The following is a 115343-nucleotide window of genomic DNA, read 5'->3' on the forward strand; positions in this document are numbered from 1 at the left end:
CTGACTTTTCCATAAATCCCCCTATGAAACAATTATTCTTTCATTATAGTTTAAAAATTCCGAAATTAAAAATAAATATTTCTTATTTCTGGCAATCGGTAGTAAGATATGGATAGAAAACTATTTGCATTTTTTACAAAGAAGGGATGTCAATGAGTCAGCAAGCTGCTTTACCTGTTAAAACCCCAAAAACCTCAGAGTCTACCATATTTAAAATTCTCTTTATCATCGGGCTATGTCATTTATTAAATGATGCGATTCAAGCTGTTGTACCCGCTATGTTCCCAATATTAGAGAAGTCGATGGGGTTAAGCTTTACCCAACTAGGGATCATTGCTTTTTCATTAAATATGGTCTCCTCTGTTATGCAGCCACTAGTTGGGTTCTTTACTGACAAAAAGCCTATGCCATATGCCTTGCCAATAGGACTTACTTTTACTCTAGTTGGAATACTTGGATTAGGATTTGCTTCCGATTTTGCATGGATTGTCTTAGCCGTTGTCTTGATTGGCCTCGGTTCAGCCGTGTTTCACCCTGAAGGCTCTAGGGTTGCCTATATGGCTGCAGGGAATCGCAGAGGTCTTGCACAATCCATTTACCAAGTCGGTGGAAATACTGGTCAGGCATTGGCCCCACTTATTACAGCACTTATCCTAGTTCCACTGGGACAGAGGGGTGCATCTTGGTTTACCTTTGTTGCTGCTCTTGCTGTAATTTTATTAATTTATATTGCAGGTTGGTATAATCAGAGATTAAATCATTCGCCTAGAACTGCAAAAGCAAAAAGAACAGGTATGAACCAAAAAGTGGGATTATCTAAAGAAGTCAAAAATACAATCGTCTTTATCTTATTACTAATATTTGCCAGGACTTGGTACACATCCGGAATGACCAATTTCTATACATTTTATGCAATAAAGGAGTATGGACTTACCATTAAACAGTCTCAGCTTTTCTTATTTGCCTTTCTTGTATCGGGAGCAATCGGTACATTCTTTGGTGGTCCGCTTTCTGACCGTTTTGGCAAAAAACAGATTATTTCCTTTTCGATGCTAGCAACTGTTCCTTTTTCGTTCCTCATACCTTATGTACCACCAACGATTGCCTTTATCTTTTTGATCTTTACCGGATTTATTTTGATGACTAGTTTTTCTGTAACGGTTGTCTATGCACAAGAATTAGTTCCTGGAAAGATTGGGACAATGTCTGGATTAACTGTAGGACTTGCATTTGGCATGGGGGCAATTGGTTCTGTGGGGTTAGGATCCATTGCTGACTGGATTGGTTTACACTCAATGATTACATGGCTAGGGGTACTCCCCTTACTCGGTTTAATCGCCTTTTTGCTTCCATCTGATCAGAAAGTGTGGGAATGGAATCAAATAAAGTAAGGATAGGCTAATGCCTATCCTTACTTTATTTCTTGTATTCTTTTATATAATTCAGCTTTTTCTTCATCTGTAAGCATTCTTTCTGCCATAGGGAATAGTACATTTTCTTCTTTAGAGAAATGCTCGGTTAAGATAAAATAGGCATTTTGGATTAATTCAGCTAACCTTTTCTTTTCTTCAGTTGATGCTTCAGTAACTTCTGCATTTGACAGGAATGAACCAATATTGGCCTTCGCTTGATCATGTTCATACTCCATTACCGCTATAGGTCCTGAGGTTGTTCCAATATAGGTTCCCATCATTGGGAAAAGAACGCCTTCTTCTCTTTCTGAATGTGGGTCTAAAGCGGCCTTAAAGGCTTTGACTTGCTCAATTAATTCAATAAAATCTTCTTCAACATTCAATTCTTGGTCAATATTTTGTGTTAAAGTATATAGCTTCTCTAATTGTTCTAATAATGGAGGATGTTCACTTTTAAGTTGTTTTAATCCTTCACTTAATTCAGCATGGGGCATACCGCCAAACCCACTCATGCAACCACTCATGATCATTCACCTCTAATATAATTTGTGTCCTAAGTATAAAACTTACTATGAAATAATGTAGTGATAGAGGTCACTTTTCTTTAAAAGACGAAAGGATGCCGTATTTTTGTCATTTTTATGAAACCGCTTTAATTTTTTTGAAAATTTAACATTTATTACACAAAAATTGTTTGAAAGTTTCATATAATGAAGATAGAACATGAAAGGGAGGTCAAAAACACATGAAAACCCCAAATTACCATGACTTTTACCAAAAGGCTTTAATCCCAATAGGTTTTAACGATTTAATGACTCTAAAGGAATCCGATGCTTCTATCCCTAATTCTCCTTATACACATTGGCTTATTGCTGTTGAAGGGGTACAACTCCCACAGCCTACCATTTACTATAACTGGAAAGTTAGCATATATCCGGCTGATAGTGACGGTGATTTCAATTGGAGAAAGCCATATTATTGTTCAGCGAATATGGAGTTAATGGATCATGCAAACAAACTAGCTGCTTCATTCGTTGCTTCAGGAAAAAAAGATGAGCTATCCTCCTCAACCCTACTAGAGAAAATTAGCTAAGCCTCTAACATACCAACCTTCTGCTTTACCTCTTTTTTATCCTCACTTGTGAAAAAACCTACATATAGTGATATTTAATATTTTTTTATATTAGTCTGTGTTAAACATGAATGTTGATTTCCGCTCCAGGCGCGAGCGGTTCGCGGGCGTGCCGGGGAGCCTCCTCGTCGCTTGCGCTCCTGCGTGGTCTCCCCTGCCCCGTACTCCCGCAGGAGTCTTCGCGCCCTCCACTCCAATCAACATTGACTATGAAAACAACATTAACCTTTAACACAGCCTTATATCAAAAAAAGTGTTGTTCACGGCAGAGCGCGAACAACACTTTTTCTATTATTCTATGCAAGTCTAAACACTATTCCATGTCCACCCTTTGGATACTCCCATTTGATGTTCTGGTACGGACAGCCAATCCGGCAGCTTCCGCATTCATGGCAGCCTTCGTAGCCAACCTGCATTCTTGTTCCTTCCCACTTATACACCTCAGCTGGGCAAAATACTGTACAAAGTTTATCGGGACATTGGGTCATACATACATCATGATCAAGCACAGTCAAATGAGACTTCGTGTCACACTTAAAACGGAGAAGATACTGTTTTTCTTCAATATTCTTCGTTGACATTATTTCACCGCCTTCCAAGCACGATAAATATCTTGCAACACTCGAAATGTTCCTTTTTCAGCTGTAACACTCTTCATAATTTGCTTTTGCTTTTCTCGTTTTGGTGTTCCATCTACTGTAAAGAATTTGCTCATAGCCTTATTCATCATTGGAACATACTCATTGAAGTATTGTGGATACTTTTCAAATGTATGTGCAGCATCTTTATATTTCTCTAAGTCTTTTATAATAAAGCTATCATATAACTTCTCACGGTAGAGATTTAAGCTGGACTCCGAATAATCGCCCCGATGTTTCGCCTCAATTACCGTTTCAGCTGCTAGTAAACCAGAATGCATGGCCATATTCGAACCTTCACGGTGGATAGCATTAACAAGCTGAGCAGCATCACCGATCACAACTACTCCATTTCCAGCAACCTTAGGAACCGAACGATAACCGCCTTCTGGAATGAGATGGGCAAGATACTCTGCAGATTCTCCACCCGCAATTAATGGTTTTACCATTGGGTGAGTTTTCAAGTAATCAAGCAGCTCATACGGCTTTAATTTTGCTTTAATCATACTGGAAAGAGTAGTACCTACCCCAATATTAATACTTTCTTTATTTGTGTAAATAAAAGCTGTTCCGAGGTTACCTTTTGTTGAATCCCCAAAGATCTCTATGGTACAGCCTTGGTTATCTTCCAGATTAAACCTATCATTAATCTTTTCTTTAGATAAATTCACCACTTCCATTACAGTCAAAGCCACTTCATCTGGTCGAAATTCTTTATGGAAGCCTAACTGTTTAGATAAGAGTGAGTTTACTCCGTCCGCAAGTACTACGACATCGGCGTATACTTCTCCATCTGGCCGGTCCGTTCGCACACCTACTACCTTGCCATTTTCAACAATACATTCTGTAACAACAGTTTCGTTGATTAGAAGCGCTCCAGCCTCGACTGCTTTTTGCGCAAACCACTGGTCAAACTGTGCTCTCAAAACAGTGAAGTTATTATAAGGTTCCACGGCCCACTCAAGACCTTTATAGCCGAAGGAAACAACTGATTCTTTATCCATCATCCAAAAACGCTGTTCAATCACTGGTCTCTCAAGAGGTGCTTCCTTCCAAAACTCAGGAATTAACTCTTCCATTTGCTTTCGATATAACACTCCACCCATTACGTTTTTGGCACCTGGGTATTCTCCTCTTTCGATAAGCAAAACGTTTAATCCATTTCTCGCACAAGTCAGAGCACAGGAGGTACCTGCAGGACCCGCACCAACGACAATCACATCAAATTTCTCAGGCATAGCTTACAACACCGCCTTTTTCTGATCTGAGCTGCTTAAATTGCTCGATTAGTTTAGGTAGAACTTCCAATGCATCTCCTACAATTCCATATGTTGCAACATCAAAAATTGGTGCATTTGGATCTTTGTTGATAGCGACGATGAACTCGGAGTTCTTCATACCAACTACATGTTGAATCGCTCCTGAAATACCAATAGCAAAATAAATCTTTGGGGTCACAGTTTCTCCCGTTTGACCGACTTGCTGTTCGTGCGGTAGCCATCCAGCTTCTACAACATCACGTGTACCGCCCACACTTGCCCCAATAGTTTCTGCCAACTCATGGATCAGCTGGAAGTTTTGAAAATCTCCCATACCTTTTCCACCACATACAATGACATGTGCCTCTGCTAAATTAGCTTTTTTTGTTACGTCATTCACAATTTGGAGTACTTTTGTCCGCATATCTTCTTCTTGCAGTGAAATTTTTTCTTCAATGACTTTACCAAGACGGCCTGCATCTGGGTCTAATGCCTTCATTACTTTTGGTCTAACAGTGGCCATTTGCGGTTGATGTTTTTTACATAGGATGGTAGCCATAATATTTCCACCAAATGCTGGTCTGCTTGCTTCTAGCAATCTATTATCAGTATCCACATCCAACATCGTTGTGTCCGCCGTTAAGCCTGTAGATAAATCGGTTGCGACCGCACTTGCTAAATCCTTTCCATTTGGTGTTGCTCCGTAAAGGATAATCTCTGGCATATATTTTTGAGCCAGCAGCATTACACCCTTCATATAAGATTCAGTCCGATAATCTTTCAATACCGGATGATCAATGACATACACCTCATCAGCACCATAGGCTATTACCTGATTGGCTAATGGATTAATTTCACTACCTAATAAGAATCCTGCTAAGGGGACTTGCAGTTTATCTGCCAGCTTTCTACCGGCACCAAGCAATTCGAGTGAAACGCCTTCTATTTTACCTTCGTTTTGTTCAATAAAGACCCAGACCCCACGATAATCGTCTAGATTCATGTAAACCCCTCCCTGCGGCAACTGATTAATCTTTGTTATTTAGATGACTGGATTGTTAACAGATCTTTTTTCTCTATTAACAATTCCATGAGCTGCTTCACTTGCTCATCAGCAGTACCCTCAAGTCTTTTACCACCCTCTGGTCGTGGAGGTGTAAACATTTTTCCTACAATGGTCGGTGAACCCTTAAGTCCTAATTGAGAACGTTCAACATTCTCAAGATCACTTACTGCCCAGATAACAGGTTCATATCTTGCTGCACTAATCATGTTCGTCATTGGCGAGTAGTCGATTTCATTTATTTCTTTTTCAACTGTTAATAAGCAAGGTAGCTCAGACTGAATGAGTTCATATCCGCTGGTTAATTTTCTTTTGATTAAAATGGTCTTCTCCACTTGATTAACTTCTGTAACTTCAATTACATTTGTAACTGGTGGAATATCCATCCTTCTTGCGATTCCTGGTCCAACCTGTCCTGTATCTCCGTCAATCGCATGTTTCCCACAAATCACTAAATCTACTGGTAGATCCTTCCCGATTCTTTCCAATGCTTTAGATAAGGCATAACTTGTTGCAAGTGTATCTGCACCCGCAAAGGCACGATCAGAAATCAAATAACCTCTATCTGCACCTATTTCAATACTTTTTTTAATTACAGCCGTTGCCTGCGGTGGTCCCATTGACAAAACCGATATGGTACCTCCCGTTTTTTCCTTAATTTTCACAGCCTCTTGAACAGCATGTGCATCATAAGGATTTAAAATAGCCGGAGCACTTCGGCGGTCGAGTGTGTTTGTTTTAGGATTAATTTTAATGATTTTTGTATCAGGTACTTGTTTGACACATACGACAATGTGCATGTAGGACTTTCCCTCCTCCATATAGTCTAAGATTGGTGAAAGCGTTTGCTTCCTTTGGTTATAAAAAATGCTTTTATTAACGATAATATGAACCGTAACACAAGCATAGTACCAAACAATGATGGTTTTCTTTTTTTTCTTCCAAAAATCAATGAAACTTCGGATAAACTAAATAAGCATGACAAACTTGGGTAGATTCTAGGGAGTAGGATTAAAATAATGATAAAAGTTGAAGTAACGACAAATTGTGGTAAGATATGTAGTTAATCATGATGTGAGATTGTATAAATATAGCACTAATATAACTATATGAAATATTGGGATATAAACAATGATAAAAATCACAGTACTGTCTAAAATTGTAGATTTTATGATTATAAGGAAGGAGGAAAGAAATGAAGGGGTTATTTTTGGGAGTGTACTCTCTGCTTTATCTACTGGAGCTGGAGCGTTACTGATCTTATTTATTCATCATTCTATTACGCATCGATGGAAGGACGTATTGTTAGCCTTTAGTGCAGGTATTATGATGGCAGCATCTACTATTGGGTTGATTCCGGAGGCCCTCAAATATGGAGGATATCTATCCCTTTTTGTCGGTGTTTGGTTAGGGGTAGGGGTACTAACTCTCTTGGAGAAAAATATTCCCCACATGGACTTACAACATAATAAAAAGGGAATTCATTTCGATGAAAAAGCTTTGTTAATTATCGCTGCTATTACTTTACATAATATCCCTGAAGGTCTATCTGTTGGTGTAAGCTATGCATCTGTAGAAGGAGATACTGGAAATTTGATCGCATTAGCAATCGGTTTTCAAAATGCTCCAGAAGGCCTTCTTGTCGCTCTCTTTTTAATAAACCAGCAAATTAGTAAATGGAAGGCCTTCATCATAGCGACCTTAACAGGTGCTATTGAAATTGTTACTTCATTATTAGGGTATTTTTTAACTTCATTTGTTCAAGGCCTTGTTCCATATGGCCTATCTTTTGCGGCAGGTGCGATGTTATTTATCATTTATAAAGAATTAATTCCCGAAAGTCACGGAGACGGAAATGAGCGGGTATCAACCTATGCGTTTATCGTGGGGCTGTTAATTATGGTGTTAATAATTGATATTTTTTAATAGGACAAGTATCTTCTCAATGTATTTTAGCTGCTTTGTACCTCTCCAAATTCCATTTAGACTAATACTTTTGGCCAAATCATAATCATTTGTTTAAAAGCAATTATAACTTCTTCATTTGGTCTGGAAGCTTGTCCCATTACCCTATGGTAATCATTAATTAATTCATCAAGCTCTTGGCTATATTTAATTGTTTCCTCACTTGTATAGCCCAACGTGTTTGCACAATTTATCATTAATTCCCTTTTGACCCTTATCTGTTCTATCATTTCATTTTGATTAATACTATCCTTGTACAATGTTATCCTCCTACTCATTACCCTGTTACTGTAATTCACTAAAAAAGTTGACTACTTGAAGAATTATGACAAGAATTTCTTTAAAAGTAAATACATTCGCAAAAGTAGACAAAACATTCTATTTCTTTCGTTTTTCGACAAATTTCTTCGATTTTTTCAAGCTTTTACGACAATTGTCTCCGACCCCCGTCGATTGCATAATGACAAAATTTACCACGGAAAATTAGTAAGGAAAATGATTGAACAAGTATCTTTTTTATGAATGGATTATTAAGCTAATGATAAAAATTTTTCCAAAATACTTCCAACTCCGAAAAATGAATTCAAAATAGATAAAAAAACTGACTACATCTGTTGCAGTCAGTTTTCCTTTTTTAAAGTTCTACTTCTTCTTTTTCGTAAATGGGAACCCAGCCTTCGGTTGTAACAAAAATTCTTACTGCAACAACCTTTCTGTCTTCTTCAAGTGTAAAATAATGTCTTGTATTTTCTGGTACAGAGATCAAATCACCAGGATTTAAATGAACTTCAAAAAACTCTCCATCTTTACCTTGAATAACAAATACCCCGTGACCACTTACAATAAAACGAACTTCATCATCTGTGTGATGGTGCTCGTTTTTAAAATTAGTAAGTAATACGTCAAGATTTGGTGTGTTTTCAGATAATGAGATTACATCCTGTGCTTTATAACCACGTCTGGCAGAAATATCTGCGATTTCGGTTTCGAAAGTGTTTAAGATTTCTTCTTTTTCTTCATCGCTTAAAAGATATTTTTCTACTAACGTTGCTGGAAGCTTGCTAATATCCCAGTTTTCATAAATAACTTCCTGACTTTCTAGGAAGCTTGCAACTGCCTCCGGCTCGTGAATTTGATCTTCTTTCTTTTGAAATGTAATATATGCCATTATAAATCAGCCTCTCCTGTATAAGTATTTTAAATGTAATCTTCATTTTGATTTCCGCTCCAGGTGCTTCAATTCAACTTACAGCTTTAACATATTTTTCTCTTTTAAACTACCTTAAATAATTGGTATGGTTTATGTTCGAGTAACCGCAGTTGGTAACGGAATAAAAATTCAGATGCCTCTAGGATTTTTTTTGCTTCAAATGCATTCCGTCCCCACACTGTAATTCCATGGTTTCGGATTAGTACAGCACCGCTGTCTTCGGAAACATGTTCTGAAAATTTATTTGCAAGTGTAGGAATGTGTGCATAATTTCTTATAATAGGTATCTTTAAAATGGCATCCTCTTCCCATTTATCAAAAGCCTTAATTAACTCTTGACCCTTGAAGGTAACCTCTCCATGATCACCATAGACCTCTGAAATCACATTATTATCAATGGTATGAACATGAAGACTACAACCTGCTTGTGTCTTGCGATAAATCTCCACATGAAGAAGTGTCTCTGCTGACGGTTTTAAATGTGTCTCTTCTACCGGTCTGCCAAATTCATCCACTAGTAAAAAATCCTCTGCAGTCCGCTTACGTTTATCCTTCCCGCTAGCAGTCACTAAAAATTGAAGCGGATGATCACTCACTTTAATGGCAAGGTTTCCACTTGTCCCCATAAACCAATCTCTCTCTGCCAATTCATCCTTAATATCGGCTAATTCTGCCCATCTTTCCTTTAACATGTTAGCTCACCCACCTCAATTCTTTTATTTATTTCCTCGATACAATCGAAGAAAGTATGAAACCCTTGATGGTTAATACCCCATTCCATACATTTTTCCAGAAGTAAATCCCTCGCTAACACAAAGTCAGCATGTTTAGCAGCCTCTAGGTCGGTTACAGAGTCGCCTATTACGATTTTAAAACTCCCCTTTGGATTGTTCAGTTTACGCATAATACTTGGCTTACAGCAACCACAATCATTGTTACAAGAGGAATCACATTCATGTGGCCAAAGTATATTAATTGTTTCTCCAGAAAAATCAGAATGATTACAATACACTCCATCAAAAGGAGCGTATTCTGCTAGGATCGGATGGACAAAAAAGTCTATACCGCCACTTACAATATAGAGGGGAATACCCTTTTCCCGAACATACCCTACAAACTCCTTAAAGCCAGGTCGGATTTTTGCATTTTCAATTGCAAATTCCGTTATTTCTTTCTTCTTATTACTAGGCAATAAGGAAAATAATTTCCCCACACCCTCATTCACTGAAATCTGACGAGAAAGAATTGAATCCTTTATTCCCACCCATTCAGGAGGAGCAAATTGTTTCATTATAGCAATGATGTTATCACTTTCTGTAATCGTTCCATCAAAGTCACAATAAATAACCGGCTTTGTCATTTAGACCGTCACCTCGGCATTTCCCCAAAGCTGAAGTGCCTTTTTAAGTTCAGGATACTGCTCCGCTCCTACTGAGAGTGTGTTTCCCTGAAGAATAGCATCCACTGCTTGTCGGAAGGCAAGGCCACCTCCCCGAGCACCGTCTGGATGCCCATGAACGCCACCACCTGCATTTATGACTGAGTCGATTCCAAAGTCACGAATTAACAAGGATACCAACCCTGGATGTATTCCTGCTGATGGCACTGGAAAGGCCTTTTTATAAACATCCTCTTTCGTGAGTTCAGCTGCAATCGAAAGTGCAGATGTTTTTTCTAATGCCACTGTTCCATATGGTGATGGGAACAGCGATAAATCGGCACCTGCATAACGTAAAAGCTTCCCAAGAAGCAAGGAATGGGAAAAGCCATATTGGGATGAAGAAGTTAACGCGCCGCTTACTGCTGGGTGTGCCATTAAAGGCAACCCAATCTCATAATCCTCTCTTAATTCTTGGAGGACATCTAATCCATAGGAGAAGACATTAAATAATAGTAAGTCTGCTCCCAGCTCAGCCGCTTTTTTTGCCTTGTCCTTAAGTTGTGAGGTTCTCCCAGTCAGGTTTACTGCGTACAGCGTTCTATGACCAGTCTCTTCCAGAACTTCATTTAACACTTGTTTTCCTTTTGTAATTCTTTTTTCAAAAGGTGTTAATTCATTTTCAAAGAGAATCTCATCATCTTTGACTAAATCAACACCACCAAGAGCTTGCTGCTTTAACTGTTCTACCAAAAAGTGTATGTCCTTACCAAGTACGCCTTTAAAGATGCTCATCACTAATGGTCTTTCATATACGTTTATTTTCTCTCGAATTCCATCAATACCGAATCTAGGACCAGGAAAATGACTCTTCAAACGATCATCAAACTGCAAATCTAGTAATTTTATTTTTCCATCTAAGGACAGTTTTCCGAAAACAGTGGTTAAGATCGCTGGCAAGTCGGAAGAGAAGTTAATGATTGGATAGGCAATTCGAATGATGGCTAGACCTTCTCTTTCAGAGTCTTTCCCTTCAATTGAAACGACTCGGCCTTTATGCTTGCGTAATTGGTTCTGCTCGAGCTCAGGAAGATTCGTCCAAGAACCTACCGTTAATCCAAGTGCAATTTCCTCTGCTTTTTTCTCCGGATATTTTTCATCATGTACAAGATATGTGGCAATTATTTCAGACATTTTTTCAACTTCCCTTCAGAAAACATAAAAAACCTCTTCGAAAAGAAGAGGTTAGCATCACAAACTAACATCTTCTCATCTTTCAGCCAGATTGCTGCAAGATTTAGCACCGTGCTTAACATTTGTTAAGTCGGTTGCCGGGCTTCATAGGGCTTTTCCCTCCACCTGCTCTTGATAAGAAAACGATTCGTATTTATTCACTTTTATAAGTTGTTAAACTTTATTTTGGATTATCGCAAGAAAAAAAACATTTGTCAACTTATTTTTTGAACATTTCTAAACAACTAATTCTTCTGACAGCTTCAGCTAACCGTTCTTCGGATGATAATAAGCCCACACGTACAAAGCCTTCACCATATTCACCAAAACCAATACCTGGTGCGACCATAATATGTGCTTGCTCAAGTAGAATTTCAGCAAACTGTCCAGATGTGTACCCAGAAGGTACCTTAAGCCATGCAAAAAAAGAACCCTTTGGTGCGGTTACATCCCATCCTATCGATCGAAGTCCTTTAATTAATACATTTCTTCTTCGCTCATATAGTTCATTCAATTCTCTAACACATTCTTGTGACGCAATTAAGGCTGTAGCAGCCGCTTCTTGAACCGCTCCGAACAAACTTACATACAGATGATCCTGTAGGAGTTCAATCGCAGAAATCACACTTTCATTACCTACTGCAAATCCTACACGCCAGCCAGCCATATTGTAGGTTTTAGATAAAGTATAAATTTCGATTCCTACTTCTTTAGCCCCTTCGGTTTCTAGGAAGCTTATCGGTCTCTGACCGTCGAAACCAATGGCACCGTAAGCAAAATCGTGAACAACGCAAATATTTTGATCGTTTGCCAGTTTCACAGTTTCTTTGAAAAATTCTTCAGTGGCCACAGCACCGGTAGGATTATTGGGGTAATTCAAAAACATTACCTTTGCTTTTAATAACGATTCGGAAGAAAGTTCGGTGTAGTCAGGTAAAAATGCATTTTCCTCCCTCAATGGCATGGTAACCATTTCCGCTTTTGCCAGAGCCACACCTGACCAATAATCTGGATAACCGGGATCTGGTACAAGAATGGTATCCCCTGGATTCAACAAGCACTGTGGAATTTCTACAAGCCCTGCTTTTCCTCCAAAAAGGATAGCCACTTCCTTATCAGGATTGATCGTTACTCCATACTCTCTCAAGTAAAAATCAGCTGCTGCCTGTTTTAAATATCTATGCCCCTGAAACGGAGAATATTTGTGATTGATGGGATTAGCTGCCGCCTCCTGTAATTTTGACACGATATGCTCTGGTGTCGGCTGATCTGGATTTCCTTGTCCTAAATTTATCACGTCATGCCCTTCGGCAATATACTCTCCAACCTTCTTTACAAGGCCTGCAAAAAATTGTTTTGGCAGACTATTTAATAGCTCTGATGGTGGAAATTGTTTCATCACTCTCTCACCTGCTTATTCATTACAAATTTTTGTTGAAATTCTAGTCACAAATGATATAACTTTTATAACAGCTTGTAAAGAAAAAATTCTGATATTTCGAACCGGAGGGAAAATTCTTTGAAATTAAACATATCTTGTATACAAATGGATATCGCCTTTGGTAATCCATATGAAAACTATCATTCTGCTGAAAGACTGATTGAAAAAGCAATGGAAACGAAGCCTGACATTCTCGTCTTACCTGAACTCTGGACTACCGGATATGACTTAACACGGCTTGATGAAATTGCAGATGACCAAGCGATACAAACGATTCAGTTTCTACAGGAGGCAGCAAAAAAATACCAAGTTCATTTCGTTGGAGGATCCGTTGCAGCCCGCAATGATAGCGGAGTAAAAAATACTTTGATTATCATTAACAACGAAGGCCAGTTGGTTCATCAATATAGTAAATTGCATTTATTCAAGCTTATGGATGAGCACCTTTATTTAGAGGCAGGTACAGAAAAAGGCCTATTCCAATTAGAAAATCGTCAGTTTGCGGGAGTCATTTGTTATGATATCCGTTTTCCTGAATGGATACGTACCCATACTTCACTTGGTGCTGAAGCACTATTTGTGGTCGCAGAATGGCCTGAACCACGTTTAGCACATTGGCGGGCCTTGTTAATATCTCGAGCAATTGAAAATCAATGTTATGTTGTTGCCTGCAACCGGTCTGGAAGTGATCCAAATAATAAATTTGCTGGTCACAGTATGATTATTGACCCTTGGGGAGAAGTGATTGCTGAAGCTGAGGATGAAGAGGAAATCCTATCTGCAGAATTAAACATGGACCTAGTTAAAGGTATACGCAAACAAATCCCTATTTTCGCAGATAGAAAGCCAGAATACTATCGTTAGAAGTTTCAAATTTAAAAATTAATAATATTTTCAAAATTTTATTGACACCTATCTTTTTATCCTGTTATAGTTTTTATCATACTGAAAAAATAGAATATTAGATTTACTCTTATCATGAGCTGGCTGAGGGATTTGGCCCTTTGAAGCCCAGCAACCGACCTTAACCCATCAAACGGGCGCTTTAATTATATTTCCTCAGGGGAATTCCCTACAAGGCACGGTGCTAATTCCAACAGAAGGATGTCCTTTCTGAGAGATAAGAGGTGCGAAGAAACATACATCTTCTAGCCTCTTTCAGACAAGAAAGAGGCTTTTTTGTGCGAAAAGTACAACAGAGCCTCCAAATTAAGGAGGTATTTATTATGAGTCTACTAAAACAGACAACGTACAAACCATTAACTGAAGCAACTGCAATCGAATTAGCAATTAATTTAAATATTTTCTCTGAAAAAGCAAACCTATCTTGTAAGGAAATTGGTGATGGCAATCTTAACCTTGTATTCCACTTGGTTGATCAAGAATCAGGAAAAAGTATCATTATCAAACAAGCTCTACCTTATGCAAAGGTCGTGGGTGAAAGCTGGCCACTAACACTTAAACGGGCGAAAATTGAAGCTGAAGCCTTAAAAAATTTTGGTCAAATTGCTCCAAATTTCGTACCAAAGGTATATTACACAGATGATGTTTTAGCTGTAACTGTAATGGAGGACTTATCCCATCTCTTAATTGCTAGAACAGGTTTTATTAAAGGTGCGACCTATCCTCTCATTTCTAAGCATTTAGGTGAGTATCTGGCTAGAACTTTATTTTTCACCTCAGATTATGCGCTAACTCCAGCGGAGAAAAAGGCAAAAGTTCAGCAATTTATTAACCCAGAGCTATGCAAGATTACTGAGGATTTAATTTTTACAGATCCATTTTTTGACGCAGAAACAAATGAATTTGAATCTGGGTTGCGTCCAGTAGTGGAAGATCTTTGGCAGGATGATGAGCTAAAGTTTCATGTTAATGTTTTGAAAAGAAGCTTCCTAAACGAGGCTGAATCACTTCTTCATGGCGACTTGCATACAGGAAGTGTCTTTGCTGACGATTCCGAAACAAAAGTAATTGACCCTGAATTTGCTTTTTACGGACCTGCTGGATTTGACATTGGTCAAGTTTTTGCTAATTTACTCTTCCAAGTCATTGTGAACGTGCCAAAACGTGAACTGTTTTTAACTCATATTGAAACTGTTTGGAATGTCTTTGAAGAGCACTATTCACAATTATGGAATACAGAAAACAAAGAACCATTAGCTAAGACCCCTTCATTCCTACGCTTTCAGCTGGCTAAATTCTTTGAGGATACAATCGGATTTGCTGGATGCGAGTTGATCAGAAGAACCATCGGCCTCGCCCATGTATCAGATTTGGATGGAATTGAGGATGAGCAGACAAGATTGGCAGCTAAGCGCCATTCTTTAGAACTTGGAAAAATCCTTGTAAAACAGAGAAAAGAAATAAAAGACCTCACTGCGTTCATTCGTACAGTTAGAGAAGGACTCTAGGAAACGGAATCCGATATGGGTTCAAAAAGGTCAGTCACATATGTTTCAGGCGTGAATTCACATAAGAATTCACGCTTTGATTCTTTTTATACATCAACTAGAATTCTACTATTAATGAAGGACAAAACTCTTAAGATTGCTTATGATCTGTCCTTCATAACTCTGATGAAGGACAAAACTTCATTAAATTACATAAAAAATGTCCTTCATAACACCTATGAAAGACAAAACTTCATTTAATTACATAAAAAATGTCCTTCATAACACCTATGAAAGACATAACTTCATTAAATTACATAAAAAATGGCCTTCATAACACCTATGAAAGACAAAACTTCATTTAATTACATAAAAAATGTCCTTCATAACACCTATGAAAGACATAACTTCATTAAATTACATAAAAAATGGCCTTCATAACACCTATGAGGGACAAACTCATTCACCCTCCTTTTTATTGTGGTTTTGCCCACATTTCTTCTGGGTTTAGTTCGTATATACTGTTTTCCCGATACATGTAATGATTTACTATGAATTCCCGACGTATGGTAGCATAATCATCATGGAATTGTTTGATATACTCGTTTAGTTCTTTTTCTTCATATTTTTTGCCTGCTTTTAGTCCCTTAACGATATGTTCAAAAACGATTAATTTCTTCTTCCTTTGAGCAGGAATGCTTTTTAATTTCCCATCTTTAGTAAAGAAATTCTCCAATACTTTTTGTCTCTCTAAACTAGATTCCACCATGTTCCCCAGCTCCTCTCCTCTTTTTTCAAGTAATTCCGTTAATACCTGTGCTTGTTGTTTAATCATGGATTCATTTAAATAGAAGTAAATCGTATTTTTATCTCTTCTTTCATATACCACATGAATTTCTCTCAGTTTTTTCAAATGATGTGTGATGGTTGGTGCTGTTAGACCTAGTTTACCTGCGATCGCCTGACCATGAAGAGGACCCTTAGCTAAAAGAGCAACGATCCTCACTCTCGTTGGATCACCCATTGTTTTATAAAACGCGACTAAACGGTTTAGCTGCATCATCGTATACACCTCTAATTTTGATATTCATCTAATTAGATATATATCAAACTTTAATTTTTCTGTCAATAAGAATATCAAAAGAAAAAGCAAAGTGCACAGAAAGCACTTTGCTTTTTCTATAAAACTTATAACATTGGACTTTCGTGTTTAGCTTTTAAACGCTGCCATCTTTTTTCTACTTCTGCTTCAAAATCTTCTAATATTGGCTTGTTTTCATCTTTTAGCAAATGTTTGGTTTTACCCATATATTTTAACCAATCAGCTAGTGGAATTCGTTTGTTCTTTTCTTCTGGGTTATACGTAATGTTTGTAACCCCTTGCTCTACTTCATAAAGTGGGAAGAAGCAGGAATTTACTGCCGTTTCAACGATTGTTGTACCGTAACGGTCATCAGATTTCCAGTTAAGCGGACAAGTGATTAGAAGCTTTCCATACACAGTTCCTACATTTTGCGCATACCACTGTGCTTTTGCTCCCTTCTTGATAAGGTCTTGTGGAAACGCCTCTGAACCTGTGAATACGTAAGGAATATTTGTTGAAGCCATAATTTGTGCTGTGTCCTTATGATGGAAGGCTTTTCCTCTCTGTGTCTTACCAACTCCAGAAGTACTTGTCATATGGCCAATTGGTGTAGAATAGGACATTTGAGAGCCTGTATTCATGTAACCTTCATTATCATATTCGAGCATAATCAATTTATGTTCACGAAGAGCAGTACCGATTGCAGATCCCATTCCGATGTCCATACCGCCATCTCCTGTAATCATAACAAACGTAGCATCATCTGATACTTGAATCTCCCCACGGCGTTTTAATTCCATGAAAGCCTCCACGGTACCTGATAAGGTTGCAGCACCATTTTGGAACAAGTTGTGCATCATCGTTTGCTTATGAGATGTATGCGGATAAGCTGTTGTTGTAACATAAGCACAACCTGTTTGGAATAGAGTAACAATATCTCCTTCAATCCCTTTGAAGAATAGCTCAAGTCCGGCAAAAATTCCACATCCAGGACAAGCTCCATGACCAGAAGCGATTCTCTTTGGTTTACCAGTAAGAGCTCGAAGCGGTGGGATTTTCACTTTTAACTTATTGGTTTCCTCATCCATTTTCACATCGATTAAACCTGATTTATACACATCTCCATGTTGCGGTAAAATAACCGGCTTAAGAATCTTTTCAGTGTTACCTGGAATATGGCCATAGTAATCAAATGGTTTTTCGGCGTAGCCTTTCTCCATCGTATCGATAGCCATTTCAAAGAACTTCTCAGCATCACTAGCATAGAAGTCTTTTCCTCCAAGACCGAAAACACGACTTAAAACAATCGTTTGGTTATTACGGTCATCTTGAAGAGCTGATTTCACTTCATGTGTTAAATTCGGACCATTAGCTCCATATGAATCGGCACGTTCCCCAATTAATAAGGATTTCACGTTTTTAAGAGCTTCACGAATTTCCTTCGCAGGGAATGGGCGGATAATATTCGGACTAATGACTCCTGCCTTAATTCCCTTTGCACGAAGCTGATCAACGACATCCTTAGCTGATTCAGCAGCGGAATTTAATAAGAATAACGCCACTTCTGCATCTTCCATATTATATAGGTCAAGGACTGGATATTCTCTACCAGATAGTTTCGAATATTCAGCAGCTACTTCTTTAAATACCTCACCAGCATTATACATGGCTTCGGATTGTTGGAAGTGATTATTAATAAAATCATCACCACTCATATGCGCACCAATGGTAACTGGTTTTTTAGGGTCTCTAGCAAAATTGTAATCCGTTGGGCACTCTCCAACAAATTGTTGAACAACACGGCGGTCCTTGAAGAATTCTACCCTCCGCTTTTGATGTGAAGTGAAGAATCCATCATACGCTACAATAACTGGTAAGCGTACCTTCGAATGCTCGGCAATTTTCAGTGCCATAATATTCATATCATAGACAGCTTGCGGTGTTTTGGCTGTTAAAATAACCCAGCCAGTGTTTAATGCATAATAAAGGTCAGAGTGGTCACCTCTAATATCTAGTGGACCGCTGACAGAACGTGTAACTAAATTCATTACCATTGGGAAACGTGTTCCTGATTGTACAGGAAGCTGTTCAATCATATATAGTAATCCATTTGCACTCGTTGCATTAAAAACACGGGCGCCTGTAGCAGCAGCGCCGTAGCAAATACCAGCTGAACCATGCTCACCATCTGCAGGGATTAATTTGATATCATGCTCGCCACGAGTCTTCATTTGGTCTAGGAATTGCGCTACCTCCGTAGAAGGTGTAATTGGGAAATACCCCATGATATGATAGTTGATTTGAGCAGCAGCCATGGCAGCCATTTCATTACCTGATTCAAAAGTTGAAATTTGTTCTGCCATCGCTTGAGTTGTTAATTTATCTTCTAAAGTTGCCATTAGAAACTACCTCCTGTAACATAAGGAAAGTTTTGCTTCACGCGGTTAGCGTCTGCATACCCAATCATTTCACGAAGATCACCAAGCGCATCTGTTGGACAAGCCTCCACGCATTTTAAACAGCCTTTGCAATATTGATAATCAATTCCCTTAAGGAACATTTGCTTTCGGCCACGCTTATCTTCTCCCTCTTCCCAAACGAAACAGAAATCTGGACATACGTTATCGCAGGCAGCACAATGTATGCATTTTTCTTGCTGGAATTCTGGAAGGAAACCTTGACGGGAACCACTTAAATCTTTAAAAATACTATTTGCCTGTGAAACTAGAACTCCTCCGATTTCCTGAGTTGTATACCCTAGCATCGGAAGTGGACGAGTGAAGGCTTTACCTTCCGCCCCTTCTGGAACTTCGTAGGTTTTAAATTTCACTTCATTATATCCACGATCAAACGTACGAATATTTGGTTCAACAAGATGCGGATATTTCTTTGTAAATGTTTTACGTATAACATCTCTCATTGATTCAGGATCTAAGAAATCTAGAATTCGGTATAAAGCACCGAGCATCGCTGTATTTACTTTAGTTTTTTCTTCAACCGCAATACTTAAGGCATCAATAATGGCTAAAGTTCCATTTTCTAGCTGTAAATCCCTTTTAACTTCATCAAAATCTCTTTCTGTATTGACTAAAACGATTCCCTCTGCATCTAAGCCACTGACAACATTAACTGTCTTATATAAGGCTTCGTGGAAAACACCAACGATATGTGGCTGTTCAATTGGACTATGGTCTCTAATTTCTACATCTGGTTCACAAAAACGGATAAAGCTCTTTACAGGAGAGCCCTTTTTTTCTGAGCCATAGGATGAAAAGTTGGAACCCTTCAACCCAAGACTAAGAACACCAGCTTCCGCCAACATTTTTCCAGCTAGGTTTGCACCTAAACCTCCGATTGATTCAAGTCGAATTTCAAAAAAACCAAGTTCATTTTTTTTCGGTAAAATAGACATAATGTCCCTCCCCATTGTTAAAAAGTGTACCCTTGGCTTTTTGGGCCTTATGGCTACTCTTATTCGTTCATAAAAATACCTTGAAAATGTCATAAAAAATTAACTTCCCCATGAACATTGTAAGACATTCAAAAATATTAAGCTGTGACAAAAGTCAAACAATGGAATAAATTTTTGAAACACATTTAAATTTTTCTGAAGAAACATTACTATAACTGGATTAATTCGTAACCTTCAATTATATAACAGATGACCATTTGTAATATAACAGTTCAAATCTATTGGACACAAAGACGATAATATGAATCCATAACCTTACAGCCTGTTTGTCTGCTATCTTTTTGGTAGAAAATAAGATATAATTATTTTTTGTTTTATCATTGAAAAGGAGCCAGTTTATGAATGTAATTTGTTCTACGTTGAATGCAAAGTTCATCCATACAAACCTTGCAATTCGCTATTTAAAGGCTTATGCCGCTCCCGAATTTACTATACAGCTCAAAGAATATACGATTAAAGACCCGGTTATGAACATTGTGTCAGACCTTTATCAATCCAAACCGGCCGTTATTGGATTTAGTTGTTATATTTGGAACATTGAAGAGACACTCAAAGTGGTCAATATGCTAAAAAAAATTGACCCTTCTATTTTGATTGTCTTAGGGGGACCTGAAGTTACCTACGATACGATGGAATGGATGGAAAAACATTCTGAGGTAGATTTTATTGTAATGGGTGAAGGTGAACTTACCTTTAAGCAGTTACTTACAGAAATTGAAACGAATAACAATTATCGCAACGTACATGGTATTGCTTATCGTTCTGAAGATAGGGTGATCATAACCCCTCAAATGAATAAGCTAGATCTTAAAGAGCTTCCATCACCCTACCGACTTCCTGAAGATATCCCTCACTTAGGTAAGCGGGTAACTTATATAGAAACTAGTAGAGGTTGTCCATTTAGCTGCCAGTTTTGCCTCTCATCCATTGAGGTAGGGGTAAGGTATTTTGATAGAGAAAAAATTAAATCTGATATTAGATATCTAATGGAAAACGGAGCAAAGACGATTAAATTTGTTGACCGTACCTTTAATATAAGCCGTAGTTATGCCATGGAAATGTTTCGTTTCTTAATTGACGAGCATCTACCTGGAACAGTTTTCCAATTCGAAATAACAGCTGATATTATGAGACCTGAAGTAATTGAATTCCTTAATCAAGAGGCGCCAAAAGGGCTTTTCCGATTTGAAATCGGGGTTCAGTCTACAAATGATTATACAAATGAATTAGTCATGCGGAAACAAAACTTTGCCAAGCTTACAAGAACAGTGACATTGGTAAAGGAAGGTAACAAGATCGATCAGCATTTAGATTTAATCGCAGGATTGCCTGAAGAGGACTATGCGTCTTTCCGAAAAACCTTTAACGATGTTTTTGAGATGAGGCCCGAGGAATTACAATTAGGATTCTTAAAAATGCTTCGCGGCACAGGAGTTCGATTGCGTGCTGAGCAACATCAATATGTATATATGGACCATTCTCCATATGAAATTCTAAGCAACAATGTCCTTTCCTTTGACGATATTGTAAGGATTAAACAAGTTGAAGATGTGCTAGAAAAATATTGGAATGACCATAGGATGGATCATACAGTTGAATACTTGGTCAAACATGTTTTTTCTTCTCCATTTGATTTCTTTCAAGAGTTTGGCAGCTACTGGGATGAGCGCGGCTGGTCAAGAATTGGTCATCAGCTAGAGGATTTATTCCGTAGGTTATATTCTTTCCTTGAACAGAAAGAAGTGAATAATCTTGACGTAGTTGCAGATTTAATGAAATATGATTATTTAATCAATCATAAATACAAACCAAGAAAACCTTGGTGGGAAGCAAGCTATGATAAGAATAAACGAACAGAATTATATAAAAAGTTTATTGAGAACCCTAACCTCTTAGGAGAAGATTTTATTGACTTACACCTTGAGGAAAAGGAATTATTTAAACACACGATGCTAGAAGAAATTTCATTTAATTTAACAAAGTATCTAGCAACGGGCGAAATTAAAAAGAAACCTGCCTGTTTATTAGCTTATTTCGATCCTACAAACAATCGAACGCTTATATTTACAACCTAACGATAAGCCGGGAGTACCCGGCTTATTTATTTTTTTTATTGGACTTTTTAGTTTCGTAAAGCGACTTCCCATTTACGTCTCCATATTCAACACTAAATTCCTCAACTGGGATACGCGGAGGAGTTTTTCTACGACTTTTCATTAACCTCTACCCTTCTTGCCTTGTTTAGAATTGCGATTCGCTCCTCTAATTGCGTTGTTATTGTCGGCAAATTCCGCTGAGAATTCACTTTCCTGAACATTTTTATGAGGTGTTTTAGAATATTTGGTTACAGCATCAAATTCTGCTTTTCGCTTTGCCATACAGAAACCCTCCTAAAGTTAATTAGTACAGCTATAGTTTTAACAAAATACGTTCATTCCTTTCCTTCCTTATTTTTCATAAATAAAAAAAAACTACAGGCAGAAAATAATATAAAAAGGAGTGATGAGTAATGAAACATTCAAAAGACACTAAATCGTCAATTGAAGACGTTTCAATTAACGAAACCATGCCACATCAAATAAATGCTCCAAGCTTTGAAGGAACTGGAATAAAGATGGAAGACCCCTTTGTCAACAAACATGGCGTAACAATCGGAGACAGTTTATACGCTTCTAAAAACTCACCATTAGAAAATTGGTCCAAAGATACAGACCCATCGGTAATGGCTGGAGATGAATGGGTTCATCCAACGAATGATATCGGGTGGAATACAACCGAAAACCGGGAACTACTGGAAAGCAAACGAAAACCACAAGGTGTTCCATTTATGCACCCTACAAAGGATGTTAGTAAAGGGACGGACTAAAATTTATTATCCAATTACGAAAAACATTTCCACTCATGAAACCAATAAAAAAATAAAATAATACTTTTACAGAGGAAAGAATCCTCTGGAGAAAAGAAGGAGTTGAATTGAAATGGCTAACAGCAGTAATAAACTATTAGTGCCTGGAATTGAACAGTACCTAGATCAGGTTAAATATGAAATAGCACAAGAATTTGGAGTTCAATTGGGTTCAGATACAGTATCAAGAGCAAATGGATCGGTGGGCGGAGAAATCACTAAAAGGCTGGTACAACAAGCTCAAGCTCAACTTTCTGGACAATTTACGAAAGAATAACTTCATACAAATGGAAAAAAGTCCGGTCTTAAGCACCGGACTTTACCTATCTTTTCGATTATTATTCCCCTTATCCTCATGCTGATTATTGCTTTCGTTACGGTCACTGTTTCGTTCATTGCTATGAGCATTATTGTTATTATTCTGTCTATAATTGTTATTATTCTGTCTATAATTGTTATTATTCTGTCTATAATTGTTATTATTATCTGAGCCGTTATCCTCATTATTCTTCCACTGTGAATCGTTGTGTTTCCTGTATTGCCCTTGGTTTTGCTTCAAATTTCCCTCTTCCATCTTTTTCAAGTATCCTGGAGAATTCGTATTCCTACCCATATTCCCCTTTTCTTCACCGTTATCCCAATTAGACTGTTTACCATTATTATCAAATTGTTTCTTTGATTGTCCCGGTGGGGTTGAAATATCAGATGGTGATTGTGCTGGAACAGAAGTTTTTTCATCCTTTTTCTCAATGATATTCCCGTTCTCTTGTTTGGATTCCCCTTGAGAATACTGGTATTTCCCAGTAGTAAGGCCTTGCTTATGAGCTTTTTTATATTCCTTTTCAGTACCAGTAAAAACAATTAGTTCTAATTTTTCCTTATTTACCGTTGCTTCAATCGTATCTATTTTCTTCTGTAATTGATCTTCAACATTTTCTACAGGCTGCTCGATACGCACCGTAGAAATAAGGACTTGGGTGTTCTCTTTTAAGTAACCACCCTTTTTCATCTCAGCAAGGATAACTTTGGTTAATTCCGAAACGTCTTCCTTCTTCCAATTCTTCAAGTGTGAAATAATCTCTTTTCCTTCTTTATTAAATCCGGTTAATTTCACAACTTGCATCTTTTTATTCACACCCAGTTCAATACTTGGGTTAGCATCAATAGACATATAGGCATAGGCCTTACTATCTTGATACATAGGAATAAAAGTTCCCATAAAAATCATAAGTGCCGCCATCACGATCCAGACGGCTTTAAGCCTAATTTTGTTTCTTATTGAATGTTTTGGTTTAACTCCATTCACGCTTTCAATCGGAAAAAAATATATTTCTTCTCCTATTGAATAGGGCTGATTTTGTTTCCTTGATTGTAAAAACTCTCCGTCGGGGGTTAAAAGCGTTAAAAACCCTTCATGTATTTCCATTATAATTCCCTTTTTCATGTGTCTAACACCCCCTTAATATAATCCTTCATGTAAACATAATCACTCGATAAGATAAGAGCAATAGCTATAATATATTTCCTATTCCGCTCGATAGTCTTTCTACTGACTTTTACCATTGTTTCAAGCTGCTTAATAGGAAGACGTTTCTTTTCAAGTAAAAAATCCTTTAATTCCTGGTCAGCTACTAACATTTTCGCTGCGAGGATGGCATTTTTCCGTGCATCCACATGCTTCGGAGAATTTTCAACTAGATCACTAAAACTTAAATCAAAAGTAGTTAATAGGGTTTGAAAATGGATTATCTCATCTTTTCTTAATTGCTCATCATTCTTTTTATGATAATCATCAAGAGAAAGTTCATTAACAATAATGGTCCCAGCTGTTTCTTCATCTTGGGCTGAATTAGTTAAATCAATACTAATATGTTGATTTTTTGTTTGTTTACGTATATAGTCGATAACTCTTCTTTTAATGATTACTTCTGAGAAACTCAGTAATGAGCTTCCACGTTCTGGGGAATATTTTTCAATGGCTTCATTGAATGCAATTAGCCCTATGCTAAATTCATCATCAGTTTCATAGATATACCGTCTACATACGGAAGAAACAGTCTTTGCAATAAAAGGTTTGTAGGCGTCAATAATTTCGTCAAGGAGATCCTTGTCACCCTGTTGAATTTGAAGGACGGTTTCCTCCAAGGTTCTTTTTTTCTTTTTAGCCATAAACAATAAACTTAGCATTTGCTCACCTCTATTCGACCAATTATAACATACGAACGTTACCTTGGACTTTATGGGGGTAAAGCAATTTCAAAAAGATAACTCCAACAATGGCTATCTTTTCCTAAATATTGTTTAGGCTCGATAAATATTTATTAATTAAATCCGATACGATCTTGGACATCCCTCATTCTTATGTGATCGTTTATTCACTACATAATTACGAGACAGCTTAGACAGTTTTGGGGGTTTATTAAAAAATTTTCCCAAATAAAAAGCTTTAAACCAGATTATACTGATCTAAAGCGCGTCCATTAAACCATTTGTTTTTTGTTGAAAAAGGCCAATAAGTATTTAAAAAGGAATCCAACTAGTAACCCAGGAATTAAAAACAGCATTGGTAAAAAAACTGGGCCGGGATGAATTTGAAAAATTGATACCTTAGGTGACACCATTAATCCAACAGTGACAAAATAAGCACAAGATACAAATGGCAAAAAAGAATATTTTTCATTATCAGGCATTGCAGAACGGTAGCCATCCCACATAGAAAACATATAAAGACATGGATAGAACATAAGCCATTGATAGTCTATAACCGCTTCAGCCTTCTTTATTTCACCTAGGAAGCTGTACATAATCGCTCGGTTAAATCTGCTCATAACATTCACAACTATTTCTAATATGACAAACAACACGCCTTTAAAATACTGACCAATAATCAATTGGCTGAAACCCGGAAACGCTATATTCCATAAAACGGCCTCTAATCTGCTCATCTTTTTCATAGTTATATCCCGCTTCTTTAGGCTTTTTTTTAAGTAAATAACTGTTCAATATAGCTTATCCAGTCTGATGCCAAATTAACAGGGGCGAATATAATTTTTCCCAACTTTATGGAAAAAACAGCAAGAATTATTTTCCCGCTGTTTTTTAAGTTTATTCTATTCGTGTTGATCCATAGGATTATATAATTTAACCGTAGGATTTTTCTCTTGGAACCATCTAAGGGCAAAGTCATTTTCAAATAAGAATACATAATGATCATAGCGATCTTTTACCAGCATACTACGTGAGCTTGATAAATTTTCATCCACTACATCACCCTCTACCCAACGGGCAATCTTTGAACCCACTCGTTCCATCAATACCTCGGCATTATATTCATTTCTCATCCGATGTTCAAAAACCTCAAATTGCAACTGTCCAACTGCACCTAGGAGGTACTCTTCCATCCTAACCGTTTTAAAGAGCTGTATCGCACCTTCTTGAACAAGCTGCTGAATACCTTTATAAAAGGATTTTTGTTTCATTACGTTTTTGGCTGAGACCCTGACATACAATTCCGGTGTAAATTGTGGCAACCTTTCATATTGGAAATTGTCCTTACCTGTTGTAAGGGTGTCACCAATCTGGTAGGTCCCTGTATCATACAGCCCAATAATATCTCCACTTACTGCCTCATCCACTGTATTTCTTTCTTCAGCCATAAATGAGGTAGATTGAGAAAGCTTGATTTGTTTTCCTAAGCGCGGTATATTAACGGTCATTCCCCGCTCAAATTTACCAGAACAAACGCGGATAAAGGCAATCCTATCCCTATGTGCTGGATTCATATTTGCTTGAATTTTGAACACAAATCCTGAAAATTGTTCTCCTAGTGGATCAATTTCCCCTACTGAAGAATTACGTGCTTTTGGTGGTGGGGCAAATTGCAAATAAGACTCAAGAAATGTCTGTACCCCAAAGTTTGTTAAGGCACTTCCAAAGAACACAGGCGTCAAGGTTCCAGCTGCAATTTTCTCTGCTGAAAATTCATTACCAGCTTCATTAAGAAGCATAATTTCATCTAATGTCTGATCATAAAGCCCTGATGATTTTAACGGATGATCGCCCGCTATTTCACCCTCGTTAGTTAATGAAATAAATCGCTCATCATCAGTAACTCGGAATTGTTCTACACGATTATTAAATCGATCATAAATCCCAAGGAATTCTTTTCCCATTCCAATTGGCCAATTCATTGGATACGATTCGATACCCAAGACCTCTTCTAACTCTGCAAGCAGCTCAAGTGGTGATTTCCCTTGACGATCAAGCTTATTCATAAACGTAAAAATGGGAATACCACGCATACGGCATACCTTAAATAGCTTAAGTGTTTGTTCCTCAATACCCTTTGCAGAGTCAACAATCATCACTGCACTATCAACTGCCATCAACGTTCTATACGTATCTTCACTGAAATCCTGGTGACCAGGTGTATCCAGAATATTGACTCGGAATCCATCATAATCAAATTGCATCACACTGGAGGTTACGGAAATTCCCCGTTGTTTTTCAATCTCCATCCAGTCACTTGTTGCAAACTTACCTGTTTTTTTCGCTTTTACAGTACCTGCATCACGAATAGCTCCACCAAATAATAATAATTTCTCCGTTAGTGTCGTTTTTCCGGCATCCGGGTGGGAAATAATCGCAAATGTCCGGCGCGACAATACTTCTTCTTTAAAATTGTTACCCATCTTGTCTTCCTCTCTTTTGACAATAAATAAATTTTTTGTCCATAAGTTCAATCTTATCTCTCAAGCGAGAACTTTGCAATATTTCAATACAGCTTCCCTCATTATTTCTTTTATCCAGTTAAGGAAAAGAATATAATGTAAGTAAGCGGTTTTTAATTCCGTTAATGTTCGTATTTGGGAGGAACTATGGATACCACAACAATCGACTTAGACTTATTACGTAAAGCATTTGAAGCTGTCCTAGTGCAGAATAACGTGTCCTTCAAAAAAATTGGCATCGCAGAAGAAGGAGAGCAACTATTATTTTTGTATGAAGGAAAAGACGAAAAAGTTCATGTTTTTAAATGGAGTAAAGCATCTAGTGCAGGTGTAAGTATCGGTGTACTTGCTCAAAGTGTATTAATGCCAATCATTCCTCATCTTCGCTTACTATCCTAATTCAATTGGAGGCTGACTACAATGTTAGTCTCTTTTTTTATAGCGTTGTGTTAGCTCTTCCACTGATTCCCACATCCATTTTATTGGAAAACATTCTATAATAGGGTATGACTCTGGTATAGGAGATGATATGCAAATGAATAAAAGTAAAAAAATAGTTTCCAAGTTTTTTCCGCTGATTGCAGCGTTACTAATAATTATTGCCGGTGTCGTTTGGCTTGTTCAATCGACTAATAATGAGATTGCTATCCCTTTCTCTTCTTTAGAAGAAACAATTCAAGCACAAAAGGGGAAGGCTGTTACCCTCATAGAACAACCAGATGGTAGTCTTTATTTAAAAGCTGGTAAAGAGGAATACACTTCACATATTCCACCTAACAGTCACATGGTAGAGAAACTAGTTGAAAAATATAATATTGATTACTCTTATACTACAAGTAGCCCGTACGGAAAATGGGTAATGCTCGGTGCGATTTTGTTACTAACTGGTGCTGCTATTACCCTTCAAAAAACAAAAGGCGGCTTCGGCCTACCTAACTCAATGAAAAACAGTGTGGCTAAATCCCGCCCTCTGCCAGCCATTAGTCTAAAAGACGTTGGTGGACTTGGCGAAGAAATGAAAGAAGAAATACTACAAACTCTTTCTACATTGAAAGAGCCGGATCGTGCACTAAAATTAGGTATTAAACCACCGAAAGGAATTTTGTTGTATGGTCCTCCTGGGACTGGAAAAACCTTGTTAGCACAGGCAATTGCTCGTGAACTAAATGCTTCTTTCTTCTCATCGAGTGGGTCAGCTTTTAATGAACTATTTGTAGGTGTAGGTGCAAGTCGTGTCCGTTCATTATTTCAAACAGCACGAAAACATGCGCCTGCAGTTATTTTCATTGATGAAGTAGATGCGCTAGCAGGTAGACGAAAAGCACATGGCGGCGAAGAAGCCGAAAAAACCTTAACTGAACTCCTTGTTCAGCTTGACGGTGGTCATGTAAATGATGGTATTTTGTTTATCGCTGCTACTAACAGAAAAGACATGCTGGATGAAGCCTTTCTTCGCCCTGGCAGAATTGATTTTTCTTTCCATGTACCACTGCCAGACACAAAAGGTAGAAGAGAAATCATTAATATCCATACTCGTGGAAAAGCTCTAGGAGAAGATGTCTATTCTTCTTTAGATGATTTAGCAGAGAGTACATCTGGTTTTTCTGGCGCAGAGTTACAGTCCCTATTTGAAACAGCAAGTAGAAGAGCTGTTCGAAACGGTCAGGATAGAATTAAAAAACATGATCTTGACTACGCCTTAGACCGAACCATCCTTGGAAGTACCTCACGTTCATTGAAGGACCATGAAACAAAACGGAGGGTTGCCATCCACGAAGCCGGTCATGCAATTGTTGCTTCATTAACAAAGCCAGGTTCTGTCAGGAAAGCCACGATTATTCCACGTGGGGAAGCACTTGGTTATGTGGCACCCATTCCACAAGAGCTTCACTTATCAACACACACTGATTTGCTTGACCGTGTTGCGATGGTGTTAGCCGGTGGTGTGGCTGAACGATTGATCCTAGGTGAACATAGTATTGGTGTGAGCGGAGACGTACAGCAGGCAAAACAACTCATTGAACAAATGGTTGATACAGGCTTGCTTGAAGATGGTTTCACTTTGACATTTAATAAATCAGATAGAGAAGCTAAAATGCAGGACCTTTTTGCAAAAGGCTTAGAAAAAGCAGAAAGCCTTATTAAAGGTCATCACTATCAGTATCAGCAATTAGTTGATGCATTATTAAAGAACGAAACACTAGAAGGTTCCGAAGTGGAAGCCATCGTATGGAATTCCACAAAATCAAATACTGATAACCTTGTATTAGCTTAAAAGAGACTGACTATATAATCAGTCTCTTTTCTTTTTATAAAGTTTTGATTTATGATTTCCGTGGTAAACTATAGTGAAAATCCGAGATAAGGGAAGTGAAGGACTTGTTCGGTAAAAATTTCATTTTTGAAAAAGAACAACAAGTGTACAACAAGGAAGCAAGAAACTACATTGACAACCCGAAAAAAACACTTGGATTGCTTAATAAAGCAATGAGGATGGCAAATGAGAGGAAAGAAAGTTTAGGGGAAGCACGAGATAAGCTTCAATTATTTTTTGATTTGATCAAAGCCTATTCTAAAGGTGAATATAAAGATGTATCAAAAGGTACCATTGTTACAGTTATCGGGGCCATCCTGTATTTTGTATCTCCACTTGATTTTGTTCCTGATTTTATCATTGGTTTAGGAATTATAGACGATGCAGCCGTAATTGGCTATACATTAAAAAAGATTAGCCAAGAATTAGAAGGGTTCAAAAAATGGAAAAATCCCTCAGTAACAGACAAAAACCCGCTAGATTTTTAGCGGGTTATTCTTAACTTGCAAAGCGATGGTTCCCTATTTCTTCTGTAACAGGTCTTGTACGCAGCCATTTACTGTCAGTCTCATCAGGATTGAAAAAGTAAAGTGCATCGGTTACTTGTCCATCTTTATTAATAGCTTCATTTACTGCTTTTTTTGCTTCTTCGCCTGCTGGTTTATTAATCATCCCATTATCTACGGGTTGAAACTGTTTATCTTGGTAAATAACCTGCTGAATTGAATCTGGAAATTGCTCACTTTCTAGTCGGTTAAGTACAACTGCTGCGACAGCAACCTTACCCTGATATGGTTCTCCCTTTGCCTCAGCTGTCACCAACCTTGCTAACAAGTCCATTTCTTTCTCAGTAATTTTCATTTTTATTAATTCATCTTTTGAATTACCGTATTGATGAGATATTTCCCTTAAAGTTTCACGTTTGGTTACTTTATGAGCTTTCGTTTGATCGAGATTTTTAGCTTTAACATTCAATGGTAAATTAAGATCATTCAGCAGGATGAAGAAGATCATGACAGGTAATAAAAAAGAAACAATTCGCTTCATCATTATTATGTCCCCCTTTATCCTTTAATTTTTCAACTCATTAACCGTAACATGAATCAACAACTTGTCCAACCTAAAAAACTTTCCATGGAAAAAAAGGAAAAGCAAGGAAATATCCTTGCTTTTCGATGAGGCTTTGATTAAATGCCTCTATTCTTTTCTCCTACCATCTAAAGCAAGCTGCACCTACGATGATTAAAAGGATGAATAATACGACGATTAAAGCAAATCCGCCGCCAAAACCACAACCTCCATATCCGTAACCACCGTAGCCACAGCAACCTCCACCATAACCATATCCACCAAACATTTAAATTCCTCCTTTTATATTATCAATAGAATGGGGTACACCAAGAAGCACCAATAATGATTAACAAAATAAACAAAACGACTAGTAGGGCAAATCCGCCGCCATAGCCACCTACTGCACCAGACATTTACATTACCTCCTTTTCTTAATTCCATATATCTATATTCACCTAGATAAAAATGTGCGATAGACATATATCCCTATTAGTACATTTTGAATAAAAAGAATTAGCCCATTATTTATGTACAAGGCAAACATCACAGTTGTATGTCTGTCCATATTTCTTTTCTATAAAAGAAGCCCTCTGGAAGTTGACATTTAATTTCATTTTTCTTACCATGTTCACAAATCATAAAATAGTTAGGAGCCAATCGTTTGAGGGCATTTGCTACAATTATTCTCTTCATATTTATGGTGGCTTATCGTATGGTAAGCGGGTTAACTAAAGAACGGAGAGGTCATTCATTTATTAAAATAGGTCATCGAGGCGCAGCTGGATATTGTCCGGAGAATACTTTTGCATCCTTTAACAAAGCATTAGAACTGGGAGCAAATTACCTAGAAATCGATATTCAGATGACACGGGATGGTGAATTAGTTATTATCCATGATCCAACAGTTAACCGTACAACCAATGGAAAGGGAAGAGTAAGGGATTTTACCTTAAAAGAAATTCAGTCACTCGATGCAGGAAGCTGGTATCATTCCAAATTCTCTAAAGAACGGATTCCTTCATTTAGCGAATTCCTAAATACCTATGCTGGAAAGGTTGGATTATTGATCGAGTTAAAAAAGCCTCACTTATATCCAGGGATAGAAGAGAAAGTAGCTAATGAATTATTGATAAGAGGCCTAGTTTCTGGGGAAAATAATCAAGTTATTATTCAATCCTTTGATCAAATCTCAATGAAACGAATCCATCACCTACTTCCTAATATTCCAATTGGAATATTAATCAAGAAAACAAAGATTAATGGACTGTCAAATAAAGAATTAGAATCCTATGTAAACTTTGCTACCTATGTAAATCCTAAGGTTACTATGGTTAACAAGAGACTCATTAGGCGAATTCATCAACATGGGTTTAAAACCATGGTTTGGACAGTGAATAAAAGAAGTGAGAAGAATTTGTTAAAGAATTATTCTGTAGATGGCATGATAAGTGACTATCCAGATTTACTCAAATAAAAAAGACAGCCTCCCCAAATGGGTATTGGCTGTCTTTTTTCACTAAAAGAAAATTAGATAAATAACTATAGCTAGTACAATTCGATATATAGCAAATGGTAAGAGCTTAATTTTATTAATCAGCTTTAAGAAAAAGCGAATAGATAATAAAGCAAATATAAATGCACTAACAAATCCAGCAATAAAAAACGGAAGAGAATCCATTGTCATGTACTGCCAGTTTTTCAACAATGAAAGAAAACTTGCTCCAGCCATAATCGGTACAGCCATTATAAAAGTAAAGTCAGCTGCAGCACGATGACTCATCCCCATTAAAACACCACCGGATATCGTGGAACCTGAACGGGAGAATCCTGGCCATAGTGAGAAACATTGAAATAGCCCAATTGCTAACGCTTGTCCATATGAAATTTCGTCAACGGTTTGTGCTTTTGGATTTTTTGGACCAATTAAATCAGCAAGAATCATAAACACAGCCCCAATAACTAACCCGATCAAAACGGTCGCTGTGGAAAATAAATGATCGTCAATATAATCATTAAAAAGGACACCTAATACACCTGCTGGAATTAAGCCGACAATCACTTGGGTTAATTTAAGACGGCTTTGTTTCTGCACGTGCCCCTTTCTGAATCGTCCTAATCCTAACAAATCAAAAAATCGTTCCCAAAAAGTGACAACAACGGCCAGAATTGAACCAAGCTGGATTACCACTTTAAAGGTATTAGCCCCATGCTGTGTTAAGAACTTTTCAGATTGAAGCCACAAATCATCAACAATAATCATGTGCCCCGTTGAAGAAACTGGTGCAAATTCAGTTGCACCCTCTACAAGTCCCAGGATAATTGCCTTAATAAACAAAAGTAATTCCATGTTGTTAACTTCTCCTAACTTTTATTGCTATAGAATGTTTAGTTATGACAAATAACTCCCCCATTTTACTCACTTATTAAGTGAATAGCAATAATTTTTTCGTATATTGTTAAATTGCTCACTTTAGTATAACGTGGTTTGTTCCATAATAGTTTCAGGTATTTTCCCCAAATTAAATGCGGCTTTTATAAAACCGCATTAAATAACAGGTTGTTTTCTTTCTTATTGTATAATACCCATTCTTATAGCCTTTACTGCAACTTCTGTCCGGTTTTGCGCATTCAGCCTTTTCATGATATTGGAAATATAATCTCTCACGGTAAATTCACTTAAATAAAGCTTTAATGCTGCCTCATTAGTAGATGCTCCGTCTGCAAGAAGCTTGATAATTTCAATTTCTCTTGGAGATAATAATATTTGATCACCTTTTGGTAATTCTGGATTTTCTATATCCGCTTCAATAAATTTTGATAATAGTTCTCCAGAGCTTTGGCCGAATTTCATTAATGCTGGGAATAGACTTGTATCCACTGTGAATTGCTCTTCAGGCCCTTTATCTAATACAACTCCACCAATAATTTTTCCCTCTTCGGGAACATAAATAGGGACAATGATTAAAGAAGTAAGTTGAAATTTCTTTACATATTTCTCAGGCAGTGCTTCTTCAGCCAATGGAATATAAATAGGCTGAAAGTTTTTCATTTCATGGCCCTGGGACTTTAATTTTACCAAACTCTCATTAAGCACTGGGATATTACTTATTTTTTCTGCAATAGCTTTAATTTCTTCTGTATTTAGATGGTGTCCAAATAAACCAACACCTACACTTTCTTTATTGGTAAATTTAAAAAGTGCACATCGTTCAAAAGGAAGAAAATAGCCAAATCCAAAAGAGATATTTTCAACGGACTCTTGGAAGTTTTGAGAGCGGATAATCCATTCATTAAATAAAATAACAGCATCCTTCCATATACTGCAGTTCTCTTTTTCTGATTGGAATAGCATCACTTCACCAATCTTGGAGAATAAATAATGAACAGATGGATGTAGCTTGGAGGAGGATGCAATCCTTGATTTTAATACCTTATGAGCTGCATTCTCTAATAGGTTCAAATGAAAGATTAACGCCTCTGGTTCAGGACGCCTGCCAAAATGGGCATACCAGTCATCTTGCAGTTTGTTTAACATCTGGTAGATATCAACTGTCTCATCGTTAATAACCTGGAACGACTTCACTAAGAAACCACTGATAAATTCAAAAACTGCAGCTGATTTTTTCTTTGTATTTTTTAGGGATTGAAGCATTAAACTCCATTCCTCAATCAGATCTATTTGATAATGGTTTAACATTTTAACAGCATCATTTAAAAGATTATCCAAATGGCAATTTAATGACTTGGACATTCCTAACACATCCCATTCAATGAACATCTACGCTGTTATTTTTTAGCAATAATATCATAGATTGTATCTATATATAATTCATCGAATCACGCCAAAATTCCTGCTCTTATTCTATGAATTTCTCTTTTTTACAGGATAATATTCTTATTTTTTTATAATACAGTAGGATAAACTTCCTACAAATGTAGGGATTTCTTAATTTACTAACTTATCTTAAAATTGTGACGAGTAGTGTAAGCATTTACATTTTTAAATACTTACCTTTCAAAACAATTATAAAGGAGGAAAGAGAATGAATTTAGGAGCAGAAGCAGTCATTATTGGAGGGCAAACGGTCAAGAAGAAATTAGTTCTAGCACTTTTGGGTGGATTTTTATTTTTAGGTTCTCTGTTGGCAATTTTCGGAATTACCGGCGTGGCTGTAGCAGCACCATTGAGCGGATTTGGTGAATTTACTGTCAAGTTTGACAAAATGGTTGGGGAAAACTTCCAACTTTATGGTGGGGTTGCTGATGGTGCGACAACAAAAAATAATCCTGTTGCAGTCAACGCAATTGACAAGGCAACCATAAATGGATTAGAGATTTCCAAAGCAATCCCAGCACTTGGGATCCGAGTTGTTATTACTTCTGATAAACCAGTTGTCATTAATGGACTCCTTCAAAAAGCTACCATGGTAAATGGTGATGCAAAATTTGAAAACCTCACAATGTCAGAAAATTATATCGGAAATTATGATTTAACTGATCCAAAACAAAGAATGGAAGCACTCGCTAAAGAATTCACACAAAGTGCTAATACCATTACAATCGAGAACGGTAATTTACAAACATTATACCTTTTCCAAAAAACTGTAAGTCTCCCTGGAATGAAGGTTTACTTCGAAAAACTAAACTAACTTCATCATAGAAAATTGAGTAAGGATGATAAAAATGAACTCTACTTATTCAAAACGTGAGAGGTTTAAGAATTGGAGAGCAAGGCGTCCCTTTTGGGGGGCGACCTTGTCTATTCTTTCTGGACTAATCATTTTATGGGTACCTGCTAAGCTATATGAAGTAGCTGCAGCCCCTGGAAGTATTTTATTTGTTGGCTTCTTTTTAGGTGGCCTTACACTGTTAATGGGGATTCTATCCTATATCATGCCAAGACTCTCCACTCTTCTTGGTGTTTTAGCTATTTTTGCTTCTGTCTTGTCGATCATGGGAGCATTAGGTGGCTTTCTTATTGGAACCATTCTTGGTATCATTGGTGGAGCTATGTTAATTGCATGGAAACCTGAAATGGAAGATCGTGATTCAAAAACACAATCACACTTAGACCCTATTACTGAAAAAGAAGTGGCATCAGGAAAAGACATTTTACCAGATTAAAATTTATAGCATTCGCAGAAATGGTGATGGCTTTGAAACATAGAAACAGTACTTATAAGATAATAATTATTTTGATTACTACATTAAGCGCACTTCTCTTTGTAACAAAAGATAGTTATGCAAGTAATCCATCAGTGGTTGGTTTTATTATTGAATCCAGTCAAATGGAAGGAACCCTACAAACTCCTGATATGACTGTTGGAAATACCACGATAGAAAAGAATAGGTCCATGCTTAATTTAACTTTTGATAACCTAACATGTAAGGATTTAGTCATTAAAAAAATGGTTAAAACTTCAAAGGGAATAATCACAACTAGGATGACATCTAACGATAAGATTCAATTCGAGCGTTTAAGTTTATCTATTACCAACGCAGAATATAGCGAAGCTTATGTTCCTGAAAACGGAAATATAGGTCTAAAAAATGTAAAGTTATTGGCACATAATATAAAAACTGACAGCTCTACTCTCCCCCAATTTCAATTAAGTTTTAATGAGGGTGGCGAGGTGGAGTTAGTACCGAAAAGTGAGGCGGAACTACTTCAAATGAAAGCAGGTTTAGAGTATTTATTATCAAATCATCAACAATAAAAGGAAGCGATGCTATAGAAAGCATCGCTTCTTTTTATTATTTAGCTCTGTTGTCATTCATTGTTGTTTTCCGTGTAGGTAGGAGAATTCATAAGCGGAGAAATTCCCGATATTGTGATATAGATGCAGCTTAATATGCAAATATAAGTGGAGAAATTCCCACTATTGTATAAAAAGTAAGCTTAAGAAGCAGAAATAAAGGGAGAAATTCCCGTTAACTGCTCTAAAATAAGACAAAATCCATCGATTTGGATCATATAAGCGGAAAAACTCACCTTATTTTTAAGGAAATAAGGTGAGTTCCCAATTTAAGCGGAATTCTTCCGCTTATTTTTCGAACGCTTTGAAATCAACACTCAGTTATAACAGAGCCTATTATTTAAATATAAAGCTGAGCTGAACTTGTATGTTGATTTCCGCTCCAATCAACATTGTACCAAAACCATCATTAGCCTTTACAAGCCAAATATAAAAAAACCACAATCTCTTCACTATTAAATAGGGATTGTGGTCCTAGCTTTTATGATGGATATTTATGATATTCAATGTTGTATATGCTCCTTACTTATCTATAATGGTTAAGGTGTTTTAACCAGTTCCTTTATACTGTTTTTACCCCGTTCAACAAGGTTTAAATGTGTATTTCGTGCAAGTTTAATATATTCTTTTCTTACTTCAAGCCATGCATTTCTGCGTTCGCGCGCATAAGTGATACTAGATTCAACATTTCTTTCAAAGTTATCCTCCAAGCGATCAACCATATGGAAGACAGATTTTATTGGAGTCAGAGCCAATTTTTCTAATTGCCCAGATACTTCTTTCAATTGATTTTTAAGCTCATCCCGTTCGTTTGAGAGAATCACTTCTTCTTTCGGTTCCTCTTTACCTGCATTAAATTGATGCATTAATTCTGAAACCAATTCTTTATTGGTTTTTTTAGTTTGATTATACAGTTTTGCAATTGTATTTCTGTACTGCTTATTGAACTTGTTAACCTCTTTTAGTGCATTAATATATGCATCCTCACGATTTTCCCTAAGTTGCAGCGCACGCTCACGCGACTGTTCAAACTGATCCCAAAATGTGTTTACAAATGAACCTACATGCATCGCTTCCTCTGCAATCAGCATCACTTTTTCATCCACAGATGGAACTGCTTCATTCTTCTTCTGTGCCATCGTCCTTCCTCCTCCTTTTTCTATTATTTACTTTCTCTATGGGATCCTTCTTTTGAAATGAAGGAATATAGAGCTCAAGGAAACTGGTGTACATCTTAAAAAATTGATCTAATAGGGATTGGTATGTTTCTAGTTGATTGGCATAGCCTTTTAAATATGTAACCCCAGCTTTTGTAATTGAATATCTTCTTTTTGCCGGACCACTCCCAGTAGTATCCCATACAGAGGATACAAGCTCATCTTTTTCCAGTTGTCTTAATAGTCTGTAGAGATTTCCCTGGTCAAGCGATTTGAAACCGAATGCTTCCAACCTTTGGCTAAGTTCATACCCGTGTAGAGAAACTTTACTAAGAAGTAATAAAATAAATGGCAACACAAAATTTTTGGATGGATTAACTGTTGGATTGTCTTGATTTACCATATCTTTATCACCTCACCTATATGTATTTTACACCTATAAGTAATATTTTGTCAACGCTGTAAATAAATATGATTAAAAGCAAATTTTATTGGTTTACAATATACTAAAATTGGTTATAAACTTAATAAAAATGAAAAGGTGGTGTAAAATGGAAAAAACCAAATGGAGTAAATCGGGTGTACCATACTTGCATTTTGGTAGGGGGGAACCCTTGATCCTTATTCATGGTTTAGGTGAAGTGAAAGAAGGTTGGCAAAATCAGTTTGAGTTAGCCAATCAGTTCGAGCTTATTATTCCAGATCTAAGAGGTCATGGAGAGTGTACAAAAACGGATGGTATTTCTATACAGAATTTTGCAATGGATATCATTTGTTTATTAAAGGAGCTAGGAATTGAAAACGCTCACATCCTTGGTTTATCAATGGGTGGAGCTGTTGCACAAGAAATTTACCGCCAGGCACCCAACCTCTGCCGTTCTCTCTTGTTGATTAGCACCTTTCACTTTTTCCCTAAAAAATTAAAGAAGTTTTTATTTAATAATCGAAAAGCTAAATTTGAATCCGTTACTGCTGCAGGTAAACAAACAGAGTTTATTTCCAAAATGGCACTTTATTCATGGAATAAGGAAATGAAAGAAATATTTGGGCACTCTTTTCACCCAAAACACCAAATTTTTCTACAATCCTTAAACACCTGTCTAGATGTGAATAACTTATCTTTACTACCAACAATCAGCGTTCCAACACTAATTGTTGGCGGTCAGTATGACTCTGTTCTTCCCGTATGGATTCAAGCATGCATGCACAAATTAATTCCACATTCTGAGTTTATCATCATGAGAAATACTGGACACATTTCTAAGCTTGAAGCTAAAGACCGTTTTAATACCCTACTCCGTAAGTTCCTCAATCAACAAAAACTAATTGCATAAGAATAAAACGGGAAGGGTATTGTCCTTCCCGTTACTAATTTATTTCATTACTCTTATATTATACAACTACTTCTTGAATTTTTTGTGAATGAGTAGAAAGCCACTGATCAGCAAATCTGGCAAACATACCAGTTAAGGCAAGTGCAACGTGCCCTCCCTCGAACACTTGATATGTTTTATCCTCGCTTGAAATCATATCCATAATAGGTAGACTTTGCTCTTCTAATATAAGTGTATCTCTAGAGGTCGAGAATACAAAAGTTGGACAATTAATATTCTTTAAATCTACCTTTCTACCGCCAATTTCCAACTCACCCTTTAAGAGCTTGTTTTCTTTATAAAAATCATTAAATAACTGCTTAAACGCTGCACCTGCAAAAGAGGCGGTATCTTTTGTCCATTTATCCATCCTTCGCCATTTTTCCACATAGTGTGGATCATGTGCGCGGGTGATTAGGTTAATCCATGGACTGATATAGACTGGTGAGAGCCCCCTAAACATGAGATACATATATTCTGATGGAATAACCCCATATACATCTGAAAAGCGGTTAAAATCGATGGTTCCCTTTTGTAGTCCTTTTAACCATTTATCTGGCACAATCCCCACACTAAAATCAATGGGAACTGTCGCAAGAACCAAGTTCACTATTGGTAGTTTTGTGATAGAGGTAAAGATGGCTGAAATGGTTCCACCCAAGCAATATCCTACCATTGAAATACCCTTTGCACCAGAATGCCTAAGTGCTCGTTTTACGCCATTCTCAAGAAAATTTAAGATGTAATCATCCAGGGTAATATCTCTATCTTCATACTTCGGTGAGCCCCAGTCTAAGAAGTATACATCATATCCGCGCTCTGTAAGCCCCCCCACTACACTGCTTCCTTCACCCACGTCTAAAATATATGATTTATTTATTAGAGAATAAACTAGGAATATAGGAATTTGGTATTTTTTTTCTTTTGCCGGGTGAAAATATAAGGTTGATTTATTCTTTTTCCAAACAATTTCTCTTTGTGTCGCTTTAATTTCTGGTTTCGGTTCTGTGAGGACCTTATAAACTTGATTCCACCTTGATGTCTCTTTTTCAAGATCAAGCTGAGGTATAAAATTGAAACTCGCTAAATTTCCACTCATCATTTTCTCTCCTTTCACTATGATTTTGGTGCTCCTGAACCTGTAAGCACTAACTCTTTATCTTTCCCCTTACCTTTTTGCATTAGATTCTTTATGGATGCTAATTCCGCTTTAATATCTGTTAACTGTGACATCTCCTGTTTTAAACTCTGGATCTCTGCTTTTAACGTTCTAGTATCTTCTATATCCTGAGCGATTTGATGATATTCAACTTTCATTTGTTTAACTATACTGACCAGTTCCTGAAACATCTCAACATGGTCTTTATTTAATGCGCTTAAGCTATCCTGTACATTCCAAATGTGTTCTTCTAAAATATCAATTTTCTCCTCAGCTTGGACAGAAAGTTTTGCTACATTTGCTATATCTTTTTTAGTCGGTATATTCATTAATCCAGCCATTAATTCTTGGTTTTTTCTTAGTAGCTCCATGTATCTCGCATGACTCTCAGTACCAACCTTCATTAACCGCACGAATTCATTGTTGTCAGTCATCATATACAATAGACCATTTAATTGTTTTTCCCACATTCCACTTATTCGCTTGAATCCTTCAAAAGGATCATATGTTTTCTCTTTAGACATCCTGCATCTCCCCTTTGAATCTATGATTTTGACAGTTCTTCTGTTTTTTCCAAATATTTATTGAGTGGAAACATAACCGATTTAATCTGTCTGGCAAAAAGATTAACAAATCCCCTCTGACTCTCATAAATTAAGTTCCCAGCTTGTTTAACCGTTTTAATATATTGCATTCTCCCTTTTTTCCGGAGTGCGATATATTGGTCTATCATTTCGAGATATTTTTCCATGGATAGGTAATTATTTAATGTTTGACATGGTGCAGAAAGAATAGACATTGTTTTTTTCTGAATTTGATCAATTTGAGCATTAATATCCTCATAAGACCGAATGGGGAAAAAATGCTGCAGACTAGTCGTTGACATTAAAAATTCCTCTCTAGCGGTTCTTTCCCATTCTGCAAATTCCTTATTAAATCTCTCAGCAATGTCTTTTACGTTTCCTTGATTCCTTTTAATACTCTCAGCGAAATGCTTTGCTTCTTTTAAAAAGATCTCATCGCGAAATTCAGCATGTTTAGCCCATTCATCTAGTTCTCCGAAGGCATGCTGCCACAGAACGTCTAAACTAGAAAGCTGTTCCATATCCTCATTCTCAACTGGTTGCTCTTGTTCAACCAGGTTTGTCTGTATAGCCTTAATTGCTTTTTTTTCTTCCTTTGCTTCATTTTCTACTTCCTTTTTTTCAGGCATTTTTATTTCATCCCTTCTTTAATTTTTATTATCAACTTACTATTTTAGCCTGGTTCATGAGTTTGAATTTTTCTTGGGTGGTTTATTAAAGATGATCTTTGAAGTAGTTCGTGTGGAAGTTAGATTATAGTGGTTAGACATGAAGTTTTTCTTCCTCTTTACGTAACATTCGTCTTAACAGCTTTCCGACAGATGATATAGGAAGTTCATTCAGAATTTCAATCTCTTTTGGAACTTTATAAGGTGCCAGGTTAATCTTGGCAAATTCAATCAGGTTCTCCGGCGTTTCAACAGCACCTGTTTTTAACTTAACAAATGCCTTAACCGTTTCCCCTCTATAGCTGTCCGGAACACCGATGACAATGGCTTGCTCAACTGCCTCGTGCTTGTATAGTACTTCCTCAATTTCTCGGGGATACACATTATACCCGCTTGCAATAATAATATCTTTTTTCCGATCCAAAATATAAAAATAGCCATCTTCATCCATTTTGGCGATATCCCCAGTAAAGAGCCACCCGTCCTTCAATACCATTTCCGTATCCCCAGGACGTTTCCAATAACCCTTCATAACCTGTGGACCGCGGAGTATGAGTTCACCTGCCTCCCCAATTGGGACGTCTTCAATTCCTTTTGGTGTTTGTGTAATAATTCTCGCTTCGGTGCCTGGTAAAGGAATACCAACACTTCCTAATTTTCTTGGTAGGAATGGAGGGGTAGAGATTGCAGATGGTGCCGTTTCTGATAAACCATATCCGTCTGCTAATCTTACACCCACTCTTTTCTCAAAAGACCTCACCTGTTCGACAGGTAGTGGCGCACCCCCACTGCTTAAATAATATATATCTCCAAGATTACTTGCCTCTAAGTCTGGGTGACTATTGAAAGCAAAGATCATTGTTGGGACCGCGGTCATTTGAAATGGCTTTTCCCTTTTTACAAGATCTAATACCTCATTGACATCGAACCTTGGTAATATTAACTGATTACAACCAATTCGGATTGCCGAAAGTGCATTACATGATAAGCCATAAACATGGAACATAGGAAGGACACTGACAATCTTGAAGTTCTCTGGTTTCTCATCTACTGCATTATAAGTGAAATCACATACCTGAATAATATTTGCCAAAAGATTATGGTGGGTAAGCATAACCCCTTTTGATACGCCAGTGGTGCCGCCAGTGTATTGTAAGATGGCAACATCTTCCTGTATGTCAATTGGAATATCCGGAATGACATTGTCATGTGTAAGAAAATCCTCAAAGTATATATCACCGGCAGAAAGCTGAATTCGGTTTCCGCCGAAGCCCACGACAATAATCCTCTTTAATGATGTTTTTGGCTGAACATGCTTGACTCTTGAATAAAAGTCTTCAAATACAACCATATATTCCGCCTCAGAGTCATTTAACACATATTCAATCTCTCGTTCGACATACATAGGGTTCACTTGAACGGCAATTCCACCTAGTCTAAACCCAGCAAAAAGACTAAAAATATAGTGAGGACAATTAGGCAGCATAATCGCTAACCGATCTCCCTTTTTGAGGCCAATTCGATACAATGAGGCCGCAAACCATTCAGATATCATTTTCGTATCTTTATAGCTCCAAGACCGGCCATAAAAGGTAAGGGCCGGTCTTTCATCATGAATATTGGCTGCCTGCTTCAAAAGGTCAAATAATGAATCGTACTCAATGGATACATTTTCACTTACCCTTGGATCGTAGAATTTTAACCATGGCTTTTTTTGATATACCACATTTTTCCCCTCCTTATAATCCTTCTTCTTTATTCACAAGGCCTATACACCTATATAAGCTTTTCGGTAAATTTCAGCAAGTTCACTTACAAATGGCTGTTTTGGATTGGCAATGGTGTCTTGATCATCAAAAGCAAGTTCCGCAAGTCCAGCAACCTTACTTTCAAATTCTGAATTTGAAACCCCGTTAGCCTCAATACTCATGGAAATATCTAGTTCCTCAGCAAGCTTAATAATGGCCGATATCAAGCTCTCAATTCCTTCTTCTGTCGTACTAGCAGGCAGTCCAAGCATTTTGGCAATTTCACAATATCGCTTATCCGCAATAAAGGATTCATATTTCGGATAGGTCATAAACTTGTTTGGTTTGGCTGAATTGTAACGAATCACATGTGGTAAAAGTAATGCATTCGCACGTCCATGTGGAATGTGGAACTCGGCACCCAGTACATGGGCTAAGCTATGGTTGACTCCTAAAAAAGAATTAGCAAAGGCCATCCCTGCTATAGTTGATGCATTGTGCATTTTTTCACGTGCTAATTCATCACTGCCATCCCGATAAGCTCTTGGTAAATACTCAAAAACCAACTGAATAGCTTTTAGTGCCAGCCCGTCCGTGTAATCATTTGCCAATACCGATACATAGGCTTCAATCGCATGAGTTAATACATCCATTCCTGTATCAGCCGTAACATGCTTTGGAACAGTCATTACAAACTGCGGATCAATAATTGCCACATCAGGTGTTAGTTGAAAATCTGCAAGCGGGTATTTAATGTTAGCTTTTTTATCAGTAATGACTGAGAAGGCTGTTACTTCTGAACCTGTACCTGATGTCGTAGGAATCGCGATAAACTTAGCCTTTTGGCGAAGAATAGGGAATTTAACAACTCGCTTATTCGGATCAAAGAATTTTTGCGTTAAACTATGGAAATCTGTTTCTGGATGCTCGTAAAATAACCACATTGCTTTAGCCGCATCCATCACCGAACCGCCACCTAGTGCAATAATGACATCTGGCTGAAATCTTCTCATTCTCTCTGCACCATTCATGACTGTTTCAATACTAGGATCTGGCTCAATTTCAGAAAATGTCTCCCAATGAACCTTATTTTGATGTTTTTCAAGATAATACAAAACCTTGTCGACAAAGCCATTTTTCATAGGACTACCGCTTGTGACAATAAATGCTTTCGAGATATTTGGGACCTGAGCAAGCATTTGGATTGAATTTTTCTCAAAGAAAATCTGTGATGGAACTTTAAACCATTGTGTAAACGTTCTTCTTTTGGCAACTTTTTTAATGTTGATGAGATTAGCGGCTCCAACATTCTGTGACACTGAATTCCCCCCATAAGTTCCACAACCAATTGTTAAAGACGGAAGAGAAGTATTATATATATCCCCAATTGCACCATGTGTGGAAGGAGTATTAACGATGATTCGACCAGCCTTCATGCGTGCTGCGAACATATCAATAATGCTTTGATCTGATGTATGAATAGCTGCCGAATGTCCTAGTCCCCCATATTCCAGTGTTTCTTCCGCAATTTTTAAACCTTCAATAAAATTAGTAACCTTATAGCATGCTAAGATTGGACTTAGCTTTTCACAGGAAAGCGGGTAGTTATGTCCTACTCCCTCTAACTCAGCAATAAGAATCTTCGTATTTACAGGGACGTTTATTCCAGCCATTTTCGCAATCACATACGCTGGTAATCCAACAATTAACTGATTAATAGAGTTTGTTTTTTCAAATATAGCCACTTTTTCTAGCATCTTACGTTCTTCTTCATTAAGAAAATAGCAATGGTTTTCTATCATTTCCTGTTTCACTTCATCGTAAATTTCTTGATCAATAATCACAGCTTGTTCGGAAGCGCAAATCATACCGTTGTCAAAGGTTTTGGATAAGATTACATCATTGACAGCACGTTTGATATGAGCTGTTTTCTCGATATAACAAGGTACATTCCCTGCTCCCACTCCAAGTGCCGGTTTACCTGAGCTATAAGCCGCTTTTACCAAATTAGGTCCACCTGTTGCTAAAATGAGTGAAATCTTTGGATGCATCATAAGAGCCTGGAAAGCTTCATGGGAAGGCTCTTCAATCCATTGGATGCAGTTCTCAGGAGCACCCGCGCTCATGGCGGCTTTCTTTAACAATTCTGCTGTCTCTTTGCAGCATTGTTGTGCATATTTTGGAAAGGCAAATATAATAGGATTTCGTGTTTTAAGAGAAATTAATGATTTAAAAATCACAGTTGAGGTAGGATTAGTAATTGGAATGACTCCTGCGATGACGCCTACTGGCTCTGCCAGCTCTACCATTCCTTCATTTTCGTTTTCACTGATAACACCCACGGTTTTCATGTTCCGTATATTGTTATAAATAAATTCTGTTGCAAACATATTTTTAAAAACTTTATCCTCATAAACTCCGCGGCGTGTTTCATTTACAGCAAGCTTTGCCAATTCCCTATGGTTTTCTAGCGCGGTCAGTGCCATTTGCTTTACAATTTCATCAACCATTTCCTGGTTGTAACAACGAAAAGCACCAAGTGCCTTCACGGCATTGTTTGCCAACGAGTCAATCATTGCAGCAACCGTTTGAGTTTCAAGTACCACTCTTTCTTTTACAGACATTTTTGTCCCCTCCGAATCATCATCGAATACAAGATTTTAGAAATTAGGTATGTTTGGTTCCTCAAAATATAGTCTTATTCACTCCCTTACTCCCGCTGGCTAAAATATATCATTTAAAAATTTCGAAAATTGTCGAATCATGTTAACAAACGAATGAGTACTCATTCATTTCATAGAATGTTCAAAATTTTGACTCACACAATACTAAAAAGAGGCTGACTCTGCAGGCTGTAGAAAAACTTTCGATAGCTTTTTATTTCATATGAATCCTTTAATGATCCACCAGGTTAATTTCCTATGATGCTATTAATATATAGCGCTTCCAATAAGTATGTTGATTTCCGCTCTAGGCGGCTTCGCTTTCCTCGGGCGTGCCGGGGAGCCTCCTCGTCGCTTCGCTCCTGCGGAGTCTCCCCTGCCCCGTACTCCCGCAGGAGTCTTCGCCGCCTTCCACTCCAATCAACATTGTGTATTGAATAAAAACCTTCCATTCAACTAATAAATAATAATAAAATCTTTCTCGACAATCTTAAGAGGCTGACTCTATGAGTCAGCCTCTGGATTTAGTTGGATATCAACCTGTATTCCTTAAACCAGCAGAAATTCCGCTTATTGTAAGAAGAACTTGCGTTATTAATTCATCATTCGGCTCTTCTTGTTCCCTTAGTTCTTTTATTAGTTCAACCTGAAGGAAGTTTAACGGATCAACATACGGATTACGTCTGTATACGGACTCTTGAATATTTGGAGTATTATCCAGCAATTCCTTATCCCCAGTAATTTTCAGCAAAATAGCTTTTGTTTTTTCATATTCCTCTAAAATATTATTAAAAATTCTATCTGCAATTGCCTTATCTTCAACAAGTGTTAAATATTCCTTCGCTGTTGTAATATCAGCTTTCATCAATGCCATGTGTAAATTATCAATCGTTGATCGGAAAAATGGCCACTTCTCATACATTTGTTGTAAGAGCTTAAGGTTTTCTGCACTTTTAGAAGCGAAAGAATCTAATCCAGTTCCAGCTGCATACCATGCAGGGAGTAACTGCCTGCTTTGAGTCCAAGCAAACACCCATGGGATAGCCCTTAAATCCTCAAATCGCCCTCGATTTTTTCTACTCATCGGTCTTGACCCAATATTTAAGTCCCCAAGTTCCCTTAGAGGGGTAGCTTCATTAAAGTAAGTTAAAAAGTCTGGATCACCAAATACAAGTGATTGATATTTCCCCAAAGATACACCTGCGATTTCCTCAATGGTTACTTCCCAAATTGGATCTCGGTGATATCCTGACTCTTTTGATACATTTGTTGCCGCTAGCAGCAATGTAGACGTCGCCTGCTCCAAACTTCGGTAAGCAATATCCTCAAGTAAATACCTTGATGATAATACCTCTCCCTGTTCGGTAATTTTGACACCATCTCCAATTGTTTCTGCTGGTTGAGATAAGATACTCTTATTTAATGGGCCACCGCCACGGCCTAACGAACCACCACGTCCGTGGAAGAACTTAAGTCCAATTTCATAATTTTTAGCCATTTTATGAATTTCAATCTGAGCTCTGTATAGCTTCCAGTTTGCTGTTAATGTCCCGCCGTCCTTGCTACCGTCAGAATAGCCCAGCATAATTTCTTGTTGATCCCCTAAAATTTGCAAATGATTTCGATAGACCGGCATTTCAAAAAGGGTTTGCATAATTTTAGGACCAGCTACAAGATCATCAATCGTTTCTAGGAGTGGGGCTACATTTAAATTACTTTCTAACGTACCGTCTGCATGGAGTCTATAAATTCCCGCCTCTTTTGCTAAAACAAGGACTTCAAGCAAATCACTTGGTGATTTAGTCATACTTACAAGATAGACAGATATAGATCTTTTCCCAAACTCTTCATGTGCCTCTTTGATCATTTGGAACACTTTGATCATCTCCTGCGTTTCCGCAGAATAATCTTCATTTAATAATAAGAGTGGGCGTGGATCCATAAGGATGTTCTGTAAAATTTTTAGTTTTTCTTCTTCAGGAAGTACAGCATAATTCTCAGAAATACGAACCTTACGTAAAATTTCTGAAATGGCTGCTTCATGTTCACCACTATGGTTACGAATATCAAGAGTAGCTAAATGGAAACCAAACAATTGCACTTGACGGATCAGCTTTTGAATAATTTTTAATTCGTTCGCTGCAGGATGATGCTTTTTTAAACTTCTTTTAATAATGAATAGGTCTTCTAATAATTCATCTGCAGAACGATAGCCTAACTCTGAGTTCCCCACTTGCTTAACCCGTTCAATAATAAGGGCAAAGGCACGGCGGTACACTTCAGATTTGATTGGCCATTTTTTGTCTTCCCTTAAGTAAGTATCTTCCTTCTCATTAATAAATGTTAGAAGCTCCTCACTTACATCTACACGTGTAGTAGAGTGGCTGTACCTCTTCATTAGGTCAATTAAGACATTTTTATACTTCTTTAACACCAATCTTCTTTGCCTGTTCAATGTTTCCCATGTGACATCATGAGTAACATTTGGATTTCCATCTCGATCTCCACCAATCCAGGAACCGAAACGGAGAAAATTAGGAACTTCCCACGTTGCAGTAGAATAGTACTTCCCTAAGCAATTAGCGACTTCCTGGTGTATTTCCGGTAGGACTTCAAATAGTGTTTGATCAAAATAATAAAGTCCATTCCTTACTTCATCCAAAACAGTCGGCTTATGCTCACGTAATTCATCAGTTTGCCAAAGGATGGTCACTTCATTAAACAAGCTCTCTTCAAGCTGCTTTCTTTCTCTACTTGTTAATAATGGATGGTCTAAACTTTTTAAGATATCAGCAATTCGCTGTTGAATTTCAAGAATCGAGCGTTTCGTCGCCTCTGTTGGATGGGCAGTTATCACCAATTCCAACGAGAGTGTATGTAATACATTTCGAATTACATCCTCATTAATATTGTTTTCTTTTAGAGAAAGAACCGCACTCTCTATCGAAGCAGGTTGTACAATATTATCATCTTGAAGCTGATACTCTCTTCTTCTTCGAATACGGTGATTTTGTTCTGCAGCATTTATTAAATGAAAATACATGGAAAAGGCACGGATGATTTGCCTCCTCATCGGAGAGCTTAAATTTGTAATTTCACTTTTTAAGTCAGCATAAATTTCCTGATCAAAGTGTGTTCTTAGTGTTTTAGTCATATGTCTAATCTTTTCCACTTTTTCGAACAGTTCGGAACCACCATGATTGACAAGAATTTCCCCAAGCATTTTTCCAAGTAATTTCACATCGCGTCGCAACGGAAGACTGCTGTCATTTACCTTTAATTCTGTCGCCATACCATTCACCTTCCTATAATCAAAAAATTCGCTAAATTTTTATATATAAATATATCATAACTTTACCCATCATGTGAAAGAAATAACTTACTTTTTTAAAAAATAGAAAAAAACCTGCACATTACAGGTTCTGATCATATAAGATTTATTCATTTCTATCAATGACGAGGACATAAGTTTTTCGATCATCATCACTATATGTTACAACAATTGAAATGATGGTTTTGTTATCATCGTCTAACTTTACCGTTTTGCTTGTACCACCCTCAATTGAGATGGTTGAACTGCTGTAACGAGCTGTTGGGCTTAATGTAATGGAATCTACATCACTATCAACAGCCACATGGTAAGTAAATTCATCAGAAGTAAACGCACTGTCCCATGTTCCATTGTTAACTGTTAGTGAAGAAAGGGTAGCTTTACTGACTTTTTGTACTGTGGTTGTGGTATTACCTTGTTGGTTCATAGTTGGTTGAAATGTATTCGTTCGATTGTTTTGCGTAGGGATGGTAATTTGTGAATTTGCCGAATTACCCCTAGTCACATTAATAGTATAGGTCTTTTTTTCTCCATTCTCTGACGTAACAACAATAGTGATGACTGATTCCCCAATAGGAAGGTCCACTGAAATACTTCCTTCTTTAAGGTTAGTCCCATTTACCTGAATAGTTGATGTGGGCTCAACTGAAGTCGGTGTAACCGTAAGAGAAGCTATGTTATTTGCTACTTCGATACTATAATTGTTAATTTCAGATGAAAAGTTCGGTGACAGTTTTCCAGTAGACAATTCCAGATTTTGCAAAAGGTTATTCCCATTTTGTTTCCTAGTAACGGTAAGCGTATAGGTATTCAGTTGGTGTGTACTTTCAGAAACAGTAATGAGGAATTTGTTTTCTCCTGTTTGAAGAGAAAATGTGCTTGCTACACCACTTTTGATTGACTTGTCATTAATTGTAATACGAGCATCTGGATTATTACTTTCTACAAGTAAATTAATTTCCTTTGTTTCATTTTCTACAGTGGTAGAATATTCTTTCACATCTGCCGTAAAATCATAATCGAGCTTAATCCCTTCAATTTCCAATAATGAAAGTGTGTTTTCAGACTGATTTGCCTGTTCAGGAACTGTACTTTCAGCATAAGCAATAGGTATGTAAGAATAGTTCCCCATCCCGACCATGGAAGCAGCAAGTATAATATTTATTCCTCTTTTTGGCACCTTCGCAAACATGTCTTTTCCTCCCGCATCAATAATGTAGACTAAAGGTACCACTGGATGCTTAAGAAAACCTTAACTTTTTTTAGAATATTATTAAAATAAAAAAACCGTAAATCCTGTTGCTTTTACAAGATTTACGGCTTTTTTCTATCTCCTATTGAATTCTTCCAGTTTAGAAGAGATGGCTACAGCCACTTCTTCATCAGACTTTTGAATGGCTTTTTTAAAAAGTGTATTAGCTAAAGAGCCCATTGGACCGGTTGCATTAATTTCAAGAAAACCTGTTACTTTTGTTTTGTTTCTATTCATTGCTTTAGCTTCGAAATATCCTTCACCTAGGTATTTTTCATTAGAGCGCTTTAATTCGAAACTTACCTTCAAGGGTTCATTCCATATAATATTATCAATGATTAAACTGACCTTTTTCTTCATAATGCCTAAGAGGTCACTTTTAAATTCCCATGTAATTTGGTTTTCATTTACTATTTCATGTTGAATATAACCCGGGACTAAGGGTGCCCAGTTATCCGGATCGCGTATAAATCTCCAAATCACTTCAATTGGGATATCTAATTCTACATGTTGAATTTCACTTGGCATTTATATCCCTCTTTCATAATCATTGTAAAAAGCCTTCAAGTATCTGAAGGCCTTTTTAAATATATATGTTTATAAACCAGTTTATAGAAGAAATTTCCCAAACTAACGAATTGCTTCAAGAAAAAAGCTTAAATGATTCTCCATTTTCATTTCTACTTCTGCTGTATCTATACCGTCATACTTCAGGAGCAAGTATTCCGTCATCATCGTAAACAATGGATACTGATACTCGGTTGCTAAAATCTTAGCATTTTGTTGTTTAAGTTCCCCTTTATCAATAAAAATCTGAAATGCAACCTCCAAGAAATCAACAGTCCCCTTATATACATCATTAATAATGATACCTCTAGCCCTTTGGTCACGGAATTGCTCGATATTTAGTATTCTCCACATTTTTTCGTGCAACGGTTCTTCTACTGCCTGTTTAAAATTGATAATCCCTTGAGTTAAAAATGGCTTGATTGTTATCCTGTTACAAATGGCATTTAACGTATCCTGATTCGGTCTTGTTTTAGAATGACTTTCACGAAATAATGCATACACCCATTCTAAGATTTCATCTTTAGATTTGAAGTGATTATAAAGTGCACTTTCTTTTATTCCAACCACTTTTGTTAGCTCACGAACGGATACGGCAGAAAAGCCTTTATGAGAAAATAAGTCTATAGAAGCTTCAAGGATTCTATATTTTGTGCTGTTTACATCAAGATCTGTTACTGGATGATTCATCCGAAGAACTCCTTCTTATTTCATTGTCATTAACATAAGCTGTACCACCAGTTGAAGGTCCATTAGAAAGTGGGCGATCGCAATCGGCAATAAGCGATTGGTTTTGTTGAAAATAATCCCTAGAATGATTGCTAATGGCACGAATGACAAGAAACGCCACATCATGTATGGTCCATCAAAAACTAATGGCAGTGCCACATGTTGAAATGCAAGGAATAATCCCGATAGGGTAATGGCTAACCAGAGTTTACCTGTTCTTGCCTTAATTCTTGGAAGTGCGTACCCGATGTATGTTGGAGTTTCCACAAGACCATTGGAGATGGGAAACAAAATGAGAGCGGTGGCCGCAGCCCAAATTGGAAGCTTCTGAAACATCACCTCAGGTGGTGTAAATGTTCCTAATAATAGATATGAAAATAGAAACAACGGAATGGCTCCTGCAACTATCCCCACAATCACCAGCCATAACGTTTCAAGTGTATCTTTTTTTGCTCGGCCTTTTTTAAAGTTAAAAATGGAAAAATACGAGTGGCCTTCCTTTTTCAATAAACTCCTTAAGATGAGAAAAGTGACGATATTGGCAAATATGGCTTGAAATGGCCACCATTTTTCCGCTGCATGTAGGGGAGAACTTTCGCCAGCTAGGGCAAAAAAGCCAACTAATAAGGCCCCAAATAATATGAATAATATTGTTCTCATTACTAATGAGAAGACAATTCTCCTGCCAATTTTGTTCTCATTATTTACTATCCTCACCTGTACGCTATTCGAATTCAATAATTCCTTTTTCATATTACACCTCATGGGATAATTTTAAAACCTCCAATGAATTAACGTTCGTTCACGAGTTTCGTAAAAAAATTAGGTTTGGAACAATTCTCCTTGAACGGCTCTAATATATCGATTAGCTGATAATTGAACGGATTGGTTGGCATCTTCCTTCACGATCTTATGAAAGGCATTATAAATCCGATTAAATGATAAGGGCTTAACCCTCTCTGCCATCTCTCTAACTGTTTTAGCAGGTAATGGAATCAAGTTAGGATAACTATACATAAAGCTTACCCACTTTCTATCGGCCACTACTTGGATGATATCTCCTGTTAAAAGGACGCCGTTCCCTTCGTTTCCATCCTCCCAGTGTAAAACTGCCCCACCTTTAAAATGTCCCCCTAATCTGTGAATAGTCATTCCCTCATGTAAGACTAGCTTTTCTCCAGACCATAGAATAATATGATCACTTGGATTCACAATCCATTCCTTGTCATCCTCATGGATGTATATAGGGACATCAAATGCTTTTGCCCACTCAATCTGTGCTGAATAATAATGAGGGTGGGAAAGAGCAATCGCGTTAATTCCTCCCATTTGATGAATCTCCTCAATCGTCTTTTCATCAAGATAGGTTATACAATCCCATAATACATTAAAGTCATTTCCTTTAATAAAGTAAGCTGTTTGACCGATTCCAAAAGAAGGAGACGTGGTGATACTATACAAATTTTCCTCTTCTAATAGAATTTTATTTTTATATTTTTGTGACTCAATTAACTTCTCAAGTGTTGTCCAGGCTTGCCCATTTGGGTTTACATACTGTCTTTCTTCCTCACAAATCATGCACGAGCTTGGAGGACGAGCGGAGTCTGGATATTGTGTTCCACACGTTGTACAAACAAATTTATTCACATGGATCATCCTTTCATTAATATATTTTGGATTTTTTTACCACTAACAATATATTAATTAACGTTCGTTCATATGTCAACAAATTGTATTATTATGGATAAAAATAGAGCAAGTGCCTAGGAATTATTTCAGATTAAGCTGGTCTATCGGCTAGAGGAGCGCAGACAGAGGTATATTCTTAATTAAGCGAACAAAAGTCATTTACCTTTAGTAGCAGGCAACCTTGCCACTTGCAATAAAAACTTCCCCTATTTACCGGTCGCGCTCTTTTTCTCTTGCCACGGGCTTTAGAAACTTCTCCTATTTATCGGGCTGCTTCCTTCCATTGGATCGGGTCATCGGGACATAAATTACCACAGTATCAAGGAGTGTTGCTGTGACAAATTTTATACATTATCTTTTTAAAAAAAGAGACTGGCCCTTTTTAATAAAGATCCAGTCTCTCCTATGCTTAATTTGTTATTGCCTGTTTTAAAAGGAATTGGTGGATTCTTTCTGCAGCGGTCGATAACCGTTCTTCCGGCTGTACCATAGCAATACGAACATACCCTTCCCCTAATTTTCCAAATGCGTCACCAGGAATAACTGCCACACCTGCTTGATTAATCAATTCAAAGGCAAATTCTCTTGAGGTCCATCCAGCGGGGATTTTTGCCCACACAAACATTGTTGCAGGAGACTTTTCCACTTGCCATCCACTTTTCCTTAGACCTGTAATTAATGCATCCCGACGAAGCTCATATTCTTTTGCCTGTTGTCGAAGGAAATGGAAATCGGAGGTCAATGCCATTACTGCTGCTTTTTGAATCGGATAAAAAATTCCATAATCAATATGAGACTTAAACGAAGCTAAAATCTCAATAGCTTGTCTATTGCCGACAACGTATCCGATTCGACAACCAGCCATATTAAAAGTTTTGGAAAGTGAATTGAACTCAATTCCGATCTCTTTTGCTCCTGGTATTGACATGAAACTAAGCTGCGGATGATCATCAAAAATTAATTCAGAATAAGCAAAGTCATGAACAATCAAGATTTCATGCTTTTTAGCAAAAGCCACTACCTCTTCATAAAAACTAAAATCTGCTAATGCAGTAACAGGATTTCCAGGATAACTGATAATCATCATTTTTGTTTTCTGAAGAACCTCTAATGGAATTTCATTCAGCTTTGGTTGAAACTTATTTTCGGCTAACAAAGGGAATGGATAAATTACTCCACCCGCAATATTTACACTTGCTTCATAAATGGGATAACCAGGGTCGGGAACCAAAACATATTCACCTGGATTAATCAGTGCTGTAGCCAAGTGTGCCAATCCATCCTGTGACCCCATTAACTGCAATACTTCATTTTCTGGGTTTAGGTCAACCGCATACCTTTGTTTATAAAAATAACTGACCGCTTCATGAAATTCAGGTATCCCTGTCAGTGTATATCCATACCGGCTTGTGTCCTTTGCCGCTTCTACTAAGGTATCCACCACAAACGACGGCGGTGGAAAATCTGGGGATCCCACACTTAAATCAATGACATCTTTTCCTCTTTTTATAGCTTCCTTTTTACGATTCGCTACTTCTTGAAAAATACTTGCTGACATTTTTTGCAGTTTTTCCGATGCAATGAGATTCATAGACCTTCCCCCACAATCTTATTTTTTCACAGAATCTTTCCTAGTATAATAATTTTATTTGTTTTAACATAATTCAGATTATATCAGTCTAACGATTTGTATACTATATTTCTAAATAACCATTGATTATTATCTCTTCATAAATTAAGATTTGTAGATAGGTAAAAAGTTCAGAATAGTCAATGTACTTAGTGGGGGTAACTGAATTGAAATTCTTTCAGTATTGTTTATTCTTTTTAGGGTTAACCTTTTTTGGCTTAGGCAACGCTATTGCGGTTAAAGTTAAATATGTTGGCCTTCATCCATGGGAAGTACTGAATGTGGCACTCTATGAGCATTTTGGTTTTACCATTGGTACATGGGGCGTGGTGTGTGGTTTGATTCTTATCCTCATCTCATTCTTTGTCGCCAGAAGCTATATCAATATTGGCACCATTTTAAATGCTTTGTGCATTGGGCCCATTATGGATTTTTTTCTTTGGTTAGATATTCTTCCGAAGGCAACCCATACCTGGGTAGATTATATTATTTTATTAGTTGCTATTGTTATTTCTGGAATCGGTGGCGGCATGTATGTGGCAGCAGGGATAGGGGCAGGTCCTCGCGACGGCTTTATGCTTTCAATTTCCGATAAAACAAGACTATCAGTTAGCCAAGCAAGAATCGTGGTTGAAAGCTTCGTCTTAATTATTGGATTCCTTTTAGGTGGTCCGGTATTTATCGCCACTTTTGTCTATACATTTATTCAGAGTCCTGTTTTTCAACGTTCCTTGAAGGTGTTTAAGTCATTGGTGGAATCCCTTAAAAAAAGAAAAGAACAAAGCCAGGAAAGCGTTGTTTTGTAACTTATGAAAGCCCCACTTTAATTTGTGGGGCTATTTCTATAAAATTTTATTAATGCCTGGGATCTTACATACCCAGGCTGATAAAACAAATCCAAAAACGGGTCCGGTTACTGCAACGATTAAAAACTTCAATAGGGCCGGTAAATCAAATTGGTGTAAATATAAACTTATACTGACAAGAACAAGTGGATGGATGATATACAGGGTATAAGCTGATTCAGATATCGTTCTCCACATCTTCTTTGTTACATTATGCCTTGTTTTAAACATTGAAAGCAGCCATAAGCAAATACCTATGCAAACAAATGGCTCCCACATCGCATAAACAAAAGCCTGAGCTCCCCATCCTCCTGAAACATGCATATTTCCCTCTAATGCACCTGTCGCTATAAGTGCAATCGGTAAAATAGGGATGGTAATGACAGAGATCAATGCCCAAAGTTTTACTGTTTTCACACGTATCTGATCTAACCAATTATGTTCATATGCTGTTGTACCAGCAATAAACAGTAAGATATATGAAGGAAAATAACCAAACTGTAAACCTAGAATTCCCTCTCCTGTTGGCCAACTTAAGCGAATTAAAAATGCTGCTATACCTAAGCTAATTGCCGTAAAGAACAATTTTCTATTTGAAGGAAAAACCTTTGAAGCTTGTGAGAGTCCAATAAAGAACTTACGATAAGCCACATAGAGGATAGAAAAAATTAATAAAGCTTCTACAAACCAAAGTGGGCCGATATTAATGCTATTCAAAGTAAGGATCTCATTTTGATAGAATTCACTAAAGGAATATTCAATCTTAAATCCTACTATATATCGGATAAATGATCCTATTAGAAAAGTATAAAAAATTAATGGAATACCTAAGCGAATTAAACGGTCTTTTAAGAATACTCTCGTGCCCTTCCGTTTTAGAGATGCCGGAGTAAAGTAACCAGATAGGAAAAAAAATAACCCCATAAAAAATGATTGATTAATAGCAGTAAAAAGCGTCAAAATAATTGCCGTCACACTTAAACCATTAGTAGGAACAACATCTTTATAAACCCATGACCCATCTGCCCCATATGTTATTGCTGTGTGATGAACTAAGACCAAGACGGTTAGTACGACACGTAAATGGTCTAAATAGAATAACCTCTTTTTTTCCATTTATTTCCCCTCCTAGAGGTATACACCTTCTTCATTATCTGACTGAAAACCCAGGAAAAAAGTTACAAAAAATCCATCCAAAGGATGGACCTATTTATACCATATATGGCACATTCACTTTCTTTAATCCTTTTAAGGTGAAACAACTGGCAAAGATGATGAGCGAAAATAGGAGAAATATATGGCTTACCCCAATGTTAGAAATTAAAATACCAGTTGTTAGGGCAGATGTAATTTTTACAATAGAAGCTAGGATAGTTCTTAAACCAACCACTCTCCCAATGTACTCTTTTGTTGAGTTCAGTTGGATAAGTGTTTGAGTAATAATTAAGTGGGCCATCGTAAATAATCCAAGAACAAAGATTAAAATAGCGGCTGACATTTTATCACTATTCAAATGTAATAAAACAGCTGTTATTGCCATTCCCACCATGGTGAAAACAATAGACCATTGTTTAAATCTTTTTAAAAAATAAGTAACCACAATTCCTGCGAGTATTCCCCCTACTGCAAAAGAAATATCAAATACCGAATATAATCCGCTGCCTCCTTTAAATACCTTTGCTAAGGGTAAAAGGATAGTTGTGGTCATTTGGATACTAATGCTATTTAAAATAGATAAAAATAGAAGGTATCTCATTCCCTCCCGATTCTTGATAAAATCCCATCCGGAAATCAGCTTTGAGTAATATTGAATTTTACTCGGATTCTTTTGTTTGGTATTGGTTTGCTTCACCATATAATAGAGAACTGCAGCTACTAGAAATGTCAGTGAGTTAATAAAGAAACTAAGGGCTAATGACAATTTTATCAGCAACACACCAGAAACAGCGGATCCTGCAATTAATGCACCTTCATTGAGTGATGAAGATTTTGAGATTACAAAGGGAATATCTCTATCTATAAATGATTCTTTTATGAAAGATTGCTCGGCAGGTTTGTAAATGGTGTAGCAGACAGCTAATAGAAACTGTAAAAAATATATGAATAGCGTTGATTCAAAATGTAAAAGAATCAAAATAGACATGGTTAGTACAATAATGAATCGAAAGATGTCTGTCATGACGACAATCAATTTTGATTGATGATGATCAACATATACAGAAACAATTGGTGTTAATAGTATGCTTGGCAAATAATATATAGCAATCATCATACCTATAGATAGTGCTTCACCCGTTAAATGATAAATGTACCACATAATCGCAATTTGCTGGATACCGTCTCCAAAATTACTAATCATCGAACCTAGTAAATACGGTAATTTATTGTTCTTCATTTGTAATCCCCCTTTTTCTACCTCCCTTATTGTAAATTCATTTCTTAATAAGTAAAATTAAACTTTTTTTATTATTTAACATAACGAAAACTTATTATATTAATTTTATTGCTGTAAAAAAGCCAAGCACAAAAAAACGCTTGGTCCTCCAAGCGTTTAATTTTTTTCGATTATGCCCACACTTCATCTAATACGTTTCTGAATAATTCATCAAGCAATTGTGTGATGTCTTCCTTTTTCACCTTTATAGATTTAGTAAATTCCTCTAGTCTTGTGATTTCTTGATCTAAGAATTCATTAATGGCTGTCACTTTGGGTTCCAGATTCATCTCATCCCCTCGCAATTTTCTATCCAGCAAGGTTTGAATTTCTTGCTTAAGCTGTCCATCTTCAAGTAAATCCGCCACCAAATTTTGAAACAGGATCGGAGGAACAGTATTATATTTTTCAATCCACATGCAGGCTAAAATCGGCCTAAGGACATAAAAATATTTCTTTATTTTCACCTGTTCTCCTTGAAGATAGTCACGATAATTGCCCTTCGCCATGTTTAAATAATGATATAGTGCAGACTGCGGCAGGAATACCTTCTCTTGAATCTCCTTCATTTTATCGACGAGGGAAAACGCTTGATAATAGACAATCCCTGAATGTAGCCACTCCATTAAAGGGGGATTGGATTTTCTAAAAAGCTTGAGGGCTTTTCGAAGTTCCCAGCCGTTCATATCAAGCAAGTCATTGATTGGAAGTTCAATCACATCTCGCTTTTCATCAATGCTTAAATACCACTCTTTTCGGTGAACATAGATAAAACGGACATCATAATCACTATCCTTGGATGGAAATCCCCATGCCCTGCTGCCTGATTCTACGACATAGCAGATTTTTATATCATGCTGCTCTTCCAGTCTTTTAATTTCTTCAAGTATTCGTTCTTTCAAACTACTCCCTCCCTACAGAGTGTCTGGACCAAAGATTCTTACAATATTGGCGATAATCCTGATGGAATTGCTGAACCCACTGACCCTCTTTACCAGGAAAGTTGCGTCCTTCAAAAGATGTGATAGGCACGATTTCTTGAATGGAATTAGTGACAAACATTTCATCAGCTTCTAGTACTTCCTTAATTGAGTAAAGTCCCTCTTGAATTTGCAAATTATTTTTCCAGCCTAATTGAATGACAAACTGGCGGGTAATCCCATTTAAGATGCCGGTATGTAAAGAAGGTGTATATAAGACATTTCCTTTAATCCAAAAAAGATTAGAAACAATGCCCTCCGCTAAGTATCCATGCTCATCTAGAAAAATTCCTTCTACATCTGGAAAATCGCCAATTTCTCTTTTTGCCAATACATTATTTAAATAATGATGGGACTTTAAACGTTGATTCCCTTCAGGGCTGTTCCGTTTTAACTTCAGCAGTACTGCCTTTTTTTCAATTAATTCCCCTCCAGGTGATAATCGCTTAGGAAAAATAATCAAATTCGGCTGGAGGTAAGGTTCTACCTGTAATCCCACTTCGCCTAATCCGGCAGAAACATTTAACCGGATGTAAGCATTTGTCAGCCGATTTCTTTCTAATAGTTCCTGCAGAATTTTGTTGATTTGTTCACGTGTATATTTCTGCTCGATTGATAGTTCTGCTAACCCCTTATTTAGTCGCTCGACATGGTCATCTAATAAAAATGGATGGCCGTCATACACTCGAAACGTTTCAAATAAACCTAAGCCATATAAAAATCCATGATCAAACGGAGAAATTTTTGCTTCTTCTTTACTTATAAATTGACCATTTAGGTAAAGTAACATGTTAATTTCCTTGTACGATTGCAGTGTTCTTGTAGTGATTAACGAAGTTTTGCAGTAGCTCTTTCCCAAAGGTCGTCATGATGGATTCTGGATGGAACTGTACTCCCTCTATCGGCAGGTCCTTATGGCGAATTGCCATGATTTCCCCCTCTTTCGTCCAAGCGGAGATCTCAAAGCAATCAGGCAACGTTTCTCTTTTTACAATTAACGAATGGTAGCGTGTGGCTAGAAAAGGGTTCGGAAGCCCTTGAAAAATTGTTTTTCCATCATGATACATCTCTGAGGTTTTTCCATGCATAAGTCTCTCTGCCTGAACTACTTGTCCATCAAAAGCTTGAGCAATAGCTTGTTGACCTAGACAAACACCAAAAATCGGAACTTTACCAGCGAAAAATCTGATTGCATCTAGACTAATTCCCGCTTCATTAGGGCTGCATGGACCAGGTGAGACCATTAAGAATTCAGGTCCTAGCTTTTCGATTTCCTCGATTGTCGTCTGATTGTTCCTTTTCACAACTAATTCTTCTCCTAGTTCACCTAGGTACTGTACTAAGTTAAAGGTAAAGGAATCATAATTATCAATCATAAAAATCATTTAGCATACTCCTCTGCCATTTCTTTTGCTTTCCATAAAGCCGCTGCTTTTTTCATAGATTCTTTATATTCATGCTTAGGGTTCGAATCGATGACAATGCCTGCACCTGCTTGAACATGTGCCATCCCATCCTTCACATGCATGGTTCGGATAATAATATTTAATTCTATGTCGCCACTAAAATCAATCCAGCCAAGTGATCCAGTATATACACCTCTTTGAACGGGCTCCAACTCTTCGATGATTTCCATCGTTCGAACTTTCGGAGCACCTGTTATCGTTCCACCTGGGAAGACAGAATTAATAATGTCAGAGCATGATTTATCTTCTGCTAATTCCCCTCTCACATTGGAAACGATGTGCATGACATGAGAGTATTTTTCAATGGTCATAAATTCATTAACCTCAACCGTTCCGTACTTACACACTCTACCAAGATCATTTCGTTCTAAATCCACAAGCATGACATGCTCCGCTCGTTCCTTTTCGTTTTCAATTAATTCGTTAGCGAGTGCGAGATCTTCTTCATGATCCTTCCCTCTTGAACGAGTCCCTGCAATCGGCCTTGTGCTTACTTCTGTTCCATCCTTTTTCACAAGTAACTCGGGTGATCCACTGACAAGCTGAAATTCTGGTGTGTGCATATACCCCATATATGGAGATGGATTCAAGACCCTTAATTGTTCATACACCTCAATCGCCTGAACCCCGATCGGTTTAGACTGGCGCACCGCTAAATTTACCTGGAACACATCCCCCTGTGATATATATTGCTGAACTTTTCTAACAGCCTTCTGGAACTCTTCCTCTGTCATCGAAACCTGCAACTGATTTGGATCGTTTAGCATTGTTCGTGCAGTTGGTACGGAATTCATTTCCTCAAGCCAGCGTTTTTCCCAATATCCTAATCGCTGATCTATTCCATCATCACTTTCCGCCAAAATGAAGATCCAAAGTAGGTCCTCTTCATGATCAAACACAAACCATTCCTTTACTATAAAAAAGTAGATTTCCGGAATACCGGTGTCGTCTTTTGCTAGGTTAGGAAGTTCTTCTATGTAACGAGCATAATCATAGCTTATGTACCCAATCGCTCCACCAAGGAAGCTTGGAAGTCCTTCCATTTTATCAACTTGATAACGACTCATCCATTTCTCAAGTATGTGTAGTGGGTTCCCTTCCAACTTTTGGGTACCGCTTTCATTTTGGATTTCCAATTCATGATTTTTTCCTTTCATAATTGTCTCAGGTTGAAATGCAGCGATGCTGTATCTCCCACCTCGCCCACTTTCTAATAGCACATGATGGGTCTGATTTGTCGCTAGTAAACGATATTGTCTAAAAAAATTAGAATAGGTATAAGGAATTTTTTTACTATATAAATGAAGTTTCTTCAATCAATTCACTCCTAATCATTACTCTTTTTTCATCATACTTGAAAAGGGTGTCAGGCACCACAAAAAGTGTGGTGATGAATCCAAGGTTTTATTATTTCTAAAAGCTACACATATTGAAGGACGTTATTAAACGGACAAGAAGCCCTATCCATTCCGGATAGGGCTTCCTTTAAGTTAGTACGTTCATTAGTAAATGTCCTAAGAAATTTTCTTTAATTCTTCAGTTAATTTCAAGAATAGGCCCTTGTTTCCGTCCTGTAATGTTTGGTCGATTTCCTTGCGGATTTTCTCCTTCTTGAATTCAAGCAGGGCATTGTTTAGAAACATCTCAGCAACTACAGCATCTGCGTTCTCATCCGAATGTTGTGGTGAATTAAGTAATTTCTTTTCCATGGAAATCAACTCCTTGAGCTTTTTTTCATTATACATGGAGTTTTCTAAAAATTCAAACACTTTATTTTGGAAATTTCAAAAAAATTTAATGGTATGGCTTTCAAGTTTCATTTTGATTTTATCTCAATTTTTTGGTGTGAAGGGCAAATATTTAGGGAACATTAACTTCAACTATCTTTTTGAGGGAACAGGAGGAAAATATGTATGGAACAAGCTGCATTAACTGGCTATCACCCCGTAAATAACATTGATGTTTATTATGAATTTTATCCGAATCCAAAATCAGATAAGACATTTGTTTTATTGCATGGTTTTCTTTCTTCCACCTTTACATTTCGCCATCTCATATCACTATTGAAAAAGGAATATCAAGTGTTATCGATCGATTTGCCCCCTTTCGGAAAGAGTGCAAAATGCAATCGTTATGAATATTCTTATAAAAACCTTGCCCAAACCGTTATTAACCTAACTGAGTCATTAGGTTTAAAGAAAATGACTTTTATCGGCCATTCCATGGGTGGTCAAATTGTGTTGAATATTCTTCATATGATGCCTGAACTTGCCGATAAAGCGATTCTTCTTTGCAGTTCAGCTTATCTCAAACGCTCTAAATTGCCGTTAATCTTGACAAGCTACATTCCCTATTTCCACCTTTTTGTGAAGTACTGGTTTGCAAGAACTGGTGTGAGGAAAAACCTACAAGATGCTCTCTATAATCACTCCATCATAAATGACGAAATGATTAATGGCTACCTTCAGCCCTTTTTACAAGATGAAATCTTCATAGCACTTACAAGGATGATTCGGGATCGTGAAGGAGATCTTCCACCTGAGGCTCTTAAACAAATAAAAACCCCCTGCTTATTACTTTGGGGAGATCATGACAATTCCATGCCACTTAAAGTAGGGGAAAAGCTTAACAAGGATTTAGAGAACTCTGAGCTAGTTGTATTAAAAGAAACAGGCCATGCCCTTCCAGAGGAACGCCCTTTTGAAGTATTTGAATATATCAAAGGCTTTTTAGAAAAATTTCAACCAGCAGCCGATCATTGATAAAGTAAGAAAAGCGGAAGCGCCTCGTTCAGCCCCGACAGGCAAATGTTCTTCGGCAAGAAAAGTTGCTCTTTGACTTTTATTGCCGAAGGTTATTTGACCCGAGGAGCTAGGCGCTGGAGCTGGACAATTCTCGAAGTCAAATTTGTCGGTGGCTGTACCGGTCATCACACCTTATTTAAACCAACCCTTTTCTTTTGATTGAGTAATCGCTTCAATACGATTTTTCACTTCCAACTTATCTAAGATAATTGAAATGTAGTTGCGAACCGTTCCCGTTTTAATACTGAGCTCTTCTGCAATCTCTTTTGTATTCTTACCATCAGCAACTAGCTCTAGCACTTCTCTTTCTCGGTCCGTTAAGGGATTTTCCTCTCCATATACATCATCCATTAATTCTGGCGCATAAATTCGTCTTCCTGCCATCACACTGCGGATGGAGCTTGCCAGTTCCTCACTCGGACTATCCTTCAATAAATAACCGCTTACCCCTGCCTTCAATGCACGTTGGAAATACCCGGTTCGGGCAAAAGTGGTTAAAATGATTACTTTGCAGCCAGATCCTTTTAATTCTTCTGCTGCTTCAAGCCCGGTCTTCCCTGGCATTTCAATGTCCATAATACAAACGTCAGGCTTTAATTTTTTTACCAGCGTAACAGCTTCTTCCCCATTTGACGCCTTCCCGACTACTTCCATATCATCCTCTAAATTAAGCAGTGAACCAAATGCTCCTAATAACATTTGCTGATCTTCAGCGATAACAATATTAATCATTTCCGGTCCTCCTTCTCTACAGCTTGCTTCACATCATTCGGTACCTTGACAATTAATGTTGTACCTTCCTTTGTAACAAGCTCCAGGCTGCCATTAATAAATTCCAATCGTTCTTTCATGCCAATTAGACCATGTCCTTCAGCCAATTTTTCAGTGTTTCCTTTAAATCTACCGTCATCGCGAATCGTTAGAACTGTTTCTTTCCACGATTGTTCGATGGAAATAATGCAGTTCTTAGCTTCGCTGTGTTTCACCACATTGTTCACGGCCTCTTTCAAACACATACTTAATATATTTTCAGTTAATAGGGAAACATTCGATAATGTAAATTCCCCTTCGCTGATAAAATGGATTTGTGCAGCCTTTATGATTTGTTTCACTCGTTGAATCTCATCCTTTAGACGAATCCCCCGCATGGAAGAAACCATCTTCCTTACCTCGCTTAATGCTGTTCTAGCGGTTTGCTGAACATCCTTTAATTCAGATTTAGCCTGTTCCGGATCTTTTGAAATTAGTTTCCTTGCCAAGTCCGTCTTCAAACCAATTAGTGACAGCTTTTGTCCAAGTGTGTCATGAAGGTCCCGGGCAATTCGCTGGCGCTCCTCCAGCTTAACCAGCTCAGATATCCTTTTGTTCGCATCTTCTAGTTTTTCCTCAAGCTGCCCCCTCTCCTTCCGATTGTAAATGCTAAAAGGGAGAAGAATGACACTGATCCAAATGATGATAACGAAGGGAAGCTGCTGTAGAAATAGCTTCTCTTGCATGACAATGCTATAGTTGATCGATGCCGAAGTACTGATTAAATGAATAAAGTATAACGTGAGAAAGGCAACTCTGTCCTTAATATTGCCAATAAAATAGGCTAGAAAAAAGGCAAAGTAAACGTAGCTGAACAGGTTAGTCGCAGTTATGGAAATGCCAATTAGAATAAGTGTCCAGAGATATACGGGCCACCCTTTTGAAATAAAGGCAATTCGGTAAAGGATAAAAAATATCAGAGTTAGTAAAATTCCTACAACGATTTCAATAGTTGATGGTGCTTGAAAGATAAAATAAAAAGGTAATATGCAAAGAACCGTCCATATATACGGAGCAATCCCATTATTTTTTTGAAATGTCATATACCTTTTAATCATACATAAGACCTCATTTTCACTAGTACTTTCCATTTATTATAACTCAAAAGTATACAACCTCAACAGTTCGTTTAATATATGTATTTTACATATATATGTAATAATATAACCACTACTACTATATATTTAATTAGTCAGAATTTTGTAAATGTTTACACCTAGCAAATCTTGGCAACATATGTTTATAAAAACATTAGGAGGAATCAAAATTGGGAGAAGTATATAACCATTGTTCCAAAATTCCTTATTTGCGATTTGGTATGGGTGAGCCTTTAGTATTTATTCATGGACTAGGAGAGGTAAAGGAGGGATGGTCTAACCAATTTGAATTCGCCGATCAGTATGAGTTAATTATTCCAGATTTACGGGGACACGGTGAATATCAATCACCAGGCGAGATAAGTATTCCAAACTTTGCTCAAGATATTATTTCTTTGTTAAAAGAGCTCGGATTTGAAAGCGCACACATATGTGGGTTATCAATGGGTGGGATGGTAGCTCAGGAAATGTATCGTCAGGCCCCTGAGATGTGTCGCTCCTTAATGCTTGTAAGTACTTTTCATTATGCTCCTAAGCGCTTGGGAAAGTTATTTTTAAAGTTTCGCCAGGCTCGAGTTGAAAATAAATCTCCCGATGTCCTTAGAGAAACAGCAGCAAAGGTCTGCCTCTATTCATGGACAAAAGAAAACTTTGATACATTTTATCAATTTTATCAGCCGAACAAAGAATTCTACTTCAAATCGATGGAAGCATGCCTTCATGTGAACAATTTAAGCCTACTGCCCACTATCAAGGTTCCAACCTTAATTATTGGCGGACAGTATGACTCAGTCATCCCCGTGTGGGTTCAATTACTCATGCATAAACAAATTCCTCATTCAGAGTTTGTCATTTTCAGAAATACGGGTCATATCGCCAAACTTGAGGCGAAGGATGAATTTAATCAAGTGTTACGCAACTTTTTAATTAAACATAAAAAGGCAAGTTAGTGGGAAGGAGAATTCCTTTCCCACTCCCGTTGCACATACATAGTTTATATGTTCTTGTACCTAATTTTATGACTAACTCTTTTTACAAGGCATTTGACCTCTTTGAAGCCCATTGATCCACAATCCCAGCAAACAAACCAGAAAGTGCAAGGCTAACATGTCCGGCCTCCACACTAATATAAGTCTTGTCTTCACTGGATACTAAATCCATAATTGGTTTACTTTGCTCTTCTAAAATCAAATTGTCTCTAGAACCTGAAACCACGTATAAATTTGCCTTAATATTTTTTAGGTCAACCTTTTTATTTCCTAGTACCAATTCACCTTTAACCAGCTTGTTCTCCTTAAAGAGGTCATTGGCTAATTGTCTGTATGCTTCACCGGCAAATGGAACTTGGTCCAGTGTCCATTTATTCATCCGACGCCATTTTTCAACATAACGGCTGTCGTATGCTCGACTTAAAAGCATCGTATAGTTAGTAAAATAAACAGGTGCCCCTATCGCTCGGAACATACCTGTTACTAAATTAGGGGATACAAGCCCGTACACTTCGATAAAGCGGTCGATATTGATATCACCGTTTCTCATTCCTTCAGCCCATTTTTCAGGACCAATAAATGGCTTGAAGTCAATTGGAACAGTAGCAACAATTAAATTTTTAATAGGTTCTTCTGCGACTGCTGCATAAATGGAGGCAATTGTTCCACCTAAGCAGTATCCAATAAGAGTGATTTCTTCTGCTTCGGAATGTCGAATAGCCCGCTTAACTGCTGTTCTTAAGTATTTATCAATATAAGTATCGAGCCCCAATTTCTTATCTTCATATCCAGGTGTGCCCCAGTCTAAAAGATACACATCATACCCCTTATTCGTTAAACCTTCTATCACACTTGCTTTTGGAGCAATATCTAAAATATATGGTTTGTTAAAAAGAGAATACACAAAAAACAAGGGTATTTCATATTTTCTCTGTTTGGCAGGGTAATGCCATAATACGGATTTATTTTTCCTCCATACTTCATTTCTTGAAGTATGGCCTACTTTCGGTTCAGGTTGACTAAATACCTTGAACAGATGCTCCCAGCGCTTCATTTCTTTTTCAAAGTCAAAAGTTGGGAGTACTTCTTTGAATGGTGCCTCAGTCCCCATTGTACTTCACCCCCTCCTATTAAATTGTCGTACCTGCTCCTGTTAACACAGGCTCAGCTTGTTTGTCTTTTTCAAGAAGGTTTTTAATCGTTTCAAACTCTTCCTTAACTTGATTTAATTTCATCAACTCAAATTTCATTTCTTGAATTTCTTCATGTAAATCCTTTGTATCTGCCAGTTCTTTTTTCGTTTTTACAAGTTCTGTTTTTAGTTGTTTTGTAAGTTTAATTATCTCCTTGGAGACCTCAACGACACTTCCAATTTCCTTGCTTTGAGATTTCATACTATCTTGTAAATCCCATATTTGCTCTTCTAGTGCTTCTATTTTTTCTTCCGTTTGTATCGTTAATGTAGCTACATTGGACACATCGTTTTTTGTTGGTAAATTTAATGCACCTGCCAACGCCTCTTGATTCTTTTTAAACGCTTCTAGGTACCGGGAATGAATTTCAGTGCCTAAATGCGACATTTTCACAAATTCCTTGTTATCTGTCCAAAGGTAGATAAAATCATTCATTTGCTTTTCCCAAAGTTGGCTGAACTTGTGTAGATATTCATATGGATCGTAAGGTTTTTGGCCTGTCATGTTTATTCACCTCATTATGATTTGCTATATTCTGTCATATTTTTCATATACTTTTGAAAGGGTAACATCGTGTTTTTAACTTGCTTAGCGAATAGATTCACAAACATCTTTTGATTTTCATATAACACATTTGTTGTTTTCTTTACGCTATCAATATATTTTTCTCGCGCACTTTTTCTAAAAGCAACGTATTGTTCGACTGTTTCCACATATTTGTCAATCGCTTGCAATTGACCTGTGGTTATCGCTTGTGCAGGGGTTAATAAAAGATGAGCAGTTTTATTTTGAATATCATCTACTACCCTATTAATTTCTTCATATGACTTCACTGGGAAAAAATACTGTAAAGTCGTGGTGGTCGCTAGTAGCTCTTCACGTGCAGCCTTTTCCCAATCCTTCAGTTCCATACTAAATTGAGCAGCAATCGTAACAAAATTCTCCTGATCTTTTTTCACCTTCTCCACATAGCTTCTTACTGACTCAAGGAACCGCTCATCCCGTTTGTTAAAGCGCTCTTTCCAAGCATCCAATTCATCAAAACCAAGCTTCCAAATCATATCTAAACTAGTTAAGTCCTTTTCCACTGCACCTTCAGAATTTCCATTCAATACTTGGTCATTTTTTTCTGTCATTGTCGCTCTCCTCCAAATCAGATTCTTCCTTAAATAATTCCTTTAAATCTAGTAATTCTTTTTCTAAGTTGATTATTTTACTGTTATGTAGTTCCTTCATTTCAATTCTTAAAAAGGCCACCCACTCTTCCAACGAATGATGAATGGAGTTTAGCAGAAGTTGATTTTTATGCTGGCTTTTCTTAAGGGTATATATTTGGTCATCAAGACCATCTAATTTTTCCTCATTTTCAATGATTCTGACAGATAGTGCCGCTAATTCATCCTTATTCACCAAGCCTAAATGATTTAGCCATCTAGTTGTTAACCTTCTGTGAATCTTTACCCTTTTCAGATGGGCGGCGAGCGCTCTGCCCGCCGTCATTGTAAAAGCACGGTTATTGGTACTGGCATGGATTCTTTTATTCATTTGTGCTTCTAGTTTTTTATAATAAGCTTCCATATCACGTTGCATAGAATCCATATCAATCCCTCTAACTAACCGGTTGGTATGTTAAATAAAACATATAATTTACAAGTCTTCAAGGTGTTTTATACTAAATTCACAAAATTTTAAAATAATCCTAGAGTAACGCTTATTGAACTCCTGCAGTTGTTCCTCCATCCACCACCAGCACATGTCCAAATACATAGTCAGACGCCTCGGAAGCTAAAAATAGTGCAGGTCCCTTCATATCGTCGTCTGAACCAAATCTTCCTGCCGGTGTTCGCTCAAGAATCTTTTCACCTGAATAGTCCAAAATCGTCTTAGCCATTTTTGTTGGGAAGAAACCTGGTGCAATAGCGTTAACATGAACATTGTATGGAGCTAATTTTACTGCAAGGTCCTTGGTAAAGGTAATAACAGCACCCTTACTTGCTGAATAACCTATCGCATCCATCACCAATGGATCCTGTCCACCCATTCCAGCAATAGAAGCTATATTAATAATTTTTCCTGAACGTTGTTCAACCATAATTTTTCCAACAGCCTGCGAAAATAAGAATACAGCTTTTAAGTTAATATCCATGACTTTATCCCATTTATCGGCAGGCATTTCTAATGCAGGTGCTCCCCAGCTTGTTCCGCTGTTATTCACTAGGATATCAATTCGACCAAATTCCTTTACCGTTTCATCGACCACGTACTGAATATCATCAGGATTGGACACATCACATTTAAATGCTAGGGTACGAACGCCCTTTTCTCTTAAAGCTTCCGTAAACTGCTGACAGGCGTCAAGATTTCTTGAACAAACCACCACATTAGCACCAGCTTCTGCGTACGCTACGGCAATTTGCTGACCTAAGCCTCTTCCTCCACCTGTTACAATGGCTGTTTTTCCTTTTAAACTAAACAATTCTTGAATATTCATCTTCTCCACCTCATTTATTAAGCTTTTATTTTTGCTTTCTCTTGATCTCTTAAAACTCTTCTTAGTAATTTACCAACAGTTGATTTTGGTAGTTCCGAAAGAATTTCTACTTCTTTTGGCGCCTTATATGGAGCAAGGTTTTCTCTGCCAAACTGTTTAATTTCTTCCTCTGAAATGATTGCACCCGCTTTCAATTTGACATATGCTTTTACGGTCTCCCCACGGTACGGATCAGGCACACCCACTACCAGTGCTTCTTCAATCTCATCAAGCTGATAAAGCACTTCCTCAATTTCTCGTGGATATACATTGTACCCGCTAGCAATAATCATATCCTTTTTACGGTCAAGGATATAAAAATACCCGTCCTCATCCATTTTGGCAACATCACCTGTGAATAACCATCCATCCTTGATTACTGCAGAAGTTTCCTCAGGAAGATTCCAATACCCTTTCATTACCTGTGGTCCCTGAATGATTAACTCCCCAGCTTCTCCAACAGGCGCATCGAAAAATCCCTCATCCGTTTCCTGAACGATTCTGGCAATGGTACTTTGAACTGGAATACCAATACTTCCATACTTCCTTGGCACAAATGGTGGGCTAAAAATAACGGTTGGTGCTGCTTCAGAAAGCCCATAACCATCTAAGAGCTTGGCACCTGTTCTGACTTCAAAGGTTTTTGCAGTCTCTACTGGGAGTGGTGCTCCGCCACAACTAATATAATAAAGTTTATTAAACCCATAATCCTCCAGGTCCGGTTGACTGTTCAGTGCTATGAACATCGTTGGGACACCAGACATTTGGAACGGTTTTTCTCGTTTTACTGTTTCCATTACTTCTCTCGGATCAAAGCGAGGCAGCAGGATTTGATTCGCGCCCTCTCTGATTCCACAAAGTGCAACACTGGAAAGCCCGTAAACATGGAACATTGGTAAAACCGTAATCATTTTAAAATTCTCAGGCCTGTTAATACATGCCTTATAGGAGAAATCGCAAACTTGATTGAAATTTGCTAGTAGGTTCGTATGAGTAAGCATGACTCCTTTGGAGAAGCCTGTTGTTCCACCTGTATATTGCAAAAGGGCAACATCTTCGTCCCGATTAATTTCAATTTGCGGTATGGTCCCCTCCCGATTTAGGAAATCATCAAAATAGAAATCACCGTCAGCAAGTTCCATTTTAGTGCCGCCAAAACTAACGACAAGAATTTTTTTAATAGATGTTTGTGGTTGAGCTTTTTTTACTTTTGGATAAAGTGTATCGAGTACAACTATGTATTCTGAGCCGGAATCATGTAAAACATGTTCTATTTCTCTCTCTACATACATTGGATTCACTTGAACAGCCATTCCACCTAGGCGAAAAGTACCGAATAAGGTGAATATGTAATGCGGGGAATTAGGAAGCATAATAGCTAAACGGTCGCCTTTTTGAAAACCATCCATATGCAGGGCTGCCGCTAACTGATCGGTTAGTATTTTTGTTTCATGGTAACTCCACACTCTTCCTAAAAAGGTGAATGCAGGCTTGGTACTATAACGGTTTACTGCGTCTTGTAAAAAATCGTAAAGTGATTGGTGGTTAATACTAACATGTTCATCAATTCTTGTGTCATAAATGTTCAGCCATGGCTTTTGCTGGTAAACCATAAAATCAGATGCCTCCTCAGGAATTTTCTTATCAATATCCCTACTAAATCTGGTGTGCATATCTTCGAACATAGTTGACTAATCTATTAATTAGAATATTAATATAATTATGATTATTGTAGTAAAATTTGATTTTGTAAACCCTTCCTTCTCGACATTTTTCCTCAATCATCTAGTAACTCGGATGAATCATTAACGCCCCAGTGGAATTTCTCTTGATATTTATCCCTTTTGCTAAACCTGATTTCAATCGGAATGTAGAAAATATGACGAAATATGTCGTAATATTTCTCGATTTATGCCAAATCACAGCAGTATCCATCTTTTATTTATCTTACAATTTATACCAACATTCCAATCCTCGTAACCACCTTTTAAGTAAAAATGATATTTCCATATAAGACTATCCACGGTGTCAGGCACTAAAATGGCCTTAAGTCTTCAAAGGGAGTACTTTATTCAAAATTTTATGAATTTTCACACTTTACAAATGATGGGAAAGGGATTTATTATAATAGCAATAGGAGGGATAAAAATTTGGGACACGTATTTACTAGTTTCGCTGGTATTCCTTACTTGCGCTTAGGTGTTGGTGAACCATTAGTCTTGATTCATGGGCTTGGTGAAGTAAAAGAAGGCTGGAACAATCAGTTTGAGTTTGCAGATCAGTACGAATTGATTATTCCTGACTTAAGAGGTCACGGTGAGCATTCTACTAATAAAGAAATTTCTATTCCACACTTTGCCCGTGATATTATTTCCTTACTGAAAGAGCTTAGAATTGAAAACGCTCACATCTGTGGTTTATCTATGGGTGGAATGGTTGCTCAAGAAATCTATCGTCAGGCCCCTCAAATGTGCCGTTCCTTATTGCTTGTCAGCACGTATCATTATATGCCAAAACGTCTCGCGAAACTATTAATCACTTACCGTAAGGCTCGATCAGTCTCTACTCGCCCCAGAATGTCAAAAGATACCGCCGCTCGCATTTCTTTTAGCTCTTGGAACAACAAGACCTTCGCAGAATTTTATCAATTCTATAAACCCAACCATGATGTCTTTCTAAAATCCGTTCAAGCCTGTCTTAGAGTGAACAATCAGAAACTACTTCCGAAAATTAACATTCCGACACTAATCATTGGAGGACAGTACGATTCAGTAATCCCTGTTTGGATGCAGTTATTCATGCATAAAAAAATTCGCCACTCGGAGTTTGTCATTTTTAAAAACACGGGACATATTTCCAAGTTAGAGTCAAAAGAGGCATTTAACAGAATCGTTCGTAACTTTTTGAAAAAACATAGAATAGTAAGTTAAGTGGGAGGAATTTTTTCCTCCTTTACTCTTGTTCTTTGCTGGCATAATCTCTCATATAATTTACCATTATCTAACAAGGAGGAGTAGTAAACTATGCCTACTACAAAAGCAAATGGAATCAATCTTTACTACGAGGTTCATGGTCAAGGTGAACCTTTATTATTAATTATGGGGTTATCACTCAATTCCAAGTCCTGGTTTAGGACACTGCCTGCTCTAAGTGAGCACTACCAAGTGATTATTTTTGATAATCGCGGGGTAGGATTAAGTGATAAACCAAATACTCCTTATTCAATTGAGCTTATGGCAGAGGATGCTAGAGCCGTCTTAGATGCTGTTGGTGTAGAATCAGCCCATGTATATGGCATTTCCATGGGTGGCATGATTGCCCAAAAATTGGCTATTAAATACCCTGAACGGATTCGGTCGCTTATTCTTGGCTGTACTACATCGGGTGGTGCTAATCATGTACAACCTGGTGCGGATGTCAGCATGCTCATGCTTTCAAGAGGGTCTTCCATAGCAACACCAGAAGAAATGGCTTGGGCTACCGCTCCGATTCTCTATAGCCAGTCCTTCTTGGAAAACCACCGTGAGTTGGTTGCTGAAGATATCCAAAAACGCATTGAGATTCCTATCCTGCCATATGCTTACATGTTACAGCTCCAGGCTTGTCTCACCCATGATACCTACAATGAAATAGACCAGATACAAGTTCCGACCCTAGTTATCCATGGCGATGCAGATAAGCTGGTGCCATATGAAAATGGTGTCACATTAGCAGAAAAAATCCCAAATGCAGAATTCCTAACGATCCAAGGCGCAGGTCACATCTATGTTACCGAAGAGAATGATTTTGTTAATAATAGAGTGCTAGAATTTTTAAAAAGTAAATTATGATGAAAAAATGCCCGAACTCGCAAAGTGATCGGGCATTTCTGTGAACATTCCTTCTATTAAGCTTTCACTTTCGCAAGCTCTTGGTCTCGAAGGACTCGTCTGAGTAATTTACCAACAGATGATTTTGGCAGCTCTGAAAGGATTTCCACTTCTTTTGGTGCCTTATATGGAGCAAGGTTATCCTTAGCATACTGGAGAATTTCCTCTATAGATAAAGTATATCCTTCAATCGGCTTAATGAACGCCTTAACCGTTTCTCCACGATAGTCATCAAGGACACCGATTACAATTGCTTCCTCTACGCCCTCCATTTGGTAAAGAACTTCTTCAATTTCTCGTGGATAGACATTGTAACCGCTCGCAATTATCATATCCTTCATTCGATCAAGGATATAAAGATACCCTTCTTCATCCATTTTCGCAAAATCTCCAGTAAACAGCCAGCCATCCTTCAACACATCTTCTGTATCTTTTGGACGGTTCCAAAACCCCTTCATTACCTGCGGACCCTTGACGATTAATTCTCCCGCTTCACCGACAGGAACATCTACAAATGCCCCGTCTTCCGTCTCCCGAACAATTCTCACTACTGTACTTTGAACGGGAATACCAATACTGCCATATTTTCTAGGTACAAATGGCGGATTAAACGCGATGGTTGGAGCCGCTTCAGAGAGACCATATCCATCCCTTAAAGTAGCTCCCGTTATTTTTTCAAAGGTCTTTGCTTGTTCAACTGGTAGTGGCGCACCACCGCTGCCTACATACCACAATTCCTTTAAATCACAGTCTTTTAATAATTCAGGCTGACTGTTTAATGCAAAATACATGGTCGGAACTCCTGCAAAGATAAACGGCTTTTCACGCTTAATGGTTTCAATAATCTCCTTCACCTCAAAACGAGGAAGGATAATTTGATTGGCCCCCTCTCTAATGCCACATAGCGCCACACTAGAAAGGCCGTAGACATGCAACATCGGAAGAACCGTAATCATCTTAAACGAATCAGGAATCTGTTCACATGTGTTATATGTAAAATCACAGACCTGATTAAAGTTTGCTAACAAGTTATAGTGTGTAAGCATGACACCTTTAGGCACACCTGTTGTTCCACCGGTGTATTGTAAAACGGCAACATCTTCATGTGGTTCAATCTCAATTAATGGAATCTCTCTTTCACCTTGAATGATTTCATCAAAATAATGATCTCCTTCAGCTAGTTCTTTCCGTTCTGCACCAAAGCAGACCACTATCACCTTTTTCAAGACGGTATCGGATTGAACCTTCTTCACCTTTGGATAAAAGGCATCCAGTGCAACCATGAACTTGGCTCCAGAGTCATCCAATACGTAGGCGATTTCTCTTTCTACATACATTGGATTGACCTGGACAGCAATCCCGCCTAAGCGGAAAATAGCAAATAATGTGAAAACGTACTGTGGACAGTTCGGCAGCATAATAGCTACTCTGTCACCTTTCTTTAAACCTTCATTATGTAATGCACCTGCTAGCCGATCGACCATCAATTTTGTTTCATTGAAACTGAATACCTTTCCATAAAAGGTGAAAGCAGGTTTGTCCCCAAAACGATTGACAGCACTTTCTAAGAAATCGTAGAGTGATTCGTACTTTACACTAACATGTTCATCCACTCTAGGGTCATAAAGCTTCAACCAAGGTTTTTCCTGATAGATCATACACACATGCCTCCTTATGCATCCTATTATTTTTTATTACACCTAAATTATTGTGAGGAATGAAAAATTTGTAAACACACGAAACTCGACACCTTTCCTCATTTGCAGTTGTTTATATTTCATAAAAAATAGGTAAACATTTCATTTCCACACGAGATTCAGGAGAATCAAACTTGAAATCAGTCGAATGTTGTCGGAAATCAAACTGTTGTTCACAAAACCTTAACAAGAAATTATGAAATTTTTTTGCCGAACTTATTCCGCTACCATCTAAATAAAAGGCTGTGTTAGAGAACATTGTTGATTTTTATACCCTGTTGATTGGAGCGGAAGGCGCGAAGACTCCTGTGGGAGTACGGTTCAGGGGAGACCCCGCAGGCGCAAGGGCCGAGGAGGCTCGCCGAAACGCCCACGGAAAGCGAAGCGACTGGAGCGGAAATCAACAGACAATTAACAGAGCTAAATAAAAAAGAACTTTGGCTTTAAGCTTTACCAAAGTCCTAGAATGTCTACTTATGCATGATGAATCGAAAAATCAATCGTTTTATAGGCGACAAAAAAAGTTGCCAATGAGTAAATAGCCTCCTTTAGACCAAAAATAAAAATAGAACTAGTGAATATAAAAAAATTTAGAAATAGAATATATTGTCCAATTGAAAACCGGGAACGTTTGCTGAATAGAATGGCAAGTACCTCAGTCCCATCTAAACATCCACCAAATCGTATAGTAATCCCCACTCCTAAACCTAAGATCATTCCACCTAGAATGATCACCAATAAAGGATGATGTGTTAGCGCCGGATAAGGCTCTAGCACATAGGTTCCTAGTGATAACACGAGGATAGCGAATAGGCTTAAAGCCAGAAACCTTTTACCCAGGTAAGAATAGCCAATTATGAAAAAAGGAGTATTCAATACTAGTAGAAACAATCCTACCTCCTGACGGGTAATATGAGAAAGGATGATGCTGATTCCAATTACGCCCCCATCAATTACATAATTTTTCACCAAAAATAACTGCAAGGATATGGCAACTAACGATGCACCGCAAAAAATAGAACAGCCCCGTTTATAAAAGGAAATGCTACTCGATCGATTATTATCTATGTAATAGTTCACTCTTTTTCTGAACATAGTGCTCCCCTTTTATAAAAAATAGTGTACATGCTTGGTTAAATATATTCTTTTCATTGTGAATCAATTCTTTGTTGAATGAAAAAAGTCCCCCATTTAGCAGTCATAGGGGACCTCGTTTTAATTTATTGTTCTTATTTACTGATTTACGCCTGAGATGTAATCGGATGCTTGAATTTTTCAGGCAATGTAACGTTTGTAAGATTCTTTACAAAAAGAACATTACTAGATTGGTATATCTCATTCGTAAGAAGGAACGCTTGATTGTCTAGATGAAAATGAAAAACAATTTTTCTAATCTCTGGTGAGGTAATCTTGTTTAGGATTAATTGAATATCGACTTCCTCAGTAGAAACTATATCATAAAGATGGATCGTATCATCTTCTTTCTGAAAAATAACCAATACCTTTTCATCCTCTAGATAATAGAGGTCATGACTAAATACCATTATGCTGTAAAACATTAAAAGTTCCTCACTGCTTGCTGTTCCAAAAATCTTTGAAACTGATTTTCTATTTGCAGCCAAGGTATAGATAAATGATAAGTCTTCTGGTTTTGTCCCATCTAATTTTCTTATTCTCGATTGGTTTGTTGGCTTATACTCGTAGTTCATTGAAAATTGAACTTCCTCCACAGCTTTGAATCCGAATTTGGGATAGAAATCCAACACCGTTTGATTGGCAAACAAATAGATTAGGTCCACATGTCTAAAATCCTCTAAAACAATCTCCATAAGTTTTCTCGATAACCCTTGATTACGATAATCCGGATGTGTCATAACCGTTCCGATTTGAATAGCTCTCCTGCTCTCGCCTTCAATCACCAAGTTTAGGAGATTAACCGAGACATTCGCAACCACTCTCCCTTGGTCAATGAAAGAGTATGGCTGATACTTATCTGTCCAATATCCATGTTGATACCATGTTTCAAATTCAATTCCAAATGTATTCAAGGCCAGCTCATTAAAACTTTCCCTTAACGTTTCATTCTCTTTATATCCCTTTTCAAATTTTAAGCCTTCCATATGATACCCCCATAAGAAAAGGACGAGGCATTTTCCCCCCCGCCCTTTCCAGTTTATTTATCTTTTAACATCTTAAATACCTGCTCCACATCTTTATCTCCGCGGCCAGATAAGTTTACAATCAACACATCTTCAGGAGATAAATTCTTTGCCAGTTTGATGGCATAGGCCACTGCATGGGAGCTTTCTAATGCCGGTATAATCCCTTCCGTTTTACTAAGCAGTTGAAACGCTTCTAACGCCTCTTGCCCAGTAACCGTCACATATTCTGCTCTACCGCTAGTTTTTAAATGGCTATGTTCAGGACCGACTCCAGGATAGTCCAAACCAGCAGCGATCGAATACGTTGGTTTCGGGTCTCCCTTTTCATCCAATAGTGTTAAACATTTAAATCCATGAATGATAGCTGGAACTCCTTCTGTTAAGGTTGGTGCTTCCGCTGGTTCCACTCCAATTAATCGAACAGATGGTTCCTCAATATAATGAGCAAATGCACCAATCGCATTACTGCCTCCACCTGCACAGGCAACAACGGCTGTTGGCAGTTTTCCTTCTTTTTCAAGTATCTGACGTTTGGATTCTTCGCTAATAATAGATTGGAAGTGTTTCACCATTGATGGATAAGGGTGAGGTCCAACTGCCGAACCTAGTAAATAAAAAGTATGTTTATAATTTTGCACTAAGTCACCTAATGCTTCATCGACAGCATCCTTCAGACGGCCCTGTCCTTTTTCAACTGCAACCACTTTTGCACCTAGTAATTCCATGCGGAACACGTTAAGTGCCTGCCGCTCTGTGTCCAGTTTTCCCATATATATGATACATTCCATCCCAAACATCGCACAGGCAGTAGCAGTTGCGACGCCGTGCTGTCCAGCACCTGTCTCCGCAATAATCCGCTTGGCACCCATCCGTTTGGCTAATAGGATTTGCCCGATGGCATTATTAATTTTGTGAGCACCTGTGTGGTTTAAATCCTCCCTTTTGAGATAGATTTTCGCTCCACCGATTTGTTTCGCTAAATTTTCAGCATAGGTTAACGGGTTTTCTCTACCAATATACTCTTTTAGGTAATAGTTGAACTCCTCGATGAATTCAGGATCATCCTTATACCGTAAAAATTGCTCCTCTAATTCGTTCATTACCTGCTGCAGATCCTCAGGTACAAAACTTCCACCAAATTCTCCAAAGTATCCTTTATTTTCTACGCTCGTACTCTTCATTCTCAACTCGACTCCTTCTAAACTATTAATTTGGGAGAGAATAATGAAATATTTACTGAATATTCCATAAAATAATTTTAACACATTGCTATAAATCCGCAAATCTATAGCTTTTAAAAAAAGGCTCTGTTATATGTGTCTGTTGTTCTCCACTCCAGGCGCTTCGCTTTCCGTGGGCGTTTCGGCGAGCCTCCTCGGCGCTTGCGCCTGCAGGGTCTCCCCTGAACCCTACTCCCACAGGAGTCTTCGCGCCTTCCGCTCCAATCAATAGGGTATAATAAATTAACATTGTTCTTTAATTCATCCTAAAAAAAGCCTGCACACTAATGTGCAGACTTTCTTTGATGATGATGCCATTATTCATATCTTAATGATTCAATTGGATCAAGTTTGGAGGCTTTGTTTGCTGGGAGCAGTCCAAAAATGATACCTATTACCATCGAAAACAGCACTCCACCTAATACCACCTCCCATGAAACTAAGGATGGCCAGCCTGCAAAGAAGCTTACGATTGTGGCTGTTCCCCAACCAAGAAAGATTCCAAGAATCCCCCCAATAAAGGTTAGTGTCATGGATTCAATTAAAAACTGTGTTAATACCTGACCTCGAGTCGCCCCTAGTGCCATTCGAATACCAATCTCTCTTGTTCTTTCCGTTACGGATACGAGCATGATATTCATAACTCCTATCCCACCGACAAATAGTGAAATCCCGGCAATACTTCCGATAATTAAGGTCATAATTTTCGTCACTTGCCCAATTCCTTGAGCAATTTCCTCCATATTAATGACCTGATATGATTTTTCGGTATTATGCATCTTATTTAACAGTCGTGCAGCCTTTTTACCAGCAACCTGCAACTGTTCAGCAGACGCCGCTTGGAGTGTAACTTGAGTATAATCACTGCTTCCATACATATTTCTCCACGTTTGGAAGGGAAGGTAAACCTCCATTGACCCAAAAGAAAGAAGTCCAGTCGGCTTTTCTAATACACCGATGATTTCAATAGGCTGATTGGCAACCATAATGATTTTGCCAACTGGATTGTCCCCTTTAAAGAGTTCATCCTGCATTTTGTTACTGATAATCCCCGCTCTCCTTCCACCTAGAAAATCAGAAGCAGAGAAGTTTCTCCCTTTTGTTACTTTCAATTTGTTTAATTTTAAAAAGGATTGATTGATCCCCGTGGTGGAAACATCGGACGTTTCCTTTTGAAATCTTGCTTGCGACAATTTTGTACTTGATGCTACCACTCTCTTAATCTCTGGGATTTGTTCCAGCGCACGAATATCTTCTTGTTTAAATGGAGCTTGGAGGAACACATTAGGGTTTGCCTTCATTTCCTCATCCGAAGGTTGATAGAACATTTCGATTGTATTCCCTGAGCCAGTAATCTGTGTTTTCAGCATGGCTTCCCCACCCTGCCCAATTGCTACAACAATGATGACAGCTGCTACACCAATAATAATTCCTAGCATAGTAAGAATACTACGCATCTTATGGGCCTTAAGAGAGCTCAATGCCATGATTAAATTTTCCATAAAACTCATTGCAACATCCCCCTATCAATAAGTGAAGGGGATTGGATTAGTCCATCCCTTACCATGATGGTCCTGTTTGCATATTGAGCAACCTCAGATTCATGGGTGACAACAACTACCGTTACGCCTTCTTCGTTTAGCTTACTGAACTGATCCATGATGTCTAGGCTTGTTTTTGAATCAAGTGCCCCTGTTGGTTCATCTGCTAAAATTAGCTTCGGCTGGTTAACTATCGCTCTCGCAATGGCCACACGTTGCTTTTGTCCACCAGATAACGCGTTGGGAAGGTGGTTCATTCGGTCTGACAAACCTACTTTAATCAACGCTTCTTCCGCACGAGCTTGCCGTTCTTTTTTTGAAATACCGGCATAGATCATTGGGAGTTCAACATTTTTTAAAGCGGACAATCGAGGCAGGAGATGGAACTGTTGAAAGACAAAGCCGATGGACTGATTTCTTACTCTTGCCAATTCCTTATCGTTATAGTGGGATACATTTTCCCCAGCTAGATAGTACTCGCCCTCTGTTGGCTTATCCAAACAGCCAATAATATTCATTAATGTGGATTTCCCTGAACCAGATGGACCCATAATCGCAACAAATTCCCCTGGCTCAATGGTCAGGCTAATTCCGTTTAATACATGTACATTCTCTTTTCCTAACATAAACGATCGTGTGATGTTTTCTAAGCGGATCATTTGACCTTCACTTCCAGCCCATCCTTAAGTTGTTCAGGTCCATTAATGATGACTTTGTCACCCTTCGAAACACCTTCAAGGATTTCAATCTTATCTCCAGACGTGATACCTGTTTTCACCTTTTGTTTTCGTGCCTTTCCTTCCTTTACTAGATACACATATGGTTGATCTCCATCATCATGCAAGGCTGCTACTGGAAGAACCATTGCCATCTTTTTGTCTGTTTCAATTTCCATAATGACCTGGAACCCTGGCTTCAAAGCTTTTGTATCACCGGAGATGTTTACCGTTACAGGATATTGCACTGCCTGACTGCCGTTTTGAAGACCGGCTTGATTTTGCTGTGGGAGGATGCTAATGGTGGTGACTTCTCCCTGCCATTCTTGTTCTGGTACTGCGTCCGAACGCAAAGTAACTTTTTGTCCACTGCTAACTTTTATAGAATCGTATTCCGATAAGAGTCCTGCAGCAGTTAATCCTTCAAGCTTTCCAATATGTATAAGGGGCTCAAGATTCGATGCTTCCGCAGTGGATGCACCTTGTTTTTTCACTGATAAAACAACGCCATCAATTGTACTCTTTATCTCTAATTCGCCTTGACGCTTATTAAGCAAATCTTTTTGAAGAGAGGCTTGCTTAAGATCAATATTGGCTAACTTTTTTTCCATGTCAAGTTGCTCAAGTTCAGGGGCAAGCTGTTTTTTAGCTTCCTCTTTTCCAACCTGTTCAGCTAGTTTTGTTTCTTTTTCCTTAAGTTGCTTTATTTTTTTATCTAGTTGGGAAATTTTTAAATTAGCTGATTCGATAGCTAATTTATTCTGTTCCCTTTCCAGATCTAATTGAGGATTTTGAAGTTTGGCCAACACTGTACCTTTTTTAACTGTCTGCCCTTCTTTAACAAGCAGATCCTTCAATTCGCCTTTTTCAGGTGAAGTATAAACCACTTGTTCCTCTTGCAATTTAACTGTGCCGGGAATCATTAATAAAGAGGAAATTTCCTCCTGTGTTATTTGTGCGATTTTTACAGAAGGTCCTTTTGCAAAAACCTGACGGTAAACACTGACTGCAATCATAAGAACGATCAAACTGACAACACCTATAGTAATCCAAATTTTCTTTTTCATTTTATGCGGACAAAAGGAGAGCCCCCATCACCAGAGGGGGACTTCTCCCTTATCCTTATCTCCCTTCAATCAACAGGTATATTTCTTAGATTAATTATAGTTTCGGTGCCCCTTGTAACAAGGTTCCAATTAAGCCAAAGCCAATTCCAATTAAGAAGAAAATAACAGCAATAGTCCAAGCAAGCCCTTTTGAAAATTTCCCTGTTTTGTGAAGTCCCAAGGCCGTTAAAATTAATGTCCAAATACCGAATACTTCAATTGAGCCTAGGAATCCGGCCTTATCTTGATTTAACAATCCGGCTAAACTAGTAACATATATTTCAACGTCCCCACCTATCGCATACCTAATTGCCATATTTAAGATTAGACCAACAGCTCCGATGACCATAATAAAAGTATTCATGGAAAATAACTGTTTAAAGGTTACTGATGAACTCGCAATCTTAGCTATAGCCAATTGGATGGCACTGCTAATCAACACACCCAAAATAGGCGAAATGATACCTGTTATGGCTACTGTAATTTTAGTAATGGTTAATACTATTTCTACCTGATCTTCTGGGAGCCCCTGATCAATTAACGTTGAAGCATCAATGCTAAAAGCCATAAACACAGTTCCAATTGCGTATAGAATACTAACAATCACTAATGGTACCCATATTTTTGGATTTTCTCTTATTCTCTCAAACTGTTGCACCGGATTCGTAAACATTCCAAATAAACTAGGTTTCTCTTTCTGTACATTAACCTCATTTTGTAATTCCATTTTCCAACCCCCTATTTCCACTTATGTAAAATATTCCTAATAAGTATACGGCAATCTAGTTAAAAAGTTTCACTTTTTTTCAAACAAAATGAGAGCACAAAAAATAGGACGAAGATTTCTTCGCCCTACGTTTTATTTTTATATTAAGGCACGATATTCCCTGCTGCCTTGTAGATAGAATACCATTCTTCTCTTGTTAATCTGATATCGGAGCCTTTACATGCGTCCTGCAAACGTCTTACTTTGGTTGTTCCAAGTACTACCTGGATATTTGCAGGGTGACGAGTAATCCACGCAGTAGCGATGGCAGTATTGGTCACGCCATATTTTTCAGCAATCGTATCAATCACCTGGTTAAGCTCTGGATATTTTTCAACATCACCTAAAAATGATCCTTCGAAGAAGCCATGTTGGTACGGTGACCATGCTTGCATCGTAATGTCATGTAGGCGGCAATACTCTAAAACACTGCTATCGCGATTGATGGATTGATCAATATTCATATTTAAGGCAATTCCAGAATCAATCATTGGTGTGTGCGCAATGCTAAACTGCAGCTGGTTTACCACCAATTTATAAGGGATGTACTTCTGCAACAGTTCTATTTGGGCTGGATTATGGTTCGATACACCAAAGTACTTTACTTTTCCGTTTGTATAAAGTTCTTCAAAGGCCTCCGCAACCTCCGAAGGTTCCATCAATGGATCTGGACGATGGAGCAGTAGTATATCTAGGTATTCAGTATTTAGTCTTTTTAATATCCCGTCAACAGACGTAATAATATACTCTTTTGAGAAATCAAAAAAACCAGAACGAATCCCACATTTACTTTGGATAATCATCTTTTCACGTATGCTTGGATTCATTTTAATCGCTTCTGAAAAGATCTCCTCGCTTTTTCCTTTACCATAGATGTCTGCATGATCGAAGAAATTAATCCCTTCATCCATCGCAGTGCGAATTAAGTTTTCAGCCTCAGACAAAGACAGCTGCGGTAAACGCATATTTCCCATTATGATATTGGAAGCTTTTATATCGGTATTGGCAATGTTTATGTATTTCACGTAAATGCCCTCCTTTTTTCCTAATCATCCACATTATACTCTAACTATCTCAATAATCCCAAAAGCGAACATCAATAAACAAACAAGGAAATAAGAAAAGCGCAAGTGTCTTAGTCATCCCCGATCAAGAAGACGTGTCGATTTAGCGGAGCGCAGATAGACCTAGTCGTACTTACGAGTACAAAAGTCCTTATCCTTTAGTAGCCAGGCAACCTTGCAATGGGCATTAGAAACTTACTCTATTTAGACGTCGAGCACTTTTTCTCTTTGCTCGGGCATTAAAGACCGTGGCTATGACAATTTTATACTTTCTTACCTTTCGAAAAAACAAACAGACCTAAAAGGTCTGTTTGCTTAGATAAAGATTATTGAAATCCTATGAATCTTTTATCCTTCTAATAATAACGAGTGTGGATCTTCCAACAATTCCTTTACTGTCGCCAGGAAGCTAACTGCCTCTTTTCCGTCCACAATTCGATGATCGTATGAAAGTGCAATATACATCATGGGGCGGTTTTCCATTCGTTCTCGATCGATCGCTATTGGTCTTGTTTGGATTTTATGCATACCGAGAATCCCCACTTGAGGGCTATTCAAGATCGGTGTTGACATTAACGAACCGAAAACCCCGCCGTTCGTAATCGTAAATGTTCCGCCTTGCAAATCATTAAGAGTAAGGGCATTATCACGAGCTTTTTTACCAAGATTACTGATATCTTGTTCGATTTCCGCAAAGTTTTTCTGGTTCGCACCGCGTACAACCGGTACGACCAACCCCTCAGGTGCTGCAACAGCAATCCCGATGTCATAAAACTTCTTAATAATCAATTCATCACCTTGAATTTCGGCATTTAATAAAGGGAATTGCTTTAAAGCTGAAACTACGGCTTTTGTAAAGAACGACATGAACCCAAGACGAACACCATGTTTTTCATAAAAGGCATCTTTTCGTTGATTACGTAGGTCCATAATAGCCGACATATCGACTTCGTTAAATGTGGTCAACATCGCCGCTGTGTGTTGAACTTCTACTAAGCGCTTAGCGATAGTTTGACGACGGCGGGACATTTTCACTCGTTCCACTGGTTTGTCAAACTCTTCATCTATTTGTTGTACAGCCGGTTTTGGGCTTGGTTTTTCCACTTTTGTTTCTTCTTTTACCACAGGAGGTGCCGGTGTATGTGCTTTTACATCTTCAGGTCTAATTCTGCCAAGTGGATCACGGCTGCTTACTTGGGATAAATCGATTCCCATTTCTCTTGCCAATTTTCTTGCCGCTGGTGAAGCGATTGGACTTGCTGCTTTTGGAAGTTCAGGCTCGGGTTGTATACTCTGTTGATTAGAGGTTTCTACCTCTGCCGTTTTTTCCGGTGTAGAGGTTGGAGCAGATGGAGTTGCTCCTGCACTAGTATTCTCTTCGATAATAGCAATTACATCGCCTACCTCGACAATATCGCCAGGTTCTTTTAAAACCTTTGTGACTATACCTGAGTATTCGGCATTTAATTCAATATTCACTTTGTCCGTTTCTAGCTCAACAAGACTATCTCCTTTAGTTACTTTATCACCAATATGAATGAGCCATTGTGCAATCGTTCCTTCTGTAATGGATTCTGCCAGTTCTGGTACTTTGATTTCAATCATGTGTCGTATCCTCCTAGATATGATGTTAAATCTCCGATTAAGTTAGTCTATTCAACTCTAGTATTTTGCGGGTGATGATGGATTGTTAGTAACTTACTCTCGTGCTTGTTTCTTTGCTATCTACTAGACTCTTGTAATTCAAAGCCTTTTGGATAATACGTTCTTGTTCCTGCTTATGAACGGTTGGATCGCCGCCTGCTGTACTTGAACGCTCCTGACGTCCAATGTAACCAACTGTCATGCTGCTGGAAGCAAGTTCAAAAAGTGTAGTGGCGATATAATGCCACACGCCCATATTTTTCGGTTCTTCCTGTACCCACACGATTTCCTTCAGGTTCGGGTAACGCTTAATGATCGTTTCTACTTTTTCTATTGGAAATGGATACAATTGTTCGATTCGAACAATGTGTATCTCTTCTAAGCTTTGATTTTCTTTCCTTGAGTCGATTTCCACTGCCAAATCAATCGCCATCTTACCGGTTGTTAACACTAAACGCTTTACCTTATCAATCTCTTTTCCAAGCTTCGGCTGTTCCACTACTGTTTGGAAATGGCCTTCGCTTAGATCAGTCCCAGGAGAAGCGACTAACGGGTGACGAAGCAAACTTTTAGGCGTCATAATCACCAATGGCCGAACAAACTCTGTTCCTAAGATAGATGCTTGACGACGTAAAATATGAAAATATTGCGCCGCACTGGTCAGATTGGCAACCGTCCAGTTATTTTCAGCTGCTAACTGTAAAAAACGTTCAGGTCGGGCACTGGAATGCTCCGGACCTTGACCTTCATAACCGTGAGGCAGCAGGAGGACAACCCCTGATTTTTGCCCCCATTTTGCTCTTGCGGATGAAACAAATTGATCATAGAGCGGCTGTGCTGTGTTGGCAAAGTCGCCATATTGCGCTTCCCACATGACAAGGGTTTCAGGAGCAAATACATTATATCCATATTCAAAACCTACAACAGCCGCTTCCGAAAGAGGGCTATTATGAACCGCAAACGATGCTCGTGCTTGCGGAAGATGATGCAATGGTGAATAGGTTTCGTTTGTTTCCGAGTCGTGTAGCACAATGTGACGCTGTGCAAACGTTCCACGCTCAGAATCTTGGCCAGTGAGACGAATCGGCGTACCATCTTTTAACATCGAAGCAAATGCCAGCACTTCTGCTACCGCCCATTCTACTTTTCCGTTCTCTTCTAGTGCGTTTTGACGTCGCTCCAGGATCCGCTTTAATTTTGGATAAACATGAAAACCTTCCGGCCATTTTAGCAAACCATGGTTTAATTCACTAAGCGTATCAAGTGGCACGCTTGTTTCTAGCGGTGGAATTCCTTTGGAGATCACTCTCGGGACCTCTATTTCTGTAGGGGGTTCACTCTGCTTCTGCTCTTCCACTTTTTCATACTCAGCCTGCAACATTTCTTGTACGCTGCGATTGATTTGCTCTACTTCTTCTTGGTTGAGAATGCCTTTATTTTGCAACTGATTAGAATACAATGCTCTTACAGTTGGATGATTTACAATTTTTCTGTATACCTGTGGCTGGGTGACCGCTGGATCGTCCATTTCATTGTGGCCAAATCGACGGTATCCAACTAGATCAATCAAAAAGTCCTTTTGGAACCGATTACGGTATTGATAGGCAAGACGAACTGCTGCCAAACAGGCTTCTGGATCATCCGCATTTACATGTACAATCGGAATCTCAAATCCTTTTGCTAAGTCACTTGAATATCTCGTCGAACGAGAATCGTGGCTATCTGTCGTAAAGCCGACCATGTTGTTGGCAATGATATGAAGGGTTCCACCTGTTCGATATCCTTTTAACCCACTTAAATTTAAGGTTTCCGCTACAATTCCCTGGCCCGGAAAGGCTGCATCGCCATGAACTAAAATCGCAAACGCCCTCTTTACATCCTGCTTAGGGTAACCGGCATTCTTTCGTTCTTCTTGGGCGGCTCTTGCAAAACCTTCGACGACAGGATCGACAAATTCAAGATGACTCGGATTATTAGCTAAGGTAATACGTGCGCGAATCTTACCGGGACCTTCCATGAATCGATTGCGACCTAAATGGTATTTCACGTCCCCTGTCCAGCCCTCACTAATGTCAACTAAATCTTCTGACGGTCCCTGTTGTTTAGCAGCCGAATGCTGAAATTCAGAGAACATCTTGCTGTAGGGTTTGTTCAATACATGTGCAAGGACACTTAAACGACCGCGATGCGCCATTCCAATCACGACATTACGTGCTCCATCCTCAACACCTTCGTGTACCGCTTCATTCAGCATGGGAACAAGCATGTCAACACCTTCAATGGAAAATCTCTTTTGACCAACGAAGGTTTTATGCAAAAATTGTTCGAATCCTTCAACCTCAGTTAAAGACTGTAACAAGTTCGATTGTTCTTCTTTAGATAAGGAGCGATGCAAGGAACCGGTCTCCACCATTTGAGTGAGCCATATTCGTTCATCCATCTGTTGCACATGATTAAATTCATAGGCTAGTGTGGAGGTATAAACACTCTTTAAATGGTTCATAGCATCCCATGCGGTTTGAATGTCTTCCGGTGCCTCCTCCCAAACAAGCTTAGATGGTATCGCTTTCAAATCTTGAATGCTTACCTTATATTTTTCTGAATTAAACAACTCTTGATTTTGTAGATTCGCCTCTAATGGGTTCAGGTTCGCCGCTAAATGACCATTGGAACGTATTTCATCAAGGAGCTTTACCACTTTTAGTACTTTTTGTATATTTACGGAATTATTAGGTTCGATAGATTCTATATTGAGGGTTTCTTCGGTATCTCTTAACTCAAAAGACAAAGGTGAGCCCCATTTAATAAATAGTTCTTTTAATTTTGGATCAATGGAGTCTTCTCCGTTTGTGTATCGTTCATATTGTTCGATTACATAGCCAAGGTTTGGACCATTGAATTTTCTCCACGGATTTTGTTGGTTCTGTTGTACTTCCATTCACAATTCCCCCATTGTTGTCTTACTTTATATGTCTCGTTTCGAATTATTTAGTGAAGTTATTATTAATTGCTTATAGTTAAGGATAATGTAATAATTGAAATAAATAAAATGCTAAATTATTATATTAATCTATAAAAAATATTTATATCAGATAGTTAGGTGGAACAATGGATTACCGTGACTGGGAAATACTAAAGATACTTTATCAACAAAAAAATCTAACAAAAACAGCCCGCCTATTATTTCTTACTCAACCTGCATTAACGACTCGATTAAAGCATATGCAGGAAGAACTAGGTGTAAAAATCGTAACCCGTGAAAGCAGGGGAGTGCATTTTACCCCGCAAGGAGAATATCTTGTCCATTGTGCTGAAGAGGCTCTTGCTCATTATGAAAAGATAAAAGAAAATGTCCAAAATATGAGTAATAATGAAAGTGATGAAGTGGTAGGAACGTTGAAATTGGGGGTATCTAATTTCTTTGCGAATTATGAACTTCCCTATGTTTTGAAACTATTTAAAAAGCAATATCCTCATGTGGAATTCAAAGTGACAACGGGATGGAGCAGAGACGTAACTCAACTTATACACAATAAGGATGTTCATATCAGTTTTGTCCGTGGAGATTATGGCTGGCGGGGTTTATCGAAACATCAATTATTTGAAGAAACTATCTGCATTGCTTCTAAACATACGTTTGATATGACTGACCTCCCTCGGCTGCCTAGAATCGAATATAAAGGGGATTATTTATTAAAATCAGTCATCGATCATTGGTGGGCTGAAAATTTTGCGCAAGCACCCTTTATCAGTATAGAAGTGGACCAAGTAGATCCTTGTAAGGAAATGGTTATAAATGGTTTAGGCTATGGCATATTGTCCAGCAGGGTACTTACCGGAATAGAAGACTTGTTCAAAATCCACTTAACAGATCAAGAAGGAAATCCAATTTTGCGAAGAACGTGGATGTATTATCATGAAGAATCGCTGGAATGGAATGTGGTGAAGGCGTTCGTTCATTTTATCGAGAATTTTGATTGGAAAGATAATTGAATAGAACTGAGATTGATCGGGTAAAGTAGACTACTTCTACTTTACCCATTTCTCTTACAAAGCTGCTTTATATCTTCTTTAGTTATCAGTTTCTAAGCCCTTAAAATTAAAAATAAAAATAGACTGAACCGACAGTAAAGGATCAGCCTTTTAGAAAAATACTTAATAGGTTATTCTTCATCTAATTTTGTTAGTCTATTACTGGCTGAACTGAACAACAAGCTGATGAAGTGGCCATAGATTCCACATCAGCTTTTTTATAGAAGAATTCCCATTCGTTTCCGTCTGGGTCTGTCACCCAAAATTTATCTTGAGTGGCATAACAACAGGTAAAATCCATCTCTTCCCTTGCAAAAAATCCTAATCTTTCTAAACGTTCTTTGTGTTTCATGACTTCTTCTTGATTTTCCACTTGAAAACCAAAGTGTCCAACTTGATTTCCTAAGACTTCGTCTTTTAAATTTAAGGTGAAATTGAGTCCTGGATCTTCAAGTAAGAACTTTGCATAGTCTGGCTTTGCTTTCACTGGCTCTGCATTAAACACTTTAGTATAAAATTCAATCGAACTATTTAAATCCGTTACGTTTATTCCAACATGCATTTTCATCAGAAGCCCTCCATGCGATTCTTTTATTCTAATTTGTCATTTTAGCAGCAAGAAGATTGTTGTTCATCGGTTGTTCCACAGCAAGATGAGCTCCTCAGAAGTTCCGAAACAAGATTCCTCTTGAGTGTCCTCCACCTCTTTAATTTCTACACCACAACAGTCTGAAGACTTAGAAGCTTTACCAGTTAACTTTTTAATAAAATTCATTTTACCCATCTCCTTAGTGTTTATTAACTAAATCAAACAATTTTGATTTATACTTAATAAATCAACTTTTTTTGATTTATACTCTTAGTATATTAGCTATTATTTCCAATTACAACCCCTTAATCAATTTTTTTTGATAAATTTGTTGACACAAGAAAATAATGGATATAATATAATGACATCAAGAATATTTGATTTAAGGAGTAGGTGAGAAAAAAATGGCAGAAGAATTTCAATTACAAGACATATCATTGGAAAGAGTATTTGAAGAATATGAGTTAAAATTTAAAGCAATTGCTGATAAAAAGAGACTGCAAATCATGAATATCTTAACTCAAAAAGGCGCGATGTGCGTGTGCGATCTCGCTCCATTGATTGACATGGCTCAATCAAAATTGTCTTATCATTTAAAGATTTTATTAGATGCCAACATTATAACCAAAGAAACACGAGGAACATGGAGCTACTACGAACTAAACCAAGAAGAACTCAATAATTTGTTATCCCATGAACTTTGTTGTCTATTTAAACCAACCAGTTGCTAATTTTTTTAATTTATTCATCAATTTTTTTTGATTAATATATCGATATAATTTGATTTATAGGAGGGACTCACATGTTTAATGAGTATACAGAATTTCAACTGATGAAATTACGCCAAGAAGTAATAGAAAGAAATGCAAGAGATGCATGGAAGAATTATGTTGATATGGTCGGGGAGAACAATGCTAAAGAAGGAACCTTTCAAGCAAAACCATCGGTTAACCAATGCTGCCTGTGTGCTTGTAGTTAAAAGATAGGATTTGTTCGGATAAAATATCAAATTTATTTGATTAATAATTTATTTTAGGAGGAATTCATTATGTATCATTACAATTACGGAGTATTAGTTCAGGAAAAACAAATAGAAACGGAGAAGAAATCAATGGAAGCTTGGAAGTTTGTTGGCATTAAACATGAATCCTTTTTTCAAAGGATTGCTAGTAAATTATTTACCAAAAATAACAAAACAGAACAAACCACTAAAAACTATTGTGTTTGCAGCGAATGCTAGGGGGAATTGATTATGTGGTTAGACACGCTTAAAAGTTTTCTCTCTATTGCACTTGAGTTAACGGTCCTGTTTATTGTTATATCATTTTTCATTAGTCTTCTTCAGGGATATATCCCTTACGAGAAGATTGAAAAGAAGTTAGCTGGAAAAAACAAACTGATCGCCGCCTTTGCTGCCATTGTCTTTGCGTTTATAACACCCTTTTGTTCCTGTTCCACAATTCCAGTGGTTGTAAATATGTTAAAAAAGAAAATGCCATTTGGGATCGTAATGATTTTTCTATTTGCCTCCCCTGTCCTTGACCCTACGATTTTAACTATAATGGGTGTGGCTCTTGGATGGAAAGTAACTGCTATCTACACACTTTTAACCACAGTCTTTTCAATCATTATTGGCTTTACTCTTGAGAAATTAGGGTTCGAAAAGTCTGTAAAAAATGTGGTAATGACCGGTTATCAAGAACAACATCAAAAATTTAATGTTAAATTGGCTTTAGTGGAAACCCTTAATTTAATGAAAAGTGTTTACCCCTATTTATTAATCGGTGCCGCAATCGGAGCTGTGATCCACGGGTTAGTTCCAACAGAATGGATCTCAAGTGTCTTTGGCCGAGACCATTGGTGGCTGATTCCTATCGCAGCCATTTTAGGGGTACCTTTATATATTCGTCTTTCCAGTATGATTCCAATTTCACAAATGCTAATTGCTAAAGGAATGGCGTTAGGACCAGTGATGGCCATGATCATCAGTTCAGCAGGTGCTAGTCTGCCTGAAGTGATTCTATTAAAATCAATTTTTAAAAAACAGCTAGTGGTCACGTTCGTTTTATCAGTGGTTGTCATGTCCACTATTTCAGGTTTTATTTTCTACCTAATCTAAATATGCTCTATAAAAAAGGATGTCAAAACTTCTGTCATTTGCAGTGCTGATTTGAGCGCCAATTTTATTGACCTTTATAAGCTGGTCGATAAAAAGCTGCCGATTCCCGCATCTTATGATCAAGAGAGTCCGCACTTATTGGTTGGGGATCAGGCTAAGCACCTGAGCTAATAAATAGACGGAAAAATTCCGCTTATTTAGCAATTATCATAAAAAAATGTTTAAATAGACGGAGAAATTCCGCCTATTGACTCGAAAAGTGTAAAAATGGGGAAGGTTTTCTTTGCATAAGCGGAAAATCTCCGCTTATTTCCCCCAAAACGAGCTCCATTCTAAATTTAACCGGAAAATCTCCGCTTATTTTACTTTTGCAGGTTACTCAATTAAGGACAGTAGTGAGTATGGCTCTAAAATCCAAGAGAACTTCATTTAGATGCACGTTTCACAAATAAGTTATGTTTTATTATACCAATAACAATGCCAAAACGACTGTCATTTCGGCACGTATTTTAAGAAAAGCACTTTAAAACTGAACCCTTTAAAAAAAGAGGAGCTAGCTTTTAATGACTAGCTCCCTTTTTATTATTCTCCTAATTAACAAACACTCTCATTTCCTAACAGAACAATAGCATTGGCCTCTTGGCTGAAATCAAGTTTCAGGTCACCTGTATAGGGCTCAATCTCAGGTTCGATAGCTACTGCAATTTCATTTATGGTTACGATTGTATCATTTTTTTCCGGCTCATCCAGAGCCAGTCCTACTTGTGGCCCGCCTCAGCCAAAGCCTGCAAAATAGACACGGATGTTATTTGCATCGTGATCTTCGAACAGTTGCTTCAATATATCACGAGCTTGATCTGTGATAATCATATTTTCCTCACCTTTCAAAAAATTCACTTTCTTATTTTACTAGTTTTCTTTTATTTTGAAATACTAATAATGCGACTACTCGCCAGTTTCAGCAAAACGCTTAATTCGGTCACCAATTTCATCACGGACGCGTTGGAAGAATGCCCATTTTTCTTCCTCTGTTCCTTCTGCTTTAGCAGGGTCATCAAAGCCCCAGTGAACACGTTTAACATGTGGTGGTGTGACAGGGCAGTGGTCTGCAGCATGTCCGCATAATGTAACAACTAAGTCTGCATTATTTAAAATAGTAGGATCAATTACATCAGATGTTTGGTTAGAGATGTCAATGTCAGCTTCTTTCATTGCTTTTACTGCGTTAGGGTTTAATCCGTGTGCTTCTAGGCCAGCACTTTTGACTTCCCACTCATCACTCAAATGTTTCTTAGCCAAGCCTTCAGCCATTTGGCTGCGGCAAGAATTTCCTGTACATAAGAAGTAAATTGTTTTTTTGTTTTCCAAGTTGTTTTCCACCTTTATTATTAGTTTTAGGCTGCATTTTCTTTGAAATATTTTCGCTTAAACCATAAAGCCACGTTGACTAACGCAATCATGACTGGTACTTCTACTAGAGGTCCAATAACTGCTGCAAAGGCAGCACCCGAATGGATTCCAAATACACCTACAGCAACAGCTATTGCTAATTCAAAGTTATTACTTCCCGCAGTAAATGCAAGGGTTGTTGTTACAGGATAGTTTGCTCCAATTTTCTTCCCCATAAAAAAGGAAACAAAGAACATGATTACAAAGTAAATTAATAACGGAATAGCGATACGGACAACATCTAATGGCAAGCTAACAATCGCGTCCCCTTTTAATGAGAACATAAGGATGATTGTAAATAGCAATGCAATCAAAGTAATAGGACTAATTTTTGGAATAAATACCGTCTCGTACCACTGTCTGCCTTTTGCTTTTACCATTGTAAAGCGTGTAATCATTCCAGCGATAAATGGAATTCCTAAATAAATGAATACTGATTTCGCTACTTCAAGCATTGTAATGTTGACAACCGCCCCTTGGATTCCAATCCATTCTGGGATAATAGTCACAAACACATAGGCATACACGGAGAAGAACAGCATTTGGAAAATTGAATTGAATGCGACTAATCCAGCTGCATACTCGGTATCACCTTTTGCTAGGTCATTCCAAACAATAACCATGGCAATACAACGGGCTAAACCAATCATGATAAGGCCAACCATGTACTCTGGTTTATCAGGAAGAAAGATAATAGCTAATAAAAACATAAGGATTGGCCCAATGATCCAGTTTTGTACTAGGGACAAAGCGAGGACTTTAACATCTTTAAAAACTCGCCCAATTTCCTCATAACGAACTTTTGCTAACGGAGGGTACATCATTAAAATTAAGCCAATGGCAAGTGGAATGGATGTAGTTCCTACCTGTAAACTGTTCATGCTGTCTACAAAGCCAGGAAGAACAAACCCTAATCCTATCCCTATGGCCATAGCTAGAAAAATCCATAGTGTTAGGTAACGGTCCAGAAAAGATAGACGTTTTTTCTCCAAATTATTCATTTTTTCACTCCCTAATAATCACAATTAACACCCACATCGAAGCGTAGGATTGCTTTTTTCAATTTGTTTAATTTTTTCTGTCTGCTCTGGTATATGTTCTAAAATGTCTTCAATAAGTCCATATAGCTCACTTTGCTGGTTCAAGGAATAATAAATCCACTGCCCTCTTCGTTCTTCCTTAACCATGCCTGCATCCTTTAATTTACGAAGATGCTGACTGATGGATGGCTGGCTCATATCAAATACTTCTAGGAATTCACAGACGCAGCACTCCCGATGTTTTAAGATAGCAATGATAGATAAACGTGTTTTATCACCTAATAATTTCAAGACGTTCGCCGCAGGATCCAAATCAACCTTTGATTTCAGCATTAATAACCCCTCCTCGAAAATATAAGTAAATAATAATTTACTTATATAAAAGTCAAATATAGTCTTTAAATTATCTGTTAGACTATAGTAACTTATAAATTTTTATTTAGAAATCAACATATAACTATTTGCTTATATATTAAAACAACTCACAAATGAATTCAAGAATCTTAATGTAAAGTTCTCGTAAATAAAAAAGAATGATGTTTGGTTACAATATTTTCTCCATCGCCATGACATCAACAAATATTCCATCTAGGATTCCTTGGTTTTTAAATACCCCTACTTCCCTAAAACCCATCTTGGTATATAATCCTTTCCCTAACTGATTAAATGGAAATGTAAATAAAACTATTTTATGAAAGCCATTTTCTTTCGCAAGGAATTCCAGTTCAGCTATAAGCTTTTTGCCAATTCCTTTTCCTCTATTTTCTCTTGAAATATAAACAGAAAGATCGGCAACCCCATTATAAGCGCATCGGTTGTTGTATTGGTTTAGAGAAGCCCAGCCAACAATTTGCTCATCATTTTCTGCAACAATCACTCTATATCGACCCTGGTGCTTATCAAACCACTCCTTCATATAGGAGACATCTTTTGTTTCCGTTTCAAGCGTGGCAATTCTATCTTCGATGCCTTGATTGTAAATAAATTGTATAGACGGAAGGTCCAACTCATCAGCTACTCGTATAACTACATCTGCCATCATTCACATCTCCTTTAATAATTAAAATCACAATTATATTTACTTATAAACTAGTACAATGAAAAATTTATTTCAATCATTATAGGTAACTTTCTTATAAAAGTCACGTCTAACAATATGGATGTTAGAATTTTCAGAATTAAATTTAATGAAAATAGAAAAAGGGGGATTTTAATGAAATTGATATTAGTCATTTTAACGTTTGTGGTTTTTCTTATCTTTCTTAGTTGGACTATTGTTGCTTCAATGAAAAAAACAGGTAAGGCTAAAGTTCAAATGATTGGTACTGGTGTCTTTCTTCTCTTAACCTTAGGGGCACTTTTCTCTTATCAAAATGACTCAACTAAAGAAGTAAAACCACCTAAAGTGGTTAAAACAGTTGCCAAACCTGTGACTGAAGAAAAGCCCAAAGCCGAAGAACAAAACAAAGCAAATGAACAAAAGCCTACAGAGGAGCAGCCCAAAACAGAGCCTGTTGATAAACGAGTAGACATTGTCCATGGACCAGCAAGTAAAGTGAAAGGCCCTGCAGATCCAAAATATGTAATGGATGTCACTTATGACTCTATTAAACATGAAATAACAGGAAAAATGACTGTCGATTTTATAAATAATTTAGATGTAGATTTAAAGAACATATATTTTAACGTATGGGCAAATGCAAACACTTATTTAGCGGTAACTAAAAAAGAGTCCAATGTAACCGTTGATCAATTAACGGTAAATGGGCAGCCTGCAACTTATTCCCTTGACGGAACCGCTCTACATATACCTGAGGTGAGTATTAAAAGGAAAGAAAAAGGAAAAGTGGAAATGAATTTTACAGTGACAGTACCAGAAGCACTGGACCGCTTTGGCTGGAATAAAACCACCACCTCATTAGGGAACTGGTTTCCTATTCTTGCCGTTTATGATAATGAGGGGTGGAACGCAGACCCTTATTTCAACGGCGGAGAATCTTTTTATTCATTAACAGGACAATTTGATGTAACCTTGACTACTGAAAAAGAGCAGATCATTGCTACTACAGGAACCGAGGTTGTGGCTCCGAAGATTAACGGGGCATTAGCTACTCATCAATATAAGGCTGAAAATGTCCGGGATTTTGCAATGGAAATGGATCCTACCTATAAAATTAAACAAACGAAGGTCGGAAATGTAAATGTGAATGTTTATTATAAAGATGAACATGCGGAATATGTAGATTTAATGGAATACGGTAGTAAGAGTCTTCAATTATTCAGTGAAAAGTTTGGAGCTTATCCATGGCCGGAACTGGATATTTGTGCAATGGAAGGCTGGTTTGGTGGGATGGAGTATCCTCAGCTTGTCATGATATCCATTCCATCCGATGGGAAAGCAGCTAGAATTGATTCTACTACGGCACATGAGATTGGTCATCAATGGTTTTATGGAATTATCGGGAATAATGAATTTGATGAGCCATGGTTAGATGAATCCTTTGCTAGTTATGCTGCAGCTTTATTCGACAAGACTTTAGATACTAATCCACCTGTGGATGAAACTAGATTAGCAGACGGTCACCTCACTCATTCCATTGATAATTTTTTTGAAAATGGTACAGAAAGTAAAAGAAACTATTATTACACGATATATGCGTACGGAGCCCAAACGGTGGATGACCTTCGAAAGGAGCTAGGTGACGACCAATTCTATGCTTCCATGCAAGCCTATTTCAAAGCAATGAAGTTTGGTGTTTCTACTACGGCTGATTTTATTCGAATTATGCAGGAAACAAGTAAAAAGGATTTAACTAAGTTTTTCGAAACCCATCGAATTTTCCCTACAGACCAAGAGGTTGTGGAGGTTAGCTCTTAACTACAAACAAGGAAAAAGGTCATTGAGTTGAAAATTCTCAATGACCTTTTAATATTTTATTATATTAACTCGTTATTGATTAGCTTTAACAGATCATTAATATCATAAGGATTATACTTTTTAACAATCTCAGAAAAATGAGATACCCTTCTTAAAGTATCAATACTTTCAATAGGGTGAGAACCAGATGCACTTTCTGCTGAAAGCATTACAGCATTCGTTCCATCTAACACAGCTTGAAAGATATCGGTTACCTCTGCTCTAGTGGGAACAGCATGTTCAGTCATGGATTGCAGCATTTGGGTTGCAGTAACTACATACTTCCCTATTTTGTTACATTCATCTAAAATTGCTTTTTGTATAAGAGGAATCCATTGGAATGGCAATTCGACTCCTAAGTCACCTCTTGCAATCATTATTGCATCTGATCTTTCACATATTTCTTTAAAGTTTTGTAGAGCTTCAAGTGTTTCAATCTTTGCCATTATTTTAGGAGGAATCGGTGTAATCTGTTTGACAAATTCGCGAATATTATCAATGTGAGTAGATTTCCTTATAAAAGAACACGCAATTATGTCTACTTGATTTTTAATAAGAAACTCTATATCTTGCTTGTCCTTTTCTGTAATGGCCGGCAATGAGAGTGCAGTGCCGGGAACATTAACTCCTTTTCTAGATGAAATCGTACCACCTACTTCTACTATTGATTTAATAGAATCTACACAGATCTCAGATACCGTTAATTCAACTTCACCATCATTGATTAGAATTTTACTCCCTATTTTAACGTCATAAATTAATCCCTTGTAGTCAATACTCCCTACTTCATTATTACCAACAACCTCATCTGTTGTTAATATAAATTGGTCTCCTTCTTGAAGATGGATGCTGTCATCAGAAAACTTACCTAACCTTATTTTAGGACCTTGAAGATCACCTAGAATTTTTATTTCCGTGCCTTTTTCTTCACTAATGGAACGTACAAGTTGGATTACCTCATTGTGGCCTTCGTGATTTCCATGAGAAAGATTTAAACGGACTATTGTCATGCCATGATCGATGAGTTCAGAAATGATCTCTCGACTATTACTAGCTGGCCCAATAGTACATATACGATCTATCATATTCACCCTCCTTTTCTAAACCAGTTATAGTATGTCCAGAAGGAGCTAAGTAACAAAACTGTTATTGATTCCTTTTGGTATAATCAACTAGGATAATGGATTTATTAAAGTTGTTCTTTCATAATGCTATAAATGTCTGCTGCCACTTTTTTGATATCACACAGTTTTTCTCTTACATTCAGAAGGATCACTATTGAAGTTTTATCATCATAATACACATGAATCGACTCCCAGCCTCCAACAACCCCTCTGCTGTAAACTCGGTCATCTGTATGATAAAGGCCAAGGCCATAACTCGATTTTGGCCCTGGTGTTACCATTTCCTTTAAACTTTTGATTGAAATGAGGTTACCGGTCATTAAAGCTTCATCAAACAGACTTACATCAAGTGCAGTAGCGTAAATATCTCCACATCCATAAAGTAAAGACGGATTCAGTTTACTTGCATGTAAAATTCGTTTTGCAATTTTGATATATCCTCTAGAGGAAAATGGATCAGGTTTTCTGGCAGTGATAAAACCTGCGTTGACCATGGAAGCCTTATTAAAAATATTCTTCTTGATATATTCATGCAAAGGTATTCCTGACACTTGTTCGACAATATAGCCCAGGACCATGTAGTTAATATCGTTATAATCCCACTTTGCACCTGGAAGGAATCCCCTCCCTCTATTTCCAGCTCTTTTAATAATTTCCTTAGGACCCTTGTCTCCTACATGCCAAATCGGCGAGCGAATTCCCGAACTATGATTTAACAAATGGATGATTTTTACACCCTTCGGAAGGTTTGGGACATAATTTGATACTGAATCTTGAATCCTCAACTTACCTTTTTCTTGAAGCTGAAGTATACAGACCGCAACCATTGTTTTCGTGATCGAACCAATCGGATACGTAGTAGATGTACTATTTAACTTTCGATTAGAAATGTCTGAATATCCAATTCCTTCATAAAAATACTTCTTATTGTTTTTTACTACCGCAATACTCCCACTTACATTGTTGGATATCAAATATTCTCTTATGTTTTGCTGAATATACTTTTCTTTTGAGTCTGGTATTATTGAATTATTTTTATACTGGGCAGAAGCATTGTTTAAAAGTTTAATGGATTTTTGGGTAAAATGGGCTTCAGAGGTATTGCTGCAGGAAAGTCCGAAGGTTAAAAAATAGATCAGAAGATATTTATACTTCATGGTCAATCCTCATCTGCAAGTATTATTTTAACAGTTGATTTATGGTTTATATTGAGTAAAAAAATAGTAAATTATCCATCGCAAAGTACAAATATCGACGGTTTTTTCTATGAATTTGAGGAAACGGAGAAAAAGGATCTTCTTCTATAAATTGTTCTGGATAGCCCACATCCATAACAGCATCATTTTCAATTTCTGATTGCCTTTTTTCTACTTCTAAAGGCTAGCAATAGAAAAATGTAGTTGGATCCTGAAATAGGTATATAGACCAGAGGAAGAAAGAAGGATTTTACTTTCCTTTTGCATCTCTTAAAATACTTAGAAGGAGGTATAGTTACATGTTCAAAAGAGTGATCATTCTTGTTGTGCTCTCATCTATATTATTAGCTTTAGTATTCATAAGAGATCATAAAGTTGCTCCTATTAATACAAGTACTAAAAGCAATAGTTCTTCTGGGTTAACTACGGTTGAATACAAGATTAGCAATATTAATGGTAATCAATATTATGGAAAAAGTGATGACGGGACAGAAATTCAATTTTCTTCCAAAAAAATCCTTTCTGGTGATAAGATACATGTTCAGGATAAGGTCATATGCTATTTTGAAAAAAATAATTTAGGTAAAGGTTTAGTAAGAGTAGAGAAGTATTAATTTAACAAGGAGCATACTTGTGTGCTTCTCCTCACATAATACGAGGGCAGTTTAAAGGAAAAACTAGTCATAACTGAATGCATTAAATATACGAGAAAAGATATTAGTCATTAAATATATTACGGTGTAAGAAAAATGGGGTTACATGGATGCAAAAGCTAATGAATAGAGGTAAGCAAAAGAAAAATTATATAGTGGCTGAAAATTAATGAAACAACAAAAAAAGGCTAAAACCCTATATATCTCAAGGAGTTTAGCCTTCCATATTATATGACCTGTGAGGGGTTCGAACCTCCGACCTCACCCCTGTCAAGGTTGTAAAGTGAATAAGATTATAATACTTATTATGTTTTAAACAGATGCAATTGGTGGCAACATTCCTTAGGACTTCACTAATAATAAAAAAGAAAGATACATAAAAATCATGAACATTAATAGAGAAAATAAACTAGAAACAAAGATTATGGAATGGTTAGATGGTGTGTAGATGCCCCCTGCAATTTCCATTCTTTTCCTTGTGTATTGTATCGTAGATAATACACAAGTTATAAAACCGATAACACACGCAAAGATTCCAAGAATGATGACTAAGGTACTAATGTAGTGATTGGAACTGATTTTAATTGTAAAATGTAATGAAGTTGTTAAGAAACCTACTCCTGTAATCGATATAGCCGTACGTATCCATGCAAGATACGTTCTTTCATTTGCTAAATGTTGCTGTGCATACTTTACACTTTCTCCTGATGACTCTTCTATTCTATATAAAGCTTTCATTAATGATTAAATCCCCTTCATTTCCTCTGATCGAGCCGAAAGCCACTTATCCCAAACTTCAGCGAATACACCGGTCAATGCTAGTGAAACATGTCCACCTTCAAAAACCTCATAAGTTTTATCCTTACTTGAAACAAGGTCCATCACCGGAAGACTTTGCTTTTCTAATATAATTGTGTCACGTGAGCAAGAGAAGACAAAAAGCGGGCAGTTTATATTCTTTAAATCCACATTCCTACCACCAATCACCAATTCTCCCTTTAAGAGTTTGTTCTCTTGATAGAGATCGTTAAACATCTGTTTGAATGCAGCACCTGCAAACGAAGCAGAGTCATTCGTCCACTTATCCATTCGGCGCCACTTTTCTACATATTTCTCATCATTTGCACGGGTGACGAGATTGATCTTAGAACTTGCAAAACCAGGTGATACCATCCTATATATCAAATGCATAATTTCTGATGGAATGGTTCCATGAGCATCAGCAAAACGGTCAAGACTTAGCTGCCCTTTTTGTAGTGCTTCCAGCAATTTATCAGGAAAGATGCCGATACTAAAATCGATTGGTACGGCCGCAAGGGATAAATTCTTAATTGGCAGTTCCGTTATGGAAGCCAAGATGGCTGCAATGGTTCCACCCAGGCAATAGCCGGCAAGGGATATTTCCTTTGCACCTGAATGTCTTAAAGCTCGTTTAAGGGCGTTCTCCAAATAATCAATGATATAATTATCCAGGGTGATATCAGAATCTTCGAGCCCAGGAGACCCCCAGTCCAATAGGTAGACATCATAGCCGCGCTCGGTTAGTCCGCCTACAACGCTGCTTCCTTCACCGATATCAAGAATGTACGCCTTATTTAACAAGGAGTATACTAGAAATAACGGGATCGCATGTCTTTTTTCCTTTGCAGGATGATACCATAGGGTTGCTTTATTTTTCTTCCAGACAGTCTGTCTCGGTGTAGGTACAATATCTGGTTTTGGCTCGGTCATAATTTTATATAGCTGATTCCACCGTTTCGCTTCTTGTTCTAAGTTTAAGATTGGAAAAAGGTTTGTTCCTACTGCTTTCATTATTATCACTCCTCTCTTCAATGTTATTTAATACCGGTAAGCACTAGATCTTTATCCTGCTTTTTTTCCGATACTTTTTTATGCTTTTCCCGCTCTATTCCGATGAAGCCTCTCTCTATTTCTTTCCGCAATTCCTGAAGGTCGGCATTCATTTTTTGCGTTTTCGCCAGCTCTTGGGCTATCTTCTGGAATTCATTCTTCATTTGCATGACAATATTGACTACTTCTTCAAACATTCCTGAATTTTCTTTAGTAATGGAGCTTACACTATCTTGTAATTTCCAAATTTGTTCTTCTAACAAATCAATTTTTTCTTCTGTCTGAATAGATAGCTTTGCGGCATTAGCGACATCTTTCTTTGTCGGGATATTCATTAGTGCCGCAATTTGCTCTTGGTTTTTTCTAAGTCGCTCTAGGTAAAATGAATAAGTGTTCAGACCTGAACTTGCTGTGCGAACAAATTCTTTGTTGTCTGTTAGGTTATATAATAGGCCAGTTACTTGTTTGTCCCACATTTCACTCAATTGGTTGAATCCAGAAAATAGATCATAGATTTTTTCATTTGACATTTTGTTTCTCCCTTAAATTATGACTTTGAAGGTTCTTCCATTTTTTCCATATATTTATTTAGAGGTAAGAAAAGTTCTTTGAATTGTGTTGTAAACAGATTGACAAATCCTTTTTGAAATTCATATAGAGGATTTCCAACTTGTTTAAGAGTTTTGATATATTGCAATCTTCCTTGTTTCCTAAGATTAATATAATGCTCCATCATTGCTTGGTATTTCTCAAACGCCTGGAAGTTTGCAATGGTTTGGCATGGTGTACTTAAGAGTGACAATACTGTCTTTTGAATTTGATCCATTTGCGCATTCATTTCCTCATAAGACTGAACCGGAAAGAAATGCTGCAAGGTGGTGGTTGACATTAAAAATTCATCTCGTACAGCCTTTTCCCATTCAGTAAATTCCTTTATAAATTGCTCAGCTATTGCTTTTTTACTTCCCTGATTCCGTTGTACACTTTCAGAGAATCGTCTCACCTCTTCTAAAAAGACTTCGTCGCGATGTTCAGCACACTTTACCCATTCATCAAATTCCTGATATGCAAATCTCCAGAGCAGGTCTAGGCTAGAATCCGATGCTTCTTTTTCGCCATCGACAGTGATTTCTTCGTCCTGTTTTTCCTCTAGTAAAGGTTCATTTACAGTTTCAACCGTTTCGTTAACTTCTTGTTTTTTCTTTCGCGTTATTGTTTCTTTAAGATTAGCTTTTTTTTCAGTCATATTAAGCACATCCTCTTTAAAATATAGTAAATATTTTTTATTATTCTGAAATTTCTTTATTTAGTCTAATAGAATTAGAAGTTCACTATCGTTTTTTTATTCTCTTCTGTGACTCGTTGTTTTGGCTTTCCGAACAGAAACATCAATAATGCTGTAATAACCATAGACACAGCGATTCCATAAATGGATGAGCTAAAACCCACTGCTGGATTTGCACTTGAAGATTGAATGAGCTTTCCAAAAATAATAGGTGCAAAAATCCCTGATGATGTCATGATTCCATAATAAGTTCCTGTCATAAGACCTCTCCGCTTTGGATATAAACTAATGATTACTGCCGGATTAAGATTTCCTGCTGTGGCCACTAACGTATACACAATAGATAGGATGATAATGATCGAACCCTTCCCAGTAACAAGGGGATATAACGCGTATATAACGCCTGCTAGAATCAGACTACAGGAAGAAAAAAGAATTCTTGACTTCCGTAAATTTTGAGTTTTTTTGTATATTCGATCTGAAATGATTGCCATTATTAATGCAAAAATCGCCCCTATTAATCCAGAAATAGCAATGATTTTTCCAGCCTGTTGTTCATTGAACCCCTTAACTTTCATTAGATAGGCGGGATTAAAGGTAATTCCAAAGACAATATAAGAAAATCCGATACATGCAGCTAAGGATGTAAAAATAAATATAGGAGATCGTAACGCTTTCCACTTGTCTTTCACATTTGTCTCTAGTTTGTTTTCCTGTTTGCTTCCCTCTTCTTCAAACAAAACATCTGGTTTCAGCCTTCCGAGCCAAAGCCAGCCAATTAACCAGACGAAGCTAATAATGCCAGAAATAAAAAATGTTTGTTTCCACCCAAAATTTGACATCAAAAGAACCACTATTGGGGCTGAAACGGCTATACCCACAACATTGCCAAAATTTAGGATGGATATGGCTAATCCACGTGATTCCGGTCTAAACCATTTACTAATATGACTGGTTGCGGTTGCTTGAAAAGGACCTTCTCCCATACCTAGTAAAACCCTGCTAAATAAAAGTAGTGGAAGGCCTGAAACAAACATCACCATTGATTGCGCAATGGTCCAAATAATCGCCATAACAACCAATAATTTTCCAGTTCCATAACGATCTGATAAAGAAGCCCCTACTATTCCAGCTAATGGGAACAACCAAAAAAAACTGCTTCCAACCATTCCAAATTGAGAGAAAGTTAGATTCAAATCCTTCATAATATGAATTCCGGCTAACCCTGTAATGGATTTATCGGCAAAATTAACAATAGACAAAATAAAAAGTGCAAGTAAAATAACCCATTTCATCCGACCCTTCATTCGTACTCCTACCTCTCATCAAATATTTCTTAATTTTAAATGGCATTTACTTTTATACCTAAGGAGGAAAAGCACCTGCCTTGTCCGCCTTTATGGCGGACAAAGTTGAGTAGGTTCTTTTTGTTTAAACAATCTTTGTTAATTAAGGCGTTACGATATTGGACAATCGGTCAAACTCATCTAAAAGTGATAAAAATTCAATCAATCTTGTTTGATCACCAGAAATGTTTAATTTACCTGCTGCTACTGCTTGTTCTGTTGAAAGCAAGCCGAGTCCAACTCCAATGAATGTTGATCGTTCCAGAGTTAAGGAAACATCCGGGTTAGCGTCTAATTTTCCTTCCTTATAAATCAAAACGGAGTTTTCTAAATAAATAGCATAGCTTTGGTTAATATCTGATAGAGCTACATTCAACGTTATTTTTTTACCTTCTGCCTTTGGTCCGTTTAGTTTTACAGCGATCAGCTTTAAGAAATCCAATATTGGCATGTGGTTGATAATTCCAGAAACATCTAATGGGGCAGGATCTTTATTGATTCCATTCCTTAGTTCGGAAGCACCTACAAGATAAATATTACGCCAATTGGCTGATTCTGCTTGGTATCCTAATTGTTCGTATGCATCTGCCAATAAATTTTTGGCTTCCTTGTTTTCCGGGTCAGCCATTACGACATTTTTTAATACTTGAGCTACCCAGCGGTATTCTCCATTTTCAAAGTCGGCCTTTGCTTTTTCCAAAATAGTATCCGCGCCGCCCATATATTCTACATATTTAAGACCCGTTTCCACTTGTGGTAATGGATCTAAATCTGAGGGATGTGCACTATAAAAGCCTAAGTAAAAATTGTATATTCCCTTTGAATTATGCTTTAACGTACCGTAATATCCACGATTCCCCCAATACTTATCTAATGATTTTGGAAGTTTGATTGTTTCAGCTATTTCCTCCATCGTAAATCCGTGATTGGCTAAACGGACTGTCTGGTCATGCATATATTTATACAAATCGCGTTGCAATTTCAAATGTCCTAAAGCACGATCCTTGCCCCAAACAGGCCATGCATGAATCATGAGCAAGGTATCAATCTCTTCATGTTCAAATAAATCGATGGTTTTATCAAGTGAATTAGCCCAATGCAGGGCATCCCGAGTTTTTGCCCCTCTAACCGTATAAATTTGATGCATCAATTGATTGGCGTTCTCTGATACAAATAATGCTTTGTAATCTCGGATATAAAAATGCATTTCAGCCGGTGCTTCCGTGTTTGGGGTTAATAAGAATTGAAACGTTATTCCATCGATTTCCATCGTTTGGATTTCGTTTTCTATTTCAACCGTAGGAAGCGCAAAACTCATTGTTCCCGAACTCATCGTATTACCTATACCGATCGATACCGAACCTTCCCTGCCATCTGGTATATTTTTACCAAACTGATACTCCGCTCGACGCGCCATTATGGTGCCCAAAAGCACATTTTCACTTAACGCTTCTTCTGTAAAATGTTGAGGAGCGATAATTGGAATTGACGGATTATCCGCATATTTTAGAACGGCTTGGGTACCGCCAAAATGGTCCGCATGACTTTGACTAATAATAATGGCTGAAACAGGCTTTCTTGGACGATGTTTATAATATAATTCCATTGCAGCTTCAGCAGATTCAATACTTCCTGCTGTATCACACACAATAACTCCTTGTTTACCTTCAAAAAAGAAAGTGGTGGCCATGGATTGTCCACGCACTTGATAAATTCCTTCTACCACTTCAAATAAACCAGATATAGCCTGTAATTGGGCATTTCGCCAAAGACTAGGGTTCACTGTCGCTGGTGCAGTGTCGATTAGAAATTCTAACTTATCAATGTCCCAAACGACTTCCCCAGAATGATCTTTTAGGATAGTAGATTCCAAAGGTGCAATAAAACCGCGGTTCGCATCCTCAAAATCCTGTAGATCTTCAAAATTTAGAGATTCGTACACTGCTAGGTTTGCGTTTTTTGTAAATAAAGTAGCGGATTTAGATTGATTTAATAGTTTGCTTATCATGTAAACCTCCAAGGAAGGATTATTGTTTTTTAAATTCACAAAAAAGGAAAACACTTCTGACTTCCTGGCAATAAGTTCAGGTCTCTGACCCTACATTAACAGGAGGTTTTCAAGTGTTTTCCGGATTACAAGATTGCCAATGGTAGTGTTAAGCCTCTATTGCTTTTAACTCGAACACATCATTTATCACTTTGGTGATAATAGGCGCTGGGATCTTGAAGAAAACTCCTGCAGGGTCATGGTGAACAGCCGGCACCAAAAGGTGTAGCTTATCTTCGTTACATTCAAATTCAGCAAAAGTATCAGGTAAATTCACCGCTTTGCGGAGATCTCTTATAAATTGAATAACTTCCTCTAAACATTGCTCAGGTTTATCTGATGGGTTCTCGATACCTAATGCTTGGGCAAACCCAGCGATTCGCGTCAAATAATATTCAGGCAAAGATTCCATAACATTTGGCAAAAGCACAGCATTAGCCAGTCCGTGTGGGATATTAAATTTTGCCCCGATTGCATGTGCCATATTGTGAACCGGAACGGCATTCAGGCATAAGCAGAAAGCAGAAATGGCCATCGAACTTGCCATCAGCATATTCGCTCTTGCTGAAAGATCGTCCCCTTTATGGACCGCAGTCTTCAGATTGTCTACAATCATACGTATCGATTGCAAGGCATAGGCGTCTGTCATAGGATTGGCTTTCGGTGAAAAATAAGCTTCCACTGCATGCGTCAAGGCATCAAATCCTGTAAAGGCAGTGATTTTAGGAGGTAGCCCTACTGTTAAATCAGGATCCAGAATCGCCATGTCCGCATTGATAAACGGATGAAGCAAGTTTGATTTAATTCCGAGCCTTTCATTAAGGATAACGGCTACAGGTGATACTTCCGCTCCTGTTCCCGCCGTTGTCGCAATGGCTACGTGCGGAATTGGGATATATTGAGCCTCCGGCCACCACTCCATCACATTTCCAGTAAGTAGGGAATCACGAATGTCATCTAGACCTTTATGGAGCAACCACTTGATCCCTTTTACTGTATCCAAGACACTGCCGCCGCCAAGTGCAATTAAGGCATCACCATTGCACTCTTTAAAGAAACGTGCACCGCGATTAATTATTCCACCTTTTGCATCCTGTTCGATTTCATCAAACACACCAACAAGCTCCGGCGTTCCTGGCATGAAAGCAAATAATTCTTTAATTTGCTCAGTAATTCCAGCCTGTGTTAACCCTTTATCCGTGTAGAGCACTGCCCGTTTACCGCCAAGCCCTTTAATCATCTCAGGAAGCAAAGTTCTAGATCCCGCCCCGCTATTTACAACTGTTCGAACAGAAAATTGAAAAAATGATGTCGACATACAATCACCTGCTTTTTTAGATTTTTATTAATAAATGAGGCCAGGATTATCCCAAAAGAATTTGGTACCAAGGTCTTTGGCTTACTTCAGGAACGAGTGAGCAGTGGACATGCTTGACTTGAGAATATTCATCCAATGCATGGCGTCCTAATTCCCGGCCAAAACCGCTTTGCTTGTAACCGCCAAATGGCGCATCACTTCGGAGCATGTGCCAATCATTGATCCAAATCGTTCCTGCCTTTAATTCACGGGCGATTTGCATGGCTTTATTCACATCCTTCGACCAAACTCCGCCTGCTAACCCATAAATCGTATCATTCGCAATTTCAATTGCCTCTTCCACTGTGGAGTAACGGATGACTGATAAAACCGGCCCGAAGATTTCTTCTCTAGCAATCTTCATATCATTATGAACATCGGCAAAAATGGTAGGCTCGACATAATATCCGTTTTCAAATCCTTCTACGATCCTGCGTTTTCCACCGCAAACGATTCGTGCCCCTTCTTGAATCCCGGATTCAATATAAGAGAGAACCGTTTCCAATTGCTGCTGTGAAACAAGCGGACCCATTCCTGTTGCGATATCTAAAGGATTTCCAATTGTAATGGTGCTTGCAAGTTCAGCTAATTGTTCAATTACTTGATCATAAATGGAATCATGTACGAGAACTCGAGTGCCTGATTCACAAATTTGTCCAGAGTGGGATAAGAATCCGAATAAAATGCCTGGAATGGTAATACTCAAGTCGGCATCCGGCATTACGATAGCTGGTGATTTACCGCCTAACTCAAGGGTGACGCGTTTTACCGTTCCGGCTGCCATCTGCATAATGCGGCTCCCTACTTCTGTAGAACCAGTAAAAGCCACTTTGTCTACACTTTGATGCGTGACAAGAGCTTCTCCAATGCTGGCTCCAGGACCAGATACCACATTGAATACACCTGCCGGGATTCCTGCTTCAGCTGCCAATTCCGCTAATTTCAAGGTAGATAGCGGCGTATTCGATGCTGGCTTGATTACTATAGAGTTCCCCATTGCCAATGCAGGGGCCAATTTCCACATAGCCAGAATCATTGGAAAATTCCAAGCGGTAATGGCCGCTACAACACCTATCGGTTCCCTCCAAACCTGGTTATTGCTTGGTCCAGGAAATGGTAAATTAGGAAGGGATTCGACATAGGGATACTCTACAGTAAACTTTGCTGTTTGCTGTAAGAGATCGACAATGGATAGGATGTCCATGTTTGAAATGCGTCGAACCGTTGCTCCTGAACTAATAGATTCTAAGTATCCCAATTCTTCTGCATGTTCAATGATTTTGTTGCCAAATTGGACAAGTACGTTAGCACGTTCTTGTGGGGATTTTTTAGACCATACTCCCGAATCAAAAGCCTGTCGAGCTGATAAAACGGCCGCCTCTACATCTTCTTTCCCGGCTTTCGCCACCTTTGCTGCGACTTCACCAGTTGCAGGGTTTACTACCTCAAACGTTTCTCCTCTTAACGCAGGCTTCCACTCCCCGTTTATAAAAAGTGGAAATTCCAATGTTTGCACTGCTGCTTTCATAGCAATTCCTCCTTAGTTCCCTATTAAATTAGTTAACTTCCACTCGTTCAACAAGCAAAGCTCTTTTCAAAATCTTACCTGTGCTGTTCTTAGGTAATTCCTTCATAAATTCCACTTGTTTTGGCAGCTTGTACTTTGCAAGTTTGTCTTGGCAGAAATACAGGATTTCTTCCATCGTGATACCTTCATCATTAGTGACCACAAAAGCCTTCACGATTTCTCCGTATTCTGTATCCGGAATTCCGACCACGGCCGTTTCGACAATGGCTGGGTGTTGGTACAATACCTCTTCGACTTCTCTCGGATAGACATTGTATCCGCCAACAAGGATCATATCTTTCTTACGGTCCACGATATAGATGTACCCTTCTTCATCCATTCGGGCCAAATCACCGGTATAAAACCATCCATCCTTCAATGCTGAAGCTGTAGCTTCCGGCATTCCTAAATACCCCAACATTACATTCGGACCTTTTACAATCAATTCTCCGATTTCTCCTCTTGAAACTTCGATTCCATCCGGATCTACCACTTTGTTCTTTACATCAGGTATATCAATACCAACAGAGCCTGTTTTCCGTGTTCCCCGCAACGGATTAAAGGCTGTTACGGGAGCCGTTTCAGATAGACCATACCCTTCTAAAACGTGAACCTTATATTTTTCTTCGAACCTATGTAATAATTCAACAGGAATCGAAGCCCCCCCTGAAAAACAAGCCCGTATCGATGAAAAATCTTCGGCCTTCGCTCCTGGCACCTGTAACAAAAAGCTAAACATGGTCGGAACTCCGGCAAAAATGGTCGCATTCTCTCTTCTAATTGTGTTAATTACTTCAGTTGGGCTAAATTTAGGAACTATGACAATCGATGCCCCGCAAGCAATCGGAATGTTGATACAAGTCGCGATACAAAAAACATGGAACATAGGAAGAACCGCAATGACCCGATCTTCTTCAGTAAACTCTGTAAGCTGGGACATCGAAGCAGTATTGGATGCCAAATTTCGATGGGAAAGCATGGCACCTTTAGGCCTACCAGTTGTGCCGGAAGTATAAAGAATAACCGCTAAATCTTCCTCTCCAATGGAAGGGCTTTCAAGTTTTTCTATTTGATCATGAATTAGACGCTCCCAAGACCATTCGGACTCGATTGAATCTGTGTAGATAACCATCTTCAAATTTTCAAGTTTCTCTCTTAATGGAGATATTGTCGCTTCTAAAGAAGAATGAGCAATCAAAGCTTTTGCTTGGCTATTCGATAAAATATAAGAAATTTCTCCCGTAGTGTAGGCAGAATTAATCGGAACAACCACAGCACCAGCCCGAAGGATACCATGGTAAGCAATTACAAACTCAGGACAATTACCAAGCATTAGAGCGACTCTATCACCCTTTGTAATTCCTGCAGCAGATAGACCAGATGCAGCAGAATCTACCAATTTATCAAGTTCGGCATACGTTTTACTTTGATTCAGAAATGTATAGGCGGTACGATTTGGAAATCTTGATGCACTGTTCTTTAAATTCTCATTTAAATTCATCCTTTTCCTTTCCTCCTCCTTTTTAAATATTTTTTAGAAAATTAGTAATTGCTTGAATTTATTATATATATAATTTACACTGAAATAAATCAACCAATAATGAAGTATATAGAAGTTGGACTTCTATATTTAAAGGGGAAAACTATGCATATTGAACAATTGGAATACATTGTGAAGGTTGCGGAAACTGGATCTATTTCTATAGCAGCAGAAAACCTGCATGTTTCTCAATCGGGAATCAGTCAATCCATTACTAGATTAGAAGAGGAGTTGGGAGTTAAAATATTTAAACGCCACCGACGACTTGGCGCCGTTCCAACAGAAGAAGGGAAAACTTTAGTTAAAAAGGCATATGAGGTATTAGTGAGACTTCAAGAATTTAAAGAGGAAGCCCAATCTGTTAACACAGTAATATCCGGAAATTTAAAGCTATCCTCGATCCCAGGCTTTATGTTGTTCCTGTTAGAACCTCTAGCTTCTTTTAAAAACGCTTATCCAAATGTAAATATAGAAATCTCAGAAAAGGGCACTCAACATATTATTGAACATGTCGAAAATAACCAGATGGATATTGGCCTAATCACGATTTATGAAGATTTAATAAAAAAAAGAGAAGATTTAATCTTTGAAGTAATACTTGAAGGAAAAATGAAGGTGTACGCCAGCAAATCCTCTCCTTTAGCGTCACAAAAATTTATAACTCCTGAACAATTGATGACTCAAAATGTTATTTTATATAATGGTGATTATGTGAAACGCTTTGCCAATGATTTAATTAGTAAATTCGGGCCCATGAATATTTTATTTACCACGGATAATTCAGAAGTAATAAAAAAAGCGATTTTAGAAGGACTTGGAATTAGCTTCGGGCCAGATTTTTCAAACAAAAATGATCCTTATGTATTAAGCGGCGAAATCGTTCCTATCGAAATCATCAATTACGAACAGGAAAAGATAGGTGTAGGCTGGGTACGCTCGGAGAATAATCATTTTTCTATTAACACAAAAAAGTTTTTAGAGCATTTTAATTTTCATTCCCGAATGCTGACTTACTCACCACGTAATGATTAATATAAAAATTAAATAATTACAGTAAAGGATGCCTTTGATCAAAAGGCATCCTCTTTTTCAATTAAAGCTTTTTTTCAATTCTTCTAATGTTAAATCCTTAGTTTTTTCAACTGGTTTATTGGACGTTGGAATGTATGGATTGATGGACATAAAGTTCTTTTCGATATAGTTGAAGTCAATAATGTCAACGACACCATCTTTGTTAAGATCTTCTTTTAATCTATCACCGGTATTTCCTGCATTATTTGCTACAAGCTTTGCGTCATAAATGTCGATTACGTGATCTCCGTTGACATCTCCAGCAGCAGCCGTATCCGTATAGACATTATAGAAAATACCTTGGACTATTCCATCGATCGTCCTGCTTAAAGTTACTTTTTTGCTGTATTGGAAATGCCCAGGAATATCTACGATTAACGTATATTCATCCTTCGTTGCAGGAATATCCGTTATTGTCATATAACCATTTTCTGAAATATCTGCAGGGTACTTTTTACCTTTTTTATCTACCAGATAAGCTTTTGTCCCAATCTTTGAATAGTCTAAATCATAATTATCTAAATTAACTGCTTCACCATGATAGTAACCTTCGAACCATGAGTGCAGAGAAATGAATTTAAACCTTTCAGCAAATGTTGGTAAAGAAGACTTACTACCAGAGCTTGTTTGATAGGAAGATTCTTGATAATAGAATCCACTTTCTACAAAGTAATTATGGTCATCGACTACTTTTAATGTGATATCCAATAAATCAATATCATCATTAATTGAAACTGGTAATTGTGTTTTTTTGTCTGAAATATCTACAGCAAATGTTGAAATATTAGACCAAGTGTTTTCTGTAATTTGTGGCTTTGCAACGTGAATTGTCCAATTATTTTTCTTTGCAAGATCCTCTAGCTGTTTAGATGGCTTAACGTCTACAACTTTATAGAAATCAGGGACATCGATTGTTACAGAAGCACTTGTTAAATCTAAAGCGTTTTGAACAGTAAATGTATTTACAAACTCCGATCCAAGACTTACACCTTTTGTATTGTTTTTTATTAAGGAATAATTACTTCCTTTATTTATAAAAGTAAAGTCTGGGAAAGTCGGATTTCCTGCTGTAGCGTAATCATAAGTATAGATAGCTACATTTGTTGGATAGTTTGTATATTCTTCTGGTAGGACACCAAATTTAAATTCACCATTTGCATTTGGGAAAAATTCAGCTGTTGGCCAATAAGAATCTTGATAAGCATACGCGGTATTTGCCTCTTGAGTGATGTCATGACCTCTACTTTTTAAATAATCAATCGTATCGTCATACAATTTTCCATGCACCCAATATGCTGTATAATCTTGTCCATCATAACTTTCAGTTGTTAAATCTGAACTAGAAAGTTCATGGATCCCTGTTTTCTTATCAAATTCCAGTGTTGGAGCTGTATTATCGATCACCATGTCATTATCAATCTTATATGTTTTACCATCTTCCCCTGTGCCAATATAAGAAACAATGTATTTACCTTCTTTAAGTGATTCATATTCTAGTGCTAACGGTTTATTCGGATCACCCGTAAAATGCTTTACTTCACCTGAAAATCCGAAGAAAATTAAGTAATCCGTATCAACTGACGCATTTTCTAAATTAAATGTGCCATAAAACCCAATTGGTTTTCCTTCAAGATCGCTAACCACGACATCAATCGTTTTCATATGACTATTTAACTTGAAACTGACTGGTGTAAACGGCTCGATGTATGGATGATAGTTACTTAGGTCATTCGTTATAGCATGTTTAAAAAATTCTAATTTTTCGAATCCAGGTTTAGCATAACGAACATGGAAAGGAATTTGATATTCTGCAGTTTTGGACTCATTTTCAATATAAATATATCCCTCATATATACCAAATTCTGCATTAGCTGGAATTGATATTTCTGCATTTAGATTTTTACTCTCATTTCCATTCACTTCAATCGTGGATGGTAGTTGAAGCGTCACACCGCTCTTTGCAGCATCCTTTGAGACACCATCAATTGTTAAAAATTCAACTCTAGTATGATATGTTTCTAGTTCACTACTTAAATTCTTAATAGAAATCGAGGTTGCTCTATTTTGCGTCTCACTGGATTGTGCAATACTACCAAAAGGTATAGATCCTGAAATGTCATCGATTTCTATTTTTAAACCATTTTCATCTAAGGAAGTCGTCTTATTTTGTACTTCCAATAACGTTGTATTGTGTACTGCCTCATAAGCATCTACACGTCCTGCT

The 115343-nt window shown here is 37.7% G+C and carries 112 protein-coding genes and 2 riboswitches (2 of these 114 cut by a window edge); of the genes, 29 read left to right on the forward strand and 83 right to left on the reverse strand.

All coding sequences use genetic code 11. The annotated features are described in order from the left end of the window. Positions 1–13, reverse strand: the start of a protein-coding gene (locus AA0X95_RS22175; protein WP_413301652.1) for a phosphotransferase enzyme family protein. It extends 977 nt beyond the left edge of the window; 13 of the gene's 990 nt are visible here — the first part of the coding sequence; the start codon lies at positions 11–13; its stop codon lies beyond the left edge, outside the window. Positions 14–152: 139 nt separating this feature from the next. On the opposite strand from AA0X95_RS22175, the gene AA0X95_RS22180 reads away from it, so the two are divergent. Continuing rightward, the gene (locus tag AA0X95_RS22180; RefSeq protein ID WP_413301654.1) at positions 153–1391 is read left to right on the forward strand and encodes an MFS transporter; all 1239 of its coding nucleotides are present in this window, start codon (positions 153–155) and stop codon (positions 1389–1391) included. 20 nt (positions 1392–1411) lie between these two features. On the opposite strand, the gene AA0X95_RS22185 is transcribed toward AA0X95_RS22180, so the two are convergent. Beyond that, positions 1412–1936: a hemerythrin domain-containing protein gene (locus AA0X95_RS22185; protein ID WP_413301656.1), complete on the reverse strand. Its 525-nt coding sequence runs from the start codon at positions 1934–1936 to the stop codon at positions 1412–1414. A gap of 221 nt (positions 1937–2157) precedes the next feature. Between AA0X95_RS22185 and AA0X95_RS22190 the strand changes: the two genes are divergently transcribed. Then, the gene (locus tag AA0X95_RS22190) at positions 2158–2505 is read left to right on the forward strand and encodes a hypothetical protein (protein WP_413301658.1); all 348 of its coding nucleotides are present in this window, start codon (positions 2158–2160) and stop codon (positions 2503–2505) included. Between the two features lie 335 nt (positions 2506–2840). Here AA0X95_RS22190 and AA0X95_RS22195 read toward each other — a convergent pair whose 3' ends face one another. From AA0X95_RS22195 to AA0X95_RS22210, 4 genes are read right to left on the reverse strand one after another with little or no spacing between them, the layout of a single operon-like run. Next, positions 2841–3125 (reverse strand): ferredoxin family protein, encoded by a 285-nt coding sequence (locus AA0X95_RS22195; protein ID WP_307289207.1) that lies wholly within the window; start codon positions 3123–3125, stop codon positions 2841–2843. Further along, positions 3125–4420, reverse strand: a complete 1296-nt coding sequence (locus AA0X95_RS22200) for an FAD-dependent oxidoreductase (protein ID WP_413301660.1) — start codon at positions 4418–4420, stop codon at positions 3125–3127. The genes AA0X95_RS22195 and AA0X95_RS22200 overlap by 1 nt, the downstream gene beginning before the upstream one ends. Next, positions 4413–5444, reverse strand: a complete 1032-nt coding sequence (locus tag AA0X95_RS22205) for an electron transfer flavoprotein subunit alpha/FixB family protein (protein ID WP_413301662.1) — start codon at positions 5442–5444, stop codon at positions 4413–4415. The genes AA0X95_RS22200 and AA0X95_RS22205 overlap by 8 nt, the downstream gene beginning before the upstream one ends. Positions 5445–5479: 35 nt before the next feature. Further along, positions 5480–6304 (reverse strand): electron transfer flavoprotein subunit beta/FixA family protein, encoded by an 825-nt coding sequence (locus AA0X95_RS22210; RefSeq protein ID WP_413301664.1) that lies wholly within the window; start codon positions 6302–6304, stop codon positions 5480–5482. 370 nt (positions 6305–6674) lie between these two features. On the opposite strand from AA0X95_RS22210, the gene AA0X95_RS22215 reads away from it, so the two are divergent. Further along, the gene (locus tag AA0X95_RS22215; RefSeq protein WP_413310168.1) at positions 6675–7430 is read left to right on the forward strand and encodes a ZIP family metal transporter; all 756 of its coding nucleotides are present in this window, start codon (positions 6675–6677) and stop codon (positions 7428–7430) included. Between the two features lie 56 nt (positions 7431–7486). Here the strand turns inward: AA0X95_RS22215 and AA0X95_RS22220 are convergent, their stop codons facing one another. From AA0X95_RS22220 to AA0X95_RS22245, 6 genes are all read right to left on the reverse strand, one after another. Next, positions 7487–7729: a Spo0E family sporulation regulatory protein-aspartic acid phosphatase gene (locus AA0X95_RS22220; RefSeq protein ID WP_413301666.1), complete on the reverse strand. Its 243-nt coding sequence runs from the start codon at positions 7727–7729 to the stop codon at positions 7487–7489. Positions 7730–8103: 374 nt separating this feature from the next. Further along, positions 8104–8637 carry a 1,2-dihydroxy-3-keto-5-methylthiopentene dioxygenase gene (locus tag AA0X95_RS22225; RefSeq protein WP_413301668.1) on the reverse strand — a complete coding sequence of 178 codons (534 nt, stop codon included), beginning with the start codon at positions 8635–8637 and terminating at the stop codon, positions 8104–8106. Between the two features lie 104 nt (positions 8638–8741). Then, positions 8742–9371, reverse strand: coding sequence for a methylthioribulose 1-phosphate dehydratase (locus tag AA0X95_RS22230; RefSeq protein ID WP_413301670.1), 630 nt, complete (start codon positions 9369–9371; stop codon positions 8742–8744). Next, entirely contained in the window at positions 9365–10039 is a 675-nt protein-coding gene (locus AA0X95_RS22235) for a 2-hydroxy-3-keto-5-methylthiopentenyl-1-phosphate phosphatase (protein WP_413301672.1), read from the reverse strand. Before AA0X95_RS22235 ends, AA0X95_RS22230 begins: the two co-directional genes overlap by 7 nt. Further along, the gene (mtnW, locus tag AA0X95_RS22240; RefSeq protein ID WP_413301674.1) at positions 10040–11251 is read right to left on the reverse strand and encodes a 2,3-diketo-5-methylthiopentyl-1-phosphate enolase; all 1212 of its coding nucleotides are present in this window, start codon (positions 11249–11251) and stop codon (positions 10040–10042) included. It lies immediately after the preceding gene. Positions 11252–11323: 72 nt separating this feature from the next. After that, positions 11324–11432, reverse strand: a riboswitch (SAM riboswitch). Positions 11433–11510: 78 nt separating this feature from the next. Further along, positions 11511–12689 carry a pyridoxal phosphate-dependent aminotransferase gene (locus AA0X95_RS22245; RefSeq protein ID WP_413301676.1) on the reverse strand — a complete coding sequence of 393 codons (1179 nt, stop codon included), beginning with the start codon at positions 12687–12689 and terminating at the stop codon, positions 11511–11513. A gap of 120 nt (positions 12690–12809) precedes the next feature. Here AA0X95_RS22245 and AA0X95_RS22250 point away from each other — a divergent pair, with 120 nt between their 5' ends. Together AA0X95_RS22250 and mtnK are read left to right on the forward strand one after the other, a co-directional pair. Then, positions 12810–13595 (forward strand): carbon-nitrogen family hydrolase, encoded by a 786-nt coding sequence (locus AA0X95_RS22250; protein ID WP_413301678.1) that lies wholly within the window; start codon positions 12810–12812, stop codon positions 13593–13595. 106 nt (positions 13596–13701) lie between these two features. After that, positions 13702–13858, forward strand: a riboswitch (SAM riboswitch). A gap of 99 nt (positions 13859–13957) precedes the next feature. Further along, entirely contained in the window at positions 13958–15142 is a 1185-nt protein-coding gene (mtnK, locus tag AA0X95_RS22255) for an S-methyl-5-thioribose kinase (RefSeq protein ID WP_413301680.1), read from the forward strand. 454 nt (positions 15143–15596) lie between these two features. On the opposite strand, the gene AA0X95_RS22260 is transcribed toward mtnK, so the two are convergent. The 3 genes from AA0X95_RS22260 to AA0X95_RS22270 all read right to left on the reverse strand — a co-directional run bounded on the left by AA0X95_RS22260 (position 15597) and on the right by AA0X95_RS22270 (position 19617). Then, a complete protein-coding gene (locus AA0X95_RS22260; protein ID WP_413310170.1) occupies positions 15597–16181 on the reverse strand; it encodes a metalloregulator ArsR/SmtB family transcription factor in 585 nt (194 codons plus the stop codon). 128 nt (positions 16182–16309) lie between these two features. Next, positions 16310–18604, reverse strand: coding sequence for a thiamine pyrophosphate-dependent enzyme (locus AA0X95_RS22265; RefSeq protein ID WP_413301682.1), 2295 nt, complete (start codon positions 18602–18604; stop codon positions 16310–16312). Next, positions 18604–19617: a 2-oxoacid:acceptor oxidoreductase family protein gene (locus tag AA0X95_RS22270; protein WP_413301684.1), complete on the reverse strand. Its 1014-nt coding sequence runs from the start codon at positions 19615–19617 to the stop codon at positions 18604–18606. Before AA0X95_RS22270 ends, AA0X95_RS22265 begins: the two co-directional genes overlap by 1 nt. 398 nt (positions 19618–20015) lie before the next feature. Between AA0X95_RS22270 and AA0X95_RS22275 the strand changes: the two genes are divergently transcribed. Continuing rightward, positions 20016–21752, forward strand: a complete 1737-nt coding sequence (locus AA0X95_RS22275) for a B12-binding domain-containing radical SAM protein (protein WP_413301686.1) — start codon at positions 20016–20018, stop codon at positions 21750–21752. Positions 21753–21893: 141 nt separating this feature from the next. Here the strand turns inward: AA0X95_RS22275 and AA0X95_RS22280 are convergent, their stop codons facing one another. Beyond that, positions 21894–22055 carry a hypothetical protein gene (locus AA0X95_RS22280; protein ID WP_413301688.1) on the reverse strand — a complete coding sequence of 54 codons (162 nt, stop codon included), beginning with the start codon at positions 22053–22055 and terminating at the stop codon, positions 21894–21896. Between the two features lie 131 nt (positions 22056–22186). Here AA0X95_RS22280 and AA0X95_RS22285 point away from each other — a divergent pair, with 131 nt between their 5' ends. Both AA0X95_RS22285 and AA0X95_RS22290 read left to right on the forward strand, forming a co-directional pair. Continuing rightward, complete coding sequence (locus AA0X95_RS22285; protein ID WP_413301690.1) at positions 22187–22543, forward strand: DUF3905 domain-containing protein; 357 nt, start codon at positions 22187–22189, stop codon at positions 22541–22543. 112 nt (positions 22544–22655) lie between these two features. Further along, on the forward strand, positions 22656–22859 hold the full coding sequence (locus tag AA0X95_RS22290) for an alpha/beta-type small acid-soluble spore protein (RefSeq protein WP_309865511.1): 204 nt from the start codon (positions 22656–22658) through the stop codon (positions 22857–22859). Between the two features lie 42 nt (positions 22860–22901). On the opposite strand, the gene AA0X95_RS22295 is transcribed toward AA0X95_RS22290, so the two are convergent. The 4 genes from AA0X95_RS22295 to AA0X95_RS22310 all read right to left on the reverse strand — a co-directional run bounded on the left by AA0X95_RS22295 (position 22902) and on the right by AA0X95_RS22310 (position 27273). Then, positions 22902–24026: an anti-sigma factor domain-containing protein gene (locus AA0X95_RS22295; RefSeq protein ID WP_413301692.1), complete on the reverse strand. Its 1125-nt coding sequence runs from the start codon at positions 24024–24026 to the stop codon at positions 22902–22904. Further along, entirely contained in the window at positions 24023–24769 is a 747-nt protein-coding gene (gene sigI / locus AA0X95_RS22300; protein WP_413301694.1) for an RNA polymerase sigma factor SigI, read from the reverse strand. The genes AA0X95_RS22295 and sigI overlap by 4 nt, the downstream gene beginning before the upstream one ends. 293 nt (positions 24770–25062) lie before the next feature. Then, positions 25063–25536, reverse strand: coding sequence for a hypothetical protein (locus AA0X95_RS22305; protein WP_413301696.1), 474 nt, complete (start codon positions 25534–25536; stop codon positions 25063–25065). A gap of 156 nt (positions 25537–25692) precedes the next feature. Beyond that, positions 25693–27273, reverse strand: coding sequence for a peptide chain release factor 3 (locus tag AA0X95_RS22310; protein WP_413301698.1), 1581 nt, complete (start codon positions 27271–27273; stop codon positions 25693–25695). 186 nt (positions 27274–27459) lie between these two features. On the opposite strand from AA0X95_RS22310, the gene AA0X95_RS22315 reads away from it, so the two are divergent. From AA0X95_RS22315 to AA0X95_RS22325, 3 genes are all read left to right on the forward strand, one after another. Further along, entirely contained in the window at positions 27460–27711 is a 252-nt protein-coding gene (locus AA0X95_RS22315; protein ID WP_308080393.1) for a hypothetical protein, read from the forward strand. A gap of 136 nt (positions 27712–27847) precedes the next feature. Further along, positions 27848–29587, forward strand: coding sequence for an AAA family ATPase (locus tag AA0X95_RS22320; protein ID WP_413301701.1), 1740 nt, complete (start codon positions 27848–27850; stop codon positions 29585–29587). A gap of 104 nt (positions 29588–29691) precedes the next feature. Then, positions 29692–30114 (forward strand): YkvA family protein, encoded by a 423-nt coding sequence (locus tag AA0X95_RS22325; protein WP_413301703.1) that lies wholly within the window; start codon positions 29692–29694, stop codon positions 30112–30114. Between the two features lie 10 nt (positions 30115–30124). Here AA0X95_RS22325 and AA0X95_RS22330 read toward each other — a convergent pair whose 3' ends face one another. The 3 genes from AA0X95_RS22330 to AA0X95_RS22340 all read right to left on the reverse strand — a co-directional run bounded on the left by AA0X95_RS22330 (position 30125) and on the right by AA0X95_RS22340 (position 31110). Continuing rightward, the gene (locus tag AA0X95_RS22330; protein WP_413301705.1) at positions 30125–30676 is read right to left on the reverse strand and encodes a cell wall hydrolase; all 552 of its coding nucleotides are present in this window, start codon (positions 30674–30676) and stop codon (positions 30125–30127) included. Between the two features lie 160 nt (positions 30677–30836). Continuing rightward, positions 30837–30983 (reverse strand): YjcZ family sporulation protein, encoded by a 147-nt coding sequence (locus AA0X95_RS22335; protein WP_307289249.1) that lies wholly within the window; start codon positions 30981–30983, stop codon positions 30837–30839. A 22-nt stretch (positions 30984–31005) separates the two neighbouring features. After that, the gene (locus AA0X95_RS22340; protein ID WP_308080398.1) at positions 31006–31110 is read right to left on the reverse strand and encodes a YjcZ family sporulation protein; all 105 of its coding nucleotides are present in this window, start codon (positions 31108–31110) and stop codon (positions 31006–31008) included. A 248-nt stretch (positions 31111–31358) separates the two neighbouring features. Here AA0X95_RS22340 and AA0X95_RS22345 point away from each other — a divergent pair, with 248 nt between their 5' ends. Then, positions 31359–32171: a glycerophosphodiester phosphodiesterase gene (locus AA0X95_RS22345; protein ID WP_413301708.1), complete on the forward strand. Its 813-nt coding sequence runs from the start codon at positions 31359–31361 to the stop codon at positions 32169–32171. A gap of 42 nt (positions 32172–32213) precedes the next feature. On the opposite strand, the gene AA0X95_RS22350 is transcribed toward AA0X95_RS22345, so the two are convergent. Together AA0X95_RS22350 and AA0X95_RS22355 are read right to left on the reverse strand one after the other, a co-directional pair. Beyond that, positions 32214–33044: an undecaprenyl-diphosphate phosphatase gene (locus AA0X95_RS22350; protein ID WP_413301710.1), complete on the reverse strand. Its 831-nt coding sequence runs from the start codon at positions 33042–33044 to the stop codon at positions 32214–32216. A gap of 222 nt (positions 33045–33266) precedes the next feature. Further along, entirely contained in the window at positions 33267–34448 is a 1182-nt protein-coding gene (locus AA0X95_RS22355) for a response regulator transcription factor (RefSeq protein WP_413301712.1), read from the reverse strand. 292 nt (positions 34449–34740) lie between these two features. Here AA0X95_RS22355 and AA0X95_RS22360 point away from each other — a divergent pair, with 292 nt between their 5' ends. The 3 genes from AA0X95_RS22360 to AA0X95_RS22370 all read left to right on the forward strand — a co-directional run bounded on the left by AA0X95_RS22360 (position 34741) and on the right by AA0X95_RS22370 (position 36414). Beyond that, entirely contained in the window at positions 34741–35346 is a 606-nt protein-coding gene (locus AA0X95_RS22360) for a DUF6230 family protein (protein WP_413301714.1), read from the forward strand. A gap of 106 nt (positions 35347–35452) precedes the next feature. Continuing rightward, positions 35453–35821: a DUF6114 domain-containing protein gene (locus tag AA0X95_RS22365; RefSeq protein WP_413301716.1), complete on the forward strand. Its 369-nt coding sequence runs from the start codon at positions 35453–35455 to the stop codon at positions 35819–35821. A gap of 32 nt (positions 35822–35853) precedes the next feature. Continuing rightward, positions 35854–36414, forward strand: a complete 561-nt coding sequence (locus AA0X95_RS22370) for a hypothetical protein (RefSeq protein WP_413301718.1) — start codon at positions 35854–35856, stop codon at positions 36412–36414. Between the two features lie 578 nt (positions 36415–36992). Here AA0X95_RS22370 and AA0X95_RS22375 read toward each other — a convergent pair. Beyond that, positions 36993–37592, reverse strand: coding sequence for a hypothetical protein (locus AA0X95_RS22375; RefSeq protein ID WP_413301720.1), 600 nt, complete (start codon positions 37590–37592; stop codon positions 36993–36995). Beyond that, positions 37573–38013: a poly-beta-hydroxybutyrate-responsive repressor gene (phaQ, locus tag AA0X95_RS22380; protein ID WP_413301722.1), complete on the reverse strand. Its 441-nt coding sequence runs from the start codon at positions 38011–38013 to the stop codon at positions 37573–37575. Before phaQ ends, AA0X95_RS22375 begins: the two co-directional genes overlap by 20 nt. 148 nt (positions 38014–38161) lie before the next feature. Here phaQ and AA0X95_RS22385 point away from each other — a divergent pair, with 148 nt between their 5' ends. Further along, positions 38162–38944, forward strand: a complete 783-nt coding sequence (locus AA0X95_RS22385; protein ID WP_413301724.1) for an alpha/beta fold hydrolase — start codon at positions 38162–38164, stop codon at positions 38942–38944. A gap of 58 nt (positions 38945–39002) precedes the next feature. Here the strand turns inward: AA0X95_RS22385 and AA0X95_RS22390 are convergent, their stop codons facing one another. From AA0X95_RS22390 to AA0X95_RS22445, 12 genes are all read right to left on the reverse strand, one after another. Further along, positions 39003–40085 carry an alpha/beta fold hydrolase gene (locus tag AA0X95_RS22390; RefSeq protein ID WP_413301726.1) on the reverse strand — a complete coding sequence of 361 codons (1083 nt, stop codon included), beginning with the start codon at positions 40083–40085 and terminating at the stop codon, positions 39003–39005. A gap of 14 nt (positions 40086–40099) precedes the next feature. After that, positions 40100–40666: a polyhydroxyalkanoate biosynthesis repressor PhaR gene (locus AA0X95_RS22395; protein ID WP_413301728.1), complete on the reverse strand. Its 567-nt coding sequence runs from the start codon at positions 40664–40666 to the stop codon at positions 40100–40102. A 20-nt stretch (positions 40667–40686) separates the two neighbouring features. Beyond that, complete coding sequence (locus AA0X95_RS22400; RefSeq protein WP_413301730.1) at positions 40687–41355, reverse strand: hypothetical protein; 669 nt, start codon at positions 41353–41355, stop codon at positions 40687–40689. Positions 41356–41488: 133 nt separating this feature from the next. Then, positions 41489–43120: a long-chain-fatty-acid--CoA ligase gene (locus tag AA0X95_RS22405; protein ID WP_413301732.1), complete on the reverse strand. Its 1632-nt coding sequence runs from the start codon at positions 43118–43120 to the stop codon at positions 41489–41491. Positions 43121–43162: 42 nt separating this feature from the next. Continuing rightward, on the reverse strand, positions 43163–45766 hold the full coding sequence (adhE, locus tag AA0X95_RS22410) for a bifunctional acetaldehyde-CoA/alcohol dehydrogenase (RefSeq protein WP_413301734.1): 2604 nt from the start codon (positions 45764–45766) through the stop codon (positions 43163–43165). Between the two features lie 574 nt (positions 45767–46340). Continuing rightward, positions 46341–49097: a phosphoenolpyruvate carboxylase gene (ppc, locus tag AA0X95_RS22415; RefSeq protein ID WP_413301736.1), complete on the reverse strand. Its 2757-nt coding sequence runs from the start codon at positions 49095–49097 to the stop codon at positions 46341–46343. A gap of 145 nt (positions 49098–49242) precedes the next feature. Then, the gene (locus AA0X95_RS22420) at positions 49243–50328 is read right to left on the reverse strand and encodes a cadherin-like beta sandwich domain-containing protein (protein ID WP_413301738.1); all 1086 of its coding nucleotides are present in this window, start codon (positions 50326–50328) and stop codon (positions 49243–49245) included. A 135-nt stretch (positions 50329–50463) separates the two neighbouring features. After that, complete coding sequence (locus tag AA0X95_RS22425; RefSeq protein WP_413301740.1) at positions 50464–50916, reverse strand: CoxG family protein; 453 nt, start codon at positions 50914–50916, stop codon at positions 50464–50466. Positions 50917–51018: 102 nt separating this feature from the next. Beyond that, the gene (locus tag AA0X95_RS22430) at positions 51019–51645 is read right to left on the reverse strand and encodes a TetR/AcrR family transcriptional regulator (RefSeq protein ID WP_413301742.1); all 627 of its coding nucleotides are present in this window, start codon (positions 51643–51645) and stop codon (positions 51019–51021) included. A 15-nt stretch (positions 51646–51660) separates the two neighbouring features. Beyond that, positions 51661–52437, reverse strand: coding sequence for a type II CAAX prenyl endopeptidase Rce1 family protein (locus AA0X95_RS22435; protein WP_413301744.1), 777 nt, complete (start codon positions 52435–52437; stop codon positions 51661–51663). Positions 52438–52506: 69 nt separating this feature from the next. Next, complete coding sequence (locus AA0X95_RS22440) at positions 52507–53331, reverse strand: hypothetical protein (RefSeq protein WP_413301746.1); 825 nt, start codon at positions 53329–53331, stop codon at positions 52507–52509. 451 nt (positions 53332–53782) lie between these two features. After that, positions 53783–54964: an LL-diaminopimelate aminotransferase gene (locus AA0X95_RS22445; protein ID WP_413301748.1), complete on the reverse strand. Its 1182-nt coding sequence runs from the start codon at positions 54962–54964 to the stop codon at positions 53783–53785. Between the two features lie 182 nt (positions 54965–55146). On the opposite strand from AA0X95_RS22445, the gene AA0X95_RS22450 reads away from it, so the two are divergent. Next, the gene (locus tag AA0X95_RS22450; RefSeq protein ID WP_413301750.1) at positions 55147–55809 is read left to right on the forward strand and encodes a YczE/YyaS/YitT family protein; all 663 of its coding nucleotides are present in this window, start codon (positions 55147–55149) and stop codon (positions 55807–55809) included. Between the two features lie 36 nt (positions 55810–55845). On the opposite strand, the gene AA0X95_RS22455 is transcribed toward AA0X95_RS22450, so the two are convergent. From AA0X95_RS22455 to AA0X95_RS22485, 7 genes are all read right to left on the reverse strand, one after another. After that, the gene (locus AA0X95_RS22455; RefSeq protein WP_413301752.1) at positions 55846–56964 is read right to left on the reverse strand and encodes an acyltransferase family protein; all 1119 of its coding nucleotides are present in this window, start codon (positions 56962–56964) and stop codon (positions 55846–55848) included. Between the two features lie 94 nt (positions 56965–57058). Next, positions 57059–58243, reverse strand: coding sequence for an MFS transporter (locus tag AA0X95_RS22460; RefSeq protein ID WP_413301754.1), 1185 nt, complete (start codon positions 58241–58243; stop codon positions 57059–57061). A 170-nt stretch (positions 58244–58413) separates the two neighbouring features. After that, entirely contained in the window at positions 58414–59184 is a 771-nt protein-coding gene (locus AA0X95_RS22465) for a nucleotidyltransferase domain-containing protein (RefSeq protein WP_413301756.1), read from the reverse strand. 1 nt (position 59185) lies between these two features. After that, positions 59186–60052, reverse strand: coding sequence for an aminodeoxychorismate lyase (gene pabC, locus AA0X95_RS22470; protein ID WP_413301758.1), 867 nt, complete (start codon positions 60050–60052; stop codon positions 59186–59188). Between the two features lies 1 nt (position 60053). Beyond that, positions 60054–60647, reverse strand: a complete 594-nt coding sequence (gene pabA, locus AA0X95_RS22475; RefSeq protein WP_413301760.1) for an aminodeoxychorismate/anthranilate synthase component II — start codon at positions 60645–60647, stop codon at positions 60054–60056. Next, positions 60644–62044: an aminodeoxychorismate synthase, component I gene (gene pabB / locus AA0X95_RS22480; RefSeq protein ID WP_413301762.1), complete on the reverse strand. Its 1401-nt coding sequence runs from the start codon at positions 62042–62044 to the stop codon at positions 60644–60646. Before pabB ends, pabA begins: the two co-directional genes overlap by 4 nt. Positions 62045–62242: 198 nt before the next feature. Further along, positions 62243–62437: an IDEAL domain-containing protein gene (locus AA0X95_RS22485; RefSeq protein WP_413301764.1), complete on the reverse strand. Its 195-nt coding sequence runs from the start codon at positions 62435–62437 to the stop codon at positions 62243–62245. Positions 62438–62641: 204 nt separating this feature from the next. Between AA0X95_RS22485 and AA0X95_RS22490 the strand changes: the two genes are divergently transcribed. Next, positions 62642–63490 carry an alpha/beta fold hydrolase gene (locus tag AA0X95_RS22490; RefSeq protein ID WP_413301766.1) on the forward strand — a complete coding sequence of 283 codons (849 nt, stop codon included), beginning with the start codon at positions 62642–62644 and terminating at the stop codon, positions 63488–63490. A 174-nt stretch (positions 63491–63664) separates the two neighbouring features. Here the strand turns inward: AA0X95_RS22490 and AA0X95_RS22495 are convergent, their stop codons facing one another. Further along, positions 63665–64264, reverse strand: coding sequence for a response regulator (locus tag AA0X95_RS22495; protein WP_413301768.1), 600 nt, complete (start codon positions 64262–64264; stop codon positions 63665–63667). Next, positions 64261–65400 carry a sensor histidine kinase gene (locus AA0X95_RS22500; RefSeq protein ID WP_413301770.1) on the reverse strand — a complete coding sequence of 380 codons (1140 nt, stop codon included), beginning with the start codon at positions 65398–65400 and terminating at the stop codon, positions 64261–64263. Before AA0X95_RS22500 ends, AA0X95_RS22495 begins: the two co-directional genes overlap by 4 nt. Positions 65401–65609: 209 nt before the next feature. Between AA0X95_RS22500 and AA0X95_RS22505 the strand changes: the two genes are divergently transcribed. Continuing rightward, a complete protein-coding gene (locus tag AA0X95_RS22505) occupies positions 65610–66389 on the forward strand; it encodes an alpha/beta fold hydrolase (RefSeq protein ID WP_413301772.1) in 780 nt (259 codons plus the stop codon). 82 nt (positions 66390–66471) lie between these two features. Here the strand turns inward: AA0X95_RS22505 and AA0X95_RS22510 are convergent, their stop codons facing one another. The 6 genes from AA0X95_RS22510 to AA0X95_RS22535 all read right to left on the reverse strand — a co-directional run bounded on the left by AA0X95_RS22510 (position 66472) and on the right by AA0X95_RS22535 (position 71764). Further along, the gene (locus AA0X95_RS22510; RefSeq protein ID WP_413301774.1) at positions 66472–67539 is read right to left on the reverse strand and encodes an alpha/beta fold hydrolase; all 1068 of its coding nucleotides are present in this window, start codon (positions 67537–67539) and stop codon (positions 66472–66474) included. A gap of 19 nt (positions 67540–67558) precedes the next feature. After that, positions 67559–68125 carry a polyhydroxyalkanoate biosynthesis repressor PhaR gene (locus AA0X95_RS22515; protein WP_413301776.1) on the reverse strand — a complete coding sequence of 189 codons (567 nt, stop codon included), beginning with the start codon at positions 68123–68125 and terminating at the stop codon, positions 67559–67561. Between the two features lie 14 nt (positions 68126–68139). Further along, on the reverse strand, positions 68140–68757 hold the full coding sequence (locus AA0X95_RS22520; protein ID WP_413301778.1) for a hypothetical protein: 618 nt from the start codon (positions 68755–68757) through the stop codon (positions 68140–68142). Continuing rightward, positions 68741–69220, reverse strand: coding sequence for a hypothetical protein (locus AA0X95_RS22525; RefSeq protein ID WP_413301780.1), 480 nt, complete (start codon positions 69218–69220; stop codon positions 68741–68743). Before AA0X95_RS22525 ends, AA0X95_RS22520 begins: the two co-directional genes overlap by 17 nt. 112 nt (positions 69221–69332) lie before the next feature. Beyond that, positions 69333–70112, reverse strand: a complete 780-nt coding sequence (locus AA0X95_RS22530; RefSeq protein ID WP_413301782.1) for an SDR family oxidoreductase — start codon at positions 70110–70112, stop codon at positions 69333–69335. 17 nt (positions 70113–70129) lie between these two features. Further along, positions 70130–71764, reverse strand: coding sequence for a long-chain-fatty-acid--CoA ligase (locus AA0X95_RS22535; RefSeq protein ID WP_413301784.1), 1635 nt, complete (start codon positions 71762–71764; stop codon positions 70130–70132). Positions 71765–72301: 537 nt separating this feature from the next. On the opposite strand from AA0X95_RS22535, the gene AA0X95_RS22540 reads away from it, so the two are divergent. Both AA0X95_RS22540 and AA0X95_RS22545 read left to right on the forward strand, forming a co-directional pair. Next, positions 72302–73081 carry an alpha/beta fold hydrolase gene (locus tag AA0X95_RS22540; protein WP_413301786.1) on the forward strand — a complete coding sequence of 260 codons (780 nt, stop codon included), beginning with the start codon at positions 72302–72304 and terminating at the stop codon, positions 73079–73081. A gap of 93 nt (positions 73082–73174) precedes the next feature. Continuing rightward, positions 73175–73981 (forward strand): alpha/beta fold hydrolase, encoded by an 807-nt coding sequence (locus AA0X95_RS22545; RefSeq protein ID WP_413301789.1) that lies wholly within the window; start codon positions 73175–73177, stop codon positions 73979–73981. A 56-nt stretch (positions 73982–74037) separates the two neighbouring features. Here the strand turns inward: AA0X95_RS22545 and AA0X95_RS22550 are convergent, their stop codons facing one another. The 11 genes from AA0X95_RS22550 to AA0X95_RS22600 all read right to left on the reverse strand — a co-directional run bounded on the left by AA0X95_RS22550 (position 74038) and on the right by AA0X95_RS22600 (position 88874). Then, a complete protein-coding gene (locus AA0X95_RS22550) occupies positions 74038–75678 on the reverse strand; it encodes a long-chain-fatty-acid--CoA ligase (RefSeq protein WP_413301792.1) in 1641 nt (546 codons plus the stop codon). A gap of 513 nt (positions 75679–76191) precedes the next feature. After that, positions 76192–76812: a YitT family protein gene (locus tag AA0X95_RS22555; RefSeq protein WP_413301795.1), complete on the reverse strand. Its 621-nt coding sequence runs from the start codon at positions 76810–76812 to the stop codon at positions 76192–76194. Positions 76813–76958: 146 nt separating this feature from the next. Continuing rightward, positions 76959–77837, reverse strand: a complete 879-nt coding sequence (locus tag AA0X95_RS22560) for a GNAT family N-acetyltransferase (protein ID WP_413301798.1) — start codon at positions 77835–77837, stop codon at positions 76959–76961. A 53-nt stretch (positions 77838–77890) separates the two neighbouring features. Further along, positions 77891–79060 (reverse strand): tryptophan synthase subunit beta, encoded by a 1170-nt coding sequence (gene trpB / locus AA0X95_RS22565; RefSeq protein ID WP_413301801.1) that lies wholly within the window; start codon positions 79058–79060, stop codon positions 77891–77893. 356 nt (positions 79061–79416) lie between these two features. Beyond that, the gene (locus tag AA0X95_RS22570) at positions 79417–80610 is read right to left on the reverse strand and encodes an ABC transporter permease (protein WP_413301803.1); all 1194 of its coding nucleotides are present in this window, start codon (positions 80608–80610) and stop codon (positions 79417–79419) included. Then, a complete protein-coding gene (locus AA0X95_RS22575) occupies positions 80607–81299 on the reverse strand; it encodes an ABC transporter ATP-binding protein (RefSeq protein ID WP_413301805.1) in 693 nt (230 codons plus the stop codon). The genes AA0X95_RS22570 and AA0X95_RS22575 overlap by 4 nt, the downstream gene beginning before the upstream one ends. Beyond that, a complete protein-coding gene (locus AA0X95_RS22580; RefSeq protein ID WP_413301808.1) occupies positions 81296–82384 on the reverse strand; it encodes an efflux RND transporter periplasmic adaptor subunit in 1089 nt (362 codons plus the stop codon). The genes AA0X95_RS22575 and AA0X95_RS22580 overlap by 4 nt, the downstream gene beginning before the upstream one ends. 133 nt (positions 82385–82517) lie before the next feature. Further along, positions 82518–83189, reverse strand: a complete 672-nt coding sequence (locus tag AA0X95_RS22585; RefSeq protein WP_413301811.1) for a Yip1 family protein — start codon at positions 83187–83189, stop codon at positions 82518–82520. 143 nt (positions 83190–83332) lie between these two features. Then, positions 83333–84253, reverse strand: a complete 921-nt coding sequence (locus AA0X95_RS22590) for an aldo/keto reductase (protein ID WP_413301814.1) — start codon at positions 84251–84253, stop codon at positions 83333–83335. 387 nt (positions 84254–84640) lie between these two features. After that, on the reverse strand, positions 84641–85897 hold the full coding sequence (gene odhB, locus AA0X95_RS22595; protein ID WP_413301817.1) for a 2-oxoglutarate dehydrogenase complex dihydrolipoyllysine-residue succinyltransferase: 1257 nt from the start codon (positions 85895–85897) through the stop codon (positions 84641–84643). Positions 85898–85982: 85 nt separating this feature from the next. After that, the gene (locus AA0X95_RS22600; protein WP_413301820.1) at positions 85983–88874 is read right to left on the reverse strand and encodes a 2-oxoglutarate dehydrogenase E1 component; all 2892 of its coding nucleotides are present in this window, start codon (positions 88872–88874) and stop codon (positions 85983–85985) included. Positions 88875–89044: 170 nt separating this feature from the next. On the opposite strand from AA0X95_RS22600, the gene AA0X95_RS22605 reads away from it, so the two are divergent. Then, positions 89045–89929, forward strand: coding sequence for a LysR family transcriptional regulator (locus AA0X95_RS22605; protein ID WP_413301823.1), 885 nt, complete (start codon positions 89045–89047; stop codon positions 89927–89929). A 190-nt stretch (positions 89930–90119) separates the two neighbouring features. On the opposite strand, the gene AA0X95_RS22610 is transcribed toward AA0X95_RS22605, so the two are convergent. Together AA0X95_RS22610 and AA0X95_RS22615 are read right to left on the reverse strand one after the other, a co-directional pair. Further along, a complete protein-coding gene (locus AA0X95_RS22610) occupies positions 90120–90539 on the reverse strand; it encodes an ArsI/CadI family heavy metal resistance metalloenzyme (protein WP_413310173.1) in 420 nt (139 codons plus the stop codon). A 60-nt stretch (positions 90540–90599) separates the two neighbouring features. Next, positions 90600–90743 carry a hypothetical protein gene (locus tag AA0X95_RS22615; RefSeq protein ID WP_413301826.1) on the reverse strand — a complete coding sequence of 48 codons (144 nt, stop codon included), beginning with the start codon at positions 90741–90743 and terminating at the stop codon, positions 90600–90602. Between the two features lie 218 nt (positions 90744–90961). On the opposite strand from AA0X95_RS22615, the gene AA0X95_RS22620 reads away from it, so the two are divergent. From AA0X95_RS22620 to AA0X95_RS22635, 4 genes are all read left to right on the forward strand, one after another. Beyond that, positions 90962–91288: an ArsR/SmtB family transcription factor gene (locus AA0X95_RS22620; protein ID WP_413301829.1), complete on the forward strand. Its 327-nt coding sequence runs from the start codon at positions 90962–90964 to the stop codon at positions 91286–91288. 71 nt (positions 91289–91359) lie between these two features. Continuing rightward, a complete protein-coding gene (locus AA0X95_RS22625) occupies positions 91360–91536 on the forward strand; it encodes a hypothetical protein (RefSeq protein ID WP_413301832.1) in 177 nt (58 codons plus the stop codon). 69 nt (positions 91537–91605) lie between these two features. Further along, a complete protein-coding gene (locus AA0X95_RS22630) occupies positions 91606–91797 on the forward strand; it encodes a hypothetical protein (protein WP_413301835.1) in 192 nt (63 codons plus the stop codon). Positions 91798–91809: 12 nt separating this feature from the next. Next, on the forward strand, positions 91810–92676 hold the full coding sequence (locus tag AA0X95_RS22635) for a permease (protein ID WP_413301837.1): 867 nt from the start codon (positions 91810–91812) through the stop codon (positions 92674–92676). Between the two features lie 945 nt (positions 92677–93621). On the opposite strand, the gene arsC is transcribed toward AA0X95_RS22635, so the two are convergent. From arsC to AA0X95_RS22655, 4 genes are all read right to left on the reverse strand, one after another. Then, entirely contained in the window at positions 93622–94044 is a 423-nt protein-coding gene (arsC, locus tag AA0X95_RS22640) for an arsenate reductase (thioredoxin) (protein WP_413301840.1), read from the reverse strand. 26 nt (positions 94045–94070) lie between these two features. After that, a complete protein-coding gene (gene arsB / locus AA0X95_RS22645) occupies positions 94071–95126 on the reverse strand; it encodes an ACR3 family arsenite efflux transporter (RefSeq protein ID WP_413301843.1) in 1056 nt (351 codons plus the stop codon). Between the two features lie 24 nt (positions 95127–95150). Then, positions 95151–95498, reverse strand: a complete 348-nt coding sequence (locus tag AA0X95_RS22650; protein ID WP_413301846.1) for an ArsR/SmtB family transcription factor — start codon at positions 95496–95498, stop codon at positions 95151–95153. Positions 95499–95709: 211 nt separating this feature from the next. Further along, positions 95710–96204: an arsinothricin resistance N-acetyltransferase ArsN1 family A gene (locus AA0X95_RS22655; RefSeq protein WP_413310176.1), complete on the reverse strand. Its 495-nt coding sequence runs from the start codon at positions 96202–96204 to the stop codon at positions 95710–95712. Between the two features lie 174 nt (positions 96205–96378). On the opposite strand from AA0X95_RS22655, the gene AA0X95_RS22660 reads away from it, so the two are divergent. After that, positions 96379–98043, forward strand: coding sequence for a M1 family aminopeptidase (locus tag AA0X95_RS22660; RefSeq protein ID WP_413301849.1), 1665 nt, complete (start codon positions 96379–96381; stop codon positions 98041–98043). A 59-nt stretch (positions 98044–98102) separates the two neighbouring features. Here AA0X95_RS22660 and pyk read toward each other — a convergent pair whose 3' ends face one another. Further along, on the reverse strand, positions 98103–99167 hold the full coding sequence (gene pyk, locus AA0X95_RS22665; RefSeq protein ID WP_413301852.1) for a pyruvate kinase: 1065 nt from the start codon (positions 99165–99167) through the stop codon (positions 98103–98105). A gap of 104 nt (positions 99168–99271) precedes the next feature. After that, a complete protein-coding gene (locus AA0X95_RS22670; protein WP_413301855.1) occupies positions 99272–100363 on the reverse strand; it encodes a serine hydrolase domain-containing protein in 1092 nt (363 codons plus the stop codon). Between the two features lie 338 nt (positions 100364–100701). Between AA0X95_RS22670 and AA0X95_RS22675 the strand changes: the two genes are divergently transcribed. Then, positions 100702–101016, forward strand: coding sequence for a hypothetical protein (locus AA0X95_RS22675; RefSeq protein WP_413301857.1), 315 nt, complete (start codon positions 100702–100704; stop codon positions 101014–101016). A 381-nt stretch (positions 101017–101397) separates the two neighbouring features. Here AA0X95_RS22675 and AA0X95_RS22680 read toward each other — a convergent pair whose 3' ends face one another. The 9 genes from AA0X95_RS22680 to AA0X95_RS22720 form a co-directional block, all read right to left on the reverse strand. Further along, entirely contained in the window at positions 101398–101793 is a 396-nt protein-coding gene (locus AA0X95_RS22680; protein WP_413301860.1) for a YidH family protein, read from the reverse strand. 6 nt (positions 101794–101799) lie between these two features. After that, positions 101800–102867, reverse strand: coding sequence for an alpha/beta fold hydrolase (locus AA0X95_RS22685; protein ID WP_413301863.1), 1068 nt, complete (start codon positions 102865–102867; stop codon positions 101800–101802). A gap of 23 nt (positions 102868–102890) precedes the next feature. After that, positions 102891–103436, reverse strand: a complete 546-nt coding sequence (locus tag AA0X95_RS22690; RefSeq protein ID WP_413301866.1) for a polyhydroxyalkanoate biosynthesis repressor PhaR — start codon at positions 103434–103436, stop codon at positions 102891–102893. Positions 103437–103453: 17 nt separating this feature from the next. Next, complete coding sequence (locus AA0X95_RS22695) at positions 103454–104152, reverse strand: hypothetical protein (RefSeq protein WP_413301869.1); 699 nt, start codon at positions 104150–104152, stop codon at positions 103454–103456. A gap of 74 nt (positions 104153–104226) precedes the next feature. Next, complete coding sequence (locus AA0X95_RS22700) at positions 104227–105498, reverse strand: MFS transporter (RefSeq protein WP_413301872.1); 1272 nt, start codon at positions 105496–105498, stop codon at positions 104227–104229. Between the two features lie 142 nt (positions 105499–105640). Next, positions 105641–107545, reverse strand: a complete 1905-nt coding sequence (locus AA0X95_RS22705; protein WP_413301874.1) for an alkyl/aryl-sulfatase — start codon at positions 107543–107545, stop codon at positions 105641–105643. Positions 107546–107693: 148 nt separating this feature from the next. Then, the gene (locus AA0X95_RS22710) at positions 107694–108902 is read right to left on the reverse strand and encodes an iron-containing alcohol dehydrogenase (RefSeq protein WP_413301877.1); all 1209 of its coding nucleotides are present in this window, start codon (positions 108900–108902) and stop codon (positions 107694–107696) included. A gap of 46 nt (positions 108903–108948) precedes the next feature. Further along, positions 108949–110469 (reverse strand): aldehyde dehydrogenase family protein, encoded by a 1521-nt coding sequence (locus AA0X95_RS22715; RefSeq protein WP_413301879.1) that lies wholly within the window; start codon positions 110467–110469, stop codon positions 108949–108951. Positions 110470–110497: 28 nt separating this feature from the next. Beyond that, the gene (locus AA0X95_RS22720) at positions 110498–112009 is read right to left on the reverse strand and encodes a long-chain-fatty-acid--CoA ligase (RefSeq protein WP_413301882.1); all 1512 of its coding nucleotides are present in this window, start codon (positions 112007–112009) and stop codon (positions 110498–110500) included. A 144-nt stretch (positions 112010–112153) separates the two neighbouring features. Here AA0X95_RS22720 and AA0X95_RS22725 point away from each other — a divergent pair, with 144 nt between their 5' ends. After that, positions 112154–113080 carry a LysR family transcriptional regulator gene (locus tag AA0X95_RS22725; protein ID WP_413301885.1) on the forward strand — a complete coding sequence of 309 codons (927 nt, stop codon included), beginning with the start codon at positions 112154–112156 and terminating at the stop codon, positions 113078–113080. A 57-nt stretch (positions 113081–113137) separates the two neighbouring features. On the opposite strand, the gene AA0X95_RS22730 is transcribed toward AA0X95_RS22725, so the two are convergent. Beyond that, a protein-coding gene (locus AA0X95_RS22730; RefSeq protein ID WP_413301887.1) for a S8 family serine peptidase crosses the window boundary here: on the reverse strand, positions 113138–115343 show its 3' portion. Its footprint extends 1937 nt past the window's final position; 2206 of the gene's 4143 nt are visible here — the last part of the coding sequence; its start codon lies off the right edge, out of view; it ends in the stop codon at positions 113138–113140.

Source organism: Neobacillus phoenicis (assembly GCF_047302305.1).
Taxonomy (GTDB): Bacteria; Bacillota; Bacilli; order Bacillales; family Cytobacillaceae; genus Neobacillus.

Bases quoted from the DNA above. Each gene is read 5' to 3' on its own strand.
- AA0X95_RS22180 (WP_413301654.1), top strand. From the start codon at position 153: ATGAGTCAGCAAGCTGCTTTACCTGTTAAAACCCCAAAAACCTCAGAG.
- AA0X95_RS22185 (WP_413301656.1), bottom strand. From the start codon at position 1,936: ATGAGTGGTTGCATGAGTGGGTTTGGCGGTATGCCCCATGCTGAATTA.
- AA0X95_RS22190 (WP_413301658.1), top strand. From the start codon at position 2,158: ATGAAAACCCCAAATTACCATGACTTTTACCAAAAGGCTTTAATCCCA.
- AA0X95_RS22195 (WP_307289207.1), bottom strand. From the start codon at position 3,125: ATGTCAACGAAGAATATTGAAGAAAAACAGTATCTTCTCCGTTTTAAG.
- AA0X95_RS22200 (WP_413301660.1), bottom strand. From the start codon at position 4,420: ATGCCTGAGAAATTTGATGTGATTGTCGTTGGTGCGGGTCCTGCAGGT.
- AA0X95_RS22205 (WP_413301662.1), bottom strand. From the start codon at position 5,444: ATGAATCTAGACGATTATCGTGGGGTCTGGGTCTTTATTGAACAAAAC.
- AA0X95_RS22210 (WP_413301664.1), bottom strand. From the start codon at position 6,304: ATGCACATTGTCGTATGTGTCAAACAAGTACCTGATACAAAAATCATT.
- AA0X95_RS22215 (WP_413310168.1), top strand. From the start codon at position 6,675: ATGATTATAAGGAAGGAGGAAAGAAATGAAGGGGTTATTTTTGGGAGT.
- AA0X95_RS22225 (WP_413301668.1), bottom strand. From the start codon at position 8,637: ATGGCATATATTACATTTCAAAAGAAAGAAGATCAAATTCACGAGCCG.
- AA0X95_RS22230 (WP_413301670.1), bottom strand. From the start codon at position 9,371: ATGTTAAAGGAAAGATGGGCAGAATTAGCCGATATTAAGGATGAATTG.
- AA0X95_RS22235 (WP_413301672.1), bottom strand. From the start codon at position 10,039: ATGACAAAGCCGGTTATTTATTGTGACTTTGATGGAACGATTACAGAA.
- mtnW (WP_413301674.1), bottom strand. From the start codon at position 11,251: ATGTCTGAAATAATTGCCACATATCTTGTACATGATGAAAAATATCCG.
- AA0X95_RS22245 (WP_413301676.1), bottom strand. From the start codon at position 12,689: ATGAAACAATTTCCACCATCAGAGCTATTAAATAGTCTGCCAAAACAA.
- mtnK (WP_413301680.1), top strand. From the start codon at position 13,958: ATGAGTCTACTAAAACAGACAACGTACAAACCATTAACTGAAGCAACT.
- AA0X95_RS22260 (WP_413310170.1), bottom strand. From the start codon at position 16,181: ATGCAGCTAAACCGTTTAGTCGCGTTTTATAAAACAATGGGTGATCCA.
- AA0X95_RS22265 (WP_413301682.1), bottom strand. From the start codon at position 18,604: ATGGCAACTTTAGAAGATAAATTAACAACTCAAGCGATGGCAGAACAA.
- AA0X95_RS22270 (WP_413301684.1), bottom strand. From the start codon at position 19,617: ATGTCTATTTTACCGAAAAAAAATGAACTTGGTTTTTTTGAAATTCGA.
- AA0X95_RS22275 (WP_413301686.1), top strand. From the start codon at position 20,016: ATGAATGTAATTTGTTCTACGTTGAATGCAAAGTTCATCCATACAAAC.
- AA0X95_RS22280 (WP_413301688.1), bottom strand. From the start codon at position 22,055: ATGGCAAAGCGAAAAGCAGAATTTGATGCTGTAACCAAATATTCTAAA.
- AA0X95_RS22285 (WP_413301690.1), top strand. From the start codon at position 22,187: ATGAAACATTCAAAAGACACTAAATCGTCAATTGAAGACGTTTCAATT.
- AA0X95_RS22290 (WP_309865511.1), top strand. From the start codon at position 22,656: ATGGCTAACAGCAGTAATAAACTATTAGTGCCTGGAATTGAACAGTAC.
- AA0X95_RS22295 (WP_413301692.1), bottom strand. From the start codon at position 24,026: ATGAAAAAGGGAATTATAATGGAAATACATGAAGGGTTTTTAACGCTT.
- sigI (WP_413301694.1), bottom strand. From the start codon at position 24,769: ATGCTAAGTTTATTGTTTATGGCTAAAAAGAAAAAAAGAACCTTGGAG.
- AA0X95_RS22305 (WP_413301696.1), bottom strand. From the start codon at position 25,536: ATGAAAAAGATGAGCAGATTAGAGGCCGTTTTATGGAATATAGCGTTT.
- AA0X95_RS22310 (WP_413301698.1), bottom strand. From the start codon at position 27,273: ATGGGTAACAATTTTAAAGAAGAAGTATTGTCGCGCCGGACATTTGCG.
- AA0X95_RS22315 (WP_308080393.1), top strand. From the start codon at position 27,460: ATGGATACCACAACAATCGACTTAGACTTATTACGTAAAGCATTTGAA.
- AA0X95_RS22320 (WP_413301701.1), top strand. From the start codon at position 27,848: ATGAATAAAAGTAAAAAAATAGTTTCCAAGTTTTTTCCGCTGATTGCA.
- AA0X95_RS22330 (WP_413301705.1), bottom strand. From the start codon at position 30,676: ATGATGAAGCGAATTGTTTCTTTTTTATTACCTGTCATGATCTTCTTC.
- AA0X95_RS22335 (WP_307289249.1), bottom strand. From the start codon at position 30,983: ATGTTTGGTGGATATGGTTATGGTGGAGGTTGCTGTGGCTACGGTGGT.
- AA0X95_RS22340 (WP_308080398.1), bottom strand. From the start codon at position 31,110: ATGTCTGGTGCAGTAGGTGGCTATGGCGGCGGATTTGCCCTACTAGTC.
- AA0X95_RS22350 (WP_413301710.1), bottom strand. From the start codon at position 33,044: ATGGAATTACTTTTGTTTATTAAGGCAATTATCCTGGGACTTGTAGAG.
- AA0X95_RS22355 (WP_413301712.1), bottom strand. From the start codon at position 34,448: ATGTCCAAGTCATTAAATTGCCATTTGGATAATCTTTTAAATGATGCT.
- AA0X95_RS22360 (WP_413301714.1), top strand. From the start codon at position 34,741: ATGAATTTAGGAGCAGAAGCAGTCATTATTGGAGGGCAAACGGTCAAG.
- AA0X95_RS22375 (WP_413301720.1), bottom strand. From the start codon at position 37,592: ATGGCACAGAAGAAGAATGAAGCAGTTCCATCTGTGGATGAAAAAGTG.
- phaQ (WP_413301722.1), bottom strand. From the start codon at position 38,013: ATGGTAAATCAAGACAATCCAACAGTTAATCCATCCAAAAATTTTGTG.
- AA0X95_RS22385 (WP_413301724.1), top strand. From the start codon at position 38,162: ATGGAAAAAACCAAATGGAGTAAATCGGGTGTACCATACTTGCATTTT.
- AA0X95_RS22390 (WP_413301726.1), bottom strand. From the start codon at position 40,085: ATGATGAGTGGAAATTTAGCGAGTTTCAATTTTATACCTCAGCTTGAT.
- AA0X95_RS22395 (WP_413301728.1), bottom strand. From the start codon at position 40,666: ATGTCTAAAGAGAAAACATATGATCCTTTTGAAGGATTCAAGCGAATA.
- AA0X95_RS22400 (WP_413301730.1), bottom strand. From the start codon at position 41,355: ATGCCTGAAAAAAAGGAAGTAGAAAATGAAGCAAAGGAAGAAAAAAAA.
- adhE (WP_413301734.1), bottom strand. From the start codon at position 45,766: ATGTCTGTAAAAGAAAGAGTGGTACTTGAAACTCAAACGGTTGCTGCA.
- ppc (WP_413301736.1), bottom strand. From the start codon at position 49,097: ATGGCGACAGAATTAAAGGTAAATGACAGCAGTCTTCCGTTGCGACGC.
- AA0X95_RS22420 (WP_413301738.1), bottom strand. From the start codon at position 50,328: ATGTTTGCGAAGGTGCCAAAAAGAGGAATAAATATTATACTTGCTGCT.
- AA0X95_RS22425 (WP_413301740.1), bottom strand. From the start codon at position 50,916: ATGCCAAGTGAAATTCAACATGTAGAATTAGATATCCCAATTGAAGTG.
- AA0X95_RS22430 (WP_413301742.1), bottom strand. From the start codon at position 51,645: ATGAATCATCCAGTAACAGATCTTGATGTAAACAGCACAAAATATAGA.
- AA0X95_RS22435 (WP_413301744.1), bottom strand. From the start codon at position 52,437: ATGAAAAAGGAATTATTGAATTCGAATAGCGTACAGGTGAGGATAGTA.
- AA0X95_RS22445 (WP_413301748.1), bottom strand. From the start codon at position 54,964: ATGAATCTCATTGCATCGGAAAAACTGCAAAAAATGTCAGCAAGTATT.
- AA0X95_RS22450 (WP_413301750.1), top strand. From the start codon at position 55,147: ATGTACTTAGTGGGGGTAACTGAATTGAAATTCTTTCAGTATTGTTTA.
- AA0X95_RS22455 (WP_413301752.1), bottom strand. From the start codon at position 56,964: ATGGAAAAAAAGAGGTTATTCTATTTAGACCATTTACGTGTCGTACTA.
- AA0X95_RS22460 (WP_413301754.1), bottom strand. From the start codon at position 58,243: ATGAAGAACAATAAATTACCGTATTTACTAGGTTCGATGATTAGTAAT.
- pabC (WP_413301758.1), bottom strand. From the start codon at position 60,052: ATGTTACTTTACCTAAATGGTCAATTTATAAGTAAAGAAGAAGCAAAA.
- pabA (WP_413301760.1), bottom strand. From the start codon at position 60,647: ATGATTTTTATGATTGATAATTATGATTCCTTTACCTTTAACTTAGTA.
- AA0X95_RS22485 (WP_413301764.1), bottom strand. From the start codon at position 62,437: ATGGAAAAGAAATTACTTAATTCACCACAACATTCGGATGAGAACGCA.
- AA0X95_RS22490 (WP_413301766.1), top strand. From the start codon at position 62,642: ATGGAACAAGCTGCATTAACTGGCTATCACCCCGTAAATAACATTGAT.
- AA0X95_RS22495 (WP_413301768.1), bottom strand. From the start codon at position 64,264: ATGATTAATATTGTTATCGCTGAAGATCAGCAAATGTTATTAGGAGCA.
- AA0X95_RS22500 (WP_413301770.1), bottom strand. From the start codon at position 65,400: ATGATTAAAAGGTATATGACATTTCAAAAAAATAATGGGATTGCTCCG.
- AA0X95_RS22510 (WP_413301774.1), bottom strand. From the start codon at position 67,539: ATGGGGACTGAGGCACCATTCAAAGAAGTACTCCCAACTTTTGACTTT.
- AA0X95_RS22515 (WP_413301776.1), bottom strand. From the start codon at position 68,125: ATGACAGGCCAAAAACCTTACGATCCATATGAATATCTACACAAGTTC.
- AA0X95_RS22520 (WP_413301778.1), bottom strand. From the start codon at position 68,757: ATGACAGAAAAAAATGACCAAGTATTGAATGGAAATTCTGAAGGTGCA.
- AA0X95_RS22525 (WP_413301780.1), bottom strand. From the start codon at position 69,220: ATGGATTCTATGCAACGTGATATGGAAGCTTATTATAAAAAACTAGAA.
- AA0X95_RS22530 (WP_413301782.1), bottom strand. From the start codon at position 70,112: ATGAATATTCAAGAATTGTTTAGTTTAAAAGGAAAAACAGCCATTGTA.
- AA0X95_RS22535 (WP_413301784.1), bottom strand. From the start codon at position 71,764: ATGGTTTACCAGCAAAAGCCATGGCTGAACATTTATGACACAAGAATT.
- AA0X95_RS22545 (WP_413301789.1), top strand. From the start codon at position 73,175: ATGCCTACTACAAAAGCAAATGGAATCAATCTTTACTACGAGGTTCAT.
- AA0X95_RS22550 (WP_413301792.1), bottom strand. From the start codon at position 75,678: ATGATCTATCAGGAAAAACCTTGGTTGAAGCTTTATGACCCTAGAGTG.
- AA0X95_RS22555 (WP_413301795.1), bottom strand. From the start codon at position 76,812: ATGTTCAGAAAAAGAGTGAACTATTACATAGATAATAATCGATCGAGT.
- AA0X95_RS22560 (WP_413301798.1), bottom strand. From the start codon at position 77,837: ATGGAAGGCTTAAAATTTGAAAAGGGATATAAAGAGAATGAAACGTTA.
- trpB (WP_413301801.1), bottom strand. From the start codon at position 79,060: ATGAAGAGTACGAGCGTAGAAAATAAAGGATACTTTGGAGAATTTGGT.
- AA0X95_RS22570 (WP_413301803.1), bottom strand. From the start codon at position 80,610: ATGAGTTTTATGGAAAATTTAATCATGGCATTGAGCTCTCTTAAGGCC.
- AA0X95_RS22575 (WP_413301805.1), bottom strand. From the start codon at position 81,299: ATGATCCGCTTAGAAAACATCACACGATCGTTTATGTTAGGAAAAGAG.
- AA0X95_RS22585 (WP_413301811.1), bottom strand. From the start codon at position 83,189: ATGGAATTACAAAATGAGGTTAATGTACAGAAAGAGAAACCTAGTTTA.
- odhB (WP_413301817.1), bottom strand. From the start codon at position 85,897: ATGATTGAAATCAAAGTACCAGAACTGGCAGAATCCATTACAGAAGGA.
- AA0X95_RS22600 (WP_413301820.1), bottom strand. From the start codon at position 88,874: ATGGAAGTACAACAGAACCAACAAAATCCGTGGAGAAAATTCAATGGT.
- AA0X95_RS22605 (WP_413301823.1), top strand. From the start codon at position 89,045: ATGGATTACCGTGACTGGGAAATACTAAAGATACTTTATCAACAAAAA.
- AA0X95_RS22615 (WP_413301826.1), bottom strand. From the start codon at position 90,743: ATGAATTTTATTAAAAAGTTAACTGGTAAAGCTTCTAAGTCTTCAGAC.
- AA0X95_RS22620 (WP_413301829.1), top strand. From the start codon at position 90,962: ATGGCAGAAGAATTTCAATTACAAGACATATCATTGGAAAGAGTATTT.
- AA0X95_RS22625 (WP_413301832.1), top strand. From the start codon at position 91,360: ATGTTTAATGAGTATACAGAATTTCAACTGATGAAATTACGCCAAGAA.
- AA0X95_RS22630 (WP_413301835.1), top strand. From the start codon at position 91,606: ATGTATCATTACAATTACGGAGTATTAGTTCAGGAAAAACAAATAGAA.
- AA0X95_RS22635 (WP_413301837.1), top strand. From the start codon at position 91,810: ATGTGGTTAGACACGCTTAAAAGTTTTCTCTCTATTGCACTTGAGTTA.
- arsB (WP_413301843.1), bottom strand. From the start codon at position 95,126: ATGAATAATTTGGAGAAAAAACGTCTATCTTTTCTGGACCGTTACCTA.
- AA0X95_RS22650 (WP_413301846.1), bottom strand. From the start codon at position 95,498: ATGCTGAAATCAAAGGTTGATTTGGATCCTGCGGCGAACGTCTTGAAA.
- AA0X95_RS22655 (WP_413310176.1), bottom strand. From the start codon at position 96,204: ATGGCAGATGTAGTTATACGAGTAGCTGATGAGTTGGACCTTCCGTCT.
- AA0X95_RS22660 (WP_413301849.1), top strand. From the start codon at position 96,379: ATGAAATTGATATTAGTCATTTTAACGTTTGTGGTTTTTCTTATCTTT.
- pyk (WP_413301852.1), bottom strand. From the start codon at position 99,167: ATGATAGATCGTATATGTACTATTGGGCCAGCTAGTAATAGTCGAGAG.
- AA0X95_RS22670 (WP_413301855.1), bottom strand. From the start codon at position 100,363: ATGAAGTATAAATATCTTCTGATCTATTTTTTAACCTTCGGACTTTCC.
- AA0X95_RS22675 (WP_413301857.1), top strand. From the start codon at position 100,702: ATGTTCAAAAGAGTGATCATTCTTGTTGTGCTCTCATCTATATTATTA.
- AA0X95_RS22680 (WP_413301860.1), bottom strand. From the start codon at position 101,793: ATGAAAGCTTTATATAGAATAGAAGAGTCATCAGGAGAAAGTGTAAAG.
- AA0X95_RS22685 (WP_413301863.1), bottom strand. From the start codon at position 102,867: ATGAAAGCAGTAGGAACAAACCTTTTTCCAATCTTAAACTTAGAACAA.
- AA0X95_RS22690 (WP_413301866.1), bottom strand. From the start codon at position 103,436: ATGTCAAATGAAAAAATCTATGATCTATTTTCTGGATTCAACCAATTG.
- AA0X95_RS22695 (WP_413301869.1), bottom strand. From the start codon at position 104,152: ATGACTGAAAAAAAAGCTAATCTTAAAGAAACAATAACGCGAAAGAAA.
- AA0X95_RS22700 (WP_413301872.1), bottom strand. From the start codon at position 105,498: ATGAAGGGTCGGATGAAATGGGTTATTTTACTTGCACTTTTTATTTTG.
- AA0X95_RS22705 (WP_413301874.1), bottom strand. From the start codon at position 107,545: ATGATAAGCAAACTATTAAATCAATCTAAATCCGCTACTTTATTTACA.
- AA0X95_RS22710 (WP_413301877.1), bottom strand. From the start codon at position 108,902: ATGTCGACATCATTTTTTCAATTTTCTGTTCGAACAGTTGTAAATAGC.
- AA0X95_RS22715 (WP_413301879.1), bottom strand. From the start codon at position 110,469: ATGAAAGCAGCAGTGCAAACATTGGAATTTCCACTTTTTATAAACGGG.
- AA0X95_RS22720 (WP_413301882.1), bottom strand. From the start codon at position 112,009: ATGAATTTAAATGAGAATTTAAAGAACAGTGCATCAAGATTTCCAAAT.
- AA0X95_RS22725 (WP_413301885.1), top strand. From the start codon at position 112,154: ATGCATATTGAACAATTGGAATACATTGTGAAGGTTGCGGAAACTGGA.